Below are 113,470 nucleotides of genomic sequence, written 5' to 3'. Positions count from 1 at the left end.
CGGGCCGAGCAGGACGCCGCCCGCCGGGCCCAGGCCGAGGCGCGCCGTGCCGACCAGCCGGGGCTGTGGGGCTTCGTGAAGCTGCTGCCGCTGATGATCATCCCGCTGATCCAGATCCCCCTGGGGTACGGGGCGGCGCTGGCGTGGGCGTGGTTCACGGCCGAGGCCGATATGTGGACCGGCTCCGTCTTCTACTTCGAGCCGTGGAGCGTGGACGGGTTCCTCCACGCGATGATGCTGGGTTACTTCCTGCTCAACAACATGGTGTCCCTGGAGTATCTGATCCGCTCGCTGCGGACGTCCTTCGTGGTGGGCGCGGTGTTGGCGCTGGCCGCGATGGCCGCCACGAACTTCCTGTTGTTCAGCTTCGGCTTCTGGGGCTGACCTTCCGAACCGACCCTGAGCGAGGGGGTGGTGGGACCGCGCGGTCCCACCACCCCCTTCCTCGTCTCCGCGGGTCAGAGCAGGTAGAGGAAGACCACCAGGACGAGTCCGGCCACGGCGATCACCCAGGTGTAGGGCAAGGTGGAGAGCATGGACCGCTCGGGCCGCACCCCCGCGTACTGCGAGGCCCACACCGTCTGCGTGCTGGTGGGGTCGGACACCCCCAGCACCTGGCCGTAGGAGGCCATCAGCCCCAGCACGGCGGGAGCGGGGTAGATGTTCCCCGAGACGAGCACCCCGGCCACCCCCGCGCCGAGGCCGAAGATGTTCATCGGACCCCGGTAGAGGCTCAACGGCACCAGGAGCGCGAACACCAGGACGAACAGCCAGGGGCTGCTCGGGCTGATCAGTGTGACCACCGGGCTGAGCGCGGTGACCGCGCCGGGCAGTCCCACGGCGGCGAGCAGCATGCCGATCGCGATGAACAGCACGATGGGCGGGGCCGCCACGTCGAAGGCCCGGTAGAGGGTGCGCAGCGCCGTCGCGGACGCCTCCCGCCACGGGACGGCCGTGAACAGGGCGAAGACCACACCGGCCAGCAGTGACGGGATGATGGGGACCTCGAACCCCAGCGCCAGAACGATCGGGACCAGCGGTGTGACCAGCGCGTACCAGGGGGCGTCACCGCGCCGACGCCGCCGCTCGGCCGCCCGCTCCCGGCGGGTGGCGGGACGGTCGGAGCCGCCGCCGGACGCGGCGGGCACACGCACCGACCACGTGTGCCGTGCGCCCCTGCGCCGCATCTCGACGAGGATGTACGCCAGCCCGCCCACCAGGGCGATCGGGAACAGCCGCAGCTGGAAGTGCTGGACGGTGGAGACGGGCACGCCGATGGCGTCGGACAGGAACTGCCAGTTGATCAGTTCCAGGGGCACCCCGGCGGCAATCCCCACCAGCACGGTCCCCGCGGCGACGGTCGGGGTCACCCCCACGGCGATCATGGCGGGGATGCCGACGACACCGGCGAGCATCGCGGCCGGTGCGGAGCCGGTGATGCTGCCGCACAGGATCGCGACGAGGAACACCCCGACGGCCACGACCGAGGGGCGTTCACCGCCGAACTCCACGATCTTGCGGACCAGGGTCGAGGCGATGCCGGTCTCGGACATCAGGGTGCCCAGCCAGCTGCCCAGGAGGATGGCGATCATGGTCGCCGACAGGCGCGGTGCCCCCTCCTGGAGGACGGTCCCGACGACGCTGTCCTCCTCTCCGGTGAGCGGGGCTCCGGCGATCAGCGCGATCGCGACGGAGAGCAGGACGAGGGCGAACGCGGTGGGCAGGCGGCGGGTCAGCATGAGGCTGACGCCCACCGCCATGGCGAACAGGATGCCGAAGGCGGTCACGGGTGGTCTCCGGGAGGGGTGCTGGGTCCCGGCCGGTGCGGGCCCCTGTGGACGAGGGAGGCCGCGATGGCGGCCGTGAGCGCGATCGGGCTGCGGCGCAGGGAACAGCGGTGGTGGGCGTAGGCGTGCGCGGCGATCTCGTCGGCGCCGACCACGTGGCCGCGCAGGCGCAGCGGCCCGATCCGCAGCGCGGTGTGGTCGATCCTCCGGCGCAGGGCCCGGCCGCGCTCACCGTGCAGCAGGCGGTGCGCCTCCTCGTGGGCGAGTGCGGCCCGGCGCACGGCCGCGCGCGGGTAGTCCGGGCCCCACCCGGCGGCGCTGGCGACGCGCTGGGCGTAGTCGAGGGCGTCGGTGTAGACCACGACGAGGGACCCCGAGGAACGGTGCAGGTACTCGGCGAGCAGGATCTGGTCGGTGCGGACCCCGCCCCGGGCCTGCTCGGTCACCTCGACGTCCGTCACGTGCCCGGAGGCGTCCGGGACGTCGGCCATCTCGCGGCCGAACTCCAGGGCGTGTCCTGCCCAGGCGAGCAGGTCCGCCCGCTCCCGGCCCTCGTGAGTGGGGGTGAGTGCGAGCAGGTCGGCGGCGAGCTCCTCCTCCGGAGTACGCGCGATGCGCGCGTACCGCTCACGGAGGCTGGGACCGGGGCGCGGGTCCGGGCCGTCACCGGATCCCGGTACCGGGGCCGTCATCGGCGCCGCTCCATGAGGACAACCACGGGCTCCTCGGGGCCGCGCCGGGCGATCTCGGTCCCCGCCAGGGCCAGTAGGTGGCCGGGGTCCATCACTCCCGACAGGTCGGCGAGCTTGGGGCCGAGCAGGAGCCACACCGCGGGCGGCACGGCGCCGCCGTCACCGTAGACGGTGCGTTCGGCGACCAGGTCCCGCAGCGCCCCCTCGGCCTGCCCTGCGACGAGGGTGTCCACCTCGGCGTCGGCGCTGTGCAGCCGCACGACCCCCTCCGCGTCGACGACGCGCACGTGCGTGCGGGGGCGGGCGAACCGGCCGAGACGGCCGCCCGGGCGGCGGACCAGGCCCAGGACCCGGTACTGGCCGTTGGCGGCGAACTCGGTGAGGTCGCCGGGGCGGGCGTCCAGGCTGGCGGCGGCAGCGGCGCGCGCGGCCGCCTCGTCGGTGGTGGCCGCGCGGTCCTTGGCGCGCAGCGCGGTGGCGCCGGTGGCCACGGCGGTGACCAGGTTGCGCCGGGGGTCGACGGTGACGTCCACCTCCACTGCGGCCGGGTCGGCGCCCTGGTCGAGGACGGCGCGCTCGGCCTCGGTGCGCACGGTGAGGACGTCGGCGTGGGTGGCGTCGGGGATGATGCGCTCCACGGTCTCGCGGACCAGGGCCAGGGCCACGCCCAGGGGGCTGATCACCTCGCTGTGGGCGGCGATGCGCGCGGCCATGCCCGTGCGTTCGCCCAGGTAGGGGGTGACGGTGGCGGCGCCCCCGCCGCCGCCGACCAGTGAGCACACGTCGCGGTCCAGGCGGTAGTCGTCCACGAGGGCGTCCACCACCTCGGTGACGCGTTCGGTGGCGGTGTGCAGCACCCGGCGGGCGGCGGTCACCGCGTCGGTGCCCAGGGCCTGGGCCAGTGGTTCCAGGGCCAGCCTGGCGGTGGCGGCCTCCGAACGGGCGTGGTCGCCCTCGGGGACCAGCCCGGCGGCGTTGGCCGCGCAGGTGACGGTGAGGGCGAAGCGCCGTCCGCCGGCCTCCAGGACGGCGTGGTCGGCCGGGTCGGAGTCGAGCGGACTCACCAGGGCCAGGCGCGCGCCCCGCAGTTCCTCGGGGTCGGCGAAACAGGCGTAGGGGAGCCCGGCGATGTGCGCGCTGCGCGGGCCGACGCCGGTCAGGGAGGCCGCGCCGGGCGCCGTGCCGCTGATCCGGACCAGTGACCCGCCTCCGACACCGACGGTGCGCACGTCCAGCGCGGACAGGTAGGTCTCCCTGCCGCCCAGTTGGGTGTGGCGGATCTGCACGCGGCCGCGCCGGATGACGCTGATGTCGGTGGAGGTGCCCCCGGTCTCCAGGAAGACGCCCTCGCTCACCTTCTCTCCCATGAGGGCCCCGGCGACCCCGGCGGCGGGTCCGGACAGGACCGTGAGCAGGGGGCGGTGGCGCATCTCCGGCAGGGACATCACGCCGCCGTCGCAGCGCATCACCATCAGGGGCGCGCGCACCCCAGCCCGCTGGATGCTGCGTTCGACCAGGTCGGCGGTCTGGAGCATGCGGGGCATCACCCCGGCGTTGAGCGCGGCCGTGCGCGCCCGCTTGCCCAGGCCGTAGAGCCGGGTGATCTCGTGGGTGGCGGTGGCGGGCACTCCGCGCGCGCCCGCGGCCTCCAGTACGGACCGCTCGCCGGCGGGGTCGTCCACGCTGAACGGTTGCACCGCCACGACCACCTCCGCGCCCTCGGCGAGGACGGCGTCCACACTGGCCAGGGCGGCCTCGGTGCTCTCGGGGGCGCGCAGGGCGGCGTAGCGGACCGGGAGGGCGCGGCCGGAGTCGAGTCGCAGCTTGCCCAGGGAGCGCAGGCGCCGGTTGGCCAGGGCGTCGAATCCGGTGCCCACCCCCACGATCCCGATGGTGGCGACGTCACCCTCCAGCAGGGCGTTGGTGGCCTGGGTGGTGCCGTGCGCGAGGAAGCCGACGTCGTCGGCGCTCACACCGATGTCGTCGAGCAGCCGTTCCAGGGCGGTCATGATGCCGTGGGCGACGCCGTCGGCGTGGTCGTGGCTGGTGGGTACCTTGACCTGTCCCAGGAGGGCGTAGGTGGTGGCGCTGACGGCGACGGCGTCGGTGAAGGTTCCGCCGACGTCGATGCCGACGCGTACGGGGTCGCGGGCCGGGGGTGGTGTCGGGTCGCTCATGGGGGGCCTGTCTGTGCGGTGGTGCCTGGGGGGTTCAGCGTGCGCTGACGTCAGTAGCCGCGGACGTCGGGCCAGCTGCGCTCCACGCCGGTACGGTCCAGCAGCGCGGTGAAGTCCCGGAGGAGGTCGGTCTTCTCGTGCACGGAGTGCGGCGTGGTGTCGTGGTCCAGGGCGAAGGCGGCCAGCCGCCCGGCGGCTTCGCCGACGTTCCACTCCACGGGGTGCAGACGGAAGCAGCCGTTGGTGATGTGGGTGGTGCCGATGTTCTTGGCGGCGGGCAGGAGGTTGGTCGCGCGTTCGGTCAGGAGCGCTCCCATGGGGATCTCGAAGGGCACGCTGGCGATGTCCACGTAGTTGTCGCCGCCCGTGGAGGGGTGCAGGTCGATGCGGTAGCTGCCCACCCCCACCGAGTCGTGGCGCCGCACGATGCCGTGCGGTCCCCGCAGGTCGAGGGAGACGTCCTGCTCGGTGACGGTGGTGACGGCCCTGATCCGACGGGACTCGCGCACGTAGGCGGCCTTGGCCAGCCCGTGCGGTGCGCCGGTGACGTCGGGGCGGGGCCGGAGCCCGGGGAAGCCGGTGCCGCCGTCCGCCCGGGGAGCCTCGGTCTGGAGCCAGTACAGGACCGACAGCGAGAGCTGGCGGGCCTCCTCGTGGGCCCGGCGCACGGTGTCGGCGTCCACCACCCCCTCGATCTCCAGGGCGGGCAGGAGCCAGTAGTCGTTCAGCGGCCAGTTGGCCAGGGTGATGTCGGATGCGAAGGCGCCGGGGGCGTGCAGCCCACGGGCCAGGATCCTGCGGAACCCCCACAGTTCCTTGTCCCCGGCGTCGGCGCTCTGGTCGGCGTCGATTGCGAGCGGGTCCGTCCCGGGGTTGGGCACGAAGGTCCGCGCGACCGGCTCCAGGGTGCGGGGGTCGGGCGCGGAGAAGCCCACCAGCGGCCCGGGCCAGAAGTCCGGCCGGTAGGAACGCCAGAAGTCGTACATGGCCGGGCGCTCGATGGTGTGGTCCTCACCCTCGTGGTGGGACACGGCGAAGCAGTAGGTGATCCCCTGGAGGTTGGCGGGGTCGGCTGTCTCGGGTGCGTGCGGCTCGCCGTGCTCGGACCGGGCCTCGGCCCCGGTGACGTGGGCGATCCCGGCCATCGGCAGCAGGTCGCCGTCCTCGGTGGCGTCCAGGACGTAGGCGGCCTCGACGGTGTGCCGCCCGCCCTCGTGGTCCTCCAGGACCACCGCCCGGACGTGGTCGCCGTCAGCGCTGACCTCCACCGGGCGGTGGCGGAGCAGGACGGTGACGCGCCCCGCCGAGCGGTGGGGGGCCAGCATCTCCTCCAGCACGGCCAGGGCCACGCGGGGCTCGTGGCAGAGCTTGCTCACCCGGCCCGCGCCGGGGTTGAGGTCGCGCTCGGCGGCGGCCTCCGCGCGCAGGGGGTACACGCGCCGGTAGTGGTCGCGGATCCCCTCGCGCAGGCGTCGGTAGGAGGCGGTGCATCCGAACCGCTCGATCCACGGGTGCTCGTCCGGGGGTACGGCCTGGGAGGTGAGCTGGCCGCCGATCCAGTCGGTCGGCTCGGTGAGCACCACGCGGCGGCCGGAGTCGGCGGCGGCCAGGGCCGCGGCGACCCCGCCCAGTCCGGCGCCGACCACGAGGATCTCGGTACTGCTGCGGGTCATGTCAGTCCTTTCGGGGGTGGGGCATCGGGGGCCGGGCGAGGGTGGCGCCCTCGACCGGTTCGCAGGGCAAGAGTCGCCGGGTGGGGCCGCAGCGGTCACCCTCGATCAGACGCAGGAGCAGTCGGACCGCGTCGCGTCCCATCGCGCGCATCGGTACGACGAAGCCGCCGAAGTCCGCCCCTCCTCCCGGGGCCGTGCCCCGGGTTCCGGTGGGCGCGCCGAGCAGGGCCAGGGAGAGGTCCTCGGGGCAGCGCAGTCCCGCGCGGTCGACGGCGGCGCTCAGCCCGTCCAGGGCGGCCCCGGTGTCGGTCTGCTCGACCACCACTGCGGTGACGCCCGCCGCGCGCCAGTCCCGCAGCAGGGCGTCCAGGTCGCTGCCGTCGGTGCGCACCACCAGGTCGGCGGTGTCCAGCCCGGCCTCCCGGGCCCCCTTCAGGACCCCTTCCTCGCGGTCCGCCGACGCCGGGGCCTGGTCGTGTTCGCGCAGGTAGCGCAGGGTGCGGTGGCCCAGGGCGGCGAGCCGGGCCACCACCCCGGCCGAGGCCGACACGTAGTCCGCCCCGACATAGGGCACGCCGGGTTCGTCGCGGCGGCCGATGTAGACGAAGGGGAATCCGTCCTCGACCAGACGCCGGACGGGTTCCTCGGGCACGTGCCGGCCGAAGAACAGACAGCCGTCGGCCACCCGGACGCGACGGACGGCGGCGGGGTCGTCGGCGCGTTCGGCGGCGCGGGCCGAACCCGTGAACAGGATCAGGTCCTGTCCCTGGGCGGCCGCCTCCTCCTCCACCCCGACCAGGATCGGGTAGTAGGAGTGCGCCACGTCCGTGGGGAAGGTCGAGCTGAAGGTGTACAGGCCGAGCATGGCGTTGGTGGCCGAGGCCAGCCGGGTGGCGACGGGGTCGGGCACGTACCCGAGCTCCTCGGCCGCGTCCAGGACGCTCTGCCTTGTGGGCTTGGCCAGGGCCATGCCGGCGGGTGTGCCGCGCAGGACCAGGGAGACGGTGGCCTGGGAGACACCCGCCAGCCTGGCGATGTCGGACTGGCGGGGTCTGCGCCGTCCGGTCGGCCTGGGATGGTTCACCTGTCACTCCTCCGAGGGGGCGTGCTAATGCGCATTAGTCCATGACTGTGAGCTGGCTCATGCTTGGTGTCAAGGGGAGGAACGCCGATTTCCGGCAGGTGACCGCAGGGTTTCACTAATACGTATTAGGCCCTTGACCGGCGTATCGGCGCTGGTGAACACTCAGGGGTCCTGGAGCGCGTCCCCCGACCCCCGCTCCGGAAGGGACCCGTCATGCCCGACGCCCGCGCGAACCCGGAGAACCAGCCCCCACCACGCCCGTCGTCCTCCAGTGGCCGCGTCGACCGCCGCACGGCGCTGCTCGGGACCGGCGCCGCCGCCCTCCTCGCCACGGGGGCGGTCCCGGCGGCCGCCGCCCACGCCTCGACCACGGCCGCCGACGTCCTGCCCCCGTTCACGTTCCTGCGCGAGGCGCTGGACACCTCGTCGCTGGCCTACAACCCGACCGGTGAGCTGATCTTCCCCTGCATCCGGGGGACCGGTGGACGACTGCCCGACGCCCCCGGCCGCTTCCTCCTCTACTACGCCCCGCATGAGGACCCCGGTGGCCTCTGCCTCGCCTACGGCGACGACCTGGAGGGCCCCTTCACCGAACACCCGGGCAACCCGATCGTCTCCAACGTGTGGGAGCCGCACTACAGGGTCAGCCACGTGTCCTCACCGCACGCGCTGTGGAACGCCGAGCACCGGGAGATGTGGCTGTACTTCCACGGGGAGAACCACACCACCCGCCTGGCCCGTTCGAGCGACGGCGTGAACTTCTCCTACGAGGGCGAGGTCCTGACCACGAGCATGGTCCCGGGAACCACCGAGGCCTCCTACGCGCGCGTCTTCGACCACCCCCTGCCCGACCGGGGCGCGCGCTACGTCATGGTGTTCATGCGCAACAGCACCGGGGACAACCGGTCCATCGGCTGGGGGTGGTCGGCGGACGGCATCACGTTCGACTTCGACCCCGAACCGCTGGTCAGCCACGCCGACGTCGGCCTGGCCAATCTGTCCGGCCCGCACCTGGTCATCAGGGGCGGCAGCACCTACGTCGTCTACCACACCGACCGGGGCGACATCCGGATGACGGAGGTGGGCCGGGACTTCGGGACGCGCCGCCACATGGGAGTGGTGCACACCCCGCTGTCCGGTCCGCCGGACTCGGGGCGCTCGGCCGCGCCCTCCTACGCGGTCGACGGCGGCAGGGAGTACATGTTCTACGAGGCGGGGCACCGCCTGGGGGCGACCATCGCCATCGCGCGCTCGGGGTGAGGACCCCGACGTGACGGGGACCGGCCCCGCGCCACGGGGCCGGTCCCCGGCTCGTGTCCCCCAGCTCCCGCGCCCCGGATCAGACCGGGGCGCCGCTGCGCTCCCCGCTGATGTTGCGTACCCGGTGGAAGACCGGACGCGTGGGAGAGAGCGCCGAGCACGTGCTGGGGCACTCCGTGCCCTCCTCGGTCTCCACCTCTACCGAGTACAGGCCGCCGTCGTGGCCCAGGGTGATCCGGGCGCCCGTCTCGGTCTCCTCCTCGGTGAGGTGGGTGAGCGCGTCGACACCCACCGGGAAGCCGAGCCGCGCGCGCAGCGCTGCCTCGGCGGCCTGCGCGGGGGAGGAGTCGGTGCAGCGGCCCCGGTAGTTCTCGGGCAGGACCAGACCGCGCTCGAAGGCGGCGACCGTGTCCTGGGCTCCCTCCGGGGTCAGCCGACCGAAGTAGACGCCCTGGGGCAGGGCCACGAGGTTGGCGGCGAAGCGGTCACCGCCCACGTGGGTGGTCTCCCAGACCTCGGCCTCCCCACCGGCCAGGGCGGCGGCGACCGGGCGGCCCAGCATCGCGCAGCAGGGATCCTTCTTGGCGTGGGTGCAGACCAGGTAGAGGGTGTGGTCCACGGGCTGGCCGAACGCGGGCGGTTCGGGGCGTTCGGCCGCGGTGACGTCGATGTCCAGGAGTTCCGCGAGGTTGTGGAAGTCCACCCTGCGCACCCAGGGGTGCGTGCGGCTGGTGTGAACGAGGTAGGCGCGCAGCGGGCGGCCGTTCCTGGCGCGTTCCCGGGCACCGGGGCGTTTGATGAGCTGGGGGCGGACGTCGCGCCCGGCGATGCGTCGCGACAGCTCCGAGACGACCGCCCTGTCCAGGCCCTCACTGGCGAAGGCCGGATGGCGCCAGGGTCCGTCGTGCTCGATCAGCAGCCATCCGCCGGTACGGCCGGCGGTGCCCGCGATCTGCTCGTCGGTGTAGCGGGCCAGGGCCGAACAGCCTCGTCGGCCGTCCGGGGCGGTGGGTAGCCGCACGGGTCCACGTCCAATCGGGTGGTACTCACTGCTGCGCGCACACGGGGGCTGCGTCGGGGGAGCACCCCGCCGTGTGGCTGTTTGGTTAGGCTACCCTATCCTGTCCTGCGTCCGTGGTCGGGACGGGTGTCGGTGCTCGCGCGTCGGTCGATTCCGTCTCCCGGCCCCCGGTCCCCCCGCTTGGTCCGCGCCCGGCCGCCCCTCTCGGCGGGGCCCGTGGGTTCGCGCGACTGCGGGTTCGACGCTCCGAAGCGGCCCTGACCAGGCCCGGTCGCCCGATCTCGCGGGGTCCGCGTGTCCCCCGCGTGCCCCGGACGCGCCTTGACCCTGTGTCACGGATCACCTAGGTTCGCTTTCAGAACGTGTGTTCGTCAGTCGTACGAGCCTGGCTGGTGCGGCCTCCACCCCTCACGGCCGGAGCCGCGATACGCCCCACCCCCGGACGCGCCTTCGCCCACCCCGGACACGGGCCGGGACGGTCCCGCTCGGCGTGCACCGGCTCCCCGTTCTCGTCCCCGTGCGAACCCGCCATCCGGCACCGTCGTGGTCCTCCGTGCGAGAGGCCGCAGCCCGTTCGCGTGAACGAGGGTGCGCGCCGAACCGCGAAGTCGCCCCAAGGGGAGGAAACCGCGCGGAGCCCGGATCCAGCGCGTCGAACGCGGCACCCACCGGACCACCCACTGCAACCGCCACCCGTAAGGAGACCACCGTGAGCCTGCTCGTCGCCGAGGACCACACGTCCGCCGTCTTCACCGGGGCGTGGACCCCGGCCAAGGGCGGGGACGCCGAGGTCGTCTCACCCTCCACCGGCACCGTCCTGGGCCGCACCGGCATCGCCGGCGCGGAGGACGTCCGGGACGCCGCCGCGCGAGCCGCCCGAGCCCAGGCCGACTGGGCCGCCACCTCCTACGAGCGCCGCGCCGCCGTCCTGCGCCGTGCCGGTGACCTGCTGGAGACCCACGAGGAGGAGATCATCGGCTGGCTGCGCCGCGAGGGCGGGGCCGCCGCCGGGATGGCCGGGTTCCAGGTGCACGTCGCCTCGGGTGAGTGCTTCGAGGCGGCCGCCCTGGCCTCCCAGCCGCACGGCGAGATCCTGCGCACCGCCCAACCCCGCCTCAGCTTCTCCCGCCAGGTCCCGGCGGGCGTGGTCGGAGTCATCGCCCCCTTCAACGTCCCGCTCATCCTGGGGATCCGCTCGGTCGCCCCGGCCCTGGCCCTGGGCAACGCCGTCATCCTCAAGCCCGACCCGCGTACCGCGATCTGCGGCGGCGCCGTCCTGGCCGAGGTCTTCCGCCGCGCGGGCGTCCCCGAGGGCGTGTTCCAGGTCCTGCCCGGCGGGGTCGCGGCCGGAGAGGCGCTGGTGGCCGACCCCCACGTGCGCGTCATCTCCTTCACCGGCTCCACCCCGGCCGGACGCCGGGTGGGCGAGGCGGCGGCCCGCCACCTCAAGCGGGCCCACCTGGAACTGGGCGGCAACTCCCCGCTGGTCGTCCTCGACGACGCCGCGGTGGAGCAGGCCGCGTCCATCGGCGCGTGGGGGTCCTTCCTGCACCAGGGGCAGATCTGCATGACCACCGGCCGCCACCTGGTGCACGAGTCGATCGCCGACGCCTACGTGGAACGCCTCGCGGCCAGGGCCGACGCCCTGGTCGTGGGCAGCACCGAGGTGGACGGCGCGGCGTTGGGCCCCGTCATCGACTCCGCCCAGCGCGACAGGATCCACCACCTGGTCACCAGTAGCGTCGAGGCCGGGGCCAGGCTGCGTGCGGGCGGCACCTACGAGGACCTGTACTACCGGCCCACGGTTCTGGACCGGGTGGGGCCGGACACCCCCGCCTACGCGGAGGAGGTGTTCGGCCCGGTCGCGCCGGTGGTGCGCTTCTCCACGGTGGACGAGCTGGTGGAGCTGGCCAACGCCACCGAGTACGGCCTGTCCCTGGGGGTGGTCACCACCAACCCGATGCGCGGCATGGAGATCGCCGACCGCATTCCCAGCGGGATCGTGCACATCAACGACCAGACCGTCGACGACGAGGCGGTGGCGCCCTTCGGCGGGGTGGGGTTCTCCGGCACGGGTGCGCGCTTCGGTGGAACCCGCGCCAACCTGGAGGCCTTCACCGAGACCCAGTGGATCACCATGCGGACCGACCCCGCCCGCTACCCGTTCTAGGCGGAGATCCCGCCGTCGCTGTGCAGGAGCTGGCCGTTGATCCAGCCTCCCTGGGGTGAACACAGGAAGTCGACCAGGTGCGCGGTGTCGCGCGGGGTGCCCAGGCGCCCCAGCGGGGTGTGCGTGGTGCAGTCGTCGCGCACCTGTTCGGGCATCCACCCGGTGTCCACCGGCCCCGGGTTGATCACGTTCGCGGTCACGCCCAGGTGCGCGAGTTCGCGCGCCGAGGCCAGCACGATCCGGTCCAGCGCGCCCTTGCTCGCCCCGTAGGGGAGGTTGTGCACCACGTGGTCGCTGGTCAGAGCAATGATCCGGCCGCTTCCGTGCTCGTCGCGAAACCGCCGCCCGAACTCGCGCACCAGCAGCCAGGAGGCGCGGGCGTTGACCGCGAAGTGGCGGTCGAAGCTCTCCACGGTGGTGTTGAGCAGCCCCGAGTCCACCGACTCGCAGTGGCACATCACCAGGGCGCGCACCGGTCCCAGACGTCGTTCGACCTCGTCGAGGACGCGCGCGGGCGTCTCGGGGTCGGCGAGGTCGGCCTCGACCGCGACCGTGGCCGCTCCCAGCGCGGCGAGGTCGGCGTCGACGGTGTCGGTGGCCCCGCTCTCCACGCCCCACGGCATGCGGTCGTCGTAGGGGGTCCACTGGGTCCTGGCCACGTCCCAGCCGGAGGCCGCCAGGCGCCGGGCTATGGCCGCGCCGATGCCCACGGTGCGGCCCACCCCGGTGACCAGGGCGACGGGACGGACAGTGGGGGAGGCGGTGGCCTCGGCGGGGCTGTGACGAGCGTTCATGGTGACCCATCCTGGCCCCGGAACGTCGCCCCCACAAAGGGTTTTCGGCGTGTTCTCAGGGGCGGCGGCCCGTCATCCCGTGAGATCGGGGATGACCCTCGGTCCCACCCGCCGCACGTAGTCGCGGAACGACGCCACCGCCGGGGGTTCGTACCCTCCGCCGGATCCCTCCTCGGGCCAGACCACCCCCACCGGCCGTTCGGCCTGCCCGTCCCGGATCGCGAGCTCCACGGTCCCGCCCAACGCGCCCTTCGGCCGCGCGGGCAGCACGGACACCCCCAGCCCCGCGGCCACCAGCCCCCTGGCCGTCGCGATGTCGTCGGCCTCGAAGGCCACCCTGGGCGTGAACCCCGCACGGTCACCGAGCCGGTCCGTCAGATGCCGCACACCGCGCCCCGGCTTGAGCAGGATGAACTCGTCGCGCACGTCGGCCAGCGACACGGCCCCGGCACCCGCCAACGGATGGTGCTCGGGCACCACCAACCGCAGGTACTGCGTGTGCAGCACCGCCGAGGCCAGCCCCGGACCCGACGGCAGCGGTGAGGTCAGTGCCAGGTCCGCGCCGCCGGAGGCCACCCGGCGCAACGATTCCGCCCACGCCTCCTGGGTCAGGGTGAACCGCACGCCCGGATGCTCGGCGCGAAACCCCCGCAACAACACCGGCACCACCTCCACCCCCAACGTGGGCAGGAAGGTCAGTGCCACCCGACCCTCCTCGGCACCCGTGAGTTCGGCCACTCCCTGACGCAGGTCGTCCAGTGCTCGCTCCACGTGCGGCAACAGCAACCGACCGGCGCGCGTCAACCGGACGCCTCGCCCCGTGCGCTCCACCAGGGCGATCCCCAGCTCCTCCTGCAAGCGGGACAAGGCCCTGCTCAGCGTGGGCTGGGGCATGTTCAGCGCCTCGGCCGCGTGGGTGATGTGCTCGGTCCGGGCGACCGCCGCGACCATCCGCAACCGGGGTGCCAGAGTCCGGGTCAGCGCGTCCACATCCGGGTCATCCATACACATCAGTATGCAACAACGTGAAAGCATGCATTGGACGTATGAAACCGGCCTTCCTAGCGTTGAAGCATGACCGTGACCAGTTCCCCCATGAACCTCGACCCGCGCCCCCGCGCGGGCACGGCCGCCTACCGGCGCACGGTCATCGCCTTCGTGGCGGCCGCCGTGGCGACCTTCGCCCAACTGTGGTCGGTCCAACCGATCCTGCCCGCCATCGCCGACGGCTTCGGCACCTCCGCCGGGCAGACCGCCCTCGCCGTATCGCTGTCCACCGGAGGCCTGGCCGGGTTCACCCTGATCTGGAGCGGCATCGCCGACCGCGTCGGCCGCGCCCGCGTCATCGTGCTCTCCCTGCTGCTGGCCACCCTCCTGGGCGCCGTCGTGCCCTTCTCCACCGACATCTGGATGCTGCTGCTCCTGCGCACCCTCCAGGGCGCCGCTCTCGGCGGGGTCTCCGCGGCAGCCGTGGCCTACCTCGCCGAGGAGATCCACCCGCGCGACGCACCCAGGGCCACCGGTCTGTACATCGCCGGGAACCCTCTCGGCGGCATGGGCGGCCGACTGCTCGCCGGGTTCGCCGCCGAACACGGCGGCTGGCAGTGGGGGATCGCCGCCAACACCCTCCTCGGCCTGGTCGCCCTCCTGGTGTTCGTCCTGGTCCTGCCGCGCCGACAGTCCGGTCCGCGCCCCCGACCCACAGGCGCCGGAGACCGGTGGGGGGGACGCCTCAAGGCGGCCCTGACCACACGGGGGCTGATCCCCATGTACGCCCAGGCGCTCCTGCTCATGGGCGCGTTCATGGCCGTGTACAACGTCCTCGGCTTCCGCCTCACCGACCAGCCCTTCGGCCTGTCCCAGGCGGTCGCGTCCCTGCTCTTCCTGTCCTACACGGCCGGGATGCTCGGCTCGGGCATGGCGGGCTCCGCCACCCAGCGCTGGGGCAGGTACGGGGTCCTCACCACGGCCACCCTGATGCTCCTGCTCGGCCTGGGCGGGCTGTTCACCACCTCGGTGCTCCTGCTGCTGGTGGCCCTGCTCGTGCTGACCTTCGCGTTCTTCTGCGCCCACGCGACCGCCTCGGCCTGGGTGGGCTCCCACGCGGTCGCCGGTCGCGCGCAGGCGGCGGCCGTCTACACCCTCGCCTACTACCTGGGCGCGAGCCTCTTCGGCTGGCTCGGCGGCGTGGTCTACGACGCGGTCGGCTGGAACGGCACCGTGACCCTGGCCCTGACCCTCACCGCCCTCGCGGGCCTGATCGCCCTGCGTCTGCGCCGCCTGCCCGCCCCGGACCCCGTCTGAGGGCCCCGGACGGCCCGAACGCCCCCGGTCGGTCAGCCCGGGAGGGGCGCGGCTCCCCGCGAACCCCCGCCCAGACCCTGGCGGTCCGGGGTCAGGGCGAACTCCACCAGGTGCCCGGGCAGGTGGTGTTCGCACACCCGGCGCAGCTCCTCCCGGTAGCGCCCCAACGCGGGCCGGTGCTCCTGCGCCACCTCCGCCTCGAGGTCCCGCAGTGCCGCCGCCAGACGCCGGGTCACCTGGGTGTGGCCCTCGCTCTGCAACACCAGTTCGGCGAAGGCCAGGTCCACGAACCCCTCCCAGGAGGGCATCGGCACCCGCACCCGGGGGACACCCCGGCGGTCACACACCGTCCACGCGGGCACCGACACCTCGGAGAACGCAGCCACCAGCGGCTGGACGCGATCAACGCACTGCACGACGGTGGTCGGATCGTTCTCGCCGAACCCCTGGGCCCGCACGCCGATGTCGACGATCTGGCGCAGCCCGAAGGCCGGGTCCTGGTAGGTCGAACGCTCCCGTCCGGTGTGCAGCGTGCGCGCGGCTCGCTCGGGGGCCCGCACCCGGCGGGAGGAGTGCACGACCAGGACCTCCCCGTACCCGGGCACGTAGTCGCCGACGGAGGGGACCACCCGCACGAAGGCGTCGTTGCGCCTGGCCCACCTGGCCAGCGCGCGTTCGTCCACCCAGGTCAGCACCCCCGCCTCCGCATGGGAACGCACCCGGGTGACGAGCGCGCCGGAGGGTCCGCCCTCCACACCCGACGGCGTGCGGGCCAGCAGACGGATCTGCTCCAGCGACCCACGAGCGATGAGGTCCATCACGTAGGTGACCCGCATCAGGTTGACCGTGCTGCCCACGAAGAACAGGAAGCTCACCAGGCACAGAACCAGGAGCAGCACCGCCAGGAACGTCGACAGCAGCGGAACGAAGGGGTGCTCCTCGTCGGAGTACAGCCCGCTCAGATACAGGACCCCCACCGTGTACACGAACGTGCCGAGGAAGACCGTCAGCGTGATCTTGGTGGTCCAGCTGCGCGTGAACAGGTAGATGATGCGCGGGGAGAGCTTGGTGGTGGCCATCTGGATCGCCACCAGCGTGACGCTGAAGACCACACCCATGACCGTGAGCGTCGCGGGACCGATCGTCTGGATGACCGTGCGGCCGCTCTCCACGAGATCGGCGAGGTCCCGGCGCGCCCGCTCCGGATCCCCTCCGTTGAACTCCACCAGGACCGCGCCCACGAGGGCGTCCACTGTGACGATGAGGGGCACCAACAGGGCGAAGAGCACCATGCCCGACACCGGTACCAGGACGAACGACTCACGGACGCGTTCGCCGATCGCCCAACCGGCCAGTCTGCGTGTTCGAGCCATGCTCCGAACCTAGTCATCCGGACGGTGGTCGGGCGTGCGCCGACACGGGTTTCCTCAGCTCAGCGGGCGCACCGTGAGGCACTGCTCGGCCGTCCCGACCTCGCCGAGCCGGTCGTGCAACACCGTGCTGGTCAGCCCCAGACCCGTGGGCCCGAACACCACCCGGGTGTCCAGTCCCACCCAGGGGCCCTCCGGTCGGCGGTGCAGGTGCACGGTGAGATCCACGTTCGGGAACATCCACTCCGTCGGCGCCTGCCGCACGGCGACGCCGTTGGCGGTGTCCACCAGAGCGACGTAGGAGGCCACCGGACCGGCCTGTTCGCCCTGGACCAGCTCGACGTCGGTCGTGAGCCAGGCCGTGCCGCGGCCGCGCCCGGGTTCGCCGACCGGCCGTACGTCGAGCGAGGCGATGTAGCCGCCCGGCCAGAGCGAGCTCATCCGGCGCTGCTCGAGTCCCTCCGGGTCCGGCAGCGGCCCGGCGGCGCCGCCCGCGACCCCACTGGTGTCTCCGGGGGCCAGGAGCCAGGCGCGGGCCCGCACCACCATGCGGTCCTCGGCGAAGACGCGGGCCTCCACCAGCTCGATGGTGCGCCCGGGGCGGAGGGTCTCCACCTCGGCTCGGCACTCGACCATCGGGAGCCTGCCCAGGATGTCGAAGGAGATCCGCGAGAGCAGCAGCCCCCTCCCCGCGGAGTGGGACTCGATCACGTGGGCGATCAGCCCGCCCAGGGGGCTGAAGTGCTGTTCGGTCGTGTTCCAGGCGCCACTGACGTGTTCGGTGGGCAGGTATCGGTCGGCGCCCACCCGGACGAAGTACGCGTTCTGGCCCAAGGTGCTCTCCTGTACGACGGGTTCGTGCCTCCAGCATCATCCACCACCGCTCGAACCGCCCCGTCACCGGAGACCGCCGAATGGGGCCACTGGGGCCCCTGAGAAAAGTGGTGTTTATAACCTTTTTGGTAGGAAAAGTGGTTTTCGTGGTACGTTCCTGCTGGTCATGAGTTCCAGCGACAAGCCCCGGCTGGCTGGACGGCAACCCTCCGCTGCGGTGGGGTGCCCCGGGTGAGGACACGGTCCTCGGAGCACCGGCGCTCCGACGGCAAGCGCAGGAGTCCCTCCTCCACTCGCCCCGCCGTGTACCTCGATCCCGAAACGGTGAAAGGAAGAACGATGCGAGTACCCCGAGGACTGGGTCTCCCTCTCCACGCGGCGGGCGGCGCCCTGCTGCTCATCGGCGCCACCGCCTGCGGCGGGATCGACACCTCGGCCCAGGACGGCTCCGGAGGCGGCGAGATCACCGTCACCGCGTTCGCCGGCCCCTGGGGCGAACTCTTCACCTCCTCCTTCGTCGAACCCTTCGAGGAGGAGACCGGGATCAAGGTCAACGTCGTCACCGGTGCCGACGGCGAGTGGGTCACCCAGATGCGTGCCGCCGGGGGCGAGAACCCCCCCTTCGACCTGGTCGCGCTCACCTCGGAGACCTTCCACCAGGCCGTCACCAACGACCTCGTCCAGCCCCTCGACCCCGACGCCCTGGCCCACTGGTCCGAACTCGACCCGGTGCTGGTGGAGCAGTCCACCGTGGACGGTACCTCCTACGGGGCTCCCCTCACCACGGGCTCGGCCGGGCTGGTCTACCGCACCGACCTCGTCGAGGATCCCCCGCAGGACTGGGAGGACATCTTCGACGAGCAGTACTGCGGCCACGTGGCCCTGCCCCCGCTCACCTACAACATCGGCCTCCAGTTCTTCTCCGGCCTGGTGGCCTCCGAGGGCGGCGACCTGTCCGACCCCGCGGCCGTCGACCGCGCCTTCGAGCGCCTGGAGGAGCTCCAGGACTGCGTGTCCGCCTACCCCTCCGACGCGGGCAACGTCGGCACCGTGCTCCAGAACGGCGACGCCTGGATCGTGCCGTTCTGGGACGGGCGCGCGACCGCCATGGAGCAGGAGGGGCAGCCGATCGGCTTCACCTACCCCGAGTCCGGTGCCGTGGGTGCCCTGACCTCCTACTACGTGGCCGAGGGCACCCAGAACCGCGAGAACGTCTACGCGTTCCTGGACTACCTGACCTCCGCCGAACACCAGAAGCCGTTCGCCGAGGGCACCTTCTACGGCGGCGGCAACACCGGCATCGACCACTCCGCCGAGTTCGACGAGCGCATCAGCTACGGCACCGACGTCTACGAGGGCTTCACCTGGGTGGACTACGGAGCCGCCACACCCAACCTCAACGACTGGCAGCAGCGATGGAACGAGATCTTCCAGTGACCGACGCCCACGCCGAACACATCGTCGTCGAGTCGCTCACCACGGCCTACGGCGGGACACGGATCCTGGACATCGACCGGTTGGCGTTCCACCGGGGCCGGTTCCTGTCCATCCTCGGGCCCAGCGGCTGCGGCAAGACCACCCTGCTGCACGCCCTCGCCGGGTTCGTCGAGCCCGACGGCGGCTCCATCACGATCGACGGCCGCGACGTCACCGCGGTGCCCCCGCACCGCCGCGGCCTGGGCATGGTCTTCCAGAACTACGCCCTCTTCCCGCACATGTCGGTGGCCGACAACGTCGCCTACGGCCTCCGGGCGCGCCGCACGCCGCGTCCGGAGAGGGACCGGCGCGTGTCGGAGGCACTGGACCTGGTGGGTCTGGCCGCCTTCGCGCGGCGCCGTCCCCGGCAGCTGTCCGGCGGCCAACAGCAGCGGGTGGCCGTGGCCCGTGCCCTGGCCACCCGGCCCGACGTCCTGCTCCTGGACGAGCCGCTGTCCAACCTCGACGCGCAGCTGCGCCGCGAGATGCGCGTCGACCTGCGGGCCCTCCAACAGCGGCTCGGCATCACCATGGTGTTCGTGACCCACGACCAGGAGGAGGCCATGTCGCTGTCGGACCACATCGTGGTCCTCAACGGCGGACGCGTCGAGCAGGAGGGCACCCCGCAGGAGGTCTACTCGGCCCCGGTGAGCCGCTTCGTGGCCGAGTTCGTGGGCGCCGCGAACATCATCGAGGGCGTCGGCGGGACCGAGGGCGTCCACGTCGACGGGGCGCTGGTCCGCACCGGCCTGGCGGAGCCGCCCACCGGCGAGGTGTCCCTGGCCCTGCGGCCGGAGCGCGTCCGCGTCTCCGCGGGAGAGCGCCCCCTGGGGGCCGCCGGACACGGCGGCGCCTACGGAGAGGTGGTCCACCGGGCCTTCCTCGGCGACGGCTGGGAGACGCGGGTGCGCGTGGGGGAGTCCCTGTCCCTGGGAGCCCGCACCGACACCGAGCCCCCCGCCCTGGGGGCGCGCGTGACCGCGCACTGGGACGCCGAGAGCGTGATCCGGCTCCGCGACACGGGCGGCGCCTGATGAGGGCGACCCGGGAACGCCTGTCCGGCGTGGGGTTCGTACTGCCCGTGGCGGTGTTCCTGCTCCTGGTGTTCCTGGTACCCCTGGTACGGGTGCTGTCGCTGAGCCTGCATCCGGTCGACGGGAGCGGCAACCCGCTCCCCGAGTTCTCGCTCGTCCAGTACGAGCGGGTGTTCACCGAGGCCTTCTTCTCCCAGGCGCTCGTGCGCAGCCTCCAGACCTCGTTCCTGGTCACCGCGCTGTGCCTGGTGCTCGGCTACCCGGTCGCCTACGCCCTGTCCCGGACCCGCACGGGGTTGACGCGCACCCTGATGTTCGTCATCGTCCTCTCTCCGCTGCTCACCAGTGTCGTGGTGCGCAGCTACGGCTGGGTGGTGCTGCTGTCGGCCAACGGCGCGGTCAACCGCCTCCTCGTGGGAACGGGGATCACCGACCAGCCGCTGCCCCTGCTCACCAGTTACACGGCGGTCGTGGTCTCGGTGACCCACGTGCTGCTGCCCTTCGCGATCATTCCGCTCACCACCGCCCTGGGCGGTATCGACCCCCACCTGCGGCGTGCCTCGCAGAGCCTGGGAGCGGGCGCCGCCCGAACCTTCGCGCGGGTCACCCTGCCGCTGAGCCTGCCCGGCGTGGCCGCCGCGTGCATGGTGGTCTTCCCGCTGGCCATGGGCATCTACATCACCCCGCTCCTGGTGGGCGGCGCCAACCAGCCGCTGGCCGGACTACGCGTGTACAGCCAGATCACCAGCGTCTACGACTATCCCGTCGCGGCCGCGCTCAGCCTGACCCTGTTGGCGCTGACCCTGGTCTGCGTCGCCGCCATGGGCGCCGGATTCCGCTTCTGGGAGAGGAGGCACGATGGTTGAGTCCACCGCCGCGCCCCGCGCGCGCCGACGCGGCTCCCCGGCCCGGCTCGCGGGGCGGATCGCGCTCGGCCTGCCCGTCGGACTGATCCTGTTCTTCCTGGCGGCGCCGCTGATCGTGCTGGCCGTCAGCTCGCTCAACCCGACCGCCTCGCTCCAGTTCCCGCCGCAGGGCGTGTCCCTGCGCTGGTACGCCTCCGTGCTGTCCTCCCCGGACTGGGCGGTCTCGTTCCGCCTCAGCGGACTGCTGGTGCTCATGGTCGTGGCGACCACCACGGTGCTGGGCACGCTGGCCGCCTACGGACTCGCCCGCGGGACCTTCCCCGGGCGGCGGCTCGTGGAGGCCACCGCGCTCGCGCCCCTGATGGTCCCGGAGATCATCATCGCCCTGGGACTCCTCTACTACTTCCAGGGGCTGGGCCTGCTCAACAGCGTTCCGGGGCTGTGGCTGGCGCACTCCCTGGTGGCGCTTCCCTTCACCGTCCGCACCATCATGATCAGCGCAGCACGCCTGGACCCCGCCCTGGAACGCGCCGCCGCCACCCTGGGGGCCGGACCCGTCCGCGTGTTCCTCACCGTGACGCTGCCGCTCCTGCGCCCCGGCATCCTCGCCGGCGCGGTGTTCGCCGCCGTCACCTCGCTCGGGGAGGTCGCGGTGTCGGTCCTGATCTCGGGGGCCAACACCACCACCGTCCCTGTGCGCGTCTTCTCGGCGGTGAAGTTCGAACTCGACCCATCGGTCGCCGCGGTCTCCACGCTGCTCATGCTCGCGAGCGTCGCGGTGATGGTGGTCGTCGACCGGATGACCCGACTCACGGAGGCAGTGTGAACGACGACGCGGCGACCGGAACCCGGACCGGCGCGGGGACCGACCCGCCCCGGGGGCCCCGGGTCGGCATCGACGTGGGCGGCACCTTCACCGACGTCGTGCTGACCCTTCCCGGCGGAGGAACCGCCCACCACAAGGAGCCGAGCACGCCCGCGGACCCCGCCCTCGCGGTGGCCCGCGGACTCAGCGCGGCCACCGCGGCCGCGGGGCTGGCCCCCGCCGACGTCGTGGACATCGCGCACGGGACCACCATCGGCCTCAACGCCATCATCCAGCGGCGCGGGGCCCGGATCGCGCTCATCGTCTCCCGGGGCCACCGCGACATCCTGGAGATCGGCCGCAGCCGGATGCCGTCCTCCTTCGACCTGCACGCCGCCAAGGAGGAACCACTCGTCCCGCGCGAACGCGTCATCGAGGTGGACGCCCGACTGGACGCGAACGGGCGCGTCCTGCGCGACCCCGACGACGCCGACCTCGTCCGCGCCGCCGAGGAACTCTCCGCCACCGGAGCCGACGCCGCCGCGGTGGTCGTGCTCCACGGACACACCGCGCCCGACTACGAGGCCGACCTCACCGCGCGCCTGGCCGCCCTGGTCCCCGACGTGCCCCTGGTCTCCTCCGCCGCCGTCTGGCCCGAGGTCCGCGAGTACGAACGCACACTCGTGGCCTGCATGAACGCCTACATCCAGCCCCTGATGAGCGGATACTTCGACCGGCTGGAGGAACTCCTCACCGGCCTGGACGTGCGCGCCCCGATCTTCATCACCGCCTCCAACGGCGGCTCGCTCAGCCTGGCCTCGGCCAGGGCACGGCCCATCGAGACCGTGCTGTCCGGGCCCGCGGCGGGGGTGACCGCCGCGGCCCGCCTGGCCCAGGCGGCCGGGACCACCGACGTCGTGACGTTCGACATGGGCGGAACCAGCAGCGACATCGCGGTCACCGTCGGGGGCGCGCCCGAGTTCGCCGTCAACACCACCATCGGGGGCATGCCCCTCATCCTGCCGGTGGTGGCGGTCGGGGCGATCGGCGCGGGCGGCGGCTCGGTGGTGCGGGTCGACGACTTCGGCCTGCTCAAGACCGGACCGGACAGCGCCGGAGCCGACCCCGGCCCCATCGCCTACGGGCGCGGCGGCCAGCGGCCCACCATCACCGACTGCTACCTGGTCACCGGAGTCATCGACCCCGAGGAGTTCCTGGGCGGGCGCATGTCGCTGGACCGGGACGCCGCCGAGGGCGCCCTGGCCGACCTCGCCCGCGCGCTCGACGGCGAAGGGAACCAGACGGCCCGCGCCATCGCGGACGGCGCCCTGCGCATCGCCACCGCCGGGATGGCCGTGGAACTGCACAAGACCCTGGCCCGCCGGGGACTGGACCCCGCGGACTTCACGCTCGTGCCCTACGGCGGCGCCGGACCCACGCACGCGGCCCTCCTCGCGGAGGAGGTCGGCATCACCGACATCCTCGTGCCCGCCTCGGCCGCCACCCTGTGCGCCCTCGGCGCGGTCGGCGCGGACCTGCGCCGCGACTTCGCCCGGAGCCTGCGCCGCCCCCTCGACGCGGAGTCCGCCGCCGCGGTCCGCTCGGTGCTCGACGACCTCGCCGAGCGGGCCCGGTCCTGGCTCGCCGACCAGGGCGGCCACGAGGCCGGACCGGTCCGGCTGGAGGCCTCCGCCGACCTCAGTTACCTGGGACAGGCCCACGAGCTGCGCGTCGCCCTGGGCGAGGCGGACGACCCCTCCGAGCTGGACGCCGCCGCCCTGGCCGAGGCCCTGCACACCGAGCACGAGCGCCTCTACGGGTTCCGCGACACCGGCGCCGCGATCCGCGTGGGCACCGTCCGCCTCGCGGTCGTCGCCCCCCGCCCCGACCCCGGAGCCGACCGGGCCGCGCCCGCGACCGGTGAGGTCGAACCACGCGCCCAGCGCACGGTCACCGTGCACGGCCGCGACGTGCGGGCCGCCGTCCACGACCGCGCCGCGCTCGGCTCCGGCCACCGCCTGACCGGACCGGCCGTCATCGTCCAGGACGACAGCACCGTCCTCGTCCCACCCGGATGGTCGGCCCAGGTCGAGCCGTCCGGTCACCTGCGCCTGAGGAGCCGATCATGAAACTCCCGCCGATCACCCTGGAGATCATCGGCAACAAGCTCACGGCCCTCGCCGAGGAGATGTGCCTGACGCTCCAGCGCACCAGCCGTTCGCTGTACGTCAAGGAGACCGCCGACTTCTGCTGCGCGCTGGCCGGCCCCGACGGCCGCTTCTCCGCCTACCCGCGCGGTATCGGCGTCTCGGGCTTCGTCGGGCTGGACCTGACCGCCGCCATCGAGGCGGTCGGTCCGCTGGAGGACGGCGACGTCATCGTCACCAACGACCCCTACCGGTCCGGCGGCCTGGCCACGCACCTCACCGACATCCAGCTCATCCGCCCCTACTTCCACGACGGCGCGGTCATCGGCTACGGATGGGCGTTCATCCACTGCTCCGACATCGGCGGCCGGGTACCCAGCAGCCTGTCGCCCACCAACCAGGAGATCTACCAGGAGGGACTCCAGATCCCCCCGGTCAAACTGGTCCGCGCCGGGGAGCCCGCCCGTGACGTGGCCGCCCTCCTGGCCGCCAACAGCCGGTCCCCGGAGGCCAACGAGGGCGACCTCCAGGCCATGCTGGCCGCCCTGCGCACCGGCGGCGAGCGCCTGGCGGCGGTCGTGGCCACACACGGGTCCGCCGACGTCCTGGCCGCCCACGGCGACCTCGTCGAGTACACCGCCCGGCGGGCGCGCGCGGCGCTGTCCCGGCTGCGCGAGGGCACCTACCGCTTCACCGACTACCTCGACGACGACGCGCTCACCCCGGTCCCGGTACGGGTGAGCGTCACGGTGACGGTCTCCGCCGACAGCCTGCACCTGGACTTCACCGGATCCGACCCCCAGGTCGAGGCGGCCTTCAACATCGCCAGCCACGGGACCGCGCACGCGTGGATCACCACCCGGGTCCTGGCGCTGATCTGCACCCTGGACCCGAGCGCCCCGCTCAACGCCGGACTCATCGCCCCGGTCGGGGTCACCGCGCCCGAGGGCTCGGTCGTCAACGCCCGCCACCCGGCCGCCGTGGGCATCCGCCACGCCACCGCCTCCCGGGTCAACGACGCGCTCGGCGGGGCGCTGGCCCTGGCCGCGCCCGACGTCATGCCCGCGGCCAGCAGCGGCCTGGTCGTCCCGGTCGTGGTCGCCGAGCGGCACGCGGGCGGTCAGAACGTCCAGGTCCTCGAACCCATGGTGGGGGGCACCGGCGCCCGGGCGGGCTCCGACGGCGTGGACGGGCGCGACAGCGGTATCTCCAACCTGTCCAACAACCCCGTGGAGACCGTCGAGACCGAGATCGGCGTGGAGATCCTCCGCTACGGCCTGCGCCCCGACTCCGGCGGCGCGGGGCGCTGGCGCGGCGGCAGCGGGCTGGAGCTGTCCTTCCGCGTCACCCGCGACGACTCGCGACTGCTGGCCCGCGGACTGGAACGGCTCCGCTTCCGCCCCTGGGGGCGCGAGGGCGGCGGGGCCGGAGCGCCCGCCGAACTCGTCGTCGCCTCCGCCGAGGGCGTGGAGCGACGGGTGGGCAAGATCGACGTCCTGGCCCTGCGCCAGGGTGACACGGTGACGCTGCGCACCTCGGGTGCGGGAGGCTACGGCGACCCGTTCGAGCGACCCGAGTCCGAGGTCCTGCGCGACGTCGTGAGCGGCGTGGTCAGCCCCGGTGCCGCAGCCCGCGACTACGGAGTCGCCGTGACCGGCCAGGGCGCCAGAGCCGCCGTGGACCCCGAGGGCACCGCCGAGCTGAGGGCCGCGGGGACCCCCGCGAGCGGCGCCCACGTCCTGGGCCCCGAACGGGACCGGTGGGACGGCCTCTACGACGAGACCACCGCCGACCGCCTGATCGCGGCCCTGTTCCGCCTGCCCGCACCCGCCCGGCACGGGCGCCGAGTACGCGTGCTCGGCGAGGCCCTGGACCTGCTTCCGGACGGCTTCCCCTCGGTCCCGGCCACGGACCGCGAGCTGGAGGGCGCCCGCGCGGGGCTGCTGGAGGCGGTGGCGGCCCTGGAGGACGAGGCGGCCCGCAGCGAGGGAGAGCTGCCGTGACGGGGGTGGACCGGGCGCGCGCCCGCGCCGTGCTCTCCCGCTACGGCTCGGGCGCACCCGGAACCGACCCCGCGGCGCTGGCGGACCTGTACCGGGACCTGCACGCCCACCCCGAACCGGGTTTCGGTGAGGAGCGGACCGCCGCCGTGGGCGCCGCCGCCCTGGCGGACGCGGGCTACCGGGTCACCACCGGCGTGGGCGGCACGGGCGTGGTGGGCGTGCTCCGCTCGGGCCCCGGCCCCACGGTGCTCATCCGCGCCGACATGGACGCCCTGCCGGTCCGTGAGCTGACCGGTCTGCCCTACGCCTCGCGTGCGGGCGCCCCCGGCGACCCCCGCACCCCCCTCATGCACGCCTGCGGGCACGACATGCACGTCACCTGCCTGGTCGGGGCGGCCTCCGTCCTGGCGGCCGCGCGGGAGGACTGGAGCGGGACGGTCATGGCCGTGCTCCAGCCTTCGGAGGAGAACGGGGCCGGGGCCCGGGCGATGCTCGACGACGGCCTCTACCGCCGCTTCGGCACCCCGTCCGCCGTGTTCGCCCAGCACGTGTTCCCCCTCCCGGCCGGGGTCCTCGCCCTGCGCCCCGGCCTGGTGCTGGGCGCCACCGAGAACCTGGAGGTGACGCTGACCGGCCGGGGCGGCCACGGCTCGCAGCCGCACCGCACCGTCGACCCCGTCGTGATGGCGGCGGCCTCGGTGATGCGCCTCCAGGGGGTGGTGGCGCGGGAGCTGGACCCGGAGGAACAGGCGGTGCTGACCGTGGCGCGCCTGCGGGCCGGGCACGCCGAGAACGTCATCCCCGACGAAGCGGTGCTCACCCTCAACGCGCGCGCCTTCGACCCCGATGTGCTGGCCCGTGTGGTGGCCGCCGCGCGCCGCGTCCTGGACGGCGAGGCGGCCGTCTCCGGTGCGCCGGTGCCGCCGACCTACCGACGCCTGGGCGCCTTCCCGGTCACCGTCAACGACCCCGCCTCCAGCGCCGCTCTGGAGGAGGTCTTCGGCGAGGTCCTGGGCGCCGACCGGGTGGTCCCCCTGGACCGCATGATCGGCAGCGAGGACGTGGGGCACTTCGGGGCCGACGCGGGTGCGCCGTCGGTGTTCTGGGGTCTGGGCGCGCTCGCCCCGGGCACCGCGCCCGCCCCCGAGAGCGCCGAGGCGGGCAACCACTCTCCCTACTTCGCCCCGGCGGTGGAGCCGACCCTGTCCACGGGGGTGCGGGCGATGACGCTCGCGGCGCTCAGCGGGCTGGGTTCCTCGGGAGCGTGAGGTCGGGCCGTCGGCCGGGGCGAACCGGACCGACGGCCCCCGCGTGTCAGCCCCGCGCCGCCACCGCGTCGCCCGTGCCGAGGGAGGCGCGGGCGGCCAGGATCCCGGCGGCGGCCACGTCCGCCCCGGCGAGGAGCGGCGAGGGCACACCGGGCGTGGCCCCGATGGCCGACCCCGGCTGCACCGCGCCGGCCGGGATGCCGAGCACCGTGACGTGCTCGTCCGCCGCCCCGTCGTCGCCGACCAGGTGGAACCCTTCCCGGGTCACGTCCAGTGTGCCGCTGGAGACCGCGGGGCCGTCCGAGGCGGGCCACCGGTGCAGGCGCGCTCTCCCCGAACCCAGCAGGGTCCGCAGCAGCGGATCGTCGGTGTCGGTGACCACCCCCTTGGACATGCGCGTCTCCACGAAGGCCCGCGCCCACACGGGTGCGCGCCGCACCGACGTGGACCGGCCGACGAACAGCCCGTCCTCGAACTCCACCGAGGACCCCTCGCCCAGGAGTTCCACCACGCCGGCGTCGATGAGCGCCAGCACCTGGGCGGCCCGGTGCGGAGGCGGACCCGACGCCAGGGCCAGGCCCAGCGGAGTGAACCAGCCCGCGACGTCGCGCGCCACACTCGCGCCGTCCAGCGCGCCGAGCCCCACCAGGCGCTGTACCGGCCCGCGCAGCGCCGCCATCGCCCGGTTCACGGCGTTGCGCGGACTCCTCTCGGGGGCGTCGATGGTCTCCAGTTCCGCCTCCGCGAAGCGCGCGACCTCCGCACGCCACTCCTCCTCCGACAACGGCGCCCCTCCGGTCGGCGGCGAGGGCCGGTCCAGCCGTCCCGTCCGCAGTCGCAGCCGTGGGTCGGACACCGCCTCCGCCACCACCGCGTCCACGCCGTCAGCGTCGGCCTCCTCCAGCGCGGACAGCAGCTCACCGCGCCCGAGGCCTTCGCGGACGGCCTCCGGCCGGTGCTCCAACAGCACTGACAGGTGGGCCCAGGCGAACTCGCGGGCCAGCTGCGGCCACACCGCCGTCCGGAAGTCCTGCGAGGACGCGGCGGCCACCCGCGCGAACCACTCCCGCGTCGCCAGGACCGGCTCGTAGCCCGGTGGGAAACCGTCGGCGTAGGCGGCCTTGGCACGGTAGGGGAGCCCGCGGCGCGACCCCGCGACCAGAAGCGGTTCGTCCCCGCCGGGCAGGTAGCGCAGCCGGGACGGACGCGCGGGGTCCCCGGCCGGGACGAAGCGTCCGCCCCGCCCCTGTGTCAGCAGCGCCACCACGTCGAAGAAGTTCGCGCCCAGCCCCGCGACCAGCACGGTCTCACCGCCCGGCACACGGTCCCAGGCACGTTCGGCGGGCATGCCCGGCTCCACGTACACCAGTCCGTGCCGCTCCGCCGCCGCCGCCAGGGACCGGACCCGGGGCGAACGACGCGTCTGCACCATGCCCTGGGCCAGGACCACCGAGGGCGCCGCCAGCCTGCGACCGTCCTCCAGCACCACGGTGCGCCAACCGCTCCCGGCGGACTCCAGGTCCACGGCCGTGCCGAGGACGGGGGTCACCTCGACCCGGCCGGTCGCCACCGCGTCCGCCAGCTGCTCGTCGTAGTAGACGCCCTGGAGACGCCGGGAGGGAAAGGACCAGGGACGCAGCTCCGCGATCTCCCGCGCCGCCCACTCCGGGCGGTCGGCCGGGACGCGGCCGTCCGAGGCCCAGCGCACCAGGTCGGGGCCGGGCACGACCGGCCCGTCCATACGGGTGCTCTCGTCGGCGTGGATCGTGGTGTGCGCGCTGTAGGTGTTGTTGAGCAGCAGGGGCGACTGGTCGGTGCGCCAGGTGGCGCCCGCACCGACCTCCACCCGGTCGACCACCGCCACGCGCACGGGCCGCTCGCCCCCGCCCAGCCGTGCGGCGAGCCGCACCACCACCGCGACGGCTCGGGGGCCGCCGCCCACCACGACCGCGTCGAAGCGCTCCTGCGCACCGTGCCCGGCGCTCCGGGCGAGGTCGTCGCGCGCCGGTGCGCCGGTGTCCTGTGTACCGCTCATGGCCCGTCCGTTCCGTTCGCTCCGACAGTGGTGGGCTCCAGCACGGACGGCCGCACCTCCACCACCCCACCCTCACCGCTGTTCACCCGCACGTCCAACCCGTACACCGAGCTCAGCACCTGCGGGTCGTAGGCCCGCGAGGGGGGACCGTCGGCGACGATCCGGCCGCCGTGCAGCAGGACCGCCTGATCGCAGAAGTGCGCCGCGTGGTTGAGGTCGTGGATCGCGATCAGCGCTGTCACCCCCTGAGTCCGGGTCACCGCCCGCACGATCTGGAGCGTCTCGATCTGGTAGCGCAGGTCCAGGGCCGACGTCGGTTCGTCCAACAGCAGCACCTTCGGCTCCTGGGCCAGCGCCCGGGCGATCAGCACCCGCTGTGCCTGACCTCCGGACAGCTGCGACAACTGGCGGTCGCGCAGGTCGGTCAACCCGAGCTGGTCGATGGCGCGGTCCACGACCTCCCGGTCCAGCCGTGAGGGCCGCAGGCCGATGTGGGGGGTGCGGCCCAACAGGACGGCGTCGCGCACCGACTGGTCGAACGGCGCCTCCCCGGACTGGGGAACGTAGGCCACCACCCGCGCGTGCTCACGGCGCGGCGCCGCCAGCAGGTCGCGGCCGCCGAACGAGACGCTGCCCGACTCGGGCCTGAGCACCCGGGCGACGATCTTGGCCAGGGTGGACTTGCCCGACCCGTTCGGGCCGAGCAGGGCACAGAACCGTCCCTCCTCCACACTCAGGCTCACGTCCTCCAGCACGCGGTGGCGCCGGTAGGCGAAGCGGACGGAGTCCAGGTCGAGGCTCATCGGGCCGCCTTCCGGGTGAGGATGAGGTTGATGAACACGGGCGCGCCGATGAAGGCCACCACGATGCCCACCGGGATCACCGACGGCGCCAGGACCGTGCGGCCCACGGTGTCGGCGACCAGGAGCAGGAGACCGCCGGTGAGGAAGGAGAAGGGCAGCAGGTAGCGGTGGTCGGCGCCGATGACCAGCCGCGCGATGTGCGGTCCGACCAGCCCGACGAACCCGATGACCCCGCAGAAGGACACCACCACCGACGCCAGCACCACCGACACGATGATGAGCCCGACCCGCAGCGCGGTCACGTTCACGCCGAGGCTGCGGGCGGCGTCGTCCCCGGCGAAGGCGACGGCGTTCAGGTCCTTGGCGAAGTACCAGAGCAGGGGCAGGGCCAGGAGCGCGGTCGCGCCGACCAGGCGCACGTCGCTCCAGGAGGCGTCGTTGACCGAACCGAACGTCCACCGCACGATCGCCTGGAGGGTGTTCTCGTCCGCCACGAACTGCAACGCCGAGGTCATGGCCTCGAACAACTGAGTGAGGGCGATCCCCAACAGCAGCAGCGTGGCCGTGGACATGGCCTTGGCCGAGGCCAGCCCCAGCACCAGGGCCGAGACCGCCAGGGCCGTGACCAGTGCGCTCGCGATGACCAGCCATGACGCCGACCCCGCGGAACCCCCGGTGAGCAGGATGGCCAGCGACGCGCCGAAGGCGGCGGCGGGGGAGACCCCCAGCGTGAACGGGCTGACCAGCGGGTTGCGCAGCAACCCCTGCATCACCACCCCCGCCACCGACAGGGCGGCGCCCGCCGCGAACGCCAGCAGGGCCCGGGGCAGCCGCAGGTTGGTGATGATGGCGTACGTCTGGGCGAACTCGTCGGCCAGGACCCCGCCGAACACCGACAGGCGAACCGCGTGCCAGACGTCGGACAGTCCGGCGCCCGCGGTGCCCACGGTCACACACCAGGCGACGGCCAGGACGGACACGAAGGCCCCGGCCCCGAGCACGACCCGCCGGACGGAGCCCCGGTCGCGCAGGCGCGGCCGCGGGGCCGCCTCCCGTTCCCGCGGGGACACGGGAGCGGTGGTCGTGGGAGCGGCCGTCATGAGGAGACCTTCTGGACGTAGGCGTTCGCGCCCTCGAAGTCCGTGCCCTGGAAGTCCTCGACCCAGCGAGCGAGGTACTCGTCGGGGTCGACGTCCTCGAACTCCTCCGGGTGCAGCCAGGTGGCCAGGTACAGCGCGCCCAGGGCCTTGGAGAGCCCGCTCGTGGCCCAGCCGTTGCTCACGTAGACCTCGCCCTCGGAGACCGCCGTGACGTCCTCCCAGCCGGGACGGCCCTCCAGGTCGTCACGCAGGGTGTCGAACCGCTCCTGGCCGGTGGGCGCCGCGCTCGGCCCGAACTCGTGGACGATCACCTCGGGGTCGCGTTCGACGACCGAGGCCGGGTCGACGGTGGTCTCGGCCTGCTGGTCGCCACCGGTCCCGACGTCGCCGAAGACGTTCTCGCCCCCGGCGGCCGTGATGATCTGGTCGAAACCGGATCCTGGCAGCCCGGTCAGGTAGGGCTCCTCGGTCTCCCAGTACACGCGGACCGCGTCGGTCCCCTCGACCCGGTCCGAGACCAGGTCGAAGATCTCGTCGTAGAACCCGGAGACCGCCTCGGCCCCCTCGGGCTCGGCGAAGACCCGGCCGAGCAGGTCGACCGTCTCGTGGAACACGTCGAAGTCCCAGGCGGTGGCGACCACGACCGGGACACCGAAGGGCTCCAGCTGCTCCGCGGCCTCCTGCCAGGCGCCGTTGCGCGGCACGATGAACACGTCCGGTTCCAGGGCGACCACGGACTCGTAGTTGATCTCCTGGAGGTCCTCGCTGACGATCTCGTCCTCGCCGATCCCCAGGTAGGGCAGCCGGTTGGCGGAGACCCGGTCGTAGCCCACGACCCGGTCGCCCGCGCCGATGGCCTGCGCGAACTCGTTGCCGTAGCTGTTGAGGACCACGGCCCGCTCCACGGGTCCCGCCAACTCGACGGTGCGGTCGGCGTCGTCCACCACGGTGATGGTCGCACCCCCGCCGTTCGCGGTGTCACCGCTCTCGGACACCACCTCACCGCACGCGGTGAGACCGATGACGAGAGCGGTCAGTGCGCCGAGTGTGGCCGCGCGGGCAGGGCGGCCGGGAAGTGCTGTCATGGCTTTCGTTCCTTGGGTGGGAGGAGGGCACGTGTGCGGTGCCCCGGGGAGGGTTCGGGTGGCGGGGGCGGAGGGGCCGGTGTTCATGGCGCGACGTCGGCCGTCCCGGGCCAGTAGGGGTCACCCAGGGTGAGCATCAGCCGGTTGGCCCAGGAGAAGAAGGACGTCGCGAACACCAGGTCGGTGAGTTCGAGGTCGGACAGGCCCAGGCCACGCAACCGCTCGACCTGGGCGGCCGTGGCCGACGACGGGGTCGTCGCCAGGGCGGCGGCGAACTCCGTGACCGCGGCCCAGCGCGGCTCCTGCCCGTGCGCGAGCGGGGCCGTGCCGGTGGGGCGCCAGTCGGCGTCGCGCTCCAGGACGGCGTCGAGCAGGCGCTGGACGTCGTCCGGCCGGTCGGCCATCTGAGCGGCCTTGCGCGCGTGCACCGACGCGCAGTACACGCAGTCGTTCACCTTGCTGGTGGCGGTGGCCGCCAGTTCCCGCTCGGCACGGGGGAGTCCCTCCCGGCTCGTGAAGACCGCCGCGTCCAGAGCCGTGCGGGCGGCCAGGACACCGGGGACGCGGGAGAGCAGGCGGAAGTACTCGCCGTTGGTCTTGCCCCGGAACGAGGCGGCCTGTTCCTCGGTGAGATCGTCGGTGCGGACCGGAGGCGGCCAGGCGGTCCAGGACAGCAGCTCCCGGGTGTACTCCACGGGTCGCTCGCCTCCGTTGGCGGCCCTACGCGAGGCGTTCTTGACCCTCCCGCGCCCCGGGGCGGTCCGGGCGGGCGGGGCCACGTGTTCCTGGCCTTGCCCCTCCAGCAACCGCAGACCGTGCACCACGCGGGCCTGGAAGGAGGTGAACGCCGCGATCTGCGAGACCACGACCACGGCATCGGTGTCCCAGCCCGCGTCGGTCAGCCCCTCCACGTCCTCGCGCACGGCCAGGGCGGGGGAGACGCTCAGCAGGTCCACGTGTCGGGCGGCCGCGCGCAGGGCGGGGTCCTCGGGCAGGTCGTCCGTGAACAGGGCCGGATCGGCGCCCAGATCCGTGTGGTGGTCCACGAGTTCGCGGGAGCCGTGCCAGCGGGCGGCGAGGGCGGCGAGCCCGTGTCGGACGGCGGGCGCGACCGGTCCAGGGCCGCCGAACAGCGCGTCCTCGGCGGCCTGGGCCCGCTCGTTGATCTCGTGTTTGGTGGTGCGCGCCCGCTCGGTGACCTCTGTCAGGGCCGCCAGTCGGCCGACGGTGTCGCCGCCGCGGAGGGGCGCCGCCCCGGGGTTGGTGCTCACAGTCTCGCCTCGTCGCTCGTGTCGGGGCTGCGGGGCGGCGAAGGCGTCAGGGGGTAGGGGGTGTCGCACGCTTGCCGCGTCACGCAGCCGGGTCGTCGTCTCCGGGGCACCCCACCGTGCAGGAGGGTTGCCGTCCAGCGAGCCGGAACTTCGCGCTGGAACTCTTGACCTGAAAAGCAACTTAGTCGATAGGAAATGTTCCCTACAAGGGATCGGGGGAGTGAGGAAGGCTACAGGGCTCCGCCCCAGGCAAGGTCGTGATGGGATGGGTCCGCTGTACGCCGACGACACCGGGGGAGAACCGTGCGCTGGACCGTCCACTCCGAGAGGCCGCTGTACACCGATCCGTGGATGGACGTCCGGATCGCGGACGTGGAGATCACCGGCGGTCGGCACCTGGAGCACCGGCTGATCCGGACGTCGCCCGGGGCGGGCGCGGTCGTCATGGACAAGGAGGACCGGGTGCTCCTGGAGTGGCGCCACCGGTTCATCCCCGACACGTGGGCCTACGAGATCCCCATGGGCGGTGTCGAGGCCGGTGAGAGCCCGGTGGACGCGGCGGCGCGCGAGGTGCTGGAGGAGACGGGTTGGCGGCCGGGGCCGTTGTGTCCACTGGTGTACGTCCAGCCCACCCCGGGGATCTCGGACTCCGCCCACCACGTCTTCTTCGCGGACACCGCCGAGTACGTGGGCGATCCCGCGGAGGACTGGGAGTCGGAGCGCGTCGAGTGGGTGCCGCTCGCCGACGTGCCCGGACTCGTGGCGGGGAGGCGACTGGTGGCGGGGACCTCGATGACGGCCCTGCTGTACCTGTACGGGGTGGGGCGCCCGACCCCGTGAACCCGCGGGGCCGTGCTGTGGCCCGTCGGGCGAAGGTGAGAACTTGGGCAACCGCCTGCGAGGTCCGGATTCGAATGGCTACTGTGGCCCCACTCGTCCCTGCGATCGTGAGGTGGCCCGTTGGTTCACGAGTCGTTGTTCGGTCTCCCCGAACTCTCCCCGGTGCCGGTGGTGATGAGCCTGGACGCCCAGCGGTACGAGCGGATGTGGAGTGTCGACGGGACCCACGAGTTCCGGCGCCGCTTCCTCACCGGGGTGCCCGCCCAGTGGTTCGTGTACCTCACCCGTCCCGAGGGGCGGCTGTGCGCGGTGATCGACCTGGGGGCGGCGATCGTGGACACTCCGCGCGAGATCGCGCGGATCGCCGAGCGCGTGAGCCCGGGTGAGGGAGCCCTCGTGGAGGAGTACCTGGCCGGGGACGGCGAGGTGGGGTACGCGATGCCCGTCCGGCGGGTGCGGGAGTTCTCCGGTTTCACCGACACGGAGCTGGACCGGATGCTCGACGGCTTCCAGCCGCCGGAGGGTCACGTCCTGGTCGACGACCATCCCGGCTGGCGGGCGGTCTGCGACAAGCTGCTCTCCGGAGCCGTGCTCCGCGAGACCACGATCAGTCCCGTGTACTGACGGCGCCTCCGGTGGCGGCACGCCGCCGGTGTGGGTAGGTCCTCCCGTGAGACGAGGAGGATCTATGACCGCATGCGATCACGACTGGACCTCGGGTCCCAACGGCGGAACGGAGCAGTGCTCGAACTGCGGGGCCATTCGGTCCCGGAACTACTGAGTTCCCGCCGCCCGAACGGCCACCCGGTCGCAGTCCGCGCAGTCGGTCCGGCACGGGGCGCCGAAGTTGTTCATGCTCATGGACTTGCAGCGGACGCACACCAGACGCCTGCCACCCGGTGGGTCGTGACGCCACTCGTGATGGCCGCGGCGGCAGATCCCCGAGGGGAGGATGCGGGTGGGGTCACTCGTGCTCATGAGGACACCGTAACCGTGGAGTACGCGGACGGGGAAGGGCGGCTCCGGAACGTCACCGAATGCGCCGCATCCGACGGTTGGGGAGAAGTGCCCGACCGCCACGGGCGCGTTCGGTCGCCTGAGCGCGGAAGGTTCCCCCGTCCCGTGATGGAGGGGGAAGCCGTGGGGGAAGGGATGGGGGAGACAGCGGACCACAAGTAGTTTAAGATTCAACTTGTTGTACTGAGTGGCCAGCCGGACGAGAAAGGGTGAAGGACATGGACGTGCGTCCCTCGGGGATTCACCACGTGACAGCGATCGCGAGCGACCCACAGGCCAACGCCGACTTCTACCTGAACGCGCTGGGCATGCGCATGGTCAAGCGGACGGTCAACTTCGACGCCCCGGAGACCTACCACTTCTACTACGGGGACCGCGCGGGCAATCCCGGCACCATCATGACCTTCTTCCCCTGGCCCGACGCGCCCAAGGGAAGGATCGGCGCGGGTCAGGCCACCACCACGACCTTCTCCGTCCCCGAGGGCTCCCTGGGCTGGTGGGCCGAGCACCTCGCCGCGCTGAACGTGCCGGCCTCCCGCCCGACCGAACGCGGCGAGGAGGACGTCCTCACCCTGCGGGACCCGGACGGACTCGTCATCGAGCTGGCCGCCAGCGCCGACCACCACGACACCGACCCCTGGGACGGGGGAGCGGTCCCCGTCGACCACGCCATCCGGGGCATCCGCGCCGTCACCCTCACCGAACACGACGCGGACGGCACCGCCCTGATGCTCGGCGACCAGCTCGGCTTCCACCTGCACAGCGAGAACGGCAACCGGATGCGGTTCCGGACCAACGACACCGGCGACGGGGTCGGCACCATCGTCGACGTCGTCGCCGACCCCGGGGCCGAGCGGGGCGTGGTCGCCGCCGGAACCGTCCACCACGTCGCCTACCGCGCCCCGGACACACCCGTTCAGGAGTCCTGGCGCCAGCGCTTGGAGGACGACGGCGTGGGGGTCACCGAGATCCGCGACCGCACGTACTTCACCTCGATCTACTTCCGCGAGCCCGGCGGCGTGCTGCTGGAGATCGCCACCGACGGCCCCGGGTTCGATTACGACGAACCGCTGCTCGAACTGGGCCGCTCGCTGAAGCTGCCGCCGTGGCTGGAGCCCAGCCACGAGCAGATCGCCGCCCGCCTGCCGCGTGTGGAGGTCGACCAGTGACCCCGCCCGCCACCTCGGTCGAGGACTTCGTCCACGTCTACGAACCGGGCACCGCGCCGGACGCGCCGACCCTGCTGCTCCTGCACGGGACCGGCGCGGACGAACACGACCTGCTGCCCCTGGGGCGGGCCCTGGCACCGGGCGCCGCGCTGCTGTCCCCGCGCGGCAGGGTCGACGAGAACGGCATGAACCGCTGGTTCCGCCGTCTGCGGGAAGGGGTCTTCGACGTCGACGACCTCATCGGGCGCACCGCCGAGCTGGCCGGTTTCGTCGGGGCGGCCACCGCCGCCTACGACCTCGACCCCGGGCGGATCGTGGTGAGCGGGTTCTCGAACGGGGCCAACACGGGCGCCGGGCTGCTCCTGCTCCACCCGGGACTGGTCGCGGGCGCGGCGCTGTTCGCGGGCGGCGCCCCGCTCCAGGGACGCGAACCCGCGCCGGTGGATCTGTCGGGGACACGGGTGTTCCTCGGTAACGGCGTGGCCGATCCCATCACGACCATTGACCAGTCCCGTCTGCTCGCCTCCCAGTTGGGGGAGCGGGGGGCGAGGGTCCTGGTCCGGGAGCACGCCGGGGGACACCAGCTGACGCCGGAGGTGCTGGCCGAGGCCCGGGACTGGTTTGCCCGCGAGGAGTTCTGAGCTCGACTCGCCGGGGACCGGCTCGGGGCCGGTCCCCGGGGTTCCCGCCCAGTCGCGGTGGCGCCCCCTGCACCCGGGCGTCACTGCTTCTCTTCGGTCCTTGGTGAATCCACGTCGTAAAGCTGGCTGTTCGGCGGGGTACGCACGCCTCCAAAGCAACCCGGCGGCAACGGACCCCGTCACCCCAACCGGCCGTAAGGGGATCACTGCTCCGGTCCCGTGACAAAGCGGTACGCGTCAGTGGCTACATTGGCTCGCGCCCCGTTCCCCGTCATGGAAGACAGCCGATGATCCTCTCTTCTCACACCGCACGGCTCCGGTGATGGACCCCGAAATCCTCGGACTGCTGTTGCTCGCCGCCGTCGCCGCGGGCTGGATCGACGCCGTCGTCGGGGGAGGGGGCCTGCTCCTGCTCCCGGCCCTCATGGTCGCCGCTCCCAACGCGCCCCTGGCCACACTGCTGGGCACCAACAAGCTCGGCGCCGTCTTCGGTACCACCTCCGCCGCCATCGCCTACGCCCGCAAGGTGAGAATCGACCGCCGTGTCGTGGTCCCCACGGCCGGGCTGGCCCTGCTCGGTTCCGGGCTGGGCGCCGCCCTGGCCACGGCGCTCACCGCCGACGTGCTCAAACCGATCATCATGGTCGTCCTGGCCGGGGTCGCCCTCCTGGTGGTGTTCCGACCCGCCATGGGCACCTCACCCGACCCGGCCCTGCGCACCCGCAACCGGATCCTGGCGGCCCTGGCCCTGGCCGGGATCGGCGTGAGTTTCTACGACGGCATCATCGGCCCCGGCACGGGCGTGTTCCTGATCATCGCCTTCACCGCGGTGCTGGGCATGGACTTCCTCCAGGCCTCCGCCTCAGCCAAGATCGTCAACGTGTGCACCAACCTCGGCGCCCTGGTGGTCTTCGGGCTCGGCGGCCACGTGGACTGGCTGCTGGGCCTGGGGCTGGCGGTCTGCACGATCCTGGGAGCCCAGGTCGGCGCCCGCATGGCCCTCCAGCGGGGATCGGGGTTCGTCCGCGGGGTCCTGCTCGTGGTGGTGCTCGCCCTGCTCGCCCGCATGGGCTGGGACGTCTTCGCCTGAGCGCGGGGTCCCGGCTGCCAACCACCGAGGCAACCGGGCCCCGGCCGCGCGCCCCTACACCGCCGGGTCCGCCCCGCCCGTCAGGGCCGCGGTGACGTCCTCGATGATCCGGTGGGCTCCGTGGTAGTTGGCCGACCCCCAGAAGTCGTAGTCCACCCGGTACAGCCGCTCGTCCTCGACCGCGCCCAGGTTGGCCCACAGTCCGCTGGAGAAGGTGGTGGGTGCGTCCGGGTACCCGGAACCGGCCAGGACGAACACCGCGTCACCGTCGGCCTGGTCGAGATTCTCGTAACTGTGCGGGACGAAGTCGGTGTCGCCCTCGCCCTCCAGCTGGGAGTCGGGGCGGGCGAAGCCCAGGTCCGCCACGATCTGGCCCGGGAACGACTCCGGTGTCTCCAAACGGATCTCGGTGTCGCTCTGAAGACGTACCAGGGACAGCTCGGTCCCGGCCGGGTCCACCCCGGCCCCGGCCAGGTCGGCCCGGGCCCGTTCGATCGCGGCGTCATAGGCGGCCACCGCCTCCCCGGCCGCGTCCTCCGCGTCCAGGATCCGGGCGACCTCCTCCAGGTGACCGCGCCAGGAACCGGTCCCCTCCCACTCCACAAGGACCGTGGGCGCGATCGACTCCAGGTTGTCCAGCATCTGGCCCTGGGTGCCGTTCGGCGTGCTCACCCCGATGATGAGGTCGGGCGCGGCGTTGGCCAGCTCCTCGATGTTGACGTCGTCCTCCACGGGCGAGCTGGTCACCAGGGTCAGTTCGGCGCCGTCCGCGTCTTCGGGTAGGAAGGGAGCCAGACCCTGGTCGGCCTCACCGGGGGTGCCCATGGTGCCGACCGCGTCGTGACCCAACAGGGTCAGGGCAGCCAGGGTGGGGCGCCACAGTACGGCGATCCGCTCGGGGGAGTCGGGGATCTCCACGCTCCCGTTGGCGCCCTCGACGGTCCGGGAGCCGCCGGACCCACCGTCGGCACCGTCGTCGGAACCCCCGCCTCCGGAGCCGCAGGCGGTCAACGTCAGGGCCCCGGCCAGGGCGAGCACGCTCAGAGAGCGCGACGGGCGTGTGAGTTCGGGCATCTGAGGGGACCCTTCCGTGCGAACAGGATGTAGGTAAGGCTAACCTGTCCGGGTGGGTTTTGGCTGATTCCGACCAGGACCTCCGCGACGCTCCGCCGGTCCCACCACGGGCGAGCCTCTCCACAACACACCCAGCACACCCAGTAAGACGAACGGGGAACCCGTGGCCCTGCGCGCGCCCGCGCCATCGCGCCCCACCCTCACCAGACGCGTCATCCGCCCCATCGGCCTCATCATCGCCCTGGGCGTTCTCGCTGTCTGCGCGCTCCTCAGCATCACCGTCGGGGCCAAACCCATCCCCGGCGCCGACGTGTGGGCCGCCCTGACCGACTACGACGGCTCCTACGACCACGACGTCATCCGCACCCTGCGCGTCCCCCGCACCGTCATCGGGATCTTCGTCGGCGCCGCGCTCGGGCTGGCCGGTGCCCTCATGCAGGCCCTGACCCGCAACCCCCTGGCCGAACCCGGCATCCTCGGAATCAACTCCGGTGCCGCGGCGGCCGTGGTCGTGGCCGCCTTCGTCTTCGGTGCCAGCGGCTCCTCCCTGGTCTGGCCCGCCTTCCTGGGCGCGGCCATCGCCGCGATCGCCGTCTACGCCCTGGGCTCACGCGGCCGTGCCAGTGCCACCCCCGTGCGCCTGGCGCTGGCCGGAACGGCGCTGGCCGCCGTCCTCCAGGGGATCATCTACGGCGTCATCGTCCTCAACGACTTCGTCTTCGACCGCATCCGGTTCTGGCAGGTCGGCTCGCTGACCGGACGCGACCTCGACCTCTTCCTCCAGGTCGCCCCCTTCCTCGTCGTCGGCATCCTGGTGACCCTGGCCCTGGGCCCCTCCCTGAACGCCATGGCCCTGGGCGACGACCTCGCGGCCACCCTGGGCGCCAAGATCCCCCTGATCCGAGCCGGAACGGCCGTGGGCGTCATCCTGCTGTGCGGAGCCGCCACCGCCGCGGCCGGACCCATCTGGTTCGTGGGCCTGATCATCCCCCACGCCGCCCGCGTGATCACCGGACCCGACCAGCGCTGGCTCCTGCCCTACGCGGCCGTCCTGGGCGCCATCCTGCTCACCGCCGCCGACACCGTCGGACGTGTCATCCTGCCCAGTTCCGAACTGGAGGTCGGCATCATCACCGCACTCGTCGGGGCGCCCCTGTTCATCGCCCTGGTCCGCAGCAGAAAGATGGCCCAGCTGTGAGCGACACCCTGACACACCCAGCCCGCACCGGCGCGCCCGAGCGCCTCACCCCGCGCGGCACCCGCGCCTGGCGCTCCCGAGGGGGCCGGGTGTCCTTCCTGCTGCGCCCGCGCACCCTCGTGATCAGCCTGATCCTGGTCGCCGTCACCCTGGCGACCCTGGTCGTGTCGGTGGCGGTCGGCGACTACGAGATCCCGCTCTCGGCGGTGCCCGCCGCCCTCATGGGGTACGGGGAACGGCTCGACGTGTTCTTCGTGCAGGGGGTGCGCCTGCCCCGGGCGCTGACGGCCATCGGTGTGGGAGCCGCCCTGGGCATCGCCGGGGCCGTCTTCCAGAGCCTGTCGCGCAACGTCCTGGGCAGCCCCGACATCATCGGGTTCACCTCCGGTGCCGCCACCGGCGCCGTGGCCGCCATCCTCATCCTGGGCGCCGGACGGGTGGTGGTCTCCCTGGGGGCCATCGCCGGCGGTCTGATCACCGCCGGTGTCGTGTACCTGCTGGCCATGAAGAACGGTGTCCAGGGGTACCGGCTGGTCCTGGTCGGCATCGGCATCAGCGCCATGCTGGCCTCGGTGCGCGACTACCTCATGACCCGCGCCGAACTCACCGACGCCCTGGGCGCGCAGATCTGGATGATCGGCAGCCTCAACGGCCGGGGGTGGAGCGAGACCGCCGCCGTGTGGATCGGCCTGGTGGTGCTGGCCCCGGTGATCTTCGCCGTCGGGCAGCGCCTGCGCTTCCTGGAGCTGGGCGAGGACACCGCCCGGGGTCTGGGCGTGAACGCGCAGTCCACGCAGATCATCGCCCTGGCCGCCGCCAGTGCTCTGACCGGTGCGGCCATCGCCGTGGCCGGACCGATCGGCTTCGTGGCCCTGGCCGCGCCCCAGCTGGCGCGGCGCCTGACCCGCACCGGCGGCACCACCCTGGTCGGGGCCGCGCTCATGGGCGCCACGCTGCTGGTCCTGGCCGACCTCGTCGCCATGCGCCTGCTGGCCCCCACCCAGTTGCCCGTGGGTGTCGTCACCGCCGTCATCGGCGGCAGCTACCTCATCTGGCTGCTGTACACCGAATGGCGCGGCGGCCGGGCCTGACCGTCCGCGCCCCGCACCCTGATCCGAGCAGCCACCGCCGAGCCCCACCCGAAAGAGAACGATGACCGACGACGCCAGCAACCGCCTCTCGGGCCAGGACCTCACCCTGTCCTACGACCAGCGCGTCATCTCCCGCGACCTGGCCGTGCGCATCCCCGACAACTCCTTCACGGTCATCGTCGGGCCCAACGCGTGCGGCAAGTCGACGCTGTTGCGCGCGCTGTCGCGCACGCTCAAGCCGGCCCAGGGCAACGTGCTCCTGGACGGGCAGGTCATCAGCTCCTACCCGGCCAAGGAGGTGGCCCGCCGACTGGGCCTGCTGCCGCAGTCCTCCATCGCCCCGGACGGCATCGGTGTGGCCGACCTGGTGGCCCGGGGCCGCTTCCCGCACCAGAGCTTCCTGCGCCAGTGGTCCTCCCAGGACGAGGCCGTGGTCGCCGAGGCGATGGCGGCCACCGGGATCAGCGCGCTGGCCGACCGGTCCGTGGACGAGCTGTCCGGCGGCCAGCGCCAGCGGGTGTGGCTGGCCATGGTCCTGGCCCAGCAGACCCCGCTGCTGCTGCTGGACGAGCCCACCACGTACCTGGACATCGCGCACCAGATGGACATGCTCGACCTGTGCGCCGACCTGCACGCCGAGCAGGGGCACACCCTGGTCGCGGTGCTGCACGACCTCAACCACGCGTGCCGCTACGCCACCCACCTGATCGTGATGAAGGACGGTGAGATCGTGGCCGAGGGCGAACCCGCCACGGTGGCCACCGCCGACCTCGTGGAGAAGGTGTTCGGACTGCCGGTGCGGATCATCCCCGACCCCGAGACCCACACGCCGATGATCGTCCCGGTCGACCGCAGGGGCAAGGGCCGCGAGGGCCACTGAGGGGTGCGTCCGGTCCGGTCGGACCGGACGCCGTCCCCCGCTCAGCGCGCCAGGAGACCGCGCAGGTGCGCCACCACCCCGGCCGGGTCCTGCTCGGCCATGAAGTGTCCGCTGCTCACCGTTGCGTGCTGTAGGTCGCTGGCCCACGCACCCCACAGCGCGGCGGCGTCGTACCCCAGGGCCGCGCCCCAGTCCTGCTGGAGCACCGTCACCGGCATCCGAAGACGCCGCTCCGCAGCCCGGTCGGCCGCGTCGTGCTCGACGTCGATCCCGGCCGAGGCACGGTAGTCGGCCACGATCGAGTCCACCGCCCCGGCACTGGCGTCCAGGTAGGCCCGGCGCACCTCGCCCGGGATCGCGCCGGGTTCGGTGGCCCAGGCGTCCAGGAAGTACCCGAAGAACTCCTCCGCGCTGGCGGAGATCATCCGCTCGGGCAGACCCGGGGGCTGGGCCATCAGGTACAGGTGGAAACCGACCGCGCCGCGCACCCCGCTCAATGCCTCCCACATGTCCAGGGTCGGCAACACGTCCAGGCTGGCCAGGTGCGTGACCACGTCGGGGTGGTCCAGGCCGGTGCGCACGGCCACCAACGCCCCGCGGTCGTGACCGGCCAGCGCGAACCTCTCGTGGCCCAGGGCCCGGGCCAGTCCCACCACGTCCGCGCCCATGGTCCGCTTGGAGTAGACCTCGGGTCCGGTCGCCTCGGGCTTGTCGCTGTCCCCGTAACCGCGCAGGTCAGGGCAGATCACCGTGTGGTCGGCCGCCAGGTCGGCGGCGACGTGCCGCCACATCAGGTGGGTCTGCGGAAACCCGTGCAGGAGCACCAGGGGCGGCCCCGACCCTCCGACCGCCACGTTCAGCGACACCTCGGGCGCCACTCGCACCCTCTCGTACTCGAATCCTTCGATGACCGGAGCCATACGTCCGCCTCTCACTCGTTCCTTCCGGGGGTGAACCCAGCCTGTCGCCCCCCGATGAGCAACCGATGAGCGACCGCGCGGGCTGGCGCACGGGTGGGCTCGGCCGTGGGACCACCGCCCGGGGCCGTCCCGTGCCGCTCACGCGCGCCAGCGCTCGGCGGTCGGCGCCCATCGGCCGTCGACCGTCACGGTCCTCCGTGCCCGGTCGAGCGCGCCGCGGGCCCCGCGCAACCGCCGCGGACCGGTCCGCGTCATCGCTGACCAGGCGGTACCTTGACCACGACGCACACGACCAACACGGGGGAGGGGTGCCGGTGCGGGTCGGCTTCGGGGTGCTCGGTCCCGTCACTGCCTGGGACGGGACCGGGGAGGAACTCGCGCTGCGCGGGCCGCGCCACCGCGCGGTCCTGGCACGGCTGATCCTCGCCCGCCGCCGCGTCGTGCCCGTCGACCTCCTCGTCGACGACCTGTGGGAGGGAGACCCGCCCCCCGGGGCCACCAGCGCCGTGCGCACCTTCGTCGCCGCGCTCCGCCGTGCACTGGAACCCGACCGACCACCGCGCGCCCCCGCCACCCTGCTCACCACTCGGGGCCCCGGCTACGCCCTTGACGCCGCCCCCGACACCGTCGACGCCTGGTTGTTCGAACAACGCCTCCAGCACGCCGGCGCCCTGCCTCCCGACCAGGCCCTGCCCCGACTCCAACAGGCCCTGGACCCCTGGCGCGGCCCCGCCTACGCCGACTTCCCCGAAGCCGCCTGGGCCCGCACCGAACGCGGCCGCCTGGCCGAACTGCGCCTGGGCGCCCTCGAACACCTCGCCCGCACCCGACTGGACCTGGGACTGGCCGCCCAGGCCGTCCCCGACCTGGACGCCCACGTGGCCGAACACCCCTGGCGCGAGGACGCCTGGCGGCTGCTGGCCCTGGCCCTGTACCGCACCGGACGCCAGGGGGACGCCCTGGGAGTGCTCCGCCGGGCCCGCTCCCTGCTCGTGGAGCAGTTGGGCGTGGACCCCGGCCCCGCACTACGCCGTCTGGAACAGGACATCCTGCGCCAGGCCGCCCACCTGGACTCCGACCCCTCGGGCGAGCCGCGTCCGCGCGGGACCGCCGCCTCCCCACAGCCCGGCCCGCGTTCCCACTGCCCTGGCTCGTCACGGCCTGCGAACGAGGGGCACGACCTCGGCGACCAGTTGTGGAACCGGGCGGCCGATGCCTACCGGCGCACCGTCACCCCGAGAGCGCGGGTCCGGCTCGAGTCCACCGTCAGCCTGTTGCGGGACCTCGCCGTCACCGGCCCCGAGGGGCTGCGTACCGCCCGCGCACAGCGCCTGGCCGCCGTCACCGCCGCCGAGGAACTCGGCGACCCCCTCCTGACCGCGCGGGTGATCGGGGCCTACGACGTCCCCGCCAACTGGACACGGGTGGACGACCCCGAACGCTCCGCCCGGGTGGTCGCCGCCGCCGAACGCACCCTGGCCGCCCTGCCCGACACCGGGCACGAGGGGGCCCGCGCCCGGCTGTCGGCCACCGTCGCCTTGGAGTCGCGCGGCACCCGTGGAGCACGGGGACCCGAGGCGGCCGCCGAGGCGGAGCGGCTCGCCAGGGACCTGGGCGACCCCACGCTGCTGGCCTTCGCGCTGAACGCCCGGTACATGCAGGCCTTCCACCGGGCCGGGCTGGCGCCCGAGCGCGACGCCCTGGGCTCCGAGCTCATCGCCCTGGCCACTCGGCACGACCTCGTCACCTTCCGGATCCTGGGCCACCTGATCCGGGTGCAGTCCCTGTCCGCGCTGGCTGACTGGTCGGGCGCCGACCACCACGACCGGGCCGCGCGGGAACTGGGGGAGCGCCACGAACGCCCGCTGACCGTGGTCTTCTCCCGCTGGTACCGGGCCCTGCGCGCCGCCGCTGATCCCCTGGGCACGTCAGAGAGCGCTCTCAGCGCCCTGGGCGACGCCTCCGCCGGGCTGAGGGGCGCGGGCATGCCCGGCCTCGAACACGGGCTGGAGCCCCTGGCTCTGCTGTGCCTGCGTCTGAGGCGCGGACTGCCCGCTCCCGCGGACGCCGACGCCGACTACGGCCCCCACGAACCCTGGGCCCGCCCTCACGTGCTGCTCGCCCGACACCGGACCGTCGAGGCCGCCAGCGCGCTGTCGCGGCTGCCGGAGCCACCGCGCGACCTGTTGCTGGAGGCCCGCTGGGCGCTGGCCGCCCGTGCCGCCGAGGCCGTGGGGGACCGCGCGGTGATGCGCCGGGCCCTGACCGAGCTCACCCCGGCCGTCGGCGAGGAGGCCGGCGCGCAGACCGGGATGCTCACCCTGGGCCCGGTCGCGGAGCACCTCGACTCCCTCCGGCGGGCTCTGCGCACCTGAACGGAACGTTCGGTACATTTGGGACTTCTTGGCTCCAGGGTCGGGGCTGGACCCTGAAAGTCTCAACCCCAAGGTGGAAGGTTGAACTTGAGGGAGAGCGTGGCTGGACGCCCCGGGCGGGGGCCGAAGCCCCCGCCACCCGGCTAGGCGCCCGACAACTCCAGACGCAACACCAACGACACCAGCTCCACCACGACCTCCTTGACGGACTCCCGCTCACGGGCGTCACACAACAACACCGGGACCCCCTCGGCCACGTCCAACGCCACCCGCACGTCCTCCGCACGATGCGTGCGCTGACCGTCGAAACAGTTCACCGCCACCACGAACGGCACCCCACGCGACTCGAAGAAGTCGATCGCGTCGAAGGAGTCCGCCAACCGGCGCGTGTCAGCCAGCACCACCGCGCCCAACGCCCCCTGCGCCAACTCCTCCCACATGAACGAGAACCGCCGCTGACCCGGTGTCCCGAACAGGTACACCACCGTCGACTCGTCCAACGTGATCCGACCGAAGTCCAACGCCACCGTCGTCGTGGTCTTGCCCTCCACCCCGTCCAGATCGTCCACACCCACGCTCTCGGAGGTCATCACCTCCTCGGTGTGCAACGACTCCACCTCACTTAACGCCGAGACCAGCGTCGTCTTGCCCGCCCCGAAACCACCCGCGACCACGATCTTCAACGTGTCCGGAACGGGACCACCCTGGGCCACAGAGCCCTCCATCAACACCTCACAACTCCCGGATGCGTTCCAGGACGGAACGCAACGTCCGCGCGTCCGGCCGCTCCCTCTCCCAGTCCGAGGTGTGCACCACCACCAGACCCTGATCCAGGAGATCGGCCAACAGGACCCGCAACACCCCCAACGCGAACCCCGAACGCGAAGCCACCTCCGCCACCGACACCGGGCGCGCACACACCGACAGGATCAGCTCCAACTCCGGGTCCACCTCCCGCCGATCCACCGACGGAACCGCCACCACCTGCGAAGTCATCGAGAAATCCGACCGCGAGGGACGCGTACGGCCCCCCGTCAACGAGTACGGGCGAATCAGACTCGACTCCCCCGACCACCCCTCCTCCGCAGGCACCGACCTCACCCCGCACCTCCCCGCCTCCGGGGCAGCGCCGACAGGTACGGACCCACCTGCCGCACCAGACGGTTCACCTCGAAGGCCGCCTGCCCCATGTCACACGAGGCCTCCGCCACCAACGCCAACTGCGCCCCCTGCCCAGCCGGCAGCACGAAGAAGAACACGTTGTCCATCTCCACCACGCACTGGCGCACCTCGGCCGCGCCCACCTGCGCACGAGCACCCCGCGCCAGACTCGCGAACCCCGACGCGATCGCCGCCAGCCGCTCACCCTCCTCGCGCTCCACGCCCGCCGAACACGACAGCAGCAACCCGTCCGCCGACAGCAACAGCGCCTGACGCGCCCCCGCCACCCTCTCCACCAGGTCACCCATCAACCAGTCCAGCCTCTGACCCGCGGACGCCCCGTCCACACCGCTCCGCCCCTCAGCCGTGGTCCCAGCCGACACCGACATCACCCTTCCGCACTCTCACCGTGGTGCGCCCCCTGCTGTGGCGCACCCTCCGCCGCCTCCTCGCCGGTGGACGCCGCGCGTCCGCGCTCCGTTCCGGCCTGGAAGGCGCTCATCATGGACCTGATCTCCGACAGCGAACGCTGCCCGCCGGTGACCTGGACGGGCGCCGAACCGGACCCGTCGTCACCGGCCTCCGCCACCCCCGGGGCCGGGGGCGGGGTCGAGCGTCGACGCTGACGCACGGGCAACCCCATGTAGGTGTCCTCCGGGACGGGGGAGGGGACGGGCCCGACCGGCCCCTCCTCCCCGGGAACGGCCACGGACCGGGCACCCTCGGCGTCCGAACCCCCCTCGTCCGTGCCGCGATCCTCCGGGCGGACCCGACGGGCCAGGGGCGGCGTACCGACGTTGGGGGCCACGGAGACGGCTCCAGCCGTGGGGGAGTGGCCCGCGGTCTCCTCGCCCGCGCCGATGTGCCCGCCACGGTGATCGCCCCCCTCTCCACCGACCTGCGGTCCCACCGACGCGACCCGCCGCATCGGCCCGGTCTGGTGGTCGCGCTCCACCAGCACCCGACCGGGAATACGTACCAGCGCCTTCGTCCCCTGGTACGGGGAGGCCCGCAACTCGACCACGAACCCGTGCCGCGCCGCGATGGTGGCCACCACGAACAACCCCAGCTGCGAGTCCTCCCGCATCCGTGCCAGATCGAACCGGGGCGGCTCGGCCAGCAACGCGTTCGAGGACTCCAGCTGGCCGACGGTCATACCCAGCCCCCGGTCCTCGACCTCCACCAGGAAGTCGCCGTCCTCCAGCGCCCGACCTCCCACGGACACCTCCGTTCCCGGGGGCGAGAACGACGCCGCGTTCTCCAGCAGCTCCGCGACCAGCCGTACCAGATCCGACCCCGCCTCCCCGGGCAGCGCCACCCGGGGAAGCGCCAGCACCCGCACCCGGGCGTAGTCCTCGATCTCGCTGGCCGCCGCCCGCACCGCCTCGTGCAACCCCACCGACGCCCCACCGGGACGTGAGGGACGGTCACCGCTGAGCAGCATCAGGTTCTCGGCGTTGCGCCGCATCTGCGTGCTGAAATGGTCGATCCGAAACAGCGACTCCAGCACCTTGGGATCGGTCTCGGTCCGCTCCAACCGGTCCAGCAGCGACAACTGCCGGTGCACCAGCGACTGCGTGCGCCGCGTGATGTTCCGGAACACGTTGCGCACCCCCGCCCGCACCTGGGCCTCCTCCACGGCCGCCACCACCGCCGCCCGCTGGGCGTCGTCGAACGCCTCCGCCACCTGCCCGAGCTCGTCACGCCGCCCGCCCGCCAACCGGGGCGCCTCGGCGTCCACGTCCACGCTCTCGCCCGCCCGCAGCCGAGCGGTCACCTGCGGGAGCCGGAACCGGGCGTGGTGCAGGGTGTGCGTACGCAGGTCCTGGAGACGGCGCCCGAGCCGCTGGGAGCCGGTCACCGCCACCACGACCGAGGCCAGGGCCACTGCCAGGGCGAGCACACTCACCAGCAGCACGCTCAGGAGCAGATCACGGGAGTGCGCGTGTCCGGCCTCCACGATCTGGTTCATCCGCGCGTGCTCGATGGCGCGCAGGCGCTCGTCGAGGGCTCCGGTGGCCTCGCTCCAGCTGCGGGAGTCGACCGGGACGCGGGTGTCGGGTCCGCCGGGGTTGCCGATGACGATGTCCTGGAGGTTGTACACCGAACGCTTCTGGGCGGAGCCGTTGAGTTCCTTGTAGTCCTGGCTGCGATGGCTGCCGGTGGCGGACTCCACCTGTGTCCAGGTGTGGCGCTGGGCGCCCGCGGCGGACGCGAACCGTGTGTGGGCCTGGGCCGTGAAGGAGTTGGTGGCCATGGAGTGCGCCAGGACGGCGTCCTGCTGGCTGAGGTACTCGCGGGAGCGCAACAGGGAGGTGAGCGAGCGCAGGTGGGGGGAGAGGGCGACGTCGGCGCGGTCGACCTGCGCGTCCCAGATCTCCAACCCGGACTCGATCATGCGGTTGTAGGGCTGGGCAGCCACCTCCAGGGCGTCGACCCCGGTGTCGAGGGTGTCGACCACCTCGGTGCGGTGGCGCTCCAACAGGTTGAGCTGGCTCTGGAGGGTGAGGACCTCGGCGGGCAGGTCGCCGCGGCCGAACCGGCCCAGCGTCCGGTCGAGGGCGAGAGCGCTCTCGTCGGTGGCGTCCCGGGCGGCTTCGAGCTGGTCGAGGGCGCTGCCCGTGGTCCGGTGGGCCACGCCCATGGTGGCGCGCCGTTCCCGCTGGAGGTGGGTGACCACGTCCACGACGGGCTGGCCGACCTCGTCGATGAAGGCCGTGGTGGCGTTCAGGTCGCGGATGTCGGTGGCCAGGACGGTGCTGAAGACCGCCCACAGGGCCAGCAGGGCGGTGCTGGGGAGGAGCACCAGGCTGACCATGCGGGCGCGAAGCGAGGAGCGCTTCTCGTTGGGCATGGGCTCGCTTCCGGGGGGAGTGGCGCGCGTGGCTGGTGGGGGCAGCCGGTGGGGGGAGGGGGTGGAGTTTCCCAGAGCTAACCGCTCCGAGGGGGGATTTGCAAGGTTTCGTGGGTGGCCGGATGCGGATGTGACGGTAAGGATCCAGGTCATTTCGTGGGGTGCTGGGGGATGTGATGATCCGTGCCTTGTAAATCTACGTCGTAAAGGTGCCGCGCCCTTTCAGGGAAAGAACAACCCAAGAACACATAAGGAGCGGCTCACGCCGCACCAAACAACCAAGGGCCTTCGCCCTGTGCCCCAAGTGGGGGGAGGGATGTCCCCTGTGCGGTGGTGGTCCCACTTGAGGACGGGGGAGCGCGTACGTCCGGTTCCGGCCAATCACGGATTGGCCCCGAAACCGGCACCCTGCGTCACCAGTCCCGGGAACGCGTGCACCGCGACTGGGAGCGCGCTACCGAACGGGCGCGGGCCGACGTCGATCCGCGACGCTGCGCACGAACGCCTCCACCGCGCCGATGGGCCGTGGCCCGCCGCACTGCCGGAGGGGCGGGGCCGCCTCCCCCTTCACCCTGCGGCCTGGCCGTGGCTGCGCTGGAGCAGGGCATCACCGGCCTGGGCTCCGAGTACGTTCAGGAGAGCCAGCGCGTCCGCATCGGGAGATTCCGGCGGCGCGCTGTACAGCACGAGGTGCTGGTCGCGGTCCGCGAGGGTGAGCGCGTCGCAGTCCACGGTGACCTGACCGACGACCGGGTGGCGGAAGGTCTTGGTGAGCATGGGCGCGGCCTGCATGTCGTGCCGCTCCCAGAGCCGGGCGAAGTCGGGGCTGGTGTCGCGGAGTTCGTCGACGAGGCCGGTCACCGCGGGATCCGTCGGATAGCGGGCGAGGACGGCACGCAGATCCATGACGACCTGGTGCCGGAACTCGGCGGCGTCGGTGATTCCGTGCGGGGTCGAGTCGGGTCGCTCCGGCCCGAGGAAGGCCCGGCGCGCGAGATTGCGGTCTCTCGGGGCGAGCCCGGCGAAGTCCCCCATGAGCGCGGCCGCGAGGTCGTTCCACGCGAGCACTTCGAACGCGGCGGACATGACCAGGGCGGCCGTCTGCGGCAGCCGCTCCACGAGCGCGAGAATGCTCGGCCGCACATCGCGCCGGTGCAGCCGGGCACGCAGCGGTGCGGTACCCGCCAGGACGTGCAGGTGGTCGGACTCGGCGTCGGTGAGCCGCAGCGCGCCGGCGATCCCGGCGAGGACCTCGCCCGACGGCCGCGGTGCCCTGCCCTGTTCCAGCCGTACGTAGTACTCCGTGGAGATGTGAGCGAGGACCGCCACCTCCTCGCGGCGCAGCCCCGGTGTCCGACGGCGCGGGCCGGAGGGGAGTCCAACGTCCTGCGGCCGGAGCCGCTCTCGACGGCTGCGGAGAAACGTCCCGAGCTCCTGTTTGTCCATACCCCGAGTCTGCACGATGTGCGGCGGCGGATCCTGGTACCGCCTGTGCCTGTATCCGGTAGTGGGTCCGGACCGACACTGTCGCCATGACGAACAACATCGACATCGCGCCCATCGGCCTGCTCACCGGCAAGGTTGTGCTCATCACCGGCGCCAGCCGCGGCATCGGGGCCGCCGCGGCCCGGCTCTTCTCCTCTGAGGGCGCCGCCGTCGTGCTCGCCGCCCGCAGCTCGGACGTCCTCGACCGCATCGTCTCGGAACTGCGCGCCGACGGAGTTGTCGCCGACGCGGTCACGCTGGATCTGGCCGACCGTGCGAGTGTCCGCGCGGCGGTCGATCGTGTGGAGGAGCTGCACGGGCGGCTCGACGGCGCCTTCAACAACGGTGCGGCGGTCCAGCAGCCCGGACCGCTCGACACCACGAGCGAGGAGGATATTGACGAGCAGTTCGCCGTGAACTTCCGTTCGCACTGGACCGCCATGACCGCCCAGGCCGCACTCATGCGGAGGAACGGCGGTGGGGCGATCGTCAACACGTCGAGCATCGGCAGCCGCCGCGCGAACCCTGCCCTTCCCGCGTACGGCGCCATGAAGCGCGCGCTCAACAGCATCACCGAAACCGCTGCGGTGAGCTGGGCTGGCGACGGCATCCGGGTCAACGGCATCACCCCCGGCGGCACCGCCACGGAGATGATCGACATGTGGGAGGCGGCGAGCCCCGGCATCATCGAGCGGGCGACAGCGTCGATCCCGCTCGGCCGGATGGCGGAGCCCCACGAGGTCGCCGAAGTGGCCGCGTGGCTCCTCAGCGGCCGCGCGTCGATGGTGACCGGCGCGATCGTGCCGGTGGACGGCGGCGCGGGCGCCTGAGGGAGGAACCCCGGGCCCGCCGTGGCGGCTTCGCGCCGTATTTTCTCGTGGGCCGGAGCTTCCTGAAGGCCCACCGGGCGGCGCGGCAGCCGGGGCGAGGAGGTTCGCTCCAGGGGTGAGCGGTTGACCCTCACACGCTCACCGGTCGGTGGTGGGCGTGTGAGCAGCGCGCGTGGTGGTGGGTCTGGGCGTGCAGGGGGCGGTGCGCCTGACCGGTCCTTGCCTCGTAGGCGCACGCTGCCTTGCGGGGCGAGGGCCGGGTGTCGGGGGCTCGCCACCCGCCTCTGGGGGAAGGGCATACCGGGGGTGAAGTGGGTCGGTGTGCTCCTCGTCCGTGCGCAGTGGTCGAAGGCGGTGGACGTGGAGCGTCGTGCGGGCCCAGTGTGGTCAGGGGCTCTCTGGGCCGTTCTGGGCGGCGGACGTTTGTTGAGGGTGGGGTCGGTGTGGGTAAGGGGCTGGCACGGACCGTGTGGTGAGTGTGTTGGGGGAGCGATGGCTGTTCTGAGTGAGGAAGAGATCCGGGACGGGTTGGGCCGACTGGTCGGCTGGGAGTGGGACACCGAGGGGGCGGCGATCCGTCGTTCCGTGCGGTTGGTGGGCTTCTTGGAGGCGGTGTCGCTGGTGAACGAGGTGGCGCAGGCCGCCGAGCAGGCAGGGCACCATCCGGACATCGACATCCGTTACGACACGGTCTCGTTGGCGTTGAGTACGCACGACGAGGGTGGGGTGACGGAGAAGGACATGGCGTTGGCGGCCCGGGTGGACGAGTTGGTGGAGGGGACCGCGCGGGTGGCGGAGTGACTTTCCGTCCGTGCGGGTGAGCGCGACACCGGGCCCGGGGGCTGCCTCAAGGGGCGGCTGCCTGGGCCGTTGTGTGTCCCGGGGTGGGCCGATCCGTTCGTCGGGCCGCTGACGGCCCCCCGTGGGGTGGTGGCGGGGGCACGCTCGCGGGGAGCGTGGGCGGGATCGGGGGGCCAGGAGCGTGGGGGCGGCTCCGTGCCCGTCTCGCCCGTCTCCTCGCAGGGGAGGGAGCAGCGGCCGCGTGGTGGTGCGATCGGCTGCGCTGGTGGGGGTTCCCGGACGAAGATGTGCCACTCGTGCTGGGCCGCGGCGAGGGGGACGCGCGGTGGCGCGTCCGGTGCGCTCGGTCACAGTGGGTGTTCCTGTGGCGTCGCGGTGGGGGACCTCTGCCGTGCTGACCCTGGTGGGGCGCGGGCGGAGGTCGTGGTGGTCAGCGTAGGCGGGCGCGGCGCATCTTTCCGGAGACGGTGCGGGGGAGTTCGTCGGTGAAGTCCACGGTGTGGGGTGCTGCGTGGGGGGCGAAGCGGGCGCGGACCCATTCGCGGAGTTCTTCGGCGAGTTCGGGGGTTGCGGTGTGTCCGGGTGCGAGGACGATGCGGGCGCCGACGAGGTGTCCGGCGAGGTCGTCGGGGATGGCGTAGACGCCGCTCTCCTCGACGGCGGGGTGGGTGTTGAGGACGGCTTCGACCTCGGTGGGGCCGATGCGGTAGCTGCGGGTGATGATGGCGCCGTTGTCGCGGGTGGAGAAGTGGAGGTTGCCTTGGCGGTCCATGATGCCGGTGTCGCCGGTGAGGTGGTAGGTGCGTTCGGGTGAGAAGCGGATGTCGATGGTGTTCTCGTAGCCGAGGTAGCCGTCGAACCAGTCGAGGGGGCTCTGGGCGCGGTCGATGGCGATGCGGCCGTAGGCGCCCAGGGGGGCGGGTTCGTCGGTGAGGGCTTCGAGGACCTGGATGTTCCAGCCGGGGAGTGCGGGGCCGATGGCTCCTGGGGGTGTGGTGGTGGCGGGGTCGGGGAGGTCGCCGTTGGGGAGTCCGGCGCACCAGCCGAGTTCGGTTTGGCCGTAGTGGTCGCGGACGGGGACGCCGAAGAGGTCGGTGGCCCAGTCGATGACGTCGGGGGAGAGGGGTTCTCCGGCGCTGGCCATGCGTTGGACGACGATCTCGGGCGGGAGGGTTTTGGTGGCGGCGCGCAGGGTGCGGTAGGTGGTGGGGTCGGAGGCGAAGTTGGTGACCTGGTAGAGGCCCAGGACGTCGAGGGTGAGTTCGGGGTCGAAGAATCCGGCGCGTAGGGCGAGGGAGTTGTGTCCGGCGAGGAGGGGGGAGATGAGGCCGTGGTAGAGGCCGTAGGCGGAGCCGGGGTCGGCGGTGTTCCAGTAGACGTCGTCTTCGTCCACGCCGAGGCCGAAGTGGTGGTAGGCGTGCATGGCGGACAGGGCGCGGGCGGGGACGCGGACGCCTCGGGGTGGGCCGATGAGGTTGGAGACGTAGACGGTGGCGATGTCGCCGTTGCCGGTGGTGGTGTGGGGGGTGGTGTGTGGGGGGTGTTGGCTGAGGGTGGTGAGGGTGTGGTCGCCGTCGCGGAGGGGTTGGGGTCCGGTGGTGGCGATGGTCCAGGTGGGGTGGGTGGGCGTGTGGGGGTTGGGGTCGAGTTTGGTGCGGTATTCGTCGGCGCTGATGACGAGGCTGGTGTTGGAGTCGGTGAGGCGTTGGGTGATGGCGGAGGGGGCGAAGGAGGAGAGGAGGGGGACGAGGACGGCGCCGAGGCGCCAGGTGGCGAGGGCGGTGACGGTGAGGTCGATGCCTTTGGGGATGAGGGTGGCGATGCGGTCGCCGGGTTGGATGCCGAGGTGGGTGAGGCCGGTGGCGAGGGTTTGTGAGCGTTCGCGGAGTTGGCCGTAGGTGAGTGTGGTGGGTTCGAGGGTGGGGCCGATTTCGGTGGTGGCGATGGTGTCGGGGTCGTGGCGGTCGCAGAGGAGGTGGGCCACCGACGTGGTGGGGGTGTCGTAGGTGGCGATCCAGTCGCGCAGGAGTTGCGCTGGGTCGGACATCGGTGGTGTTCCTCGTTTTCGGTGGGTGTGGTGTTGCTTGGTGGGTTACCACAACACTATGCGCACCTGGTGTGGTGTTGTGGGTCTGGTCTCATCGGGGGTGGGTGGGGCGGGGGGGGGTTTGCGGGGGTTGGGGGTGGGGTGCTTCTTCCCTTGGGGTGGGGGGGGGCGACAGGATGTGTCGCATGGACAGTGCGCGTGTGGTGGATCGGTTCGGGCTTGACGCGGGTGTGCGGGAGTGGTTGGAGGCCTGCGAGGGGTTGCCGGAGCCGGGGGTGGGGTTGAGGGTGCCCTCGGGGGCGGAGGCCGCCGAGGTGCTGGACATGTTCGTTCTGGCCGAGGACGACCGTGCGGAGCTGGAGGCGCTGTGGCCGGGGGCGCCGGGCGTGGACGGCGGGTGGCCCGAGGAGCTGTGGCACCTGGTGGGGTGCATGTACCGGCGGTTGTGGGCGGACGCGGATCTGCCGGTGGGGGTGTGGCGTCCCTGGCCGACGCTGGTGGAGGCTGAGGACGCGCGGGTGCGGGTGGCGTCGTTGTGGGCGTTCGTGGCGATGGTGCCCGAGCAGCTTCGGCGGCACGCGCTGCGCGGCATCGACCGGTCGGTGACGGTGGCGTCCCTGGCGGACGTGGGTGTGCAGGTGCGGCGGTCGCGTTGGTTGTTCGGTCGGTTGAGTGTGGAGACGGCGGCGTGGGTGGCGGCGCAGTTCCGTGGCCGGTTGTTCTGGGTGGGGGGTCTTCAGCTGGAGCCGGCGCTGTTGGGGGATCAGGGGCCGGTGCGCTGGTATTCGGAGGAGGAGGCCGCGGCGATGGGTGCGGGGTTGGCTCCGGGTGATCCGGTGCTGCGGTTGCACATCCCTTCGGGGGGGTTGGATCCGGACGCGGTGAGTGAGGCGTTGGCGTTGGCGGGTCCCTTCGCGCGGGAGCAGTTGGGGGTGGACGCCAGGGTGGCCACGTGCACGTCGTGGCTGTTGGATCCGTGGTGGGAGCGGGCGTTGGGGGAGGGGTCCAACATCGTGCGGTTCCAGCGCAGGTTCACGTTGGTGGGCGAGGGGGCGCCCGGGGAGGGTGACGTGTTCCGGTTCGTGTTCGGGATGCCTCGGGTGGAAGTGGAGCGTGCGCCGCGTCGGACCCGGTTGGAGCGTGCGGCGTTGGAGCGGTTGGAGTCGGGTGCGGGGTTGAGGGTGTGTACGGGGTGGTTGCGGCTGCCGTGAGCCGTGGCGGGTGCGGGGGTCCACCTTGGGGTGGGCCCCCGTTTGTGTATGGGGGTGGATGCCTGTCCGGTCTGTTCCCGGGGCGGGCGGGGTTGGTTCTCGGTGCCGTCACGGTGGGCCCGCACGCCTGACCTGGGTGGGGTGAAAACAGGTGGGTGTTCGGTGGTGCGGGGGGCATGATCGGGCCCATGAGCGTGTGTGGGTGTGGTGGGGGATGTGACCCGGGTGCGGGTCGGCGGGCGGCGCGGCGGGCATTGGCGTGGGTGCGGGAGCGGTCCTGGGGCGGGGGGTTCGCCGAGGGGTGGTCGGTGACGTTGAACTTCCATCCGGACCGGTGGGTGGGCGGGTCCACGGTGTTGGAGCGGATGGCGGTGGAGGGGGTGTACCGGTCGCAGTTCGTGACGGGGATCGGGAACGGGGGGCTGACGGCGTTCGAGGGCGGGGATCGTTGGCGGTGGGAGAGCCGGATGTTCGGTGGGGCCTACGACCGGGCGCCGGTGTGTGCGCGGCCGGTGTACGGGGCGTTGGATCGGTCCGGGAGCGGGGTGGGTGCGGCGCCGCGGTTCGGGTCGTGTTTCTTCCGGTTGGGACGTGTGGGACGAGTACGTGGAGGCGCAGGTGCACGGTCCGGTCCGGTGGGGCGCGGACGTGGTCGCGTTGGTGTTGGATCCGAGTTTTCGCGGGATTTGGGTGGAGGAGGCGGCGGGGCGCTTGGGGTGTGCGGAGGTGGGAGTGCTGGGCTGGGGCCGAGTTCAGTCGGGGTGGGTGTCCCAGGCGGCGCGGGCCCGTTCGAGGTCGATGTCGCGGCCCAGAGCGGGCAGGGCCCGGTAGGTGCTCAGGAGCGCGGCGGTGACCAGCAGTGCCCACAGGGCCAGGGCGCCGCACCACGCGGGCAGCGGAGACAGCAGTGGGGCGGTGCAGGCCAGGAAGGTCAGGGCCGTGGGGGAGACCCAGTCTCGGCCGGTGGGGAAACCCTGGCGCGCCCGGGTGGTGGAGACCATGACGGGGAGCATGGCGATGGTGCCGATGATGAGGCCCGGGGTGGCGGCCAGGGGTGCGATCAGAGCCAGGGCCCACCAGGGCAGCCAGGGGCTCAGGGCCCACAGGGTGGTGGTCGTGGCGGCCAGGGCGACGGCGAGGCCCAACACGACCAGGGGGAGTGGTAGACCTCGGGGGTGTGGGGCGGGCTGACCGGGGCCTTGGGGCTCGGACGCGTCGTGGGTCAGTGACTGGGCCGCGGTCAGGGTGCGGCGCAGCGACAGTGCGGACAGGTACTGGTTCCTGTGGGGGTGGTCGCCGTGGGCGTTCGAGCTGTCGTCCATGACCTGCCGTTGCTCGTGGTGGGGGTGTGACGTTCAGGGTGCGAGGCCGCGCGGCCGTTGGCGGTGGGGACCGCGGGGCGTGTGTTCGAGTGTAGGAGCGTCGGCCGGTCCTGCTGGGCGCACGGGCGTGAGGTGGGGGAAGGAGTGCGAACCCGGCGACGGGGGTGCGCATCGGACCCAGGGACCCCACTCGTGAGGAGCACCGACGTTGAGTACCGACCCCGATCCCGCTGCGGAGAACCCGAGGAACCACCTGGGCGTGGGCCTGGACTCGCAGGAGCGTCCCGGGTGGGCTGCCGCGGCGGAGGGGGCGCTGGTTCGCGACACCGCATCGTCGGGGACGGGGGCGGTGTGGATTCTGGTGCTGGTGCCGCTGTGGTCGTTGTTGATCCCGGTCGCGGTGGTGCTGGGCCTGCTGGGCCTGACCCATGAGGACGGTGTGAGCGCCCTGGTCGGGTTGGTTGGCATCTTGGTGACTGTGGGGTCCCTGTGCGGGTTTCGCGCGTGGATGCGGCGGCAGGGGGCGGCGCGTTCGTGGGAGCTGCCGTTGGTGGTGCTGACGGCCGTGGTGGTCGGTGTGCTGGTGGGGTTCCTGCGGCTGGAGTGGGGGGTGGCGGAGCGGCTCACCCCGGTGGCGTCGGTGTTCTGGTGTCTGGTCCTGGCGTATTCGGGTGCGGCTGTGGTGTGGGCGATGCGCCCCGGAGTGAGGCGGGTGGTGGTCGCTGTTGGCGTGGTGGTGGCGTTGTGTGCCGTGGTGACGGGGGTGGCCTGGTGGCAGAAACGCGTGGAGGACGTGCGGGAGAACCAGGAACTGGGGCGGGAGGTGGCCGCTGTGGAGTCTCCGATCGCGGCCTTGGAGGCTCCGGGGTGGGAGCCGGTGGCGGTCCATGTGCAGGACGACCAGGTTCCGGTGAAGATCACCTACGAGCCTTCGCGCGGGGTGGTGCGGGAGGAGGGGTTCCATCTGGAGGTGAGCACGGTCGTGGAGGACGCGGGGGAGCCGGGGGAGTCCGGGCTTCCCTTCTGGGTCAGGTGTTCGGAGGGTGAGGAGGAGGATGGGTGCGAGCGACACGGATCGGTGATGGTGTTCAACGGCTCCGATGAGTCCATCCCCTCGATGAACGCGTTGGTGGAGATCGAGGACGGTGTCCTGGCGTACCTGACGGCGCGTGTACCCCAGTCGAAGGACGGGGCTCCGGAGATGGAGATGCCCGATCTGGACATGGTGGAGTTGGCCGCACAGGTGCGGGGTCTGGAAGGCGAGGAAGCGCAGGGCGTGGTGGAGGAGGTGCTGTGAGCGGTGCTGGGCCGGGCGGGGCTGCATCAGGGCCGCTGTATGGGGGCCCTGGGGGCTTGCGGGTGAAGGTCCGCACGGCCAGGCGGTCGGTGGGCAGGTCCGCGGGTTGTGGTGGGTGTGGCTCGGACGGTGCCCTGCGGGGGAGGGCGGGACCGGAGTTCGGGCGGCTCGACGGGGCTGGGGACCGCGGTGGGTGGTCGGGGTCCGGGACTCGACCCCTTCTGATGCGTGAGTTGGCCGAGCGGGGTGCTCGACCCGAGACGGGAACAGCGGAAGGGGAGGCCACGGGGACAGGTTCCGGACGCGTCGTGGCGCTTGGCGGGCGGGTGCGTTCAGTGGTCGCGTGGGCACGATTCGTGTGCGTGAGCAGCCCTGGAGGGGCGTCGAGATGCGAGTGGCCGAGCGGGGTCGGGGCGTGAATCGGGTCGTCGGGGGCGCGGACGGGCAAGGCAGGGGTGGTTCGGCGGATTTTCCCGTTTCTTGGGCGCCCAGGGCGTGTTGGTGGTTGCGGGGATCCCTCAACCAGCTCTACTTGACATAATGTGCATTATCGGCGATACGGGAATGCCCGTGGGGAAGGGGTTCTCGTGCCGTGGGCTGCCTCTGGAGCCCTTGGGGCGCAGCACCGGGCCACGGTGGGTGCCGAGGATCGCTCTCGAGGTCGGTGCGGGCGAACCTGAGCATCGGCACTGGGGCACTGGGATCGCGAAGAGTTCCGGAACGGGCCCAGGACGCCGAACACCGAGCGGGCTTGCGCATCGCGTTGGGCGGGACACATTGTCCACAGGTGGCTCGGTGGGCGCTGGCGGACCTGGGCGTTCTCGGGTTAGCGTCGATTCGGGGGTGCTGTGGGCGCTCGCTGGCGGAACCTGACGCCCCCGAATTCGAGCTTGCGTCACACAGGCCCGCACAGACAACTCCCAGGGCAGTTGCCTGTGGACAACCACGCCGCGCGGACTCGCCGCACCACGCTGCCCCTGGCGGGCCGCTGTTCGATTCGCTTCAGCGTCCGCGCGTTCCCCGGCTTCACGTGCCGGTTTCTCACGCCCTCAGTTCGGCCCACTCACCTACCTCTGGTGCTCTGACCTGGGGTTTGTCTGTGCAGGGCAGTCTCGTCAGGGCCTGGCGTCGGTCCGCGTGTGCGTGCACGTTGGTTGACCACTGGTTTCGCGCCAACAGGTGGAAGGCGGGCCAGAGCCCCTTCTGGCCGCTGACCTCTCGATGTTTCATGCATAAACGGTGTTATGCATCCTTTTAGGGTTGTTTGACGACACATGACCGAGATGACTTGCATTGAGTCTCGTGTCGGGTTTTTCGTTCGCACTTCTCCACTCCTCAGCCTCCGGCCATGACTCCCGCTCATCGAACACCTGTTCCCTTGTCTGGTGGTTGGTGGTGAGGTGAACACCTGTACGAATGGAAGTGCCACTCCCCTGGTCGAGCGAGGGACGATATTGGGCGTGGTTCCCATGGGACCTCGAGAGAAGCACCCACTCCCCTGGCCGGAGGTCGCAGCCCCACGGGTATCTCCCCACTCCTGCGGCGACCCTGACCGAGACGACCAGCAGGCCGCCGACGGTCATCGGGCCCGACGTCCAGAGCGGGAGGGGAAGGCCGAACACGGCGACCATGGCGAGCGAGAACCAGGAGCCCGCCGTCATCGTGAGGTCCGGCCACAGTCATGGAGAAGCGCAGGTCGGAAGGGGTCGGCCGCCGTCCCCGCTCCCCCGGTGTCGTGCTCATGCCCCCAGGTCGGCGCCACGTCGGACCGGCTGGACGTGCGTAGACACCCGACGAAAGGGGCGTCCTCCCCCACCACCAGTCCGCGTCGGCCGCCATCGGCCCGGGTCGGCCCGGTACGGCCGGACCGCTCCCGGTCGCGTCCCCACTCCCCACTCCCCAGGCCCCCGTCCACCGGGGCAGCGAAGCGTCGTCGATCTCGCGTGCGTGTGCGCTCCGTGCATGTCGTGGAGGTCCGCCGTGGCGGTGTCGAACAGGGGCGTGCCCGCGCAGATGTGGATGCCCCGGTCCAGGACGCGGTGGGGTGGGGTGTCCATCTCGGTGGCCAGGGTGTTCGAGGTGAGTGGGGTCGGTGGTGTTGGTGCGGCGGGTTCGGGGTGGGTCTGGGGGCGCGGACAGGGCTGGGATCGGGAATGCTGGGGGCATGAGTGGTGATGCGGTGTCGGTGGAGCGGGCGATCGAGCGGTATCTGGTGGCGCGGCGGGCCGCCAAGCCGTCGCCGCACACGGTGGCGGCCTATCGGCGTGACCTGCTGGGGGTCCTGGGGTGTGTGGGGCGGGCGTTGGGGCGTGATGCGTCCGGGGTGGGGTTGGCCGAGCTGGAGGCGGGGGGGTTGCGGGAGGCGTTCGCGGATTTCGCTGAGGAGCGGGCGGCGTCGAGTGTGCTGCGGGCGTGGTCGACGTGGAACGGGTTCTTCGCCTTCTGGGTGTCGGAGCGGGTGGTGGCGGGCAATCCGATGTCGGCGGTGCCGCGACCTCGGGTGAAGCCTTCGGGGCCCAAGCCGTTGATGGGTGAGGACACCCCGGAGCGGTTGTTGGAGGCGTTGGCGCGGGGTGCGCGGCGTGCGCGTGATCCGTGGCCGGAGCGCGATCTGGCGGTGTTGGCGTTGGCGTTGCTGACGGGGATGCGCTCGGCGGAGATGTTGTCGTTGCGGGTGGAGTCGTTGGGTGGGCGGCCCGGTGAGCGGCGGATTCGGGTGGTGGGCAAGGGGGGTGGTGAGCGTGTGCTGCCCATCGAGGTGCCGTTGGAGGCGTTGTTGGAGGCCTACCTGGAGACGCGTCGGGTGCGGTTCGCCGCTCCGGTGCGGGGGGCTGATCCGTTGTTGGTGGACAACCGGGGTGAGGGGTTGCGTCGGGGTGGGTTGCAGTACCTGGTGAAGCAGTGTTACCGGCATGCGGGGGTGAATGATCGGGTGGCTCGGGGGACGTTGGTGCACGCGTTGCGGCACACGTTCGCGACCCGGTTGGCAGAGGACGGTGCCTCGGTCACCGAGATCATGCACCTGTTGGGGCATTCGTCGGTGACGTCGTCGCAGGCCTATATCGAGGTGACGGCGCGGGCGCAGCGTGAGGCGGCGGGGTCGAACCGGACGTATGGGGTGTTGCGTCGGTTGGCTCGGGAGGAGGTGGGCGATGCGGGGTGAGGGGTTCGGTGGGGCCGTTGTGGGGGTGGGGGGTGGCTACGCTGTGGGGCGTGAACCAGTCGAGTTTTGTTGTGTCCAGCGTCAACGTCAACGGGTTGCGGGCGGCCGCGAAGAAGGATCCGGGGTTCGGGTCGTGGTTGTCGGCTTCTGAGGCGGACGTGGTGTGTTTGCAGGAGACCCGCGCGGAGGCCGATCAGCTTCCGCGGGAGGTCGTGGCTCCGCAGGGGTGGCACGTGGTGTTGTGCCCGGCTCAGGCCAAGGGGCGTGCCGGGGTGGGGCTCTACTCTCGCGCGGAGCCTGATGAGGTGCGTGTCGGGTTCGGGGTGGAGGAGTTCGCGGAGTCGGGCCGGTATGTGGAGGCGGACTTCGGTGCGGTGAGCGTGGCCAGCCTGTACCTGCCCTCGGGTGAGGTGGACACGCCGCGCCAGGAGGAGAAGGAGCGCTTCATGGAGGCGTTCCTTCCGTACCTGGTGGAGCGGCGTGCGCGGGTGGAGGAGCAGGGGCGCGGGTTGGTGGTGTGTGGTGACTGGAACATCGCGCACACCGAGGCGGACCTGAAGAACTGGCGGGGGAACCGGAAGAACTCGGGGTTCCTGCCGGAGGAGCGTGCGTGGTTGTCGCGGGTGTTCGATGAGGCGGGGTACGTGGACGTGGTGCGTGCTCTGTATCCGGACCAGGAGGGTCCGTACTCGTGGTGGTCCTATCGTGGCCGTGCCTTCGACAACGACACGGGGTGGCGGATCGACTACCAGGTGGCGACTCCGGGTTTGGCCGCTCGGGCACTGTCGGGGCGGGTGGAGCGTTATCCCAGCCGTGAGGAGCGGTGGTCGGACCATGCTCCGGTGACGGTGTCCTACGGGGCCGGGAAGTAGGTGCGGTGATGGGTGTTCCGATCGTGTTGGCGCACGGTTTGCGTTCGTCGTCGAGTATGTGGCGGCCGCAGGTGGAGTTCCTGGAGGCGCAGGGGCGCACGGTGGTGGCTCCTGACCTGCCGGCTCACGGGTCTCGTCGGGGTGAGGACTTCTCGGTGGGGCGTGCGGTGGACACGTTGTTGGAGGCCATCGATTCGGTGGGTGGTCGGGCCCTGCTGGTGGGGTTGAGCATGGGTGGGTTGGTGTCGATCGCTGCGGCGGGGGCGGCGCCGGGTCGGGTGGCTGGTCTGGTGGCTGCCAGTTGTACGGCGCAGCCGGATCAGTCGTTGGCGCAGGTGTACCGGATTCCGGCGGTGTTGATGGAGCGGTTGCCGGACAAGGGTGCGGCGGTCAATGAGCGGTTCCATCGGTTGACGTTGCGTGATGGTGCGGCTGACGCTGTGGTGGACGGTGGTCTGGCTGTGGAGGCGGCGACGGCGGTGATCGACGAGTTGGCGACGATCGACGCGTTGTCGGCGTTGTCGGCGTACGGGGGTCCGGTGTGGTTGGTGAACGGGGCGCGGGACCATTTCCGCATTCACGAGAAGGCGTTCTTCGACGCGTGCGTGGAGGGGCGTTTGGTGAATGTTCCGCGTGCGGGGCACATGGTGAGTCTGGATCAGCCGGTGATCTTCTCGCGGATGGTGTCGGACGCCGCTGATGTGGTGGGGGTGCGTGAGGCGCGTGCCGGGTTGGATTCGGGTGCGCGGGAGGGTGTGGTCGATCCCCCGCCGTCGGAGTTGGAGGCGGACGGGGTCTGAGGGCCGTGTGTGAGAAGGGGGGCGGTGGGCCGTGGTGGCCCGCCGCCCCCCTTCGTGGTGGGTGGGGTGGTGTTCAGCTGTGGGTGGGGTCATGTGTGGGGTCGTCGTTGTGGGCGCGGGGGCGGGGCGGGCTGGGGATGGCCTGGCCGGGGCGGGGGCGTTCGGGCAGGTGGAAGAAGATCATGGGGTTGTGGGCGGAGTCGCGGACGGGGGTGTCGAGGCCGAGTTCGGTCTTGAGGTCGGTGAGGGCCTGGTGGTGGTGGGGTGCGCGGGCGGCGGAGGCGGTGAAGTAGTTGGTGGTGTTGTTGGCGAGCCATTTGAGGACGACGGCGCCTTCGGTGAAGGGCAGGGCGTAGCGCTGGTGGAAGACGTCGTGGACGCTGACGGGGATGTGGGCGGGCAGGGTGGGCAGGAGGTGGTGGATGTACCAGCGGGCGAACCAGCCGTTGTGGGCGGCGTCGATGAAGAGGTAGTCGGTGCTGGAGGGGATGTGGGTGATCTTGGCGCGGACGTCGCCTTTGGTGAAGGTCCAGCGGTCGTCAGCGAGGGTGTGGGGTACGTGGGTGGTGGCGTGGTCGACGATGTCGAAGGAGTGGAGGTGGCCGGTGCCGTTGTCGCGGAGGGCGGAGAGGATCCAGGAGGTGGACCATCCGTAGTAGGTGCCGATCTCGACGACGTTGGCGGGGCGGTGGTGGCGTAGGAGGAGGTAGGTGATCTCGGCTTCGAGGTCGTCGAGTTGGGGGGTCATGGCGGGGTCGGCGTCGGCGTAGTGCTGGCGTTGTTGGTCGCGGACGCGGGCGAGGTCGTCGCGGTGGGTGGTGTAGAGGGTGGTGATGAGGTCGAGGTCGATGGTTGGCGTGTTGGGCATGGGTGTGCTCCCCGGGGTGGTGTGGGTCGTGTTGGGCCACCTGTGATTGCCGAAAGTAACAGTGTTGTTGCTCGCTGTTAGTGGTTTCGTGGGTGTGTCGTGGGTTTCGGGGGGTGGGTGTCGTGGGCGGCGGAGCGGGTCCGGGTGGGATCTCGTGTGCCGCGTTCGGTGAGGGTGTTGGGATGCGTGGGTTTTACGATCTGGATTCCCGGGCGGAGGCGGTGGCGTTCTCGATGTTGGTGAGTCCTTGGTGATGAGTGGGTGTCTGCCGCCTGGGTCGCGAGTGTGGGGTGGGGGTGCGGGAGTGCGGGGTAGCGCACATGTGGGGTGGTCTGCCTCACATTCGTTGGTTGATGGGTTGTTTCGCGGGGTCAGTGGGGAGGGTGATGAACCTTGCGTCCTAGGGTGGGTTCGTGACAGGCAGTGAGAATTCGCCCCCAGAGGCGACACAAACAGACGACGGGTCGGGGCTGGCGCACTCGCTACGCCGCCGACACATGGCACTGATCGCGATCGGCGGATCGGTGGGGGCCGGGCTGTTCATCGGCTCCGGCGCGGTGATCCAGACCGCGGGGCCCGCGGCGGTGGTGTCCTACGCGTTGGCCGGGGCGCTGGTGTTCCTGACCCTGCGTGCGCTGGGCGAGATGGTCGTGTCGGTGCCGGCCGGGGGTTCGTTCTCCGACTACGCCCGGTTGGCCTTCGGTCCCCGGGCCGGGTTCACCATCGGCTGGTTGTACTGGTGGATGTACGCGGTGCTGGTGGCCGCGGAGTCGGTGGCCGGGGCCGCGATCCTGAGCCAGTGGGTGCAGGGTGTGCCGCCCTGGGCGCTGGCCCTGGTCGTGCTGCTCACGATGACGGTGGCCAACCTGATCTCGGTGCGGGTCTTCGCCGAGACCGAGTCGCTGTTCTCCCTCGTCAAGGTCGCCACGATCGTGGCGTTCCTGCTGGTGGGCGGGTTGTACGCGCTGGGGTTGTGGACCGGCGCGCAGGGGGCGACGGTCTCCCACCTGTGGGACCTGGGCGGGTTCGCGCCCAACGGCTGGGTGGCGGTGCTGGGCGCGACGGTGGTGGTGCTGTTCGCCTTCGGTGGTGTGGAGATCATCACGATCGCCGCCGGTGAGAGCGCCGAGCCGGAGCGGGGGGTGGCGTCGGCCATCACCAACGTGCTGTGGCGCATCGGCCTGTTCTACGTGGCCTCCATTCTGGTGGTGGTGATGGTCGTGCCGTGGAACTCCACCGACCTGGACCGCAGCCCCTTCGTGGTGGTCATGGAGATCGTGGGCATTCCGGGCGCGGCGCTGATCATGGAGATCGTGGTGCTGATCGCGGTGCTGAGCGTGCTCAACGCCGCCATGTACACGTCCTCGCGGATGCTGTTCATGCTGACCCGCCAGGGTGACGCTCCCCGGGTGCTCAGGGGTACCAACCGCCGTGGGGTGCCGGTGCGGGCGATCCTGTTGGGCACGGTGGTGGGGTATGCGGCCGTGGTCGCCGACTACCTGTTCCCGGGGCAGGTGTTCGCGTTCCTGGTGGCCTCCATCGGCGCGATCCTGCTGGTGTTGTTCCTGACGATCTGCGCCTCGCAGCTGGTGGTGGGTGCGCGGGTGCGGCGCAACGCGCCCGAGCGGCTCACGTTGCGGATGTGGGGTTTTCCCTACCTGACGTGGGTGACCCTGTTGGGGTTGGTGGCGATCTTCCTGGCGATGGCGACCCTGCCCGAGCACCGTCAGGCGCTGTGGGCGACGGTCGCGGCCGTGGTGGTGGCGGTGCTGGCCTACGAGGCGCGTCGTCTGTTGGGCGCCGCCCCGCCCAGTCGGCGGGTGCTCGGTGTGGAGGGGCGGGCCACGCCCGAGGAGCTGGACCGGGTGGCCGGGACGGGCTCGGTGTCGGCCGCCGTCGGTGGAGCGGAGGGCTCCGAGGGTGAGGAGCGTTCCGGTGGGGGTTCGGAGGGTGAGGACCGCTCCCCCGGCCGGTGAGCGGGGCCCGTCCCCGCACCGGGCTCCGAGTGAGGGTTCGCGTGGCGTCGTCTCCCTGGTGGAGGCGGCGCCGCGCCGCGTTCGCGGGGGGTGTGTGAGCGGTGCGAAGGCGGTTGTGGTGGCGGGTTCGGGGCGGGTGAACGGGACGGTGACCCCCGGGTGGCCGGAACGCACCTCTTGGTGGTTATGGTGCTGAACTCCGTTTTTGTCGCTATGGTGCTGCGCAACCCCTGAGAGGAGCACCCCCGTGCGACATTTCGTCGGTTTCCTGTCCGGCCTGATCCTGGGCCCGGTCCTACTTCTGGTGACTGGTTGGGCGTTCGCTCACCTGCGGGGCCTGAACGCCGTCCAGTCCGACGTCCTACAGGGCACCGGCCCCGTGGCCGTGGCCGGACTGGTGGGCGTGGGCCTGTTAGTCGCCCTGGTCGCGGTCCCGCCGCGCCTGACCCCGATGCTGCCCTTCGCCGCCGCCCTGGTCGTGGGTGGGGCGACCGCCGCAGCCCTGCTGCGCATGCACCTGCTCGAACGGCTGCCGGTCCTGCCTGGTGTGGAGGGCGCCCTGACGCTGCTGCCCCTGGGCGTGTTCGTGCCCCTGGCCCTGGTGTTGGCCGCTCCGGTGTTCGTGGGCGCCCGCTGGGTCCGCGAGGACGAGGACGGCCCCTCACGGGAGGAGTACTTCGACGGCCTCTACGAGGACGGGGACGACGACCGGCCCCGTTCCACCTCGACCCGAGCCGAGCCTCCCGTCCCGGAGCACCACCAGCCCCGGCACCGTCTGGAGGACGCCTGAGGGCTGAGGCAGCCCAGAACACGAGGGGCCCGGGAGAACGCTCTCCCGGGCCCCATTTTCGTTGACATAGGGGTACGCGGCCTTCGCCGGGCCGGTCAGCGCCAGGCCGGGCCCCAGCCCGAGCTCTGGGAGACCCCGCGCGGCATGCGGGGCAGCCCGGTCGGCGTGCTCGTGGAGGGCGCACCCGGCGCGGGGGTCCCCTCCCCTGGCCCGGTCGGTGCCGGGGCGGTGGGTGCGGGTTCCTCGGAAGACCGGGCCGTACCCTCCCCCGCGGAGCCGGTGGAGGTGTGCGTGGTGGCGGGCGTGCCGTGACCGCCCTGGCGGCTGCTCGGGTCCGGGGCGCCACTCCCCCGCTGTTCGGTGGCCGGTGGGAGCTCTTGGTCGGCCGGGGGCGGCTCCCAGGGAGCGCTCTGCGGGGCGGATTCGTCGGGGAGGGCGTCGGCGGGCCCGGTGCTCCGGAGAGTGCCTTCGGAGCCGCTCCCGTGCCCGGTGGCGGGCAGGCCGGTGGGGTCGTCCCCGGCGACGGTCCCGGTCAGCCCGGGGATCCCCTCCGGGGCGGCCGGGGGGAGCGCGGCGTCGGGGCTGTGCCTGTCGGGGGTGTCTCCTGTGGGCTGGTCCCGGTCCTCGGGTTCGATCCGGGGGACGAACCCGCGCACGCGCTGGGCCTCGGCCGCGGGGGTGTGCAGCACGACGGGTTCGGGCAGGGGGGTGTGGTCCTGGGCGTCGGGGTCGGGGATGGCGGGTTCGGCCGGGGCCACCCGGTTCCACCACAGGGCGGCTTCCTCGGTGTCGAGTTCGGAGTCCACCTGCAACCAGCCGCGTACGTGCGGCAGGCGTCGTCCGGCGTTCCAGGAGCGGGGGTAGGGCTGTTCGTCCAGGACCAGGACGTGTTCGCCGTCGATGGTGGGGATCTCGGCGGGGACGCCCTCGTTCCAGACCCAGGCGCCGTCGTGGGCGACCAGGTTCCACCAGCCCCACACGGTCTGGGCGGCGGGGTCGACGGGGCCGTCGCGGAAGGAGGCGGTCCAGCGCGGGTCCGGGGGGTCGCCGGGCAGGCCTTGGCCGTGGGGGCCGATGAGGGCGTCGGCGAGCAGGGTGTGGAGTTGGAAGTTGTCGCTGATGCCGTCGAAGAGGACGCGGAAGGCGCGGCCGGAGGTGCGGTCCATGACCAGGGCGGAGGAGGCCTCGGCCATGCGCAGCAGGGCGCGGACCTCGTCGAACTCGGTGAGTTGGTCGCTGAGCTGGTTGGCGATGGCCACGAGTTCGGCGTGCAGGGAGGGGTCGCGCCTGGTGTGGGCGCGGACGCCGGGTTCGCCCAGCATGGTGCGGGCGGCCAGGCCGTGGCGGCGGATGGTCCACCAGCACATGGTGGCGGCGGGGGCGTCGGGTCCCAGTTCGGCGGCCACGCGGGCCTCGGCGTCGGCGGTGACGGCGTCGGGGTCGGGTGGGGGTCCGCCTCCGGTGCGTTCCCAGGCGCGGACGAAGACGATGGCGCCCTTGCCCATGGTGCGTAGGCGGTGCAGGGTCTCGATGCCGGCGGGGCCGGGGTCGGTGCCCATCTCGACCAGGGCTCCGGCGACCACGGACAGGTCGGCGATGATGCCGGGGGCGGCGTGGTCTCCGGAGAGCAGGGGGGTGAGGGCCTCCAGGGCCAGCTCCCGTTCGGAGGCGGGGATCTGGGAGGCCAGGAGGTAGACCTTGTGGACGGCGGGTGGGAACTGTTGGGGGTCGGTGGCGACGGAGGCGTCGATCAGTTCTTGGAATGCCGCGCGAAACTCGTCGACCATGGGTCCGTCCCCTTTCTCACGCAACCAACCTAATGTCTCATCAGGGAAGGATCGCACTTTAATGGGCTGTATCGGGCGTTGCTGGTGGGTTTGTTGGTGATTCGAGATGAGTGAGTGTTCGTTGAGTGGCAGCTCACACGGCCTGTGCGGGGTCACAGGCCCAGTCGTGTGACCGCGTTGTCCTCCAACGGGTTGGCGGTACGAATGTAGTCGTGGACGGTCTGGGCGTTGGTCCAGCGGCCCTGGCGCATGATCTCGCGGTCGTTGGCCCCGCCCAGGGCGGCCTGGGTGGCGAACCCGGCGCGCAGGGAGTGCCCGCCGAAGTCGTCGGGGTCCAGCCCGGCCCGTTCGGCGTAGCGTTTGACCAGGTTGCCCACGGCCTTGGGGGTCATCGCCTTCTCTGCCGGGCGGCCGTGTCGGTCCACGGCCGGAAGGAGCGGCCGGCCGGTGCCGTCGGCCAGTTCCAGGCGGGTCAGGTCCTGACAGGAGTGGGCGGGTGCGGCCTCGGGGGGCCGGGGGCGTCGCAGCCAGGCGCGCACGGCCTCGTTGCCGCCGTCGCGGTGCACCACCACCAGCGCCGACCAGTCGGCCACGGCGCACACCGGGCAGGTCAGGCGGTGGCGTCCCCGGGGCAGTGCCACGCGCTGGTGGGACCTGCCCTCCTGGTCGGTCTTGGTCGCCCACAGCGACGCCACCAGGGTGGGTGCTCCGGAGGCGGCGTCGGTGCGCAGTTCCAGGTCGTCGAAGCTCAGCTTGGCCAGCTCCGAGCGGCGCAGCGCCCCGGCGAAGCCGGTCAGCAGCAGCACCGCGTCGCGCCTGCGGGCCACGCCCCCGGGGTGGCCCTCGGGCGGGCGCACCGCCAGCATCGACTCCAGGGTGCTCAGCACCACGGGGGCCTTGCGGCGCGGGCGGGCCCTGCGGGTGCGGCGGATGCCGCGCAGGGTCATGCGCACCACCTCGGCGCGGGTGGGTGAGTCCAGGCCGTGGGCGCCGTGGACGGCGGCGATGGCGGCCGAGCGGCGCTCCAGGGTGGCCGGGGAGAACGCCCAGGTGGCGCCGTCCTCGCCGCGCTGTTCGGCGCAGGCGGCCAGGTAGACGGCCACGTCCACGGGGTCGGCGGGTAGGGAGGTGCGCTGTTCGGCCAGGCACCAGGCGCCGAAGGAGGTCCAGTCGGCGCGGTAGGCGCGCAGGGTCGCCGGGGACTGGGCGTTGGTCAGGTACCGGCCCAGGGTGTGGGCCTGTTCGGCGTCGAAGCGCTCACGGACCCGTTCCAGGGCGCGGGTGTCCACCAGGACGCCGGGGTCCAGGTGTTCCAGGCGGGCCCGCACAGTGGTGGGCAGGGCGATCTCGGCCCGGGGCTCGGGTGTCAGGGAGGGGTCGGTGGTGTCCACGGGTTCCATTGTGGCCCGGGTGGGGGCCCGGGAGTGGCAGGCGGGCGGGCGAGTGGGCGGTGGGGGCCGGGGGTCAGCCGAACAGGTGGGTGGTCAGCGCTCCCCACAGCTCGACCGGTGAGACGGTCAACAGCAGCAGGCCCACCGACAGGACCAGCGCGACGGCGAAGGAGATCGCCGCCTTCCTGCGCCGCAGGAAGGCGGCGGTGACGGCCCCCACGGCAGGGACGACCCAGGCCATGATCAGGAACCAGATCAGGGCGGTGCCGATGGCGCGCACCGCCTGGGCCTCCTGCTCGGCGAGCAGCCCCGGGTCGGGTACGGCGCCGGGGTCGATGGGGTCGGCGGTCATGTCGAAGGCGTTGAGCCCGGCCAGGAGCAGGGCGAGCAGGGCCAGCGGACTGCCCAGCGCCCACAGTGACCACAGCAGGACCCACAGGGCGGTCACCCGGCGGTCGGGCGGGTCGGCGACGGTGACCGGGGTCCGGCTCACGGGGCGTCTGTCCGGGATCTGCCCGGGTTCGACACGGCCCTGCTCGGTGGCCGGGGCGGGCTCGGACGGCCCCTGGAGGGGCTTGCGGCGGTTGCGTTTCTTGGGTGACACTCCCGGGAGCCTACCCGGCCAGACCGGCCAGGTGGATGACCACCACGAACACCACGGGCCAGACCAGCAGCGCCAGGGACCACAGGGCGGCCCTGCGGTCGCCCGCCACGGTGGCCACGGCCGCGGCCAGGAAGGGCAGGCCCACGGCCGCGCCGAAGGCCAGGGTGAACCACTCGGCGGCCGAACCGGCGTGGGAGTCGGCGTCGACGCCCATCAGGTAGCCGAGGGGGCCCAGGGCCAGCGCGAGCAGGGCCAGGACGATGACGACGACACGGATGCCGGTGGGGTGGCGGGTGTTGCGGCCACCGCCGGAGGAGGAGGGACGTTCAGACACGGGGGCCGTGGTGCCTTTCGAGAACGGTGGCGGGCCAGGGCGGCGTGGCCCACCAACGGGTGTGGGGGTGGGCTGGGTCGTGTTCGCCGGTGCGGGCGCGAGACCGGGGTGGCTGTGGCCGTGCCGCGCGACCCGGTGGGCGCGGGCTCGGAGGAGCCTGGCAAAGCATCCGCGGAACACTCCCTCGCGTGCGCACGCCGCGGCCCGCCCACGCGAGGCGCCGGGCGCTCGCGTGTCGGGCGTGGTGTGCTCCCTAAAACGTACTCCACCTGGGGGGTGTCCGAAACCCGGGGGCGTCGGCGTGTGGGGTGGTTCTCATGGTGCGGGGGTCACTGGTGGGGCCAGGGACGGGCGGCGGTGACCAGTCCGGTGAAGGCGGCCAGGAGGCGGAGTTCGTCGATGGTGCGGGGCGCGGTGGTGAGCAGGTCGGGTGAGTGCACGACCAGGGCCAGGACCTGGGCGCGGGACAGGGCGACGTTGAGCCGGTTGCGGTCCAGGACGAAGGAGGGGCCGCGGCTGGTCTCGGCGGCGTCGGAGGTGGTCATGGAGCACAGGACGGCGGCGGCCTCCTGGCCCTGGAACTTGTCGACCGTGCCCACCCGGACCCCTTCGAGGGCGGGGGTGTCCTCCTGGGCGTGGGCCAGGGCCTGGCGCAGGGTGCGCACCTGGAGGTTGTAGGGGGCCACGACGAGGATGTCGTGCCCGGTGAGGGGTCGGGGGCCCTGGTCGGGGTCGGTGGTGACGTGTTCGGTGACCAGGTGGCGGGCGGCGGCCACCACCGCCTGGACCTCCTCGGGGCTGTGGGTGGTGCGGCCGGTGTGGTGGACGGGCAGGGTGTACACGCCCGGGTCGAGCTTGCTGGGCGCGGTGGGGGTGCCCAGGGTGCGGTGGGCGGTGGTGGGGTGGGCCTGGAGTCGGCCCTGGTAGGACAGGTCGGAGACGGGCGCGCACACGTGGGGGTGCATGCGGCGGGTCTGGTCCAGGAAGTAGCCCAGGGCGGGGTCGATGATGGCGTCCTCGCCCATGAGGTGTTGCAGGGCGGAGGCGTCGGCGCCCTCGGTGTGCACGCCCTGGACGACCTGGGGCAGTTGTTGGGGGTCGCCGAGCAGGACGAGGTTGTGGGCCGAGGCGGAGACCGCCAGGGTGTCGGCCAGGGCGAACTGTCCGGCCTCGTCGATGATGAGCACGTCCAGGGGGTCGGCGATGGTGTCGGCGCCGGACATGCCCCAGGCGGTGCCGCCGATGAGGACGGGTTGTCCCTGGGCTGCGCGTTTGGTCCGCCAGTTGGCCAGGACCTTCTGGCTGGAGGGCTGTTCCCAGGGGGCGTCGGGGTCCTTCTTGCCGCCGCGCGGGCGTTTGGCGGCCGCGACCTCCAGGCCCTGGTGGGCGGCGGCGCGCAGGGCGGCGGCCATGACGTTCTCCACGGCCTTGTGGCCGGTGGAGCACACGCCGACGCTGCGGCCCTCCTTGATCAGGTGGGTGATGAGCTGGGCGGCCAGGTAGGTCTTGCCGGCGCCGGGCGGGCCCTGGACGGCCAGGTAGGAGTGGTCCAGGCGGTCCACGGCGGTGATGGCTGCGCTGATGAGGTCGCCCTGTTCGGGTGCGGGCAGCGGCCCCGGGGGGTGCAGGCGCGGGGGGAGGCGGCGCAGGACGTCCAGGCCGGGGTGGTGGGGCCACTCGGGCAGGCCCGCGACGGCGGTGTGGGCGACGCTCTCCAGGGCGCCGTCCTTGGGTTTGGGGTCCACCGGGGAGCCGGGCAGGGCCGCCACGGGTGCGCGGGAGACGGTCTCGTCGGGGTGGGCGGTCTCCACCAGGGTCAGAGCGTCGGGTTCGGCGCGGGTGACGGTGGCGGGGTGGGTGGTGGCGGCCTGGCCGGGGGCGCCGGGGTGGAGCAGGTGGACGCTCTCGCCGGTGGTGAAGGGGTTGGGGTGGGCGCGGTCCAGGCGCATGGACACCTCGCGGCGGGCCTTGGTGCGCCTGCCGGTGGGCTCCTCCCACTCCCCCACGTGCACCTGCCAGGGGACGGCGCAGTTGCTGTCGGTCTCCAGGTCCTGCAGGGGTGCGCTCTGGCGTTGGAAGTGTTCACGCCAGGGCGGGGTGTTCTCGCGCTGGTAGTAGCCGACCAGGGCGGCCAGGGAGGCGCGGGGCTGGTCCTGGGGGGTGCGCTCGTCGGGGTCGGAGGGCACGTGTTCGAGGAGGGGTTCGGTCAGGGCGGCGTGGCGGGCGGCCTTCTCGGCGCGTTTGCGGGCGCGTTCGGCCTCCTCCTCGGTGAGTTCGAACTGGATGAGGGGCCGGTCGGTGATGCCCTGTTCGGTGCGGTGGGTCTCCAGCCAGTCGCGCAGACGGGCGGTGGAGTGGCAGTCGTCGCGGTTGTAGGCGGCGATGTCGGCCAGCACGTTCGCGGCGGCGTCGGTGTCGCCGGCCTCCTGGGCGGCCAGGTAGGCGGCGTAGGCGTCGATGCTGGAGGCGGCCGTGGTGACTCCGCCGTCGCGTGCGGAGTCCAGGTAGAGGGGTTCGAGGTACTTGATGGAGTAGGAGCGCTGGGACACGCGCAGGCTCTTGCGGACCACGGTGAACAGGTCCACGAGCCGGTTCTCGCGCAGGAGCCGGTTGACCTCCTCCTCGCGGGTGTCGAACTCGGCGCTCAGGTGCTTGAGGCGGTCCACCTCGTAGGAGGCGTAGTGGTAGACGTGCGCGTTCTCGTCGGCGTCCACGCGGGCGGTGGCGAAGTCGACGAAGTCCTCCAGTGCGCGTTTCTCCTGGGCGCGGTCGTGGGCCCAGAAGGCGTGGAAGGTCTCGTGTCCCTGGGCGTCCTCGGTGGTGGCGCCGAACAGGTACTCCAGGCCGCGTTCGCCCTGGCGGGAGTGGTAGGGGTAGCCCTCCATGTCGAAGAAGACGTCGCCGGGGCTGGGTGCGGGCAGGGTGGCCAGGCCCTCGGGTGAGAACACCTCGGCGGTGACGGTGCCCTGGGGGTTGGCGGGGGTGCGGGTGGTGTCCTGGCGGACCTGGAGGGCGGCCTGGGCGCGCAGTTGGTCGAAGGAGCGGCGCGGCAGGGTGGTGGGGCGGGCGTCGTCGGGTGCGCTGGCCAGGGCGTCGATGGTGTCCAGGCCGGCGTCGGTGAGTTTGGTGGCCTGGTCGGTGCGCAGCCCGGCGACCAGGGACAGGTGGCGGGCGGCGGTGCGCCCCTGGGAGCACCAGGTGGCGTAGCCGCATCCGTCGCAGCCGGGGCGGGGCTGGCCCCAGGTGGGGGTGGGCAGGGCCGGTTCGGTGGCCAGGTGTGCCAGGAGTCGGTCGGTGACGGTGGTGAGGATGGGGGTGAACTCGGCGGTGGGCAGGGTGTGGGTGTGCTGGTCGCCGGTGAGCAGGTGCATGTGCTGGGGGGTGTGTCCGTGCAGGACGGACACGGCCTGGGCGTAGGCGGCGAGCTGGACCACGGCGGCGGGGCCGGGGCGGCGGGCGAGTTTGGTGTCCCAGGGTTCGTAGGTGAGGGGGGTGGGGGCGTTGGGGCGTGTGTGGCCGGTGGTGGGGTCCAGGTCGGAGCGGATGAGGAAGTCGGCGCGTCCGTGGAAGGCGACGGTGTCGGTGAGGGGGTGGTGGAAGGAGGCCTGGTAGATGACGGGGGCTCCGGCGGCCATGGCCTGGGCGGTGGCGTGGGCGGCCTGGGCCAGGGAGTGGTCGTCGGCGGTGGGGGGTTCCACGCGGACGAGGTCGTCGCCGAACAGGGTGGTGAGGCGTTCGAGTTCGGCCTTCTCGTGCAGGTCGCCGTGGTGGGCGACCAGGGTGTCGACCTCTTCGGGGCGGGGGGCGCCGGGTACGTGGGCGGCGAGCGCGCTCTTGAGGGCGCTGCGGTGGTCGCACTCCAGTGTGTCGACGAGGTCGGTGGGTGAGACGACCCAGCCGGTGGTGGTGCGGAACAACGCCCGACTCCCCTTGGTGTTGTGGTGCCTGCGGTGGTGGGTGGTGGGGATTGTGCCATGCCGGGGCGACGTGCGGGGACCCCTGTGCGCTGGTGAGCGGCCCGGCGTGGGGGTGGGTGGTGGCCCCGGTGGTGGAGTCTACGCGGGGTCGGGGGCGTGTGGGGGGTGATCGGTGCAGGTCAGCGGGTTGGGGGTGGAGACGGCGACGCGCCCCGCACCGGTGGAGGGTGCGGGGCGCGTCGGGTGTGCCGTGGTGGGCGTGGCGGTTAGCTCACGACCTCCCAGGCGACGGTGCCCACACCGGAGCCGGTGCCGATGATCTCGTCGAAGGCGGCCGTGGACAGGTCCAGGCAGCGTCCGGCGATGAAGGGGCCGCGGTCGTTGATGCGGACCGTGACCGACTTGCCGTTGTTGGGGTTGGTCACCTTCACCATGGTGTTGAACGGCAGCGTCTTGTGGGCGGCCGTCATGCCGTAGGTGTCGAAGGTCTCGCCGTTGGCGGTGGTGGCGCCGTGGAAGCCGTCTCCGTAGAAGGAGGCCTCGCAGGTGCCGCCCTCTCCGGTGCTCTCTCCGCCGGAACCTCCCGAGTCACCGGAGGGTGCCTCGGGTTCGGTGGTCTCCTCCTCCTCGGGCTCCTCGCGGACGTCGGAGCCCGAGGCGGTCAGGGCCTGGGGTGCCCCGGCCTGGGAGCGGTCCTGGTCGTCCTCGGGCTGCGCGGTGTCCTGTTCGGGCTCCTCCACGACCAGCGTCTGGGGCTGGGCCTTGGGGATTCCGGCGGCGTTGGTGGCGGTGCCCGGGTCGGCTCCGGAGATGAGGACGGCCGCCGCGGCGGTTCCGCCCACGACCAGGGTCAGGCCGGCGGCCGAGGCCACGACCAGTGCGCGCTTGCGGCGTGAGCGTGAGCGCGCGGCGGCCTGGCGGGGTCCGACGACGGGTGCGGCCTCGGTGGCCGCGTCATGGTCGTCGGCGGGCGGGATCTGGGGCTCGTTTGTGCCCACAACACAGTCCTTCGAACGGGAACAGGGGCGTGGCGGTGACCTCCCGGCACGGCGGCCGTGGGAGGCGCGGTGCGCCAGGTGGTGCGGGCCCCGGAAGCGGGTGGAGCCGAGCACGGGAGACAGCGGGGACCGCCGGTGGCTTGGCACGGGGTCCGGGCGCAGAGCCTAGGGGTAACGCGAGGGTAACGGTACCGGAAAGTGCCGGTTTGTGGAACTTATCACCCACTGATATGGGACGTCCTCAGTTCGAGTCGACGCGGGGGCAACCCCAGCGGAAAGAGGCTGGTCAGCGGGTTGGGCAGGTCCAGGCCGCTGAGCTCGGCCACCGCCTGCGACAGGGTGGAGTTGTCCAGATGTCCGCCCACGGCGGGGATCAGGGCGGCCATGGCCTCCAGGGGTGGGGCTCCCAGGGTGGCGGCCGCGTAGCGGGCGGCCACCGCCGGGGTGCGCGAGGCCCCCGCCCAGCAGTGCAGCAGCACCCGTTTGCCCTCGGCGCGCAGGGCGGCCACGGCGGAGGCGGCCTCGTCCAGGGTGAAGTGCAGGTTCGGATTGCGGCCCGGGGTGTCGTGCAGCCACACCCGCACCCAGTCCGGGCCTGCCAGGTGGGGGGCGTCCTCGGGGTGGGTGCGGCACAGCGAGACGGCCGCGTCCACCTCCTCGGGGCGGGAACGCAGGAAGTCCAGGTTGCCGAGGAGCACCTGGGGATCCAGGGGGTGGGGCACGACGAAGGGCGGCAGCCGCTGCTCGGCCCGTTCACGGATGGGCAGCTGGGGCCAGCGGTCGGGATGGGAACCGTTGAGGGCCACCAGGGCGGCGACGGTCAGCGCGTGGGGGTCGGTGTGCTCGCTGAGCCTGCGCACGGCCTGAAGGGGCAGGGCCGAGGCCCCCCACCGCGCCCCGGCCAGCGCGCCGGTGTACATCGCGGCCAGGTCGCCGTGGGAGTGGTAGGCCGCCCACACCGTGTCCACCAGGTGGGCGCAGGCGAACGTGCCCCGGGAGGGACCGTCCACGGGCTGGGGGGTACGGGTCAGGGCCCGCCAGGAGGCGCCCAGGGGGTCGTCGTTGGTGGTGTGCTCCAGCACGGGTTCGTCGGTGGGCGCGGCGCCGGTGAGCACCAGGGAGCGCAGCGCCCGTGCCCACACGGCCTGCTCCGGGGCGGCGCCCGGAGGGGCGGAGCCGTGGCGCAGGGTGGCGCGGACCAGGTGGGCCAGTGGCTCGGCTCCGGTTCCCTCCGTCGAGCCCTGGAAGGCGGGGGTGGTCGCGGCGGCGGCGAAGCTCTGGGCCAGGGGTGCGGGGGTGCCGACCAGGGCCGCCGCGGCGACGGCGCCCTGGAGGGAGCCGACGGCGCGGTCGTGGGAGGGTTCCTCGACGGGGCGAGTGTGGATGGGTGCTGGGGACACGGTTTTCCTGTCCGGTGCGGGGTCGGGCGGCGAGCCCGGCCCGGGTGGGGTCGGGGTCCACCCGTGGTCTTCCCTGGAGAGGTCGCCCCGGCACCCGCCTTGCCGGTTGTGGCCATGCCGGAACCCCGGCCCGGGTGGGGCGTGGACAGGTGGCGCCGGGGTGGTCAGGATGGAAGGTGCTATGCACACCATCGACGTCGCGCGCCCGGTGCGCGCTCTGGCCTCCCTGTCCGCGCTCGCCGTGGGTGACGCCTTCGGCTCCCAGTTCTTCGTTCCCGACAACCGTTCCCGCCTGGTCGACCGGGAGCTGCCTCCCGGTCCCTGGCAGTGGACCGACGACACCGAGATGGCGGCGTCGGTCTACGCCGAGGTGCGGCGCGGCGTCGGGGTGGACGCTGACCGGTTGGCGTCCTCCTTCGCCCATCACCACGACTTCGACCGGGGGTACGGTCCGGCCACGGGTCGGATGCTGCGGCTGGTCCGGGAGGGCGGTGACTGGCGGTCGCTGGCCTCGGAGTTGTTCGAGGGGGCGGGGTCCTTCGGTAACGGGGCGGCGATGCGGGTGGCGCCGCTGGGCGCCTGGTACGCCGAGGATCTGGACGAGGTGGCCGCCCAGGCCGAGGTGAGCGCGCGTGTGACCCACACCCACCCCGAGGCGGTGGACGGGGCCGTGGCGGTGGCGTTGGCGGCGGCCCTGGTGGCGCGGCACGAGCTGTTGGGCGCGGGCCCGTTCCTGGACCGGGTGGTGGAGCGCCTGCCCCAGGGGCGGGTGCGTGAGGCGGTGCGGGACGCCCGTGCGCTGTTGATCACCACCGATTCGATCGGTGTGGCCCGTGAGCTGGGCAACGGGTCCCGGGTCAGTGCCCTGGACACGGTGCCGTTCGCGTTGTGGGTGACGGCCCGGTACAGGTCGGGGTTGGCGTCGGCGCTGTGGGCGGCGGTGGCGCCGGGCGGGGACATGGACACCACGTGCGCGATCGTGGCGGGTGCGCTCGGGGCGGGGCTGCCCGCCGGTGCGCTGCCGCGTGAGTGGGTGGAGCGCACCGAGCCCCTGCCCGCGTGGGCGTTGGGCTGAGCGTCAGGGGCGCTGTCGGGGCGGGTACAGGAGGCGTTCGCGGTGGCGTTGGCGGCGCACGGCGGTGACGACGATCAGTGCCAGCCCCGCTGAGACGCCCAGCGCGGGCAGGAGCAGTAGCGATCCCAGCGTTCCGAAGTGGCCGGTCACGAGGGTGCCGGTGGCCTGGGCGTCGGGGGCGATCCCGAAGCGGACGTCGTCGGTGCCCTGGCAGGTGAGGGCGTACTCCCCCGGTTGGGTCAGGGTGGCCGTGCCGATCATCGCCCAGGACCGGTTCTTCTCCTCCACCTGGTGGTTGAAGGTGGGGTAGGCGAAGACGGGGTGGCCTCCGTCCGGGTCGGTCAGGGTGCAGGCGGTGTGGTCCACGCCCCGGGGTGAGCCGTACAGGAGCCATCCCTGATCGCCCTGGGTGCTTTGGACGGTGAAGGTGGCGCTCTGGGAGCCCTGGGTGCTCGCGGCGAACTCGGGCAGGGCCACGGCCCGCACGAACAGGAGGGTGACCAGGACGGCGCCCGCGACCACGGACAGTGCGAGGAGTGTGCCGCCCACCCAGAACCAGGCACGGGAGGGGCGCAGCTCCCGTGGGTCCACGTGGGTTCGGCGCCGGCGGGGGCCGGGGTTCGGTGCGGCCATGCGGTGAGTGTCCCACGCCTGACCTGGGGTCCCCATGCCCTTGGTGCGGTTTTGGGCGTGGCCTGTCTGATCCGTGGCCTCAGGCGTCGGGGGCGGGGGCGTCCTCGCCGAGTGTGGCGTCGATGGTGGCGTGCGGCAGGGTGTGGGCCGAGGTGGGCGTGGTGGTGGCGACGCGGTCGCGCTCGTGCTGGAGGGGCCGCGTGTCCGAGCGCGGGTGGCCACGGCGTGGGGCCCGGCGCTTGTGATGCCGACGGGTGGCCAGGGGGCGGGCGATGACTCCCCGAGGGTTTGAGGGTTGGCGGCCAGGGGTGGCCTCTTTGGTGTGACTTCGCTAGGGAAAGTCTCAAAAAGGACTTAAATGACACACTTGAAGGTGGGTGGCGCGGGGCCGCCCTGACTCTGTGAGGGGGCGTGATGGACCAGGACGAGGTCATCCGGTTCGTGGACGGACTGGGCGAGGTCGACGTGATGACCGCGAGCCGGGAGAGCGGGGCGCCCGAGATCGCCTGGGGCGACTCCTTCTTCCTGTACGACCCGGACGGCCGGGCGCGCGAACGCGACGGCTTCACGCCGTTCGCGACCGTGGTGACCAGGGACTATCCGGGCTTCGACGCCGACTCCGACCTGGACCGGCCCGGGGTGTTCCGGGTCAACGCCGCGGTGGGGCGTGCGCTGTTCGAGGAGGTGGTGGGCCACGCCCCCGCCGCGCACGCCGAACACCGGGTCGGGATCGACTTCACCGAGCTGGACCGGCTGCTCCCCCATCCGGCCTACGCCGCCCAGGGGTGGGTTTCGGTGCTCAATCCGGGTCCGCGTACCGGGGAACGCATCCGTGAACTGCTGGTGCTGGCCAGGGACCGGGCCGCCGCCCGGCACCGTCCCAGAGGCTGAGGGGTCAGCCGTTCTCACGGTCGTGGCGCTCCCGTGCCGCGCGCACGTCATCGCGGTGATCGTTGGCCCAGCGGTCCAGGGCGGTGAGGGGCTCCAGCAGGGTGTGTCCGAGCCGGGTCAGCGTGTAGTCCACGCGCGGCGGGACGCTGGCGTGCGCGGTGCGCTCCACCAGGCCGTCACGGACCAGGGCGCGCAGGGTCAGGGTCAGCATGCGCTGGCTGATCCCGTCGATGGCGCGGTGCAGTTCGCTGTAGCGGTGCGTGCGCTGGCCGAGCATGACGATGACGAGCACGCTCCACTTGTCACCGACCCGGTCCAGGACCTCGCGGACGGGGCAGTCCTCGGGGCCCTTGGTGAGGTCGCGTTCGGTCAGGGGAACACCGGTGTTCGTCGCGGACATGAAAGTTCCTTCTTGAGGTCGGCCTGCCCTACCTGCATACTCACTGATCAGTAGGTTACGCACAAGAAGTATGTGAGGGGTGGTGGGTGTGAGCGACACGCGGACGCGGAGCACGCCCGAGCCGGTGCCGGAGCAGGATGAGGGCCACACGCCCCTGCCCGTGGTCGGCGGACTGGTGACGTTGGGGTCCGAGGACGCGCCCGCGTGCTCGGACGGAAACTGCTTGTGAGGGGAACGTCCGTGCAGATCGAAGTGTGGTCCGACATCGTGTGCCCGTGGTGCTACATCGGCAAGCGGCGCCTGGAGCGGGCCCTGGAGGGGTTCGAGCACGCCGACGAGGTCGAGGTCGTCTGGCGCAGCTTCCAGCTCGACCCCGGCTTCCCCCGTGGGGTGAGCGAGCCGGTCCTGGACTCCCTTGCGGCGAAGACGAACTCCACCCCCGACCAGGTCCGTGCGATGACGGCGCAGGTCAGGGAGATCGCCGCGCAGGAGGGGCTGCACTACGAGTTCGACAGTGCGGTCATGGTCAACACCTTCGACGCCCACCGGCTCACCCACCTGGCCAGGGAACGGGGCCTGGGCGGCCAGGCCCACGAGCGACTGATGCGGGCCCAGCTCGTGGAGGCCCGTGACCTGGGCGAGGTGCGGACCCTGGTGGAGCTGGCCGTGGAGATCGGCCTGGACGCCGGTGAGGCCCGCACCGTGCTGACCGGAGACGCCTACACCGCCGAGGTCGAGGACGACATCCGTACCGCGCGTGCCCTGGGCGCCACCGGGGTGCCGTTCTTCGTGATGGACCGTGCCTTCGGTGTCTCGGGCGCGCAGCCGCTGGAGGTGTTCACCTCGGCACTGGAGAAGGCCTACGCCCAAGGGGCCTGACTCTGCGGCCGAATCCCCTGTCGGGTCAGGTCGTCTCACCCCTGCCGAGGGCACGGGAGGAGGGCGGAGGTGAGGGTTCACCCGAAGGATCCGGTGGTCGTGGCGGTGGCGACCGACCCCCGTGCGGTGGGTGCCGGACGCCGCGGCCCCGGGGTCCCGGTGGCCCGTCCACGCCGCGGCCCCGCTCCCCCGGTGAGGAGGGCGGGGCCGCGGCGCGGTGCGTGGACGGGCTACTGGATCGGGACTCCGGGGATCTCGCCGAAGGCACCCGCGTACAGGGTCATCTCCGCCACGTCCGGGCTCGGGGCGGGGAAGACCGCCAGGGCCATGTACTCCTCGCCCGGGGACAGGGTGAGGATCTCGTCGGCGAAGTCCTCGTACACGCCCTCCCCCGTGCGGATGCGGATCACGTAGCGGATCACGCCGGTGTCGGGTTCCTCCAGGCGGAAACCGCCCATGGTGCCCTCGGTGTACTGCTGGGGACTGCCGGGCAGGAACGCCTCGTCGCCCTCCAGGTCGGCCTCCAGGTCCGACAGGGTGGAGTTCTGGAAGCCCACCATCTGGAACAGGTAGGCGCCGTCGCGCACCATCGGGTAGACGTTCAGGTCCAGGTCCTCGTGGGCGACCGTGGTGAAGGGGTCCAGTTCCTCGAAGTAGGGCGCCGGAGGACCGACGTGGCGCTTGGCCGCCTCCAGGCCGCCGCCCTCCTCGGTGCCGTTGTCGGCCATGGGGACCTCGTAGGAGAACTCGACGCGGCGGTTGCGGGCGCGGGCCTCCTCGTCGTCGTCCCCGCCCTCCTGAGCGAGCAGTTCCCCACTGCCCCGGCCCTCGGTGGTCAGCGTGAAGTCCGACCCCAGTTCCTCCTCCAGCAGAGCGCGCACGGCCTCGGCGCGCTCCTCGGACAGGGTCTGGTTGTAGTCGTCCGATCCCTTGCCGTCGGTGTGGCCGACGACGGTGACCTCCACGTCCTCGCCGAGGTTCTCGCGCAGGGACTGGGCGGCCTCCCTGATGGTGTCCACGGCCTCGTCGGTGGGGTCGGACTCGTCGAACGCGAACATGTTGTCCGCGTGCAGGGCGATGGTCTCCTCGTCGCCGGCGCGGGTGGTGGAGGCGGTGGAGCTGTCCACGAAGCTCTCCATGGACTGGACGAACTCGGCGGTGTTCAGTCCGGGCTCCGGCGCGGTCTCGGGGTAGACGATCTCGTCCTCGGGCAGGTCCCCGTTGATCACCCAGGTCTCGGGGTCGATGTAGTCGTGCACGTCGGGTTCGGGGAGCTGGGTGAACTCGTCGACGTAGCTGACGGGGACGCCGGGCACGTGCCCGGCGGTCATTCCGGTCAGGGTCAGGAACTCCACGTCCTCGCTGGGGGCGGGGAAGTACCGGCGGATGGGCGCGGCCAGGTGTTCGTGGATGGGGACGAGGTCGCTGCCCTCGATGAAGTAGCTGCCGTAGGGTTCGCCGTGCTCCTCGTCGGTGACGGGGAGCAGGACCTCGCCGGAGACCGGGTCGACCAGGCGGACGGGGGCGCCCGCGTAGGAGATCTCCTCGCCGGTGATGGTCTCCAGGATGGTGCGGCTGAAGTCGATCATCAGGTATTCGCCGTCGTGCTCCAGGGCCTCGACGGTGATCTCCACGGCGACGTCGTTGCCGCCCTCGACGAACATGCGGCCCTGGCGCACGAAGGGGAGTTCGACGTCCTCGGCGGTCACCTGCTCGGCGGCCTCCTCGGAGGCGGCGGTCTCCCCCTCGCCTCCCTCGCCGGTGAGGTCGCGGACCAGGCCGCAGGAGCTGAGGGCCAGGCTCAGGGCGATGACCACACCGGTCACGCCTAGGGCTCGTTGGGACATGGTCGGGGGACTCCCTCATGGTGGTGCCGTGCTCCGGCCGGGGTGCCGGGATGATTGGTCAGCCGGTCAGACGCGCCGCGGGGCCTTCTGGTTGCGGGAGCTCGTTTACGGGTGTGCGCGGAAGCGGGGAGCGGGGCCCTGCCTCCGTGGCCCCGAACGCCCAGGAGTGCTTGGATGGAGGCGTCACGTGACCCGTGGGCGGCACGGACGAGGAAGGGCGGGCACGTTCCCATGTCGGAGATGGTGTTCGGGGCGGTGCCGGTGCTGGCCGCCGTGCTGACCGGCCTGTTCGCGGGTCTGTTCCTGTCCTTCTCGATGGCGGTCATGCCGGGGCTGGCCCGCGCTGGCGACCGCGCGATGATCGAGTCGATGCAGGGCATCAACACGGCCATCCTGAACCCGCTGTTCGCGGTGGTCTTCGTGGGGGCGCCGGTGGCGGCGCTGGGGTCGACGGCGCTGTACGCCTCCTCCGGTTCCCTGAGGCCCCTGGTCTGGTCGGGGGCCGGTCTGGCCCTGCTCCTGGCGGCGGTGGTGGTCACCTTCGCCGTGAACGTGCCCCGCAACAACTCCTTGGACCAGGCCGGTACGGCCGAGCGCCTGCGCGACCCGGCGGCGGTGCGGGCCGCCTTCGAGCCGGGGTGGGTGCGGTGGAACAACGTGCGTTCCCTGGCCTCGGTGGCGGCGCTGGTCTGCTCGGTCATGGCCCTTCTTCCCGCCTGAACCGTCTCCGCGGCCCTCCGGCCAGTGCGTTGCGGGCCGTGGCGACCCCTGGTGTGAAACGGTGACGGGGTGAGTCCGCACATTGAGACCTTCGACCCCGCCGCGACCCCGACGGCCGACCTCGCCGCCTGGAGTTCGGTGTACACCGACGGGCAGTCCGCGCTGTCGGGCAGCGCGGCACCGGCGGAGGAACTGGCCACCCGTCTGCGCGCCGGGCGCGCGGGCCGGGCCTGGCGTTGGGCGGCCCGGATCACCCCGGGGCACCCCATCCACGGTGTGGCCGAGCTGCGCCACCAGCACCACGACGCGCGCATCGGGTTCCTGCGCCTGTTCGTCGCCGACCACGTGCGGCGCCGGGGCACCGGCCGCCGGCTGCGTGAGGCCGTGGTGGAGGAGGCCCGCGCCCAGGGGATGGACCGCCTCCAGAGCACCGTGCTGGCCGGGGAACCCGGCGAGTCCTTCGCGCGCGCGAGCCCCTACCTGCGCACCCTGCTGCGGTTGGAGCTCCAGAAGCAGTACCTGGACGAACCCACGCTGCGCCGCTGCTGGAGCCTGGCCGCCACGCCCGCGCGCGGGTACCGGCTCACCCACTGGGAGGGGCCGGCGCCCGACCACATGGCCGCCTCCTTCGGGCGGGTCATGGCCCACCTGCTGGACGCTCCCGGGGCCGCACTCCAGGGGGAGGCGCACGCCTGGGACGTGCCCAGGGTCCGCGAGTGGGAGCGTCAGATGACCTTGGACGGTTCGCGGCTGGTGGTGGGCGCGGCCCTGGACCGTATGTCGGACCAGGTGGTCGCGGCCACGGTGAGCACGGTGACGCGGGGTGTGGTGGCCGAGCAGCACGACACGGCGGTGCTGCCCACGCACCGGCGCAGGGGGCTGGCCAGCCGGGTCAAGGCGACCCAGGCGCTGCGGGTGCACGACCTGTTCCCGCACGTGGAGGCGGTGGCGGTGACCATCAACCAGGAGAACCGGGCGATGCTCGCGGTCAACCGCTCCCTGGGTTACCAGAGGGTCAGTGAGCGGCTGCTGGTGGAGGAGGGACTGGACCCGCGCTGACGGCCCGCGGGGTCAGCCCAAAGGGTCACTGACGTGCTTGCGGGCGCTGTCGTAGATGACCTGGCTGCGGAAGGAGGCCACCTCGCGGCGTTCGGTGAGCCGATCGATGAGGAAGCTGTGCAGGGCGTCCAGGTCGGGCACGGACACGTGCACCAGAAAGTCCTGCTCCCCCGCCACCACGTACACCGCGAGGACCTCGGACAGGGCGAACATCGCCGTCTTGAAGCCCTCGATCGCCCGACGGCTGGGCGGGCGCAGCTCCACGGACACGAACGCCTCCACCCTGCGGTTGAGCGCCGCCGGGTCGATGTCCGCGTGGTAGCCGCGGATCACCCCGCGCTGGTGGAGCAGCCGCACGCGTTCCAGGCAGGTGGAGGGCGCCACCCCGAGCTTGTGAGCCAGGGCCCGGTTGGTCTGCCGAGCGTCCTGTTGGAGTTCCCGCACGATCGCCGAATCAAGTTCGTCCATGCGGGGAAGTCTAGGCCCGCCGCCGAATAGTGTTCGGGAATCGCCCCCGGGCACTGTTTCCATAGCTAGTTTCAGCGTTGTCGACACGACAGATGAACGGGGAGCAGTACATGAGCATGTCCACCAAGCTGGTCGTCGTCCTGCGCTCGGACCTGGAGTTCGCGGTGGCCGCCAACGCCAGCGCGGTGCTCGGGCTGGCGTTGGGAGCACGGTTGGAGAACTCGCTGGGGGCCGACGGCAAGGACGCGGGCGGCCACGCGCACGCCGGGATCAATCCGCACCCGGTACCGACCCTGGCCGCCTCCGACCAGGAGTTGCGCCGCATCAAGGCGCTGGCGGACGAGCGGGACCTGACAGTGGTGGGCTTCAACGAGGTGGCCCGGCGCTCCCGCACCTACGAGGACTACCTGGAGCGGCTCGCGCGGACCGAACCGGCGGACATGGAGTACGTGGGGTTGGCGGTGTTCGGACCCAGGAAGGACGTCAACAAGCTGACCGGGGGGCTGCCCCTGGCCGGCTGAACGGGCAGCGCCCCCGCCACGGAGTCCCGTGACGGGGGCGCTGCGCGTGGATCACACGCCGAAGGCGTCCGGGTACCGGATGGTGCCGCGCGGGGTCGCACGCGAGGGATCCAGCGACAGGGCCATCATGGCCTCGTCGGGAACCTCGAACGGAGCGCGCACGCCGAACCCGGAGGCCGGGGTGAAACCGAACCTCGGGTAGAAGTCGGCGTGACCCAGGACCAGGACGAGGTTCTCGCCCAGGGCGCGGGCCGACTCCAGACCGGCGCGGATGGCGGCCGAACCGGCGCCGGTGCCCTGGAACTCGGGCAGCACCGAGCACGGAGCCAGCGCCAGGGCCGGGTGGCCGTCGACGTGGCAGCGGGTGAACAGGGCGTACCCGACCAGGGTGCCGTCTTCTGCCTCGGTGACGAAGGACAGGCCGTCGATCCACGCGGAGGTGTCCGCGCGCAGGGCGTCGACCAGGTCGGCTTCGGCCGGTCTTTCGAACGCGGCGCTGTTGATCGCGTGGATCGCGGTGACGTCGGCGCTGGTCTCGGGTCGGGTGGACCAGGCGCGGGTGGGGTGGGACAACGTTGAGGACCTTTGTTTTCGGGGGTCCCGTCGTGTGGTCAGGCCGGGACCCGCTGGTCGGAGGTGCTGGGGGCGTCGCTCGCGGCGGCGCTGGTCGTGACAGTCATCAGTTCACCTCTGTGGGTCCGGGCGGCCGACTCTCGGCGTCGCGGGGTCCAACGCTAGCAGGGGGGCGGGTGTTCCCCGTGATGAGAGCGTTCGCGGGTGCGAAGCGGGCGGTGGACCGGGGGTCTTGGAAGGCCTCCGAGGGTCCTGCGTGGAACCGTTCCGATGGCTAGGGTGTCTAACCCACAGGGCTTCGCGGCGTTCGGCGGGCCCGGTGACCCAGGCGGTGCGACGGTAGGGAGAGCCGGAACGGTGGAGCTGTTCGAGGAAGGCGCCAAGGTCCTGACCCAGGAGATGGTCAAGGGCGGATGGACGGTGGTCCAGGGCTGGATCACCCGGGTGTTCAAGGGCGACGAGGCCAAGCGGCGCAGGGCCCTGGACGAGGTGGCGGAGACCCGCCGTGAACTGGACGCCGGTGGCGGGGAGACGGTGTCGGCGGAGGAGGTCGAGCAGACCTGGCGGACCCAGCTGCGCCGGCTGCTGCGTGAGGACCCCGCAGCCGCCGCCGAACTGCGCGAACTCCTGGACGAGGTGGCTCCGTCCGCGGCCGGAGGCGTCACCAACATCGCCCGCGACGTGCACGGCGGGGTGCTCATCCAGGCGGGCACCATCCACGGAGGCGTGCACCGCGACGAGACCCGCTACGACGGCGACCACGTCGACATGAGCGGCAACCGGGCTGGCCGCGACGTGATCGGTACACAGAACAACCACGGCGACCGACGGGGCGAGAGCCGAGGGCACGGGGACGCGTGAACAGGCAGGAATCCCCTTGGAGAGTGGCGGCCCGCTGAGTCGCGCGGCCATCCACGGATCCCGGTCCGGGCGCGACACCATCGGTGTCCAGAACAACTACGGTGTCGGCCTCGCCCGGGGAGCGGCCCAGACCCTGGTCACACTGCCTGCCCTGGAGGCGGGGTTCACCAGCCGGGGCGCGGAACTGGAGCGGGTCCTGGCGGTGCTCGACCCCGGGGCCGACGGCGTTCCGGGAGTGGTGGTCTCCCAGGGCATGGGCGGGGTCGGCAAGACCCAACTGGCCCTGGCTGCCGGGCACGAGGCGATCCGTCGCGGGTGGTTCGCCGGAGCGCTCTTCGTGGACCTGCACGGCTACTCCACGCCGGTCGACGGTGATCGGGCGGTGGAGTCCTTCCTGCGCAGCCTGGAGGTGTCCACGGAGCGGTGGCCGGACGCCCCCGACGCCAGGCGCGGGCTCTACCGCTCCGCTCTGGAGGAGCGGTCCCTGGAGTTGGGTGGCCCGATCCTGGTGGTGGCCGACAACGCCTCCGAGGCCGGTCAGGTCGCTCCCCTCGTCCCCGGCCTGGCGAGGCACCGCCTGCTGGCGACCTCACGCGACCGCCTCACCTCACACGGCTGGCGGCGGATCGCCATCGACCACCTCTCCGACACCCGTGCCGTCCGGGTCCTTGTGGAGGCGCTGCGGGTCGGAGACCCGGACGATCCACGAATCGAAGAGGCCGCGGCCCTGGCCAGGGTGGCGAAGGCCTGCTCCGGATTGCCGCTGGCGCTGCGCATCTGCGCCGCCGTCCTGGGAGCGGCCCCGGACATGACCGCCAGCGAACTGGCGGACACCCTTGAGGGATCCGAGGCACGGGTGCGCAGGTTGAGGGACGACTCCCGCAGCCTGCACACGGTCTTCGAACAGTCCCGTGCGCGGTTGGCGCCGGAGGCCGCAGAACTGTTGGCCCTGTTGGGGTTGGCTCCCGGACCGGACATCTCGACTGCGGCCGCGGCCGTCCTGGCCGGAGTCCAGGAGACCGAGGTTCTGGAACGCCTGCGTACCCTGTCCGCCGCGCATCTGGTGTCGGGGAAAGCGGGCCGGTGGCAGATGCACGACCTGACCGCGGACTACGCTGCCTCCCTGAGCGCGGGAGACGACGCTGCGGACCGGTTCGTCCACGCCCGGCGGCGGCTGTTCGACCACTACTCATCCATGGCCGACGACGCCCGTCTCAATTTCGTGGCGTTGCCGGGCCAGCAGACCCCGGAGACCTTCGCGGACCGTCGGGCGGCCACACGGTGGCTTGACGCGGAACGCGCGGTTCTGATCGACACCGTGCACGTGGCACACAGGCTCGGTGAGACACGGACCGAGACAGAACTGCCGGTCTTCCTCAACACGTATCTCAAACGGCGTCGGGACCTCTCCGACCTGGAGGACGTGCACCGGATCGCGCTCAGAGCCGCGCAGCGAAGCGGGAACAGGGATCGGGAGGCCATCTCCTGGAACAACCTGGGAGCCGTGCTGCGTGAGACGCGTCGGTTCGGGGCAGCCATCGACGCCCACGAACGTGCCCGATCCCTCTTCGCTGAGCTGTTCGACGATCACGGCGAGGCGGTGTCATGGAGCAGCCTTGGGGCCGCGTTGGGCGACGAACGGCGTTTCCCCGAAGCCCTGGAGGCCCTTCGGGGAGCGCAGGTCATGTTCGCCGGGTTGGACGACGTGCACCGGGAGGCCATCGCGTGGAACAACCTCGGGGCGACGCTGCGTGAGGTCGGCCGGTTCGCCGAGGCTGTCGACGCCCACCAGCGGGCCCAGGACTTCTTCCGCCAGCTGGGCGACACCCACCGCGAAGCCAGGGTGTGGGTCAACCTGGGCGCGGTATTGAGCCAGGAGGGGCGTTTCACGGAGGCGATGGAGGCCCACGAACGAGCCCGGACCATGTTCCAGGGGTTGGGAGACACCCGCGAGGCGGTCAGAGCGGAGATGGGGGTGAGCGTCTGCCTGCGGGAACTCGGGCGAACGAACGAGGCGCTGGCCGTGCTGGACACGGCTGTCGAGTTCCACTGCCAGGAGCGGGACCCGCACCAGGAGGGGCTCACCCGCTACGAACTCGGGCTGACCTGGGTGGCGGCGGGCGATCCGCCGAAGGCGATCCCGCACCTGGAACGCGCGGTCAAGCTCCTCGGGGAGAACAACGACCCCTTCCGAAGGGGCCGGGCCGCCGGAGCGCTGGCCAGGGCCCGGAGCTCCCCCACCCCTGGGGGAGGCTCGGCGGGGTCCCCCACTCCCTGAACGTGGCGATGGTCAGCTGCCGCCCGCGGGTGTGCGAGGCGCCAGGGCACCGAACACGGTTTCGGACACGCACCGCCGCGCGCCCCGGACCGGGGTCAGTCGGCCCACTGCCCGTCACGCCGCAGCGGTGGGCCCAGCAACCGGTGGAGATCGCCCTCCGACTCAGTCAGCAGCTCCTGGCCGAACACGCACAGCGTCCCCTCACCGTGCTCCCAGGGATGGCCGAAGGTCCCCAGGCGCAGGTCCCTGGCGAGGTTGATGTAGTAGTCGCCGTCGGGAACCGTGTGCGCCGGGTGACGCGGCTGCTCCTCGCCCCCGACCCGGCGCGGGTCGTACCGGCGTCCGACGTGCTGCCAGTCCAGGGAGTAGAGGTGTTCGCCCTCCGGGACGCTGGCGGCGAGGGCGCGCCGCATGACCCGGTTCAGCTCGGCGAGGCGTTCGGGATCTCCGGCGACGGCGCGGACCGACCAGGTCACCGAGGGGGTGGGCTCGACGATGCCGGGGAAGACCGTGGCGCTGGGGGCGAAGAAGAAGCGGTTGGTGAACCGGTCCCAGAGGTCGTCGTGTTCGGGGTCGTCGTTGAGCTCGGTGACCGGTCGGGTCGCGGCGGGGGTCCCGTCCGGGGTCCAGGTGTGGGTACGCACGGTGGTGACCTGGTGAAACCCCGATGCCAGGAGTAGTTCGAGCAGGTCGGGCTGGGCCGCGGGGTCGACCTCGGCGGACATGAGGCGGGACTCGGCCTGGGTCCACACCCACCACAGGGGCAGGACGCGGCCGGAGCTGGCGTGGCGGGCCCACTCCCCGAGGAACTCGGGGCGGGGCGCGGTCATGCCCTCCAGGACGACGAAGGGGGTTCCGGTGCGCAGGGTGGCCCAGCTGGCGGCGCGCACGTGGGCCCCGTTGACCAGGGTGAGAGTCCGGTTCTCGAAGGCGGAGCCGTCCGCCTCGTGTTCGGCCAGGGGGCGCCGGTGCGGTCCGGAGCCGGCGGCCAGGCGACGCACGGCCCGGGCGGACACCCGGTCGTTCTCGCGGAGCCTTTCGTCCGGCGGGGGCTGGGTGGTGGGGAGGTCGTCGAGTTCGGCGACCAGGACGGAGCGCTCGGGGCCCGGTGTGAACCCGGCCGCGTCGAGCGCTTCGGCCAGTGCGGGTGGGTCGTGGGCGTGGGTCAGCCATTGCGCGGGTTCGGAGTGCGCGTCGAACCGGTCCCTCTGGCGGGCGACGAGGGCGGGGAGATCGGTGCGGGTCGGCAGCGGTCCGTGGTCGACGACGCCGTGGGTGCCGTAGTGGGTGCGGACGAGGCGGGCGCCGTCCAGGTACGGGTCCCGCAGGTGCACCGCCCCGGTCTGGGACGGGGAGGGGAGGTGGCCGCGCAGGTGGGTGTCGTAGGCATGGCGAAGCTCGTGCAAGGTGACAGCCAGGAGGGGTGAGGGGGCGGGAGGGCGGCCCATTCTGCCAGTGCCGGGGCCGGGGTCCTCCACCAGAAGGGGACTGCCGGGAGCCGGAAGCCGGGGTGGCGGTGTCCGATTGTCGGGGGTGGTCCGTAACCTCGCGGTCACACCCACCGAAGCTCTCTGGATCTCGTGACGGGAGACGCCCTCGAGGAGGGACGCCCCGCGTGCCCGTGCCTTCCCCGCGGCCTCCGCTGGTCGGGTCCCGGCGACGCACGGCCATGGCTGCGGCCTCCTGAGGGCACCAGATCAGCCGATGCTGGCGGTGCGGCCCACGATGTGCTCCGCTCCCGTGTGTGGTGGCGGGTAACGTTTGTTCGCGGTGACAACGCGGCGTTCAGGGGCAGGCGGATCGCGGGTCCTGTCGCGAGTGGCCTCGCCCACAGAACCGAATCCTGTTCGGTCCAGGTGTGGCCAGGGGTTCTACCGCTCGGTAACATTGCATCATGAGCCTTGACCACCCCGCCGAGGGCTACGAGTACGACCAGGACACCCGGGTCGACAAGCGTGCCGACGGCGAGTTCACAGCCACCCTCACCGACGGCTGGACCACCTTCACCTCGCACCCCAACGGCGGTTACGTCCTGGGGACGGCCCTCAACGCCCTGAGCCAGACCCTCACCCAGCCCGACCCCCTCGTGGTCTCCGCCTTCTACCTGCGTCCCGCCGCCCCGGGCCAGGCCGTTCTGCGCACCGAGACCATCCGTGAGGGGCGCCGCACGGCCACCGGCGCCGTCGTCGCCGAACAGGGCGGCAAGGAGATCCTGCGCGCCACCGCCACCTACGGCGACCTCACCGCGGAGGGTCGTGAGCTGCACCTGGACGGGCCGCCGGAGCTGCCCGCCCCCGAGGACTGCTACGTGCCCCCGGAGTTCGCGGGCAGGCCGGAGGGCATCACGATCGCCCACCGCATCGACTACCGCTACCCCGAGCGTCCGGGGTGGCTGGACGGGAAGAAGGACGGCCAGCCCCGGACCGACTTCTGGATGCGTTTCGCCGACGGCCGCGATGCCGACGCGCACTCGCTGCCCGCCATGGTCGACTTCGCCGTTCCCGCCGTGCTGGACATCGGCGAGTTCAGCACGATCACCGTGGAGCTGACCGCCCACGTGCGCGCCCGGCCCGCTCCGGGATGGCTGGCCTGCCGGGTCTCCACCAAGCACGTCTCCAACGGCCTCCACGAGGAGGACATGGAGATCTGGGACAGTGAGGGCACCCTGGTGGCCCAGGCGCGCCAGCTCGCCATGCTCCTGTGATTTCCCGCCCCGCGACCTCCCCTTCGTCGCGGGGCTTTTCGCAGCGGGAAGCGCCTCCTGACGGTCACGGACCCCGCGCAGGAGGGCGGTTCGGTGGAGGCCTTCTCCCTGCTCGGAGGCGAGCGGGTCTGGGCCTATGAGCCGCCCGCGCCCGAGGGCAGCGCCGGTGTCACGGTCGAGAACGTGCTCAGTGCCGGGGAAACCGTGGTGGTCATCGCGGCCCACAATGACGGCAGCTTCGAAGACGACTCCGTGGACCCGCACGAGCAGGGAATGCTCGCGATCGGCCTCGAGGGGGAGACCGGTGAGGTCCTCTGGGAAGTGGACCAGGGGTTCGCCGATGACAGCCGACGCGTTGCCAAGCACGAACTCTCCCCCGGACCCGTGGTGGTGACGGAGGAGCCCCCGGGCCCGTGGACCGTGGTCGGCCTGACCTGACGACTCGTACCTGTCGGACATGGACGCGGTCCGCGAACCGCAGGCGCCTTCCCGTCGCATCGCCCACGCCGAAGCGGGCCCGGGACCCGCTCGACGAAGGCTCTCCCTGTCCCCCGCCACCGCACGAGGTGAGCAGGAACAGCGCTTGCCCGCTACGGCTCCCTACGCCTCCTCGGTACGACGGGTGAGGCGCTCCTGGCGCTGCCGGGCGGCCTGGGCGGTGCCCAGCCCCAGACCGAAGGCGATCTCCTGCCAGGTCATGCCCCGCCCCTTGGACATGGTGAGCAGTCCCGACTCCAGCTGGTCGAACTCGGCCCGGGCCCACGGCACCAGGGTCAACGCCGCGGTCAGGTCGTCCTGGTCCACGGCAGGGGCGCCCTCATCAGGGAGGGCGCTGCCGGAGGCCAGGTCACTGACGCGGCGGATGGCCTCGTGCGGGGACATCGGCATGCGCGTCCGGTCCCAGCGGAGGCGATCCTCACCGGTGGCGTGGCGTTCGGTGATGCGGAAGAGGGCCTCGTGAACGCGCTTGCGTCGGGCCTGCTCGGGGTCGGGTCGGGTGAAGGTGTCCTGTGGGTTCTCCATGCCATCACTATGCGTTGACAACTAAAGGTTGTCAACATAATGTTCAAAACAGATTGTTCATCGCCTGGTCAGCCGAGGACGCCGGTTCCGCGGCCGCGAGTCCGAAGCGCGCGGACCGCACGCCCCTTCCACACGAGTCCCTGTCGGGGGGAGAACAGGTAGGCCAGGGTGAACGCGATCGCCTGGGCCAGCACGATGCAGCCGCCGGTGGACACGTTCAGGTGAAAGCTGGTGAACACGCCCACCACGGCGGCGGCCACAGCCACGGCCGCCGAGATCAGCAGCATCCGCTCGAAGCGGTCGGTGAGCAGGTAGGCCGTGGCACCGGGGATGATCACCATGGCCACGACCAGGATGATCCCCACCGCCTGGAGCGCCACCACCACCGTCACCGACAGCAGACCCAGCAGCAGGGTCTCCAGCAGGCGCGGGTTGACGCCGATGGCGTGGGCGTGCACCGGGTCGAAGGCGTACATGGTCAGGTCGCGGTGCTTGTACCAGACCACGACCAGAACCACGGCGGCCAGGACCAGCACCTGGAGGATGTCGGAGTCGGAGACCCCGAGCACGTTGCCGAACAGGATGTGGCTGAGGTCGGTCTGGCTGGGCACCCGCGAGATCATCACCAGGCCCAGGGCGAACATGGCGGTGAAGACCACGCCGATCACGGCGTCCTCCTTCACCCGTGAGGTGCGGTTGACCACCCCGATCAGCGCCACCGAACCGCCGCCGAACACCAGGGCGCCCAGCGCGAAGGGCATGCCGAACATGTAGGAGAGCACCACTCCGGGCAGGACCGCGTGCGAGACCGCGTCGCCCATCAGCGACCAGCCCACCAGTGTCATCCAGCAGGAGAGCACCGCGCAGACCACGCCCGCCACGACACTCACCAGCAGCGCCCGCTGCACGAACTCGAACCGCATCGGCACCGTGAACCACTCCACGAGCGCGATCAGGACGTCCATGAACGTCGCTCCTCACTGGGGTGGATGCCGAACGCCTCGAGGAGCACGTCCGGTCGCAGGACCTTCTCGGGTGGACCGTGCGCGATCACGCGCTGTTGGAGCAGGACCGCCTCGTCGCACAGGGCCGGAACCTGGGCCAGGTCGTGGGTGGACACCAGCAGGGTGTGCCCGGTCTGACGCAGTTGCAGGAGCAGGTCGGTGATGGTGGCCTCGGAGCGTTTGTCCACGCCCGCGAAGGGTTCGTCCAGGAGCAGCACGTCGGCGTCCTGGGCGATGGCGCGTGCGACGAAGGCGCGTTTGCGCTGGCCTCCGGAGAGCGCGCCGATCTGACGGTCGGCCAGGTTTGTGAGGTCGGTGCGGGCCAGCGCGTGGTCCACGGCCTCGCGGTCGGCGGCCCGGGGGCGGCGTCTGCGGCCCATGTGTCCGTAGCGGCCCATCATGACCACGTCCCGAACCCGAACGGGGAAGGCCCAGTCCACCTGCTCGGACTGGGGGACGTAACCGACCAGGCCCTTGCGGCGGGCGGCGGTGTTGCCCATGCCCAGGAGACGGACCCGCCCGTGGTCGACGGGGACCAGGCCGAGCACGGCCTTGAACAGGGTGGACTTGCCGGAGCCGTTCATGCCGAGCAGTCCGCACACCCGGCCGGACTCCACGGACAGGTGGACGTCGTCCAGGGCGAGGACGTCGCCGTAGCGCACGGTGGCTCCGGTCACCTCGATGGCGGCGGTCACCGGTTCTCCTCCCTCATGGCGGTCTCCTTCCTCACTCGCCGGCCAGGCCGGCGACGATGGCCTCCGCGTCGTGGCGGAGCAGGTCGAGGTAGGTGGGCACGGGGCCGTCGGACTCGGAGAGCGAGTCGACGTAGAGGGTCTGACCCATGGCGGCGCCGGTTTCGCGGATCACCGAGCGTTGGGCGCTGTCGTTGACCGTGCTCTCACAGAACACGGTGGGCACGTCGTTGTCGCGGACGAACTCGGAGACGGCGGCGATCTGTTGGGGGGTGCCCTCGCGTTCGGCGTTGACGGGCCACAGGTACTGCTCGGCGAGTCCGGCGTCGCGGGCGAGGTAGGAGAAGGCTCCCTCGCAGGTGACCAGGGCTCGGGAGGACTCGGGGACCTCGGCGAGTTCGGTCTCCAGGTAGGTGCCGACCTCGGCGATCTCCTCCTTGTAGGACTCGGCCGCCTCAGCGTAGACCGCCTCTCCCCCGGGGTCGAGTTCGGTGAGGGCGTCACGGATGTTGTCGACGTAGACCAGGGCGTTGTCGGGGGACATCCAGGCGTGCGGGTTGGGTTCGCCCTCGTAGCCGCCCGAGGAGACGGGGATGGTCTCGATGCCCTCGCTCAGTACGGCGGTGGGGGCGTCCACGCGTTCGGTGAACTGCTGGAACCAGGCCTCCAGGCCCAGGCCGTTTTCCAGGATGAGGTCGGCGTCCTGGCCGCGTACGAGGTCGTCGGGGGTGGGTTCGTAGCCGTGGATCTCCGCGCCGGGGCGGGTGAGGGAGGCGACCTGGACGCGGTCGGAGGCGACGTTCTCGGCCATGTCGGCGATGACGGTGAAGGTGGTCAGGACGACGAGGCGGTCGTCGTCGCGGTCGGTTCCGGCGGTGGTGGAACAGGCGCTGAGAGCCAGGGCCAGTGTGACCCCGGGGATCACGGTGGACCAGGTGTTTGAAGAGAACCCATCTCTAAAGTTCGGCACGCCTAACTTTTACCACAAGCGGGTCAAACTGCGCATCGGGGAGCTTGCCGTAGATCGTCGAAGTCGTCAGTCGTCCCCGGTGCGACGGATGGGATGGGGGCTGATCGAGCCCGGTCCACGAACGATCCGGAGCGAGGTGTCCGTGGGGCCGCTCGGTTCGACGCGGCGTTCCCGCGCCTCGGGCGTGAGGTTCCGGCGCCCCGAGGTGGGGGGCTCAACGCTTTCGAGGGGCGCGGGGTCGGGGGCGGCCCCGCACGCGGAGGGCAGAGGAACACCAGCCGGTGGTGGTTCGCCGATCGCCGGATCAGCAGCCACCCGCGCCGGAGGCCTGGCGGGCCGGACCGTGTGGCCGAAATCGGCTTGGGTGAGGAGGGGCGGATGGTTCCCGGTTCGTCGAGCCGACGCCATCGCTCCGCGGCTCGTCCGCCCTCAATCGGCGGAAGGCCCCTGGCGCTCGCGGATCCCGTCGAGGAGGAAGGTGGTGCGGCGGTCGTACGCGTCGCGGGGCGGGCGGGCGCCGTGTTTGAGTGCGAGCGCGGTGTCGACGATGAGTGCGTGGAGGTCATCCGTCGTGAACTCCGGCCTCAGGATTCCGGCGGCGTGACCTGCGCAGACGAGTTCGTCGTAGATCTCGTCCGCGGCCCGGCAGATGTCCATGAGCTGCTGGGAGTGGGGGTACTCCTGTAGGAGGACGTCATTGGCGGTGGGCTGGCGGTACTGGAGGTCGCGGATCGCGGTGACGTAGTAAGTGATCCGCTCCCCCGCGCCGTCGAGTGCCCGAGCGCGGTCGATGACGGCGTGGAGCTCGTGCGCGACGACCTCTTCGATGACGGCTTCGATGAGTCCGATCCGGCCGCCGAACCGGTTGAAGATCGTCGCCTTGCTCACCCCCGCCGCCCTGGCCACCTCTTCCAGCGGCACCGTCAGGCCCCGACCCTGGAAGGCGCCGATCGCGGCGCGGCGGATCTGCTCGGCGTTGCGCTGGGCATCGGCGCGCAGTCGGGGTTTCCCGGGTGTCGCACCGCTCATGGTTCCCACCTCTCGCCGCTGCTCCGACCATAACTTGACTCCATGGGTCAGGTTATCTAGCGTCGTTGTCAAAGCGAAACTGACCCCACTGGTCAACTTATGTGAACGGTGCCTCCGGACCACATCCAGTGCGGGCACACAGGGAAAGGTCACCAGCATGATCGTCGTCACCGGCGCCACCGGCACCCTCAACGGGGCCACCGTCGAACACCTCCTCAAGCGCCTGCCAGCCGACCGGGTCGGTGTCAGCGCGCGCGACGTCTCCAGGGCCCAGCACTTCGCGGACCGCGGCGTGCGCGTGCGTCAGGGCTCCTACGAGGACCCGGCCGCCCTGCGGGACTCCTTCGCCGGTGCCGACCAGGTGCTCCTGGTGTCCGGGAACGACCCGACGGCCGACATGGTGGGTCTGCACCGCAACGCGATCGGGGCCGCCGTCGCGGCCGGTGCCCGGAGGATCCTGTACACCAGCCAGCAGGGCGCCGCGACCGACGGCCCCTACCCTCCGGCGGCCGTTCACGCCGCCACCGAGGCGATCCTCGCCGATTCCGGGGTCGCATGGACCTCCCTGCGGTACGGCTTCTTCGCCCACAGCTTCGCCTCCATGCTCGGGCCGTGGCGGGAGACCGGGGTGATCGCGGCTCCGGCGGACGGACCCGTCCCGTGGACCTCCCCGGCCGACCTGGCCGAGGCCACGGCGGTCGTTCTCTCCGGTGAGCGCTCCTTCGACGGGGCCGTCACGCTGATCGCCGGAGAGGCCGTCACTCTCGAGGACTTCGCGGCGATCGCCTCCGGACTCAGCAGCCGTTCCGTCGAACGCGTCGTCGTGGACGACGAACAGTGGGTCGCCGACCAGACGGCGAACGGTGTTCCGGAGCAGGCGGCCCGCTTCATGCTCACCATGTTCCGCGCGACCCGCGAGGGGTACTTCGCGCAACAGGACCCGCTGCTGGCCGAACTCCTCGGCCGTGAACCCCGGGGCGTGGCCGACCGACTCGCCGAGCAGATCGCAGCGTGAGGGGATCGGAGTACGGGCGAGGGAGGATCACCAGCGGACCACCGCCCCGACTCGGGGGCACTGACGGGGCGCCGCGATCCGAACCGGTGGCCCCGCCCGTGACCGGGGCGCGTCCACCGGCCTGTCCCACAACGGCCGCAACCCCGACACCGGCCGATCCTGAACGGCCCCAGCCCCATGAGGAGACCTCTTGAGCTTCGACACACCCAACGGCACTCGTGGCGTCCAGATGCCGCCCGCTGAACAGATGCGGCAGATGAACGCTGGCGTGATCGCCGACATCCGTGCTGGTGGCAGCGGCCCGGAGGGGATGAACGCCCTCGTGCTGACCACGATCGGCCGCAGGTCCGGGGAGGAACGCCACACGCCGGTCGCCTACTTCCCGCTGGGCGACGGCTCCTACGTCGTCGTCGCCTCCGCGGCCGGGTCCGCCAAGCAGCCGCTGTGGTACCGCAACCTGGCCGCCGCCCCCGATCGGGTGCGGGTGGTGGTCGCCGGGAACGAGTTCCCCGTCACGGCCGAGGAGCTGACCGGGGAAGAACGCGACCGCACCTGGAATCAGATCACCGCGGTCTCCCCGGCGTTCGCCCAGTACGAGCAGGACACCGACCGCACGATCCCCGTCATTCGACTCCGTCCCGTAGCCAGGACACAGGGCTGAGGGTCGAGGTGCGGTAGCCAGGAACTGGCGTCCCGTTCCACGCCGGCGTTCTCAGGCCGACCCGCGGCTGGCAGGGGTCCGCTCCGCGCCGAGTGGACCCCTGCCGCGCACACCCCCGCGCCAGGAGCAGGTCGCGTCCGTTTCCCGGGGACAGCACGCGACCGAACGCGGGGTTCCTGTCCGTGGGTCTTCTTCAGGGTGACGGCGGTGAGCCCCGTTGCAGATATTGCAGTCATGACTGCAATAGCTGTAATCTGCCCGCATGAGCGAACCCACCGAGGACGAACTGGCCTTCGTCGACGACGTCGCCGTGTTCTTCGAACGCGAGGGCCTGCCGCTGATCTCCGGCCGGGTCATCGGCTGGCTGCTGATCAGCGACCCACCCGAGCAGAGCGCCGCACGCCTGGCCGAGGTGCTCCAGGTCAGCCGCAGCTCCATCAGCAGCGCGACCCGCATGCTCACCCCCAGCGGCCTGGTCGAGGGGGTGCGCAAGCGCGGCGAGCGCCAGGAGTACTTCCGGATCGCCGCCGACGGCTGGAGCCGCATGCTGGAGCGCCGCTACGCCCTGGCCACCAGCTTCCGCCAGGTCACCGAACGCGGGCTCAGGGCCCTGGAGGACGCCCCGCCCGAGCGCCGCGAACGCCTGGCCAACGTCCACGAGCTCTACGGGTTCCTGGAGACCGAACTCCCCGCCATGCTCCAACGCTGGCGCGACCGACGTGAGGACCTCGCATGAGCGGCCCCGGCTTCCACCGAGAACAGGTGACCCTCCCCGAGGGGCGCCTGAGCGTCATCGTCGAGGGACCCCAGGACGCCCCGCCGGTGCTGCTGCTGAGCGGCGCGGGAGTGGACAGCGCCACCATGAGCTGGCGCCATCTCATCCCCGACCTCGCCCGGGACCACCGGGTCCTCGCCCCGGACTGGCCCAAACAGGGGCTGAGCACCCCCTGGAACGGCTTCGCCGACCACGCCGCCCTCCAGCGCTGCGTGATCGCGACCCTGGACCAGCACGGCGTCGACCGGGCCGCGGTCGTCGGGCTGTCCCAGGGCGGTGCGATGACCCTGGCCACCGCCATCGACCACCCCGACCGGGTGGAGCGCCTCGTGGCCATCGCCCCCGGGGGCACCCTGTCCTTCCCGCCGGGCTACCACCAGCTCCTGTGGCTCGTCTCCCGGAGCCGCCTGCTCAACACCACCCTGCCGGGGATGATGGTCGGCAACAGGAAGAGGACCGAGGCCTTCGTCCGCACGGGACTGTTCGGCGGACCCGCCCCCGACCATGACCGGGTCGTCGACGAGGTCATGGCCGAGATGGACGCCCACGGCGCGGGCTCCTCCGACTGGCAGAACGCCTCCATCGGCCCCTGGCGGATGAACGTGGACCTGCGTCCTCGCCTGGGCGAGATCCGCTGTCCGGCCCTGTTCATCCAGGGTGACAAGGACGTGGGCGTCAAGCCCGCCACCACCGTCGCCGCAGCAAGGGCGGTGCCCGGAGCCAGGCTGGAACTCCTCGCCGGCCAGGGGCACTGGGTCAACCGCCAGTCGCCCCAAACGGTGAACCGCCTGGTCAGGGACTTCCTGGTCGAAGCTGACACCTGAGCCGTCGGTCGATGTGCACCCCGGGGCCCGATTCTTTCTAGAATGGGCGCCTTGACGTGTGAACTCCCGCCCCGCCCCCGCGGCCGTCACGTCGCCCGTACCTTCGGCCCCGTCCCACAGGAGTCCCAGGTGGTCCTTCCCCACCGCACACTGCGTGAGCGCTACGAACTGCACTCCGAGGTCGGGCGAGGAGGAATGGGCCGGGTCTGGCGGGCGCACGACACCGGGCTCAACCGCACCGTGGCGGTCAAGGAGATCCTGCTGGGGCCGGGCCTGGACGAGGAGGAACGCGCCCGGGTGGCCGCCCGGGCGCGCAGGGAGGCCCAGGCCACCGCGATGGGCCAGCACCCCAACATCGTGACCGTGTACGACATCGTCGAGGACGACGGGCGCCCCTGGATCGTCATGGAGCTGCTGGACGGCGACTCCCTGTTGCGCTTGATGCGTGAACGCGGTCCGGTCCCGCCCCAGCGGGCCGCCGCCTGGGGGCTGGGCCTGCTCGACGCGCTGGAGACCGCCCACGGCCAGGGCATCACCCACCGCGACGTCAAACCCGAGAACGTCATGGTCACCGCAGCGGGCCGTGTGGTGCTCACCGACTTCGGGATCGCCACCATCGTGGACACCGCCGCCGTCACCCAGACCTCAGGGGTGATGGGCTCCGCCGCCTACGTGGCCCCCGAACGGCTCAACTCCCGGCCCGCCACCCCCGCCAGCGACCTGTGGTCCCTGGGCGCCACCCTGTACCACGCGGTTACGGGGGTGTCCCCGTTCCTCCGTGAGGGCGTCCCGGCGACCCTGCACGCGGTGCTCAGCGCGGACCCGCCCGAGATCCTGCCCGGTCCGCTGGGCGACGCCGTTCGCGGACTGCTGGTCAAGGACCCCGACCGCCGCCTGGACGCTCGGGGCTGCCGGGAGCTGCTGAGCGCCGCCGCCCGGGGAGAGACCGGGATCTCGGCTCTGACCGTGGCCCACCTCCCCCCGGCCGCGCCGGGCGCGGGTGACGGCTCCGCCCCGCTGGGGACGACCGGCCTTCCGGGCGCGACCGGGCCCGTGGGGGCGACCGTCGCCTTCGGACCCTCGACCCCCTCCCCGCCCGCCCCCGCCGCTCCCGGCGAGGCCACCGCCACACGGCGTCCACGGCGCCTGACCTGGCCCGTGGTGGTGCTCACCCTGGGCCTGGCCGCCCTGCTGATCGCCGCCTCCCTGGTCGTCGTCGACCGCTGGGGCGGAACCGGCCAGGACGGTTCGCCAAGCCACGAGGCCGGTGTCCCCACCGACGAGGGGGACCCCACCGCCCCGGTCGCGGAGGAGGACGAGGTCCCCTCCGCGGAGGGGATGACCTGGACCGAGGACCCCGAGGGGTTCGCCCTGCTGGTCCCCGGCGGCTGGGAGCGCCGCACGGACGGCGCCAGCGTCTTCTACGACTCCCCCACCTCCAACGCCTACCTCCAGATCGACCGCACTCCCCACTCGGTCGAGGACGAGTACGAGCACGTGCTGGAGCAGGAGAGCAACTCCGTCGCGGAGAACCGGCTGCCCGGGTACCAACGGATCAGGGTGGAGGACGTCACATCCGAGACCTCCTTCGTCTCGGCGGCCGACTGGGAGTTCAGCTGGGACCGGGGCGAGGGCGCCTGGCGCCTGCTGGCCCGCAACATCAACGCCACCGAGGGCGAGTTCTACACGCTGGCCTGGTCCTCCGGTGAGGACCTGTGGGCCGAGGACGCGTCGCTACGGGAGCAGGCGATCTCCTCCTTCGATCCGTTCTGACCTCGGTGGTGCGCAGGCCCCGGTACGCTCGACCCGTTCCAACGCGAGTACAAGGGAGGTAGCGGGGGTGTCCCACACCTGGACCGCGATCGACTTCGAGACCGCCAACCAGGACCGCGGCAGCGTCTGCGCCGTGGGTCTGGTCCGGGTGAGCGAGGGGCGGGTGGTCGACCGGTTCACCACTCTCATCCGCCCACCGGAGCCGGTCTCGTTCTTCTCCCGGCACAACACCGCCGTGCACGGCATCACCGCCGCGGACGTCGCCCACGCCCCCACCTGGGAGAGGGTGCGCGACCAGGTGATCGAGTTCGCCAGGGGCGGGGCGCTGGTGGCGCACAACGCCCCCTTCGACATGGGGGCGCTACGCCAGGCCTGCGCCCACACCGGGCTGGGGCTGCCCGCCTTCGACTACGCCTGCACGCTGGCGCTGTCCCGGCGCACCTGGGACCTGCCCGACCACCGCCTGCCCACGGTGTCCGCGCACGTGGGCCACACGATCACCCGGCACCACCGGGCCGACGCCGACGCCGAGGCGGCCGCGCACATCATGATCGCGGCCATGCGACGCCACGGCATCGGCACGCTGCCCGAACTCAGCCGTGTCAGCGGGCTGCGCCTGGGCCGTCTGGAGGCGGTCAGCGCCCCTGCCGTTCCGGCGGCCGCCCCGTTGATCACCACCGTGGTGGAGGCACCCGTCCGCGAGGACCGGTTCGGTCGTTGGCAGCGGGCCGCGCAGTCCCCGCTCCCCCAACCCTCCGTCGACGCCGACCCGGCCGGGCCGCTCTACGGCCGTACGGTGTGCGTCTCCGGTGACCTGCGCGCCATGGACAAGCCCGAGGTGTGGAAACGCATCGCCGAGGCCGGTGGCCAACCCGCCAAGAACGTCACCAAGAAGACCGACGTCCTGGTGGTGGCAGACAGCGACCACGGAGGCAAGACCTCCAAGCACAAGCAGGCCGAGGCCTACATCGCCAAGGGCCAGAGCATCGACATCATCACCGAACCCGAGCTCATGGGCCGACTCGGCGTCACCTCCCTGTGAACCCTCCGGGCACGGGAACACCGAGCGGGGACGCCCTCACCTCCCTCCCCCTCGGGGAACACCGGACGGAGTGGACACCGGACATGACCAGGACCGCCGACCCGCTCCAGACCGTCGTGATCACCGGCGCGACAGGGGGCGTGGGCAGCCTCCTGCGTCCGCGTCTGGCCCGTCCGGGGCGACTGCTCCGGCTCGTGGACATCGCCGAACCCCCGTCCGCCGCCGAGGGCGAGGCCGTGGAGACGGTGCGCGCCGACGTCACGGACCTCGACGCGATGACCGCCGCCTTCCGGGGCGCGCACACCGTCATCCACCTGGCCGGTTTCAGCCTGGAGGAGCGCTGGGAGGACATCCTGGAGGTGAACGTCCACGGGACCCGGCAGGTCCTGGAGGCGGCGCGCCGCGCGGGCGGCCCCCGGGTGGTCTTCGCCAGTTCCAACCACGCCGTGGGCTTCCACCCTCGCGGCGACGGTGACCCCGGGGAGTACGCCTTCCCCCGGCCCGACACCCACTACGGGGTGGGCAAGGTCGCCGGGGAGGCCCTGGCGCGGCTCTACCACGACCGTTACGGGCTGGACACGGTGTGCGTGCGGATCGGGTCGTGCCAGCCGCGCCCCACCGACACCCGCATGCTGGCCACCTGGCTCTCCCCTGATGACTGCGCCCGCCTGATGGAGGCGGTCATCGCCCACCCCGCCCCGGGCTTCCGCCTGGTGTGGGGGGTCTCGGACAACACCCGCCGCTGGTGGTCGCTGGAGGGGGCGCGTGAGCTCGGCTACGAACCCCGGGACGACGCCGAGGCCCACGCGGCCGAGCTCCTGGCGGCCGAGGGAGGCGCGCCCGACCCGACCGGGCCACCCCACGACCGCGTCGGCGGACCCTTCTGCGACCCCGCCCTGGACACCGACCGTCTGGAGGAGCGCGCCGCCCGACGCGCCCCCCGAAACCGAGGGTGACGACCTGACCGGGACGGCGCCGCCGTCATCTGGGACAATTCCTGTGCGAAACCCCGTGCGCCCCGTTCCACGACGCGCGTCGCACCGGGGGCGTCCCATCGGAAGGAACATCCCGTGACCACCGCAAGCAGCCCCACACCGCCCGCCGAGCTCCTTGAGTCGGCCCGGCGCGACCACGCCGCCCTGGTCGAGCGTGGACTCTCCCTGAACCTGACCCGGGGCAAGCCGTCCGCGCGCCAGTTGGACCTGTCCGCGGATCTGCTCGAACTGCCCCGAGGCCGCCACACCTCCGCCGACGGCACCGACTGCCGCAACTACGCGGGCGCCCCCCAGGGCCTGCTGGAGCTGCGGGAGATCTTCGCGGACCTCCTCCAGGTCCCGGTCGAGCAGCTGATCGCGGCGGGCAACGCCAGCCTCGAGCTCATGCACGACTCCCTGGTCAACGCCTTCCTGGGCACGGTTCCCGGTGGGACCGGACGCTGGGCGGACGCCGAGCGGGTCGCGTTCCTGTGCCCGGTCCCCGGCTACGACCGGCACTTCGCGCTGTGCGAGCGCTTCGGCATCGAGATGATCCCGGTGCCGATGACCGACCAGGGGCCCGACATGGACGTGGTCGAGCGTCTGGTGAGCACCGACGCCGACATCAAGGGCATCTGGTGCGTGCCCAAGTACAGCAACCCCGACGGCGTCTCCTACTCCGACGAGGTCGTGCGGCGCCTGGCCGCGATGCCCACCGCCGCCCCGGACTTCCGGATCTTCTGGGACAACGCCTACGCGGTGCACCACCTGACCGACGAGGAGGTGGAGATCGCCGACCTCCTCGGTGCCTGTGCCGAGAGCGGCAACCCGGACCGCGCCCTGGTCTTCGGGTCCACCTCCAAGGTCACCTTCGCCGGTGCCGGGGTGGCCTTCCTGGGCTCCTCGCCCGCGAACGTGAGCTGGTTCCAGGGGCTCGCCGGCAAGCGCTCCATCGGCCCGGACAAGATCAACCAGCTGCGTCACGCGATGTTCCTGGGCGACGCCGAGGGCGTGCGCGCGCACATGCGCCGCCACCGCGAGCTGCTGGAGCCCAAGTTCGAGACCGTGGAGCGCATCCTCAACAAGAACCTCGGCGGCACCGGTCTGGCGACCTGGTCCACCCCCAAGGGCGGCTACTTCGTGCGCCTGGACGTGCTGGACGGCTGCGCCCGCGAGGTGGTGCGCCGGGCGGCCGAGGCCGGGATCGCGCTCACCCCCGCCGGTGCCACCCACCCCTACGGTGAGGACCCGCAGGACCGGACCATCCGTATCGCGCCCTCCTTCCCGGAGCTGGACGCGTTGGAGGAGGCCATCGAGGGTCTGGCCGTGTGCGTGCGCCTGGTCGGTGCCGAGAAGCTGGTCGCCGAGCAGGGCTGATCCCCCCGGCGGTCACCGTGACCGCGAGGCGCCCCCGTCCCACCCGGACGGGGGCGCCTCGCGTGGTGGTCAGGGGGTGACGTCGATGTTGGTCAGCCCCCGTGTGGCGTTGCTGACGGTGTTGGAGGCGTGCACCACGTTGGGCTCGCCCGCGCAGTCGGACTGGCTCCACAGGGCGATGGCGAAGCCGCCCACCCCGCCCAGGTCGGAGTGGTTGTCGCGGAAGACGTTGCCGCAGCCTGCGCCGTCGACCTGCTGCGTGCTGGTGTAGCCGTGCGCGAACACCCCGGGCCGGTCGAAGGTCCCGGTGTTGTGCTCGAACACGTAGCCATTGCCCTTGACGTCCACCCAGCTGTCCGCGAAGTTCTGGCCGGAGATACCCCGTCCGTCGAAGGTGTTCCCGGAGATCAGGCCGTCGCGGGTGCCCTCCTTGATGTCGAGGTGCTCTCCTCGGACGTCGGGGCCGAAGTGGTTGCCGGTGACCTCGGTGCGGTCGCTGCGGTCCACGCCGTCGTCGCCCCCGTAGCAGCCCCAGTTGCTGTGGGCCGATCCCAGGTAGACGCCCTCCCCGAAGCCCGGCTGGACACGGCCGGTGTCGGTGATGCGGGAGTCGCGGACGGAACCGTCCGAGCTGGAGCTGCGGAAGTGCACGCCCTCGTCGTCCGTGCCGCGCACCTCCAGGTCGCTCAGGTGGACGTGGTCGGAGCGGTCGATCACGACCCCCTTCCTGGAGTCGGCGACGGTGAGGCCCCGCACGTTCCAGTGGTCGGCCTCGTAGAGCCACAGGCCGTAGCCGCTGCTGTGGGTGTCGGGAGCGGGGCAGCCGCTGCCCGAGGCGGGTTCGTCGTTGACCAGGACGGCGTCGGAGGGGCCGGTCAGGGTGATGGGGGCGGCGCTGGTCCCGGGAGTGGTGGCGACGAAGGAGCCCACGTACTCGCCGCTGTCCAGGGTGATGGTCTGACCCGGTTGGGCGTTGGCCAGGGCCTCCTCCAGGGCGGGGGCGTCTGAGACCCGGACGTCGGCTGGGACGGGCTCGGCGTGCGCGGGGAACGGCGAGGCCGCCAGGGCGACCGCTCCTGCGGCGGCCAGACAGAGGGACAGGCGTCGGGTGCGGGGGGTGGGCACGGGGCAGACCTCCGTGTCGGAGTGGGGACTCACCGTGAGTGAGGGTGTGACCACCGACCCTAGGGCGGGCTGGGCGCGCCATCAAGGGAGTCCCGACACCCCGTCGGACGCTGCCCCGTTCTGTCGGCCTCGTCGAGGACAATGCCGGGTATGAGCGATCAGCGGCATCACACCATCGACTACGTGGAGATCCCGGTCACCGATCTGGCGGAGACCAAGCGGTTCTACACCGAGGCCTTCGGGTGGCAGTTCAACGACTACGGGCCCTCGTACGCGGGGATCCGCTCGGCTGACGGCTCCTCCGAGGTGGGCGGGCTCAACCCGGCCGGTGAGGTTCGTGTCGGCGGCCCACTCGTCCTGCTCTACTCCGAGGACCTGGACCGGACGGTCGCGGCCGTGGAACGCGCGGGCGGTCGTGTCCTCCAGGGCCCCTACGACTTCCCCGGTGGGAGGCGCTTCCACTTCGCCGACCCCAGCGGGAACGAACTGGGGGTGTTCGCGGACTCCTGAACCCGGGCGCGGGAGCGCCCCGCCCCCGCCGTGCGGGAGCGGGGCGCGGGGGCGCTACTGCTTGGGGAAGCGCAGTGTGGCCCCGGCGTCCGCGTCCGGTGTCTCGCGGTCGGTACGGGTGTCCACGCTCTGTTCGGGCACGGGCAGCTCGGTGAACTCGGCGTCGGACATCACCGCCGCGCGCAGCATGAGCGCGCTCGCCGGTGCCTGGAACCCGGCGTCGGGGTCGTCCAGGCCGCGCGGCGAGGTGTCCACCAGGACCGGCGAGTGGTGCGAGCCCCACAGCTGGGGTTCGTTCTCCCTGTCGGCGCCCAGCAGGAGCGTTTCCACCCGGGCCTCCGACAGCATCGGCAGGATGGAGCTGGTGCCCTTGACCGCCTGGTCGTGCGCGAGCTTGCGCTGGTAGTCGGAGTAGACACGGGTCCGCTCCTCGTGGATGAGCTCGCGCAGGCACTCCTCCGCGTTCTCGTGCAGGCGCTCCTCGGCGTCGGTGCCGCCGCGCCCGCCGGCGACCACCTTGATCGGGATGGTGAGCTGGCGCGGGCCGAGGTTGTCACGCAGGTAGGCGATGGCCTCGTCGTCGCCACCGGCGATGATCACGGCCGCGTCCACCCTGCGCACCGCCTCGCGGACCAGGTCCGCCACCTGGGCCGCGTTGCCCCGCCACCGGTCCTGCGCGGTGCCGGTGTCGGCACGGCGGCCCCCGGCGTCACCGCGCTGACCGGGGAAGATGCGGCTGGCCCCGTCGATGTTCTGCATGTTCTCACCCTCGTTGGCGGCCTCCATGACCGGGCCGCGCGTGGGGTGGCTGGGGTAGGCGAACACCTTGGCGTTGACCCGGTCCAGGGCCACGAGGACGTAGGGGAGGCGGCGCCCGCGGTCGATCGCCAGTGGGAGGGTGTCCGGGACGGGCAGGAACGAGGCCCGGTCCTGGGAGGGCGGCACGGCGAGGGTGTGCGCCCCCAGGAGCCTGCCCTCGGAGGCGTAGAGCGCCTGTCCGTGGTCACCGAAGGCGCGGGAGTTGCCCTCCCCCACGGCCTCCTCCAGAACGTCGAGGGTGGCCGCGTCGGTGCCGAGCGCCTCCAGTTCCTCGCGCAGGTGGCGCCAGCGCAGTTCGATCTTCTTGTCGGCGTCCGTGGTGTCCCGACTGGTGTCGAGGTGCACCGAGGCCACCGGGCCGTCGCTTTCGTACAGAGGTCGCAGAAAACCAAGGTCCATAGAGTCCGCGGGGCGTGTGTACCCCGCCCCGCCCACCTCCTTCTCGGGGTCGGCCTGCGGGCCATCATGTGGGGCCATGGTGCGGGTTGGAAGGGCGCCGCGTCGATACAGACACGGATGTTGCCCGAAGATTTCCAGGTTTTTCCCGATCATCCCTTTCCGGGGGGTCAGTCTTGCCGGGCGCCGGACCCGGGCTCGCCCCGTGCCTCGGCGTCGGACAGGGCCCGGTCGACCAGCCCCGGGGCGAGCACCAGACGGGCGGCCACGGCCAGCGCCAGGCCGATCAACCCCGCCGTGACGAAGGGGGCCGCCAGCGCCCACTCGCGGCTCCACGGCCCCTCCAGCACGGAGACCAGGGCGCCGCCCAGGCCCATCCCCACCGACAGCAGTCCCCAGGAGACGGTGCGGTGCGCGCTGAAGACCCGGGACCGCAGGCGGTCGGGAGTCAGTCTCTGGATGAGGGAGATCAGGGTGATGTTCCACCAGGTGGAGACGAACCCGGTGAGGAAGTAACAGACCACGAAGCCCGGAACGGAGCGTAGGAGCCCGACGGCCAGGGCGGTCGCTCCCAGGACCGTCAGGACCCCCACCATGGCGCTGGAGGGGTGGATCCGGCCCGAGAAGGAGGGCACGACGAGCGCGCCCGCGACCGCTCCGAAGGCGGTGACGGTCATCAGCAGACCGTAGCCCTGCGCGCCCACCCCCAGCACCTCCTGGGCGAAGAGCACCAGCACGGCGCCGTTCATCGCCGCCGCCAGGTTGGACGCCCCCGAGACCAGCGCGAGCGGCCGCAGGACCGGGTGCCGCCACAGCCACACCAGCCCTTCGCGCAGCATCGCTCCGATCGAGGGCCGCTGGCGCGCGGACTCCCCCGTTCCCTCGGGCGGGTCCTCCGCCGCCGGGCGGAAGTCGCCGCGCATGCCGGCCAGCACCACGACCGCGAGCAGGACCAGAGCGGCCTGGGCACCGAAGGCCCAAGCGGTGGAAACCGCGAGCAGCGCCCCGGCAAGCGGCGCGCCCAGGAACTTGTTGAGCACGCGTTCCACGACCTGGAGGAGACCGTTGGCGCGCTCCAGTTGCTGTCGCGACACCACCGCGGGCACCATCGACTGCGCGGTGTTGTCGAAGAAGACCTCGCACGCGCCCACCAGCAGCGCGATCAGGATCAGCAGGGGGATCGAACCGGCTCCGAGGACCACCACGGCGGTCAGGAGCACCAGCAGCATCGCCTTGACCGCACCGGCGCGCACCATGAGAGTGCGCCGGTCCGTCCGGTCGCCCACCACTCCGGCGACCAGTGCCAGGCACAGCCAGGGCAGCCGGGTGGCCGCACCCACCAGCGCGATCAGGAGGGCGTCGTCGGTGAGCGTGGTGGCGTACCAGGGCAGCGCCACCACCGCGATCCCGTCGCCCAGGTTTCCCAGCCCCACCGCCCCCAGGAGTTGGTGGAACCGTCCACCCAACGGTGCGCGGCGGCCGCGTTCGTTCGGGGGCGTGTGCGGGACGTTCTGGGACATGTGACCTTCCGATGGGGGCGGGGCTCGGACTGGCACGGTAGAGCGTGGCAGGCGGTAGTGACAGCCGGTTCTCCTGCCAGCAGAGGGCACTTCGGTCGGACCTGACCGGAAGTGAACGGCGACTGTCGGGTCGGGCGGGGACCGCGTCCCTAACGTCGGTGGTGAAAGAGGGAGGCACACGTGCTGGACCGGTTGAACGAGGCGCTCGAACGGGTCGAGAGGGACCCGGGTGAACCCGTGGACGTGGCCGCCATGGCGCGGTCCGCGCTCACCTCGGAGCACCACTTCCGGCGGATGTTCTCGGCGCTGTCCGGGATGCCGCTGTCGGAGTACGTGCGTCGGCGCCGTCTCACCCTGGCCGGGGCGGAGGTGATCGAGGGGCGGGACACCCTGCTCGACATCGCCGTCCGCTACGGCTACGGGTCCGCTGAGGCCTTCGGTCGGGCGTTCCGGGCGATGCACGGGATCAGTCCGGGCGAGGCCCGGCGCACGGGCGCGGCGCTCAACTCCCAGTCAAGGCTGGCCTTCCGCCTCACCATCGAAGGGAACACCACCATGCGCTACCGCATCGTCGACAAGGGCGCCTTCCGCCTGGTCGGCCCCGGAACCCGGGTTCCGCTCGTCCGGGAGGGCGTCAACCAGCCCATGACCGAGTTCGTCCTGGGCCTCGGCGACGAGGTGTACGGGAGGTTGGCGGAGCTGTCCGACCAGGAACCGCGCGGCGCGCTCTCGGTCACCGTCACGCACGACCCCGACCGGCGCGAGGGCAGCGACGTCAACTTCTCCGTGGCCGCCGCGACCTCGGCCTCGGGGACCCCGGAGGGGATGCGGGCCCTGGACGTGCCCGAGGGGACCTGGGTCGTGTTCCCCTTCGAGCGGCTCGGCTTCCCCGAGGCGATCCAGCGCGTCTGGGTGTACGCCGCCAGCGAGTGGTTCCCGTCCAACCCGGCCTACCGCTACCGGCACGGCCCCGAGCTGCTGAGCGTGGAGTACGACGGCGACCTCGCCTCGGGCGAGCTGTGGCTCCCCGTCGAGCGGACGCCCGGCTGAACCACGCGTGCGCACCGTGACCCCACAGCGGATCACGGTGTGTTCAGCGGTCGCGGGGTCGGGTCCGGGCCTGCTCCAGGAAGCGACGCAGGACCTCGTTGAAACGTCCCGGGCGTTCCAGGTTGGGCAGGTGGCCCGCGCCCTCGATGATCTCCACGACCGAGTCCGCGATGCGGACGTGCATGAGTTCGGCGCCCCCAGGAGGGGTGAAGCCGTCGTGCTGGCCCACCACCAGCAGGGTGGGCGCCGAGATGTGCCTGAGCAGCATGGTGTGGTCGGGTCGTTCGGCCCGGCCCAGCTGAGCGGCGGCGGCGCCCTCGGGCGGGGCGGCGTACATCATGGCGCGCACGTGGTCGGCGACGGCGGGCTGGTCCCGCACGTTCTCGGCGGTCATCATGCCGACCAGCATCTCGTCGGTGTAGCCGCGCATGCCCTCCACCCGCAGGCGGTCGGCCATCGCCCTTCGTCTGGCCCTGCCGGTCTCGGTCTCGGGAAGCGGGTTGGTCGCGGCCAGGGCCAGGGCGTCCACGCGGTCCGGGAAGAGCCGGTACAGCTCGAGGGCGACCTGCCCGCCCATGGACAGGCCGACCACGTTGACCACGTCCAGTTCGAGGTGGTCGAGGAGGGCGGCCAGGTCGCGGGCGAGGGTGTCCAACGAGGTCACTCCGGGTACCACCGTGCTGCGTCCGTAGCCGCGCAGGTCGGGGGCGATGGTGCGGTATCCGCGCCCGGCCAGTGCTCTGACCTGGGGTTCCCACATGGTCCTGTCGAAGGGGTGACCGTGGACGAACAGGACGGGGCATCCTGCGCCGCGGTCGTCGTAACTGACGCTGATCCCGCGCACGGACGCGAGACGCGGGCCTTCGCTGTTCGCGGTGTCCGTCGTCTGGTGTGTCACAACAAACGATGCTATTCACGGACGCAAGGGGATGAACAGGGGGCGTGGGGAAAGCGGTCGGGCCGCAGGTGGCGCCTGGTCACCTACGGGCCGGGCGTCGTGACCCACCGTCCTCGGGCACGCGCCACCCACGCCGGGAGGGACGCCGAACCTCCACCCGGATGACACCGTGCCCGCTACTGAGCCCCTGGCACCGGAATCGCGCCTGTTCAGCAGGGGTAGAAACGGGTCACGCGCAGGAACTCCGGGAGCGATTCGGCTCGCTCGGGGTTCGGTGCCCGAGCTCGCTGCCCCGTGTTGATGAGGAGGTCCCGACGGTGGACGGAAAGGCCCTGCAGGAGGCGGCGGAAGAGTGTGCCCAGAACCTGCCGGAAACCACGGTGTACTCGTTCGAGCCCGGTTGGGAGGCCTTCAGGGTCCACGAGAGATGGTTCATGTTGATGACCGAGGTCCCGCGGCATTCCCGCGTGCGCGACGCGCGGGTCGTGGCTGGTCAGCCCGTCGTGATCGTCAAGGCCGATCCGAGCGACGCCACGACGCTCCGTGAGGCGTACGCGGACATCGTCGCCGGCTACCACATGAACAAGCGGCACTGGATAACTCTGGCCCCTGGCGACTCGATCGACACGAAGCTGGTCGAGGAGCTGGTGACCGAGTCCTACCGTCTCGTGCTCGATACGCTGCCACGCTCACGTCAACCCGCTGACCCGGAGGCACGCGGCTCCTCAACGCGGGGGTAGGTGCCCGCGCCGTGGTCGGACGGATCCGGGCAGATGACGGCCACCCCGTGGTGCCGGGGTCTCGTCCCGGACCGGCCTCGGCCAGGGCCAGGACCTGGTGCCGTCGCTTCACGCGCTCAGTAGGGGGAGGCGGCTCTTCGGCCGGGGTCAGCGTACTTCGCGCAGCGCCGGGTGCGGGCCCAGCCTCGGTACGGGCGGCAGGGGGCGATGTTCGGGTGTGGCCTGGAACGCCTGGATCAGGTACGCGGCGAGCCTGCGGGAGGCGGCCACGGCGTCCTCCTCGGAGTCGGCGCTGATGCCGCTGTTGGCCATGATCACCAGGGTGAGGTCGTCGCGGACGAAGTCGGGGCGCAGCTTCCCGGCGGCCTTGGCGCGGTGGGCGAGTTCAGCGAAGGTGTTCTCCGCCCTGATCCGCGCCTCGTCGAAAATCGCCCCGCCGACGAAGGCGGCGCGGCAGACCTCGTTGAACCCCCGGTCGAGGGCCTGCATCGCGCACAGCTCCTCGATGAACCCGCGGAAGCCGCGCCAGGGGTCGGGATCGGCGGCGGCCTCGTCCAGGCCCGCCAGACAGACGTCGAGCTGTCCCCGGAACACCTCGTGGACCAGGCTGTCCTTGTGGGGGAAGTGCCGGTAGAGCGTGGCGATGCCGAGCCCCGCGCGGCGGGCGATCTCGGTCATCGACACCTCGATCCCGCTCTCCAGGAAGGCGGCCCGGGCGGTGTCGAGGATGCGACGGCGGTTGTGCAGCGCGTCCGCGCGCGGCTTCCGAGAGGATTCGTTCGGCATGCCTCTCATTTTACCGCTAACCGGAGTTACCCCTCCGTTTCGGTGGTTACCTGGGGAGAAAGCGGGGTGCGGGACCGTTACCACCGCCCCCAGGACCGGTACGGACGGAGAAGACCTTGGTGGAGATGCGTGCGGCCCGATACGACGGCTATGGAGGGCCCGAGGTGCTCTACGAGGGCCGCGTCCCCCGTCCAGTGGCCGGCCCCGACCAGATCCTGGTGCGGGTGCACGCCAGCAGCGTGAACGGCGGGGAACTGCTGGTGCGCTCCGGGCGGCTCGCGCTGGTGACCGGGAGG

General features: G+C 72.1%; 101 protein-coding genes, 1 pseudogene and 2 riboswitches (2 of these 104 running past the window's edge). Of the genes and pseudogenes, 53 read left to right on the top strand and 49 right to left on the bottom strand.

The genetic code is table 11. The features are described 5' to 3' along the window. On the top strand, window positions 1-384 hold the end of the coding sequence (locus BDW27_RS06140) for a serine/threonine-protein kinase (protein WP_110048558.1). It extends 1,455 nt beyond the left edge of the window; 384 of the gene's 1,839 nt are visible here — the last part of the coding sequence; its start codon lies off the left edge, out of view; its stop codon occupies window positions 382-384. A 74-nt stretch (window positions 385-458) separates the two neighbouring features. On the opposite strand, the gene BDW27_RS06135 is transcribed toward BDW27_RS06140, so the two are convergent. The 5 genes from BDW27_RS06135 to BDW27_RS06115 are packed head-to-tail and all read right to left on the bottom strand — an operon-like array spanning window position 459 to window position 7,413. Beyond that, window positions 459-1,787, bottom strand: coding sequence for a transporter (locus BDW27_RS06135; RefSeq protein WP_110048557.1), 1,329 nt, complete (start codon window positions 1,785-1,787; stop codon window positions 459-461). Continuing rightward, the gene (locus BDW27_RS06130; protein WP_199560556.1) at window positions 1,784-2,479 is read right to left on the bottom strand and encodes a hypothetical protein; all 696 of its coding nucleotides are present in this window, start codon (window positions 2,477-2,479) and stop codon (window positions 1,784-1,786) included. The genes BDW27_RS06135 and BDW27_RS06130 overlap by 4 nt, the downstream gene beginning before the upstream one ends. Then, window positions 2,476-4,656, bottom strand: coding sequence for a hydantoinase/oxoprolinase family protein (locus BDW27_RS06125; protein ID WP_110048556.1), 2,181 nt, complete (start codon window positions 4,654-4,656; stop codon window positions 2,476-2,478). The genes BDW27_RS06130 and BDW27_RS06125 overlap by 4 nt, the downstream gene beginning before the upstream one ends. Before the next feature lie 50 nt (window positions 4,657-4,706). Continuing rightward, window positions 4,707-6,329, bottom strand: a complete 1,623-nt coding sequence (locus tag BDW27_RS06120) for an FAD-dependent oxidoreductase (RefSeq protein ID WP_110048555.1) — start codon at window positions 6,327-6,329, stop codon at window positions 4,707-4,709. Between the two features lies 1 nt (window position 6,330). Further along, entirely contained in the window at window positions 6,331-7,413 is a 1,083-nt protein-coding gene (locus BDW27_RS06115; RefSeq protein WP_110048554.1) for a LacI family DNA-binding transcriptional regulator, read from the bottom strand. Between the two features lie 213 nt (window positions 7,414-7,626). On the opposite strand from BDW27_RS06115, the gene BDW27_RS06110 reads away from it, so the two are divergent. After that, window positions 7,627-8,673: a hypothetical protein gene (locus BDW27_RS06110; protein ID WP_199560555.1), complete on the top strand. Its 1,047-nt coding sequence runs from the start codon at window positions 7,627-7,629 to the stop codon at window positions 8,671-8,673. 79 nt (window positions 8,674-8,752) lie between these two features. Here BDW27_RS06110 and BDW27_RS06105 read toward each other — a convergent pair whose 3' ends face one another. Then, on the bottom strand, window positions 8,753-9,694 hold the full coding sequence (locus tag BDW27_RS06105) for a sucrase ferredoxin (protein WP_017543422.1): 942 nt from the start codon (window positions 9,692-9,694) through the stop codon (window positions 8,753-8,755). Between the two features lie 709 nt (window positions 9,695-10,403). Between BDW27_RS06105 and BDW27_RS06100 the strand changes: the two genes are divergently transcribed. After that, the gene (locus BDW27_RS06100) at window positions 10,404-11,864 is read left to right on the top strand and encodes an aldehyde dehydrogenase family protein (protein WP_110048553.1); all 1,461 of its coding nucleotides are present in this window, start codon (window positions 10,404-10,406) and stop codon (window positions 11,862-11,864) included. On the opposite strand, the gene BDW27_RS06095 is transcribed toward BDW27_RS06100, so the two are convergent. Then, the gene (locus BDW27_RS06095) at window positions 11,861-12,658 is read right to left on the bottom strand and encodes an SDR family oxidoreductase (protein WP_110048552.1); all 798 of its coding nucleotides are present in this window, start codon (window positions 12,656-12,658) and stop codon (window positions 11,861-11,863) included. The genes BDW27_RS06100 and BDW27_RS06095 overlap by 4 nt on opposite strands. Window positions 12,659-12,730: 72 nt before the next feature. After that, window positions 12,731-13,663, bottom strand: coding sequence for a LysR family transcriptional regulator (locus BDW27_RS06090; RefSeq protein WP_040693252.1), 933 nt, complete (start codon window positions 13,661-13,663; stop codon window positions 12,731-12,733). 69 nt (window positions 13,664-13,732) lie between these two features. On the opposite strand from BDW27_RS06090, the gene BDW27_RS06085 reads away from it, so the two are divergent. Next, window positions 13,733-14,962: an MFS transporter gene (locus BDW27_RS06085; RefSeq protein ID WP_110048551.1), complete on the top strand. Its 1,230-nt coding sequence runs from the start codon at window positions 13,733-13,735 to the stop codon at window positions 14,960-14,962. Between the two features lie 32 nt (window positions 14,963-14,994). Here the strand turns inward: BDW27_RS06085 and BDW27_RS06080 are convergent, their stop codons facing one another. Both BDW27_RS06080 and BDW27_RS06075 read right to left on the bottom strand, forming a co-directional pair. Beyond that, a complete protein-coding gene (locus tag BDW27_RS06080; protein ID WP_110048550.1) occupies window positions 14,995-16,335 on the bottom strand; it encodes a DUF2254 domain-containing protein in 1,341 nt (446 codons plus the stop codon). Window positions 16,336-16,389: 54 nt separating this feature from the next. Further along, the gene (locus BDW27_RS06075) at window positions 16,390-17,166 is read right to left on the bottom strand and encodes a thioesterase family protein (RefSeq protein WP_110048549.1); all 777 of its coding nucleotides are present in this window, start codon (window positions 17,164-17,166) and stop codon (window positions 16,390-16,392) included. Between the two features lie 162 nt (window positions 17,167-17,328). Continuing rightward, window positions 17,329-17,447, top strand: a riboswitch (SAM riboswitch). A gap of 58 nt (window positions 17,448-17,505) precedes the next feature. Here BDW27_RS06075 and BDW27_RS06070 point away from each other — a divergent pair. The 7 genes from BDW27_RS06070 to BDW27_RS06040 are packed head-to-tail and all read left to right on the top strand — an operon-like array spanning window position 17,506 to window position 26,765. Further along, entirely contained in the window at window positions 17,506-18,603 is a 1,098-nt protein-coding gene (locus BDW27_RS06070) for a PotD/PotF family extracellular solute-binding protein (protein WP_110048548.1), read from the top strand. After that, complete coding sequence (locus tag BDW27_RS06065; protein WP_017543414.1) at window positions 18,600-19,676, top strand: ABC transporter ATP-binding protein; 1,077 nt, start codon at window positions 18,600-18,602, stop codon at window positions 19,674-19,676. The genes BDW27_RS06070 and BDW27_RS06065 overlap by 4 nt, the downstream gene beginning before the upstream one ends. Further along, window positions 19,676-20,542 (top strand): ABC transporter permease, encoded by an 867-nt coding sequence (locus BDW27_RS06060; RefSeq protein ID WP_017543413.1) that lies wholly within the window; start codon window positions 19,676-19,678, stop codon window positions 20,540-20,542. Before BDW27_RS06065 ends, BDW27_RS06060 begins: the two co-directional genes overlap by 1 nt. After that, window positions 20,535-21,368, top strand: coding sequence for an ABC transporter permease (locus BDW27_RS06055; protein ID WP_017543412.1), 834 nt, complete (start codon window positions 20,535-20,537; stop codon window positions 21,366-21,368). Before BDW27_RS06060 ends, BDW27_RS06055 begins: the two co-directional genes overlap by 8 nt. Further along, entirely contained in the window at window positions 21,365-23,476 is a 2,112-nt protein-coding gene (locus tag BDW27_RS06050; protein ID WP_110048546.1) for a hydantoinase/oxoprolinase family protein, read from the top strand. The genes BDW27_RS06055 and BDW27_RS06050 overlap by 4 nt, the downstream gene beginning before the upstream one ends. Continuing rightward, complete coding sequence (locus tag BDW27_RS06045; RefSeq protein WP_110048545.1) at window positions 23,473-25,497, top strand: hydantoinase B/oxoprolinase family protein; 2,025 nt, start codon at window positions 23,473-23,475, stop codon at window positions 25,495-25,497. The genes BDW27_RS06050 and BDW27_RS06045 overlap by 4 nt, the downstream gene beginning before the upstream one ends. Then, the gene (locus tag BDW27_RS06040) at window positions 25,494-26,765 is read left to right on the top strand and encodes an amidohydrolase (protein ID WP_017543409.1); all 1,272 of its coding nucleotides are present in this window, start codon (window positions 25,494-25,496) and stop codon (window positions 26,763-26,765) included. Before BDW27_RS06045 ends, BDW27_RS06040 begins: the two co-directional genes overlap by 4 nt. A gap of 46 nt (window positions 26,766-26,811) precedes the next feature. Here BDW27_RS06040 and BDW27_RS06035 read toward each other — a convergent pair whose 3' ends face one another. From BDW27_RS06035 to BDW27_RS06015, 5 genes are all read right to left on the bottom strand, one after another. After that, window positions 26,812-28,800 carry an FAD/NAD(P)-binding protein gene (locus tag BDW27_RS06035; protein ID WP_110048544.1) on the bottom strand — a complete coding sequence of 663 codons (1,989 nt, stop codon included), beginning with the start codon at window positions 28,798-28,800 and terminating at the stop codon, window positions 26,812-26,814. Then, window positions 28,797-29,603 (bottom strand): ABC transporter ATP-binding protein, encoded by an 807-nt coding sequence (locus tag BDW27_RS06030; RefSeq protein ID WP_110048543.1) that lies wholly within the window; start codon window positions 29,601-29,603, stop codon window positions 28,797-28,799. The genes BDW27_RS06035 and BDW27_RS06030 overlap by 4 nt, the downstream gene beginning before the upstream one ends. Beyond that, window positions 29,600-30,703: an iron ABC transporter permease gene (locus BDW27_RS06025; protein WP_110048542.1), complete on the bottom strand. Its 1,104-nt coding sequence runs from the start codon at window positions 30,701-30,703 to the stop codon at window positions 29,600-29,602. Before BDW27_RS06025 ends, BDW27_RS06030 begins: the two co-directional genes overlap by 4 nt. Beyond that, window positions 30,700-31,788, bottom strand: a complete 1,089-nt coding sequence (locus BDW27_RS06020; RefSeq protein ID WP_110048541.1) for an ABC transporter substrate-binding protein — start codon at window positions 31,786-31,788, stop codon at window positions 30,700-30,702. The genes BDW27_RS06025 and BDW27_RS06020 overlap by 4 nt, the downstream gene beginning before the upstream one ends. Window positions 31,789-31,871: 83 nt before the next feature. After that, window positions 31,872-33,059, bottom strand: coding sequence for a peroxidase-related enzyme (locus BDW27_RS06015; RefSeq protein ID WP_110048540.1), 1,188 nt, complete (start codon window positions 33,057-33,059; stop codon window positions 31,872-31,874). Between the two features lie 62 nt (window positions 33,060-33,121). Beyond that, a riboswitch (SAM riboswitch) is annotated at window positions 33,122-33,229 on the bottom strand. A 133-nt stretch (window positions 33,230-33,362) separates the two neighbouring features. Here BDW27_RS06015 and BDW27_RS06010 point away from each other — a divergent pair. Beyond that, window positions 33,363-33,899, top strand: coding sequence for an NUDIX hydrolase (locus tag BDW27_RS06010; RefSeq protein ID WP_110048539.1), 537 nt, complete (start codon window positions 33,363-33,365; stop codon window positions 33,897-33,899). A gap of 120 nt (window positions 33,900-34,019) precedes the next feature. Continuing rightward, window positions 34,020-34,523 carry a hypothetical protein gene (locus tag BDW27_RS06005; RefSeq protein ID WP_233515653.1) on the top strand — a complete coding sequence of 168 codons (504 nt, stop codon included), beginning with the start codon at window positions 34,020-34,022 and terminating at the stop codon, window positions 34,521-34,523. A 150-nt stretch (window positions 34,524-34,673) separates the two neighbouring features. On the opposite strand, the gene BDW27_RS06000 is transcribed toward BDW27_RS06005, so the two are convergent. After that, window positions 34,674-34,877 carry a hypothetical protein gene (locus tag BDW27_RS06000; RefSeq protein WP_083927465.1) on the bottom strand — a complete coding sequence of 68 codons (204 nt, stop codon included), beginning with the start codon at window positions 34,875-34,877 and terminating at the stop codon, window positions 34,674-34,676. A gap of 257 nt (window positions 34,878-35,134) precedes the next feature. Here BDW27_RS06000 and BDW27_RS05995 point away from each other — a divergent pair, with 257 nt between their 5' ends. The 3 genes from BDW27_RS05995 (at window position 35,135) to BDW27_RS05985 (ending at window position 37,816) form a co-directional block, all read left to right on the top strand. Further along, the gene (locus BDW27_RS05995) at window positions 35,135-36,085 is read left to right on the top strand and encodes a ring-cleaving dioxygenase (protein ID WP_110048799.1); all 951 of its coding nucleotides are present in this window, start codon (window positions 35,135-35,137) and stop codon (window positions 36,083-36,085) included. After that, window positions 36,082-36,726: an alpha/beta hydrolase gene (locus BDW27_RS05990; protein ID WP_110048537.1), complete on the top strand. Its 645-nt coding sequence runs from the start codon at window positions 36,082-36,084 to the stop codon at window positions 36,724-36,726. Before BDW27_RS05995 ends, BDW27_RS05990 begins: the two co-directional genes overlap by 4 nt. Before the next feature lie 322 nt (window positions 36,727-37,048). Next, entirely contained in the window at window positions 37,049-37,816 is a 768-nt protein-coding gene (locus BDW27_RS05985) for a TSUP family transporter (RefSeq protein ID WP_110048536.1), read from the top strand. A gap of 54 nt (window positions 37,817-37,870) precedes the next feature. Here BDW27_RS05985 and BDW27_RS05980 read toward each other — a convergent pair whose 3' ends face one another. Continuing rightward, window positions 37,871-38,890 (bottom strand): iron-siderophore ABC transporter substrate-binding protein, encoded by a 1,020-nt coding sequence (locus tag BDW27_RS05980; protein ID WP_110048535.1) that lies wholly within the window; start codon window positions 38,888-38,890, stop codon window positions 37,871-37,873. A 163-nt stretch (window positions 38,891-39,053) separates the two neighbouring features. Between BDW27_RS05980 and BDW27_RS05975 the strand changes: the two genes are divergently transcribed. The 3 genes from BDW27_RS05975 (at window position 39,054) to BDW27_RS05965 (ending at window position 42,059) form a co-directional block, all read left to right on the top strand. Further along, entirely contained in the window at window positions 39,054-40,088 is a 1,035-nt protein-coding gene (locus BDW27_RS05975; RefSeq protein ID WP_017543397.1) for an iron ABC transporter permease, read from the top strand. Next, a complete protein-coding gene (locus tag BDW27_RS05970) occupies window positions 40,085-41,179 on the top strand; it encodes an iron chelate uptake ABC transporter family permease subunit (protein WP_110048534.1) in 1,095 nt (364 codons plus the stop codon). Before BDW27_RS05975 ends, BDW27_RS05970 begins: the two co-directional genes overlap by 4 nt. A 61-nt stretch (window positions 41,180-41,240) precedes the next feature. Next, window positions 41,241-42,059, top strand: coding sequence for an ABC transporter ATP-binding protein (locus tag BDW27_RS05965; protein ID WP_110048533.1), 819 nt, complete (start codon window positions 41,241-41,243; stop codon window positions 42,057-42,059). A gap of 41 nt (window positions 42,060-42,100) precedes the next feature. On the opposite strand, the gene BDW27_RS05960 is transcribed toward BDW27_RS05965, so the two are convergent. Next, entirely contained in the window at window positions 42,101-42,979 is an 879-nt protein-coding gene (locus tag BDW27_RS05960) for an alpha/beta fold hydrolase (RefSeq protein ID WP_110048532.1), read from the bottom strand. A gap of 314 nt (window positions 42,980-43,293) precedes the next feature. On the opposite strand from BDW27_RS05960, the gene BDW27_RS05955 reads away from it, so the two are divergent. Next, complete coding sequence (locus BDW27_RS05955; RefSeq protein ID WP_110048531.1) at window positions 43,294-45,354, top strand: BTAD domain-containing putative transcriptional regulator; 2,061 nt, start codon at window positions 43,294-43,296, stop codon at window positions 45,352-45,354. A gap of 143 nt (window positions 45,355-45,497) precedes the next feature. Here the strand turns inward: BDW27_RS05955 and BDW27_RS05950 are convergent, their stop codons facing one another. From BDW27_RS05950 to BDW27_RS05930, 5 genes are all read right to left on the bottom strand, one after another. Further along, window positions 45,498-46,079 carry an ATP/GTP-binding protein gene (locus BDW27_RS05950; protein ID WP_026129038.1) on the bottom strand — a complete coding sequence of 194 codons (582 nt, stop codon included), beginning with the start codon at window positions 46,077-46,079 and terminating at the stop codon, window positions 45,498-45,500. A gap of 7 nt (window positions 46,080-46,086) precedes the next feature. Beyond that, window positions 46,087-46,455 carry a DUF742 domain-containing protein gene (locus BDW27_RS05945; protein WP_017543389.1) on the bottom strand — a complete coding sequence of 123 codons (369 nt, stop codon included), beginning with the start codon at window positions 46,453-46,455 and terminating at the stop codon, window positions 46,087-46,089. Then, window positions 46,452-46,904 (bottom strand): roadblock/LC7 domain-containing protein, encoded by a 453-nt coding sequence (locus BDW27_RS05940; protein WP_017543388.1) that lies wholly within the window; start codon window positions 46,902-46,904, stop codon window positions 46,452-46,454. Before BDW27_RS05940 ends, BDW27_RS05945 begins: the two co-directional genes overlap by 4 nt. Beyond that, complete coding sequence (locus BDW27_RS28065) at window positions 46,904-49,369, bottom strand: nitrate- and nitrite sensing domain-containing protein (protein ID WP_110048530.1); 2,466 nt, start codon at window positions 49,367-49,369, stop codon at window positions 46,904-46,906. Before BDW27_RS28065 ends, BDW27_RS05940 begins: the two co-directional genes overlap by 1 nt. A 567-nt stretch (window positions 49,370-49,936) precedes the next feature. Next, complete coding sequence (locus tag BDW27_RS05930) at window positions 49,937-50,815, bottom strand: helix-turn-helix transcriptional regulator (RefSeq protein ID WP_110048529.1); 879 nt, start codon at window positions 50,813-50,815, stop codon at window positions 49,937-49,939. An 86-nt stretch (window positions 50,816-50,901) separates the two neighbouring features. On the opposite strand from BDW27_RS05930, the gene BDW27_RS05925 reads away from it, so the two are divergent. Continuing rightward, entirely contained in the window at window positions 50,902-51,684 is a 783-nt protein-coding gene (locus BDW27_RS05925; RefSeq protein ID WP_110048528.1) for an SDR family NAD(P)-dependent oxidoreductase, read from the top strand. A gap of 492 nt (window positions 51,685-52,176) precedes the next feature. Continuing rightward, a complete protein-coding gene (locus BDW27_RS05920; RefSeq protein ID WP_110048527.1) occupies window positions 52,177-52,485 on the top strand; it encodes a 4a-hydroxytetrahydrobiopterin dehydratase in 309 nt (102 codons plus the stop codon). 430 nt (window positions 52,486-52,915) lie between these two features. On the opposite strand, the gene BDW27_RS05915 is transcribed toward BDW27_RS05920, so the two are convergent. Then, window positions 52,916-54,532: an AMP-binding protein gene (locus BDW27_RS05915; protein ID WP_110048526.1), complete on the bottom strand. Its 1,617-nt coding sequence runs from the start codon at window positions 54,530-54,532 to the stop codon at window positions 52,916-52,918. Window positions 54,533-54,717: 185 nt separating this feature from the next. Here BDW27_RS05915 and BDW27_RS05910 point away from each other — a divergent pair, with 185 nt between their 5' ends. The 3 genes and pseudogenes from BDW27_RS05910 (at window position 54,718) to BDW27_RS28130 (ending at window position 56,574) form a co-directional block, all read left to right on the top strand. Further along, window positions 54,718-55,743: an acyltransferase domain-containing protein gene (locus tag BDW27_RS05910; RefSeq protein ID WP_199560554.1), complete on the top strand. Its 1,026-nt coding sequence runs from the start codon at window positions 54,718-54,720 to the stop codon at window positions 55,741-55,743. 176 nt (window positions 55,744-55,919) lie between these two features. Then, window positions 55,920-56,270: pseudogene (locus BDW27_RS28135) on the top strand (DUF3626 domain-containing protein); the annotation flags it as partial. Next, on the top strand, window positions 56,218-56,574 hold the full coding sequence (locus BDW27_RS28130) for a DUF3626 domain-containing protein (RefSeq protein ID WP_370446433.1): 357 nt from the start codon (window positions 56,218-56,220) through the stop codon (window positions 56,572-56,574). The pseudogene BDW27_RS28135 and the gene BDW27_RS28130, both read left to right, overlap by 53 nt. Here BDW27_RS28130 and BDW27_RS05900 read toward each other — a convergent pair. Further along, window positions 56,496-57,065, bottom strand: a complete 570-nt coding sequence (locus BDW27_RS05900) for a hypothetical protein (RefSeq protein ID WP_017543381.1) — start codon at window positions 57,063-57,065, stop codon at window positions 56,496-56,498. The genes BDW27_RS28130 and BDW27_RS05900 overlap by 79 nt on opposite strands. A 208-nt stretch (window positions 57,066-57,273) precedes the next feature. On the opposite strand from BDW27_RS05900, the gene BDW27_RS05895 reads away from it, so the two are divergent. The 4 genes from BDW27_RS05895 to BDW27_RS05880 all read left to right on the top strand — a co-directional run bounded on the left by BDW27_RS05895 (window position 57,274) and on the right by BDW27_RS05880 (window position 63,197). Then, a complete protein-coding gene (locus BDW27_RS05895) occupies window positions 57,274-58,362 on the top strand; it encodes a hypothetical protein (protein WP_146223245.1) in 1,089 nt (362 codons plus the stop codon). Between the two features lie 2,164 nt (window positions 58,363-60,526). Continuing rightward, window positions 60,527-61,525, top strand: coding sequence for a tyrosine-type recombinase/integrase (locus BDW27_RS05890; protein ID WP_110048524.1), 999 nt, complete (start codon window positions 60,527-60,529; stop codon window positions 61,523-61,525). 50 nt (window positions 61,526-61,575) lie between these two features. Then, complete coding sequence (locus BDW27_RS05885) at window positions 61,576-62,397, top strand: exodeoxyribonuclease III (RefSeq protein ID WP_110048796.1); 822 nt, start codon at window positions 61,576-61,578, stop codon at window positions 62,395-62,397. Window positions 62,398-62,405: 8 nt separating this feature from the next. Next, entirely contained in the window at window positions 62,406-63,197 is a 792-nt protein-coding gene (locus BDW27_RS05880; protein ID WP_026129035.1) for an alpha/beta fold hydrolase, read from the top strand. A 73-nt stretch (window positions 63,198-63,270) separates the two neighbouring features. Here BDW27_RS05880 and BDW27_RS05875 read toward each other — a convergent pair whose 3' ends face one another. Continuing rightward, on the bottom strand, window positions 63,271-64,065 hold the full coding sequence (locus tag BDW27_RS05875) for a class I SAM-dependent methyltransferase (protein ID WP_017543376.1): 795 nt from the start codon (window positions 64,063-64,065) through the stop codon (window positions 63,271-63,273). 497 nt (window positions 64,066-64,562) lie between these two features. Here BDW27_RS05875 and BDW27_RS05870 point away from each other — a divergent pair, with 497 nt between their 5' ends. Together BDW27_RS05870 and BDW27_RS05865 are read left to right on the top strand one after the other, a co-directional pair. Continuing rightward, complete coding sequence (locus tag BDW27_RS05870) at window positions 64,563-66,041, top strand: amino acid permease (protein WP_110048523.1); 1,479 nt, start codon at window positions 64,563-64,565, stop codon at window positions 66,039-66,041. Between the two features lie 247 nt (window positions 66,042-66,288). Next, a complete protein-coding gene (locus tag BDW27_RS05865) occupies window positions 66,289-66,831 on the top strand; it encodes a hypothetical protein (protein WP_110048522.1) in 543 nt (180 codons plus the stop codon). 95 nt (window positions 66,832-66,926) lie between these two features. Here the strand turns inward: BDW27_RS05865 and BDW27_RS27395 are convergent, their stop codons facing one another. The 7 genes from BDW27_RS27395 to BDW27_RS05825 all read right to left on the bottom strand — a co-directional run bounded on the left by BDW27_RS27395 (window position 66,927) and on the right by BDW27_RS05825 (window position 77,262). Further along, entirely contained in the window at window positions 66,927-68,618 is a 1,692-nt protein-coding gene (locus BDW27_RS27395; protein ID WP_199560553.1) for a hypothetical protein, read from the bottom strand. 152 nt (window positions 68,619-68,770) lie between these two features. Beyond that, window positions 68,771-70,018, bottom strand: coding sequence for a tyrosine-type recombinase/integrase (locus BDW27_RS05850; RefSeq protein WP_026129034.1), 1,248 nt, complete (start codon window positions 70,016-70,018; stop codon window positions 68,771-68,773). Window positions 70,019-70,082: 64 nt separating this feature from the next. Next, window positions 70,083-70,613 (bottom strand): hypothetical protein, encoded by a 531-nt coding sequence (locus BDW27_RS05845; protein ID WP_110048520.1) that lies wholly within the window; start codon window positions 70,611-70,613, stop codon window positions 70,083-70,085. Window positions 70,614-70,623: 10 nt separating this feature from the next. After that, window positions 70,624-70,947 (bottom strand): hypothetical protein, encoded by a 324-nt coding sequence (locus tag BDW27_RS05840; RefSeq protein WP_017543370.1) that lies wholly within the window; start codon window positions 70,945-70,947, stop codon window positions 70,624-70,626. Between the two features lie 329 nt (window positions 70,948-71,276). Then, window positions 71,277-74,864, bottom strand: coding sequence for a TM0106 family RecB-like putative nuclease (locus tag BDW27_RS05835; protein WP_110048519.1), 3,588 nt, complete (start codon window positions 74,862-74,864; stop codon window positions 71,277-71,279). A gap of 266 nt (window positions 74,865-75,130) precedes the next feature. Continuing rightward, window positions 75,131-75,862, bottom strand: coding sequence for a septal ring lytic transglycosylase RlpA family protein (locus BDW27_RS05830; protein WP_017543368.1), 732 nt, complete (start codon window positions 75,860-75,862; stop codon window positions 75,131-75,133). A 218-nt stretch (window positions 75,863-76,080) separates the two neighbouring features. After that, window positions 76,081-77,262, bottom strand: coding sequence for a dual specificity protein phosphatase family protein (locus BDW27_RS05825; RefSeq protein WP_110048518.1), 1,182 nt, complete (start codon window positions 77,260-77,262; stop codon window positions 76,081-76,083). A 181-nt stretch (window positions 77,263-77,443) separates the two neighbouring features. On the opposite strand from BDW27_RS05825, the gene BDW27_RS05820 reads away from it, so the two are divergent. Next, window positions 77,444-78,337 carry an ADP-ribosylglycohydrolase family protein gene (locus BDW27_RS05820; protein ID WP_110048517.1) on the top strand — a complete coding sequence of 298 codons (894 nt, stop codon included), beginning with the start codon at window positions 77,444-77,446 and terminating at the stop codon, window positions 78,335-78,337. 3 nt (window positions 78,338-78,340) lie between these two features. Here the strand turns inward: BDW27_RS05820 and BDW27_RS05815 are convergent, their stop codons facing one another. Beyond that, on the bottom strand, window positions 78,341-78,970 hold the full coding sequence (locus BDW27_RS05815) for a hypothetical protein (RefSeq protein ID WP_110048516.1): 630 nt from the start codon (window positions 78,968-78,970) through the stop codon (window positions 78,341-78,343). A gap of 414 nt (window positions 78,971-79,384) precedes the next feature. On the opposite strand from BDW27_RS05815, the gene BDW27_RS05810 reads away from it, so the two are divergent. After that, entirely contained in the window at window positions 79,385-79,861 is a 477-nt protein-coding gene (locus tag BDW27_RS05810) for a DUF6194 family protein (RefSeq protein ID WP_110048515.1), read from the top strand. A 4-nt stretch (window positions 79,862-79,865) separates the two neighbouring features. Here the strand turns inward: BDW27_RS05810 and BDW27_RS05805 are convergent, their stop codons facing one another. Then, on the bottom strand, window positions 79,866-80,261 hold the full coding sequence (locus tag BDW27_RS05805; RefSeq protein WP_110048514.1) for a helix-turn-helix domain-containing protein: 396 nt from the start codon (window positions 80,259-80,261) through the stop codon (window positions 79,866-79,868). A gap of 240 nt (window positions 80,262-80,501) precedes the next feature. On the opposite strand from BDW27_RS05805, the gene BDW27_RS05800 reads away from it, so the two are divergent. Continuing rightward, complete coding sequence (locus BDW27_RS05800; RefSeq protein ID WP_017543361.1) at window positions 80,502-81,140, top strand: DsbA family oxidoreductase; 639 nt, start codon at window positions 80,502-80,504, stop codon at window positions 81,138-81,140. A gap of 230 nt (window positions 81,141-81,370) precedes the next feature. Here the strand turns inward: BDW27_RS05800 and BDW27_RS28060 are convergent, their stop codons facing one another. Continuing rightward, window positions 81,371-82,987, bottom strand: coding sequence for an OmpA family protein (locus BDW27_RS28060; protein ID WP_110048513.1), 1,617 nt, complete (start codon window positions 82,985-82,987; stop codon window positions 81,371-81,373). Between the two features lie 231 nt (window positions 82,988-83,218). On the opposite strand from BDW27_RS28060, the gene BDW27_RS05790 reads away from it, so the two are divergent. Both BDW27_RS05790 and BDW27_RS05785 read left to right on the top strand, forming a co-directional pair. Next, window positions 83,219-83,707 (top strand): DUF1772 domain-containing protein, encoded by a 489-nt coding sequence (locus tag BDW27_RS05790; RefSeq protein WP_017543359.1) that lies wholly within the window; start codon window positions 83,219-83,221, stop codon window positions 83,705-83,707. A gap of 69 nt (window positions 83,708-83,776) precedes the next feature. Then, complete coding sequence (locus BDW27_RS05785) at window positions 83,777-84,766, top strand: GNAT family N-acetyltransferase (RefSeq protein WP_110048512.1); 990 nt, start codon at window positions 83,777-83,779, stop codon at window positions 84,764-84,766. Window positions 84,767-84,778: 12 nt separating this feature from the next. On the opposite strand, the gene BDW27_RS05780 is transcribed toward BDW27_RS05785, so the two are convergent. Next, a complete protein-coding gene (locus tag BDW27_RS05780) occupies window positions 84,779-85,234 on the bottom strand; it encodes an Lrp/AsnC family transcriptional regulator (protein WP_017543357.1) in 456 nt (151 codons plus the stop codon). A gap of 110 nt (window positions 85,235-85,344) precedes the next feature. On the opposite strand from BDW27_RS05780, the gene BDW27_RS05775 reads away from it, so the two are divergent. Then, a complete protein-coding gene (locus tag BDW27_RS05775; protein WP_110048795.1) occupies window positions 85,345-85,755 on the top strand; it encodes a DUF2000 domain-containing protein in 411 nt (136 codons plus the stop codon). 51 nt (window positions 85,756-85,806) lie between these two features. Here the strand turns inward: BDW27_RS05775 and BDW27_RS05770 are convergent, their stop codons facing one another. After that, complete coding sequence (locus BDW27_RS05770; protein WP_110048511.1) at window positions 85,807-86,328, bottom strand: GNAT family N-acetyltransferase; 522 nt, start codon at window positions 86,326-86,328, stop codon at window positions 85,807-85,809. A 357-nt stretch (window positions 86,329-86,685) separates the two neighbouring features. Here BDW27_RS05770 and BDW27_RS05765 point away from each other — a divergent pair, with 357 nt between their 5' ends. Together BDW27_RS05765 and BDW27_RS05760 are read left to right on the top strand one after the other, a co-directional pair. After that, entirely contained in the window at window positions 86,686-87,189 is a 504-nt protein-coding gene (locus BDW27_RS05765) for a hypothetical protein (RefSeq protein ID WP_110048510.1), read from the top strand. A 16-nt stretch (window positions 87,190-87,205) separates the two neighbouring features. After that, complete coding sequence (locus tag BDW27_RS05760; RefSeq protein WP_110048509.1) at window positions 87,206-89,467, top strand: tetratricopeptide repeat protein; 2,262 nt, start codon at window positions 87,206-87,208, stop codon at window positions 89,465-89,467. Window positions 89,468-89,562: 95 nt separating this feature from the next. Here the strand turns inward: BDW27_RS05760 and BDW27_RS05755 are convergent, their stop codons facing one another. After that, a complete protein-coding gene (locus BDW27_RS05755) occupies window positions 89,563-90,873 on the bottom strand; it encodes a DUF2716 domain-containing protein (protein WP_233515652.1) in 1,311 nt (436 codons plus the stop codon). 488 nt (window positions 90,874-91,361) lie between these two features. Between BDW27_RS05755 and BDW27_RS05750 the strand changes: the two genes are divergently transcribed. Beyond that, window positions 91,362-92,171 (top strand): thioesterase family protein, encoded by an 810-nt coding sequence (locus BDW27_RS05750; protein ID WP_017543351.1) that lies wholly within the window; start codon window positions 91,362-91,364, stop codon window positions 92,169-92,171. Window positions 92,172-92,264: 93 nt separating this feature from the next. Then, the gene (locus BDW27_RS05745; protein ID WP_199560552.1) at window positions 92,265-92,609 is read left to right on the top strand and encodes a hypothetical protein; all 345 of its coding nucleotides are present in this window, start codon (window positions 92,265-92,267) and stop codon (window positions 92,607-92,609) included. Window positions 92,610-92,771: 162 nt separating this feature from the next. Here BDW27_RS05745 and BDW27_RS05740 read toward each other — a convergent pair whose 3' ends face one another. The 5 genes from BDW27_RS05740 to BDW27_RS05720 all read right to left on the bottom strand — a co-directional run bounded on the left by BDW27_RS05740 (window position 92,772) and on the right by BDW27_RS05720 (window position 96,889). Next, window positions 92,772-93,194: a hypothetical protein gene (locus tag BDW27_RS05740; protein ID WP_017543349.1), complete on the bottom strand. Its 423-nt coding sequence runs from the start codon at window positions 93,192-93,194 to the stop codon at window positions 92,772-92,774. A gap of 68 nt (window positions 93,195-93,262) precedes the next feature. Continuing rightward, window positions 93,263-94,159 (bottom strand): metal ABC transporter permease, encoded by an 897-nt coding sequence (locus BDW27_RS05735; RefSeq protein ID WP_110048507.1) that lies wholly within the window; start codon window positions 94,157-94,159, stop codon window positions 93,263-93,265. Next, window positions 94,147-94,893 carry a metal ABC transporter ATP-binding protein gene (locus tag BDW27_RS05730; protein ID WP_110048506.1) on the bottom strand — a complete coding sequence of 249 codons (747 nt, stop codon included), beginning with the start codon at window positions 94,891-94,893 and terminating at the stop codon, window positions 94,147-94,149. Before BDW27_RS05730 ends, BDW27_RS05735 begins: the two co-directional genes overlap by 13 nt. A gap of 31 nt (window positions 94,894-94,924) precedes the next feature. Then, window positions 94,925-95,860 carry a metal ABC transporter substrate-binding protein gene (locus BDW27_RS05725; protein WP_110048505.1) on the bottom strand — a complete coding sequence of 312 codons (936 nt, stop codon included), beginning with the start codon at window positions 95,858-95,860 and terminating at the stop codon, window positions 94,925-94,927. Between the two features lie 429 nt (window positions 95,861-96,289). Beyond that, window positions 96,290-96,889 (bottom strand): TetR/AcrR family transcriptional regulator, encoded by a 600-nt coding sequence (locus BDW27_RS05720; RefSeq protein WP_110048504.1) that lies wholly within the window; start codon window positions 96,887-96,889, stop codon window positions 96,290-96,292. Between the two features lie 157 nt (window positions 96,890-97,046). Between BDW27_RS05720 and BDW27_RS05715 the strand changes: the two genes are divergently transcribed. The 8 genes from BDW27_RS05715 to BDW27_RS05680 all read left to right on the top strand — a co-directional run bounded on the left by BDW27_RS05715 (window position 97,047) and on the right by BDW27_RS05680 (window position 105,330). Next, window positions 97,047-97,904, top strand: a complete 858-nt coding sequence (locus BDW27_RS05715; protein WP_110048503.1) for an NAD(P)H-binding protein — start codon at window positions 97,047-97,049, stop codon at window positions 97,902-97,904. Window positions 97,905-98,094: 190 nt separating this feature from the next. Then, window positions 98,095-98,565, top strand: coding sequence for a nitroreductase/quinone reductase family protein (locus tag BDW27_RS05710; RefSeq protein ID WP_017543343.1), 471 nt, complete (start codon window positions 98,095-98,097; stop codon window positions 98,563-98,565). Between the two features lie 262 nt (window positions 98,566-98,827). Continuing rightward, window positions 98,828-99,301, top strand: a complete 474-nt coding sequence (locus BDW27_RS05705; RefSeq protein ID WP_110048502.1) for a GbsR/MarR family transcriptional regulator — start codon at window positions 98,828-98,830, stop codon at window positions 99,299-99,301. Then, window positions 99,298-100,164 carry an alpha/beta fold hydrolase gene (locus tag BDW27_RS05700; RefSeq protein ID WP_110048501.1) on the top strand — a complete coding sequence of 289 codons (867 nt, stop codon included), beginning with the start codon at window positions 99,298-99,300 and terminating at the stop codon, window positions 100,162-100,164. The genes BDW27_RS05705 and BDW27_RS05700 overlap by 4 nt, the downstream gene beginning before the upstream one ends. A gap of 129 nt (window positions 100,165-100,293) precedes the next feature. Next, the gene (locus BDW27_RS05695; RefSeq protein WP_110048500.1) at window positions 100,294-101,937 is read left to right on the top strand and encodes a serine/threonine-protein kinase; all 1,644 of its coding nucleotides are present in this window, start codon (window positions 100,294-100,296) and stop codon (window positions 101,935-101,937) included. Window positions 101,938-102,004: 67 nt separating this feature from the next. Then, window positions 102,005-102,979, top strand: a complete 975-nt coding sequence (locus tag BDW27_RS05690) for an exonuclease domain-containing protein (RefSeq protein ID WP_110048499.1) — start codon at window positions 102,005-102,007, stop codon at window positions 102,977-102,979. Between the two features lie 83 nt (window positions 102,980-103,062). Beyond that, window positions 103,063-103,935: an NAD(P)-dependent oxidoreductase gene (locus tag BDW27_RS05685; protein WP_110048498.1), complete on the top strand. Its 873-nt coding sequence runs from the start codon at window positions 103,063-103,065 to the stop codon at window positions 103,933-103,935. 114 nt (window positions 103,936-104,049) lie between these two features. Then, window positions 104,050-105,330: an aminotransferase class I/II-fold pyridoxal phosphate-dependent enzyme gene (locus BDW27_RS05680; RefSeq protein WP_017543337.1), complete on the top strand. Its 1,281-nt coding sequence runs from the start codon at window positions 104,050-104,052 to the stop codon at window positions 105,328-105,330. Between the two features lie 69 nt (window positions 105,331-105,399). On the opposite strand, the gene BDW27_RS05675 is transcribed toward BDW27_RS05680, so the two are convergent. Next, window positions 105,400-106,455: a NosD domain-containing protein gene (locus tag BDW27_RS05675; RefSeq protein WP_199560551.1), complete on the bottom strand. Its 1,056-nt coding sequence runs from the start codon at window positions 106,453-106,455 to the stop codon at window positions 105,400-105,402. 150 nt (window positions 106,456-106,605) lie between these two features. On the opposite strand from BDW27_RS05675, the gene BDW27_RS05670 reads away from it, so the two are divergent. After that, window positions 106,606-106,965 carry a VOC family protein gene (locus BDW27_RS05670; RefSeq protein WP_017543335.1) on the top strand — a complete coding sequence of 120 codons (360 nt, stop codon included), beginning with the start codon at window positions 106,606-106,608 and terminating at the stop codon, window positions 106,963-106,965. A gap of 54 nt (window positions 106,966-107,019) precedes the next feature. Here the strand turns inward: BDW27_RS05670 and BDW27_RS05665 are convergent, their stop codons facing one another. Together BDW27_RS05665 and BDW27_RS05660 are read right to left on the bottom strand one after the other, a co-directional pair. After that, the gene (locus BDW27_RS05665) at window positions 107,020-108,183 is read right to left on the bottom strand and encodes a hypothetical protein (protein WP_110048497.1); all 1,164 of its coding nucleotides are present in this window, start codon (window positions 108,181-108,183) and stop codon (window positions 107,020-107,022) included. 167 nt (window positions 108,184-108,350) lie between these two features. Further along, window positions 108,351-109,700: an MFS transporter gene (locus BDW27_RS05660; RefSeq protein ID WP_110048496.1), complete on the bottom strand. Its 1,350-nt coding sequence runs from the start codon at window positions 109,698-109,700 to the stop codon at window positions 108,351-108,353. A 180-nt stretch (window positions 109,701-109,880) separates the two neighbouring features. On the opposite strand from BDW27_RS05660, the gene BDW27_RS05655 reads away from it, so the two are divergent. After that, entirely contained in the window at window positions 109,881-110,750 is an 870-nt protein-coding gene (locus BDW27_RS05655) for a helix-turn-helix domain-containing protein (protein WP_110048495.1), read from the top strand. A 43-nt stretch (window positions 110,751-110,793) separates the two neighbouring features. Here the strand turns inward: BDW27_RS05655 and BDW27_RS05650 are convergent, their stop codons facing one another. Continuing rightward, window positions 110,794-111,648: an alpha/beta fold hydrolase gene (locus BDW27_RS05650; RefSeq protein WP_110048494.1), complete on the bottom strand. Its 855-nt coding sequence runs from the start codon at window positions 111,646-111,648 to the stop codon at window positions 110,794-110,796. A gap of 317 nt (window positions 111,649-111,965) precedes the next feature. Between BDW27_RS05650 and BDW27_RS05645 the strand changes: the two genes are divergently transcribed. Beyond that, complete coding sequence (locus BDW27_RS05645) at window positions 111,966-112,388, top strand: MmcQ/YjbR family DNA-binding protein (RefSeq protein ID WP_110048493.1); 423 nt, start codon at window positions 111,966-111,968, stop codon at window positions 112,386-112,388. A 147-nt stretch (window positions 112,389-112,535) separates the two neighbouring features. On the opposite strand, the gene BDW27_RS05640 is transcribed toward BDW27_RS05645, so the two are convergent. After that, window positions 112,536-113,174 carry a TetR/AcrR family transcriptional regulator gene (locus BDW27_RS05640; RefSeq protein WP_110048492.1) on the bottom strand — a complete coding sequence of 213 codons (639 nt, stop codon included), beginning with the start codon at window positions 113,172-113,174 and terminating at the stop codon, window positions 112,536-112,538. A gap of 125 nt (window positions 113,175-113,299) precedes the next feature. Here BDW27_RS05640 and BDW27_RS05635 point away from each other — a divergent pair, with 125 nt between their 5' ends. Beyond that, window positions 113,300-113,470, top strand: the beginning of a protein-coding gene (locus tag BDW27_RS05635) for an NAD(P)-dependent alcohol dehydrogenase (RefSeq protein ID WP_199560577.1). Its footprint extends 780 nt past the window's final position; only the first 171 of its 951 coding nucleotides appear in the window; it begins with the start codon at window positions 113,300-113,302; its stop codon lies beyond the right edge, outside the window.

The organism is Nocardiopsis sp. L17-MgMaSL7 (assembly GCF_003182025.1).
GTDB lineage: Bacteria > Actinomycetota > Actinomycetes > Streptosporangiales > Streptosporangiaceae > Nocardiopsis > Nocardiopsis prasina.
Note: the sequence above shows the minus strand (reverse complement) of the source record. Positions and strands in the feature narration are given on the sequence as shown.

Bases quoted from the DNA above. Each gene is read 5' to 3' on its own strand.
- BDW27_RS06130 (WP_199560556.1), bottom strand. From the start codon at position 2,479: ATGACGGCCCCGGTACCGGGATCCGGTGACGGCCCGGACCCGCGCCCC.
- BDW27_RS06125 (WP_110048556.1), bottom strand. From the start codon at position 4,656: ATGAGCGACCCGACACCACCCCCGGCCCGCGACCCCGTACGCGTCGGC.
- BDW27_RS06120 (WP_110048555.1), bottom strand. From the start codon at position 6,329: ATGACCCGCAGCAGTACCGAGATCCTCGTGGTCGGCGCCGGACTGGGC.
- BDW27_RS06110 (WP_199560555.1), top strand. From the start codon at position 7,627: ATGCCCGACGCCCGCGCGAACCCGGAGAACCAGCCCCCACCACGCCCG.
- BDW27_RS06095 (WP_110048552.1), bottom strand. From the start codon at position 12,658: ATGAACGCTCGTCACAGCCCCGCCGAGGCCACCGCCTCCCCCACTGTC.
- BDW27_RS06090 (WP_040693252.1), bottom strand. From the start codon at position 13,663: ATGGATGACCCGGATGTGGACGCGCTGACCCGGACTCTGGCACCCCGG.
- BDW27_RS06085 (WP_110048551.1), top strand. From the start codon at position 13,733: ATGACCGTGACCAGTTCCCCCATGAACCTCGACCCGCGCCCCCGCGCG.
- BDW27_RS06080 (WP_110048550.1), bottom strand. From the start codon at position 16,335: ATGGCTCGAACACGCAGACTGGCCGGTTGGGCGATCGGCGAACGCGTC.
- BDW27_RS06070 (WP_110048548.1), top strand. From the start codon at position 17,506: ATGCGAGTACCCCGAGGACTGGGTCTCCCTCTCCACGCGGCGGGCGGC.
- BDW27_RS06060 (WP_017543413.1), top strand. From the start codon at position 19,676: ATGAGGGCGACCCGGGAACGCCTGTCCGGCGTGGGGTTCGTACTGCCC.
- BDW27_RS06055 (WP_017543412.1), top strand. From the start codon at position 20,535: ATGGTTGAGTCCACCGCCGCGCCCCGCGCGCGCCGACGCGGCTCCCCG.
- BDW27_RS06045 (WP_110048545.1), top strand. From the start codon at position 23,473: ATGAAACTCCCGCCGATCACCCTGGAGATCATCGGCAACAAGCTCACG.
- BDW27_RS06035 (WP_110048544.1), bottom strand. From the start codon at position 28,800: ATGAGCGGTACACAGGACACCGGCGCACCGGCGCGCGACGACCTCGCC.
- BDW27_RS06030 (WP_110048543.1), bottom strand. From the start codon at position 29,603: ATGAGCCTCGACCTGGACTCCGTCCGCTTCGCCTACCGGCGCCACCGC.
- BDW27_RS06025 (WP_110048542.1), bottom strand. From the start codon at position 30,703: ATGACGGCCGCTCCCACGACCACCGCTCCCGTGTCCCCGCGGGAACGG.
- BDW27_RS06020 (WP_110048541.1), bottom strand. From the start codon at position 31,788: ATGACAGCACTTCCCGGCCGCCCTGCCCGCGCGGCCACACTCGGCGCA.
- BDW27_RS06000 (WP_083927465.1), bottom strand. From the start codon at position 34,877: ATGAGCACGAGTGACCCCACCCGCATCCTCCCCTCGGGGATCTGCCGC.
- BDW27_RS05995 (WP_110048799.1), top strand. From the start codon at position 35,135: ATGGACGTGCGTCCCTCGGGGATTCACCACGTGACAGCGATCGCGAGC.
- BDW27_RS05985 (WP_110048536.1), top strand. From the start codon at position 37,049: ATGGACCCCGAAATCCTCGGACTGCTGTTGCTCGCCGCCGTCGCCGCG.
- BDW27_RS05980 (WP_110048535.1), bottom strand. From the start codon at position 38,890: ATGCCCGAACTCACACGCCCGTCGCGCTCTCTGAGCGTGCTCGCCCTG.
- BDW27_RS05965 (WP_110048533.1), top strand. From the start codon at position 41,241: ATGACCGACGACGCCAGCAACCGCCTCTCGGGCCAGGACCTCACCCTG.
- BDW27_RS05960 (WP_110048532.1), bottom strand. From the start codon at position 42,979: ATGGCTCCGGTCATCGAAGGATTCGAGTACGAGAGGGTGCGAGTGGCG.
- BDW27_RS05950 (WP_026129038.1), bottom strand. From the start codon at position 46,079: ATGGAGGGCTCTGTGGCCCAGGGTGGTCCCGTTCCGGACACGTTGAAG.
- BDW27_RS05940 (WP_017543388.1), bottom strand. From the start codon at position 46,904: ATGTCGGTGTCGGCTGGGACCACGGCTGAGGGGCGGAGCGGTGTGGAC.
- BDW27_RS28065 (WP_110048530.1), bottom strand. From the start codon at position 49,369: ATGCCCAACGAGAAGCGCTCCTCGCTTCGCGCCCGCATGGTCAGCCTG.
- BDW27_RS05930 (WP_110048529.1), bottom strand. From the start codon at position 50,815: ATGGACAAACAGGAGCTCGGGACGTTTCTCCGCAGCCGTCGAGAGCGG.
- BDW27_RS05925 (WP_110048528.1), top strand. From the start codon at position 50,902: ATGACGAACAACATCGACATCGCGCCCATCGGCCTGCTCACCGGCAAG.
- BDW27_RS05920 (WP_110048527.1), top strand. From the start codon at position 52,177: ATGGCTGTTCTGAGTGAGGAAGAGATCCGGGACGGGTTGGGCCGACTG.
- BDW27_RS05915 (WP_110048526.1), bottom strand. From the start codon at position 54,532: ATGTCCGACCCAGCGCAACTCCTGCGCGACTGGATCGCCACCTACGAC.
- BDW27_RS05910 (WP_199560554.1), top strand. From the start codon at position 54,718: ATGGACAGTGCGCGTGTGGTGGATCGGTTCGGGCTTGACGCGGGTGTG.
- BDW27_RS05900 (WP_017543381.1), bottom strand. From the start codon at position 57,065: ATGGACGACAGCTCGAACGCCCACGGCGACCACCCCCACAGGAACCAG.
- BDW27_RS05890 (WP_110048524.1), top strand. From the start codon at position 60,527: ATGAGTGGTGATGCGGTGTCGGTGGAGCGGGCGATCGAGCGGTATCTG.
- BDW27_RS05880 (WP_026129035.1), top strand. From the start codon at position 62,406: ATGGGTGTTCCGATCGTGTTGGCGCACGGTTTGCGTTCGTCGTCGAGT.
- BDW27_RS05875 (WP_017543376.1), bottom strand. From the start codon at position 64,065: ATGCCCAACACGCCAACCATCGACCTCGACCTCATCACCACCCTCTAC.
- BDW27_RS05870 (WP_110048523.1), top strand. From the start codon at position 64,563: ATGGCACTGATCGCGATCGGCGGATCGGTGGGGGCCGGGCTGTTCATC.
- BDW27_RS27395 (WP_199560553.1), bottom strand. From the start codon at position 68,618: ATGGTCGACGAGTTTCGCGCGGCATTCCAAGAACTGATCGACGCCTCC.
- BDW27_RS05850 (WP_026129034.1), bottom strand. From the start codon at position 70,018: ATGGAACCCGTGGACACCACCGACCCCTCCCTGACACCCGAGCCCCGG.
- BDW27_RS05820 (WP_110048517.1), top strand. From the start codon at position 77,444: ATGCACACCATCGACGTCGCGCGCCCGGTGCGCGCTCTGGCCTCCCTG.
- BDW27_RS05815 (WP_110048516.1), bottom strand. From the start codon at position 78,970: ATGGCCGCACCGAACCCCGGCCCCCGCCGGCGCCGAACCCACGTGGAC.
- BDW27_RS05810 (WP_110048515.1), top strand. From the start codon at position 79,385: ATGGACCAGGACGAGGTCATCCGGTTCGTGGACGGACTGGGCGAGGTC.
- BDW27_RS05805 (WP_110048514.1), bottom strand. From the start codon at position 80,261: ATGTCCGCGACGAACACCGGTGTTCCCCTGACCGAACGCGACCTCACC.
- BDW27_RS28060 (WP_110048513.1), bottom strand. From the start codon at position 82,987: ATGTCCCAACGAGCCCTAGGCGTGACCGGTGTGGTCATCGCCCTGAGC.
- BDW27_RS05790 (WP_017543359.1), top strand. From the start codon at position 83,219: ATGTCGGAGATGGTGTTCGGGGCGGTGCCGGTGCTGGCCGCCGTGCTG.
- BDW27_RS05780 (WP_017543357.1), bottom strand. From the start codon at position 85,234: ATGGACGAACTTGATTCGGCGATCGTGCGGGAACTCCAACAGGACGCT.
- BDW27_RS05775 (WP_110048795.1), top strand. From the start codon at position 85,345: ATGAGCATGTCCACCAAGCTGGTCGTCGTCCTGCGCTCGGACCTGGAG.
- BDW27_RS05750 (WP_017543351.1), top strand. From the start codon at position 91,362: ATGAGCCTTGACCACCCCGCCGAGGGCTACGAGTACGACCAGGACACC.
- BDW27_RS05740 (WP_017543349.1), bottom strand. From the start codon at position 93,194: ATGGAGAACCCACAGGACACCTTCACCCGACCCGACCCCGAGCAGGCC.
- BDW27_RS05735 (WP_110048507.1), bottom strand. From the start codon at position 94,159: ATGGACGTCCTGATCGCGCTCGTGGAGTGGTTCACGGTGCCGATGCGG.
- BDW27_RS05720 (WP_110048504.1), bottom strand. From the start codon at position 96,889: ATGAGCGGTGCGACACCCGGGAAACCCCGACTGCGCGCCGATGCCCAG.
- BDW27_RS05715 (WP_110048503.1), top strand. From the start codon at position 97,047: ATGATCGTCGTCACCGGCGCCACCGGCACCCTCAACGGGGCCACCGTC.
- BDW27_RS05705 (WP_110048502.1), top strand. From the start codon at position 98,828: ATGAGCGAACCCACCGAGGACGAACTGGCCTTCGTCGACGACGTCGCC.
- BDW27_RS05700 (WP_110048501.1), top strand. From the start codon at position 99,298: ATGAGCGGCCCCGGCTTCCACCGAGAACAGGTGACCCTCCCCGAGGGG.
- BDW27_RS05685 (WP_110048498.1), top strand. From the start codon at position 103,063: ATGACCAGGACCGCCGACCCGCTCCAGACCGTCGTGATCACCGGCGCG.
- BDW27_RS05670 (WP_017543335.1), top strand. From the start codon at position 106,606: ATGAGCGATCAGCGGCATCACACCATCGACTACGTGGAGATCCCGGTC.
- BDW27_RS05665 (WP_110048497.1), bottom strand. From the start codon at position 108,183: ATGGACCTTGGTTTTCTGCGACCTCTGTACGAAAGCGACGGCCCGGTG.
- BDW27_RS05660 (WP_110048496.1), bottom strand. From the start codon at position 109,700: ATGTCCCAGAACGTCCCGCACACGCCCCCGAACGAACGCGGCCGCCGC.
- BDW27_RS05640 (WP_110048492.1), bottom strand. From the start codon at position 113,174: ATGCCGAACGAATCCTCTCGGAAGCCGCGCGCGGACGCGCTGCACAAC.